At 69.6% G+C, this 112953-nt stretch carries 108 protein-coding genes, 6 tRNA genes and 2 pseudogenes (2 of these 116 running past the window's edge); 56 read left to right on the plus strand and 60 right to left on the minus strand.

Annotated features, from left to right (window positions below):
* The 6 genes from topA to LX16_RS13770 form a co-directional block, all read right to left on the minus strand.
* Positions 1-1492, minus strand: partial view of a type I DNA topoisomerase gene (gene topA, locus LX16_RS13745; protein ID WP_211354500.1) — the 5' portion only. It extends 1298 nt beyond the left edge of the window; 1492 of the gene's 2790 nt are visible here — the first part of the coding sequence; the start codon lies at positions 1490-1492; the stop codon falls past the left edge of the window.
* Between the two features lie 226 nt (positions 1493-1718).
* Positions 1719-2237 carry a hypothetical protein gene (locus LX16_RS13750; RefSeq protein ID WP_147138851.1) on the minus strand — a complete coding sequence of 173 codons (519 nt, stop codon included), beginning with the start codon at positions 2235-2237 and terminating at the stop codon, positions 1719-1721.
* A 90-nt stretch (positions 2238-2327) separates the two neighbouring features.
* The gene (locus LX16_RS13755; protein ID WP_147138853.1) at positions 2328-4661 is read right to left on the minus strand and encodes a sodium-translocating pyrophosphatase; all 2334 of its coding nucleotides are present in this window, start codon (positions 4659-4661) and stop codon (positions 2328-2330) included.
* Positions 4662-4766: 105 nt separating this feature from the next.
* Positions 4767-5198, minus strand: a complete 432-nt coding sequence (locus tag LX16_RS13760) for an ATP-binding protein (protein ID WP_147138855.1) — start codon at positions 5196-5198, stop codon at positions 4767-4769.
* A gap of 3 nt (positions 5199-5201) precedes the next feature.
* The gene (locus tag LX16_RS13765) at positions 5202-5531 is read right to left on the minus strand and encodes an STAS domain-containing protein (protein ID WP_147138857.1); all 330 of its coding nucleotides are present in this window, start codon (positions 5529-5531) and stop codon (positions 5202-5204) included.
* Between the two features lie 437 nt (positions 5532-5968).
* Positions 5969-8251, minus strand: coding sequence for a helicase-associated domain-containing protein (locus tag LX16_RS13770; protein WP_147138859.1), 2283 nt, complete (start codon positions 8249-8251; stop codon positions 5969-5971).
* Between the two features lie 117 nt (positions 8252-8368).
* On the opposite strand from LX16_RS13770, the gene LX16_RS13775 reads away from it, so the two are divergent.
* The gene (locus LX16_RS13775) at positions 8369-8554 is read left to right on the plus strand and encodes a hypothetical protein (RefSeq protein ID WP_147138861.1); all 186 of its coding nucleotides are present in this window, start codon (positions 8369-8371) and stop codon (positions 8552-8554) included.
* A gap of 143 nt (positions 8555-8697) precedes the next feature.
* On the opposite strand, the gene LX16_RS13780 is transcribed toward LX16_RS13775, so the two are convergent.
* On the minus strand, positions 8698-10170 hold the full coding sequence (locus tag LX16_RS13780; RefSeq protein ID WP_147138863.1) for an MFS transporter: 1473 nt from the start codon (positions 10168-10170) through the stop codon (positions 8698-8700).
* A 61-nt stretch (positions 10171-10231) separates the two neighbouring features.
* Between LX16_RS13780 and LX16_RS28255 the strand changes: the two are divergent.
* Positions 10232-11101, plus strand: a pseudogene (locus LX16_RS28255) (helix-turn-helix transcriptional regulator); the annotation flags it as partial.
* Positions 11102-11284: 183 nt separating this feature from the next.
* Here LX16_RS28255 and LX16_RS13790 read toward each other — a convergent pair.
* The 3 genes from LX16_RS13790 to LX16_RS13800 form a co-directional block, all read right to left on the minus strand.
* Positions 11285-13063, minus strand: a complete 1779-nt coding sequence (locus tag LX16_RS13790) for an ABC-F family ATP-binding cassette domain-containing protein (RefSeq protein WP_147138865.1) — start codon at positions 13061-13063, stop codon at positions 11285-11287.
* A 498-nt stretch (positions 13064-13561) separates the two neighbouring features.
* Positions 13562-14140, minus strand: coding sequence for a hypothetical protein (locus tag LX16_RS13795; RefSeq protein ID WP_147138867.1), 579 nt, complete (start codon positions 14138-14140; stop codon positions 13562-13564).
* A gap of 25 nt (positions 14141-14165) precedes the next feature.
* A complete protein-coding gene (locus LX16_RS13800) occupies positions 14166-16454 on the minus strand; it encodes a DEAD/DEAH box helicase (RefSeq protein ID WP_147140767.1) in 2289 nt (762 codons plus the stop codon).
* 96 nt (positions 16455-16550) lie between these two features.
* On the opposite strand from LX16_RS13800, the gene LX16_RS13805 reads away from it, so the two are divergent.
* Positions 16551-17159 (plus strand): HAD family hydrolase, encoded by a 609-nt coding sequence (locus tag LX16_RS13805; protein ID WP_211354502.1) that lies wholly within the window; start codon positions 16551-16553, stop codon positions 17157-17159.
* Here LX16_RS13805 and LX16_RS13810 read toward each other — a convergent pair.
* Positions 17119-18069, minus strand: coding sequence for a DMT family transporter (locus LX16_RS13810; RefSeq protein WP_147138869.1), 951 nt, complete (start codon positions 18067-18069; stop codon positions 17119-17121). The two genes, LX16_RS13805 and LX16_RS13810, sit on opposite strands and share 41 nt — an antisense overlap.
* Before the next feature lie 73 nt (positions 18070-18142).
* Between LX16_RS13810 and LX16_RS13815 the strand changes: the two genes are divergently transcribed.
* The 6 genes from LX16_RS13815 (at position 18143) to LX16_RS13835 (ending at position 23913) form a co-directional block, all read left to right on the plus strand.
* Entirely contained in the window at positions 18143-19045 is a 903-nt protein-coding gene (locus tag LX16_RS13815) for a LysR family transcriptional regulator (protein ID WP_147138871.1), read from the plus strand.
* 68 nt (positions 19046-19113) lie between these two features.
* Complete coding sequence (locus tag LX16_RS13820; RefSeq protein ID WP_147138873.1) at positions 19114-20583, plus strand: MFS transporter; 1470 nt, start codon at positions 19114-19116, stop codon at positions 20581-20583.
* Between the two features lie 233 nt (positions 20584-20816).
* On the plus strand, positions 20817-21998 hold the full coding sequence (locus tag LX16_RS13825; protein WP_211354503.1) for a trypsin-like serine peptidase: 1182 nt from the start codon (positions 20817-20819) through the stop codon (positions 21996-21998).
* Between the two features lie 167 nt (positions 21999-22165).
* The gene (locus LX16_RS26905; RefSeq protein WP_170283861.1) at positions 22166-22309 is read left to right on the plus strand and encodes a hypothetical protein; all 144 of its coding nucleotides are present in this window, start codon (positions 22166-22168) and stop codon (positions 22307-22309) included.
* Between the two features lie 220 nt (positions 22310-22529).
* The gene (locus tag LX16_RS13830; protein ID WP_147138875.1) at positions 22530-23003 is read left to right on the plus strand and encodes a hypothetical protein; all 474 of its coding nucleotides are present in this window, start codon (positions 22530-22532) and stop codon (positions 23001-23003) included.
* 106 nt (positions 23004-23109) lie between these two features.
* Positions 23110-23913: a TrmH family RNA methyltransferase gene (locus LX16_RS13835; protein WP_147138877.1), complete on the plus strand. Its 804-nt coding sequence runs from the start codon at positions 23110-23112 to the stop codon at positions 23911-23913.
* On the opposite strand, the gene LX16_RS13840 is transcribed toward LX16_RS13835, so the two are convergent.
* Positions 23888-24691, minus strand: a complete 804-nt coding sequence (locus LX16_RS13840; RefSeq protein ID WP_147138879.1) for an alpha/beta hydrolase — start codon at positions 24689-24691, stop codon at positions 23888-23890. The genes LX16_RS13835 and LX16_RS13840 overlap by 26 nt on opposite strands.
* A gap of 235 nt (positions 24692-24926) precedes the next feature.
* Here LX16_RS13840 and LX16_RS13845 point away from each other — a divergent pair.
* Positions 24927-25002 (plus strand) — tRNA-Lys (locus LX16_RS13845).
* 463 nt (positions 25003-25465) lie between these two features.
* On the opposite strand, the gene LX16_RS26610 is transcribed toward LX16_RS13845, so the two are convergent.
* Positions 25466-25624 carry a hypothetical protein gene (locus tag LX16_RS26610; RefSeq protein ID WP_158645591.1) on the minus strand — a complete coding sequence of 53 codons (159 nt, stop codon included), beginning with the start codon at positions 25622-25624 and terminating at the stop codon, positions 25466-25468.
* Between the two features lie 367 nt (positions 25625-25991).
* On the minus strand, positions 25992-26651 hold the full coding sequence (locus LX16_RS13850) for a hypothetical protein (protein WP_147138882.1): 660 nt from the start codon (positions 26649-26651) through the stop codon (positions 25992-25994).
* Positions 26652-26953: 302 nt separating this feature from the next.
* Between LX16_RS13850 and LX16_RS13855 the strand changes: the two are divergent.
* Positions 26954-27724: pseudogene (locus tag LX16_RS13855) on the plus strand (endonuclease I family protein); the annotation flags it as partial.
* 174 nt (positions 27725-27898) lie between these two features.
* Positions 27899-28132 carry a proprotein convertase P-domain-containing protein gene (locus tag LX16_RS28260; RefSeq protein WP_425304434.1) on the plus strand — a complete coding sequence of 78 codons (234 nt, stop codon included), beginning with the start codon at positions 27899-27901 and terminating at the stop codon, positions 28130-28132.
* Positions 28133-28239: 107 nt separating this feature from the next.
* On the opposite strand, the gene LX16_RS13860 is transcribed toward LX16_RS28260, so the two are convergent.
* On the minus strand, positions 28240-28755 hold the full coding sequence (locus tag LX16_RS13860) for a hypothetical protein (protein WP_147138884.1): 516 nt from the start codon (positions 28753-28755) through the stop codon (positions 28240-28242).
* Positions 28756-29581: 826 nt separating this feature from the next.
* Here LX16_RS13860 and LX16_RS13865 point away from each other — a divergent pair.
* Positions 29582-30439, plus strand: a complete 858-nt coding sequence (locus LX16_RS13865) for a hypothetical protein (RefSeq protein WP_147138886.1) — start codon at positions 29582-29584, stop codon at positions 30437-30439.
* A 142-nt stretch (positions 30440-30581) separates the two neighbouring features.
* Complete coding sequence (locus tag LX16_RS13870; protein WP_244615823.1) at positions 30582-32957, plus strand: transglycosylase domain-containing protein; 2376 nt, start codon at positions 30582-30584, stop codon at positions 32955-32957.
* On the opposite strand, the gene LX16_RS13875 is transcribed toward LX16_RS13870, so the two are convergent.
* From LX16_RS13875 to LX16_RS13890, 4 genes are all read right to left on the minus strand, one after another.
* Positions 32882-33379 (minus strand): bleomycin resistance protein, encoded by a 498-nt coding sequence (locus tag LX16_RS13875; RefSeq protein ID WP_211354505.1) that lies wholly within the window; start codon positions 33377-33379, stop codon positions 32882-32884. The two genes, LX16_RS13870 and LX16_RS13875, sit on opposite strands and share 76 nt — an antisense overlap.
* Before the next feature lie 71 nt (positions 33380-33450).
* A complete protein-coding gene (locus LX16_RS13880) occupies positions 33451-34305 on the minus strand; it encodes an SDR family oxidoreductase (protein ID WP_147138889.1) in 855 nt (284 codons plus the stop codon).
* 220 nt (positions 34306-34525) lie between these two features.
* Positions 34526-36115, minus strand: coding sequence for an ABC transporter permease (locus tag LX16_RS26615; protein ID WP_158645593.1), 1590 nt, complete (start codon positions 36113-36115; stop codon positions 34526-34528).
* Positions 36112-37014 (minus strand): ABC transporter ATP-binding protein, encoded by a 903-nt coding sequence (locus LX16_RS13890; RefSeq protein WP_147138891.1) that lies wholly within the window; start codon positions 37012-37014, stop codon positions 36112-36114. The genes LX16_RS26615 and LX16_RS13890 overlap by 4 nt, the downstream gene beginning before the upstream one ends.
* A gap of 87 nt (positions 37015-37101) precedes the next feature.
* On the opposite strand from LX16_RS13890, the gene LX16_RS13895 reads away from it, so the two are divergent.
* Positions 37102-37629 carry a GbsR/MarR family transcriptional regulator gene (locus LX16_RS13895; RefSeq protein WP_147138892.1) on the plus strand — a complete coding sequence of 176 codons (528 nt, stop codon included), beginning with the start codon at positions 37102-37104 and terminating at the stop codon, positions 37627-37629.
* A gap of 145 nt (positions 37630-37774) precedes the next feature.
* Entirely contained in the window at positions 37775-38581 is an 807-nt protein-coding gene (locus LX16_RS13900; protein WP_147138894.1) for a TIGR02569 family protein, read from the plus strand.
* Positions 38582-38587: 6 nt separating this feature from the next.
* On the opposite strand, the gene LX16_RS13905 is transcribed toward LX16_RS13900, so the two are convergent.
* The gene (locus LX16_RS13905; RefSeq protein WP_147138895.1) at positions 38588-39739 is read right to left on the minus strand and encodes a beta propeller repeat protein; all 1152 of its coding nucleotides are present in this window, start codon (positions 39737-39739) and stop codon (positions 38588-38590) included.
* 274 nt (positions 39740-40013) lie between these two features.
* Here LX16_RS13905 and LX16_RS13910 point away from each other — a divergent pair, with 274 nt between their 5' ends.
* Entirely contained in the window at positions 40014-40874 is an 861-nt protein-coding gene (locus LX16_RS13910) for a helix-turn-helix transcriptional regulator (RefSeq protein WP_147138896.1), read from the plus strand.
* Between the two features lie 395 nt (positions 40875-41269).
* Positions 41270-42100 (plus strand): dioxygenase family protein, encoded by an 831-nt coding sequence (locus tag LX16_RS13915; protein WP_147138898.1) that lies wholly within the window; start codon positions 41270-41272, stop codon positions 42098-42100.
* 46 nt (positions 42101-42146) lie between these two features.
* Here the strand turns inward: LX16_RS13915 and LX16_RS13920 are convergent, their stop codons facing one another.
* Together LX16_RS13920 and LX16_RS13925 are read right to left on the minus strand one after the other, a co-directional pair.
* Positions 42147-42884 (minus strand): VIT1/CCC1 transporter family protein, encoded by a 738-nt coding sequence (locus tag LX16_RS13920; RefSeq protein WP_147138900.1) that lies wholly within the window; start codon positions 42882-42884, stop codon positions 42147-42149.
* Positions 42885-43002: 118 nt separating this feature from the next.
* Positions 43003-43434 (minus strand): SRPBCC domain-containing protein, encoded by a 432-nt coding sequence (locus LX16_RS13925; RefSeq protein WP_147138901.1) that lies wholly within the window; start codon positions 43432-43434, stop codon positions 43003-43005.
* Between the two features lie 21 nt (positions 43435-43455).
* Between LX16_RS13925 and LX16_RS13930 the strand changes: the two genes are divergently transcribed.
* Positions 43456-44037, plus strand: a complete 582-nt coding sequence (locus LX16_RS13930; protein ID WP_211354506.1) for a CGNR zinc finger domain-containing protein — start codon at positions 43456-43458, stop codon at positions 44035-44037.
* A gap of 9 nt (positions 44038-44046) precedes the next feature.
* Here LX16_RS13930 and LX16_RS13935 read toward each other — a convergent pair whose 3' ends face one another.
* The 8 genes from LX16_RS13935 to LX16_RS13970 all read right to left on the minus strand — a co-directional run bounded on the left by LX16_RS13935 (position 44047) and on the right by LX16_RS13970 (position 51278).
* Positions 44047-45006 (minus strand): hypothetical protein, encoded by a 960-nt coding sequence (locus LX16_RS13935; protein WP_147138903.1) that lies wholly within the window; start codon positions 45004-45006, stop codon positions 44047-44049.
* Between the two features lie 47 nt (positions 45007-45053).
* Complete coding sequence (locus LX16_RS13940; RefSeq protein WP_147138905.1) at positions 45054-45824, minus strand: GNAT family N-acetyltransferase; 771 nt, start codon at positions 45822-45824, stop codon at positions 45054-45056.
* Positions 45825-45934: 110 nt separating this feature from the next.
* Positions 45935-47809, minus strand: a complete 1875-nt coding sequence (locus LX16_RS13945; RefSeq protein ID WP_147138907.1) for an elongation factor G — start codon at positions 47807-47809, stop codon at positions 45935-45937.
* 408 nt (positions 47810-48217) lie between these two features.
* On the minus strand, positions 48218-49603 hold the full coding sequence (locus tag LX16_RS13950; protein ID WP_147138909.1) for a peptide deformylase: 1386 nt from the start codon (positions 49601-49603) through the stop codon (positions 48218-48220).
* Positions 49600-50073, minus strand: coding sequence for an Imm1 family immunity protein (locus LX16_RS13955; RefSeq protein WP_158645594.1), 474 nt, complete (start codon positions 50071-50073; stop codon positions 49600-49602). Before LX16_RS13955 ends, LX16_RS13950 begins: the two co-directional genes overlap by 4 nt.
* Positions 50070-50480, minus strand: a complete 411-nt coding sequence (locus LX16_RS13960; protein ID WP_158645595.1) for a DddA-like double-stranded DNA deaminase toxin — start codon at positions 50478-50480, stop codon at positions 50070-50072. The genes LX16_RS13955 and LX16_RS13960 overlap by 4 nt, the downstream gene beginning before the upstream one ends.
* Positions 50481-50623: 143 nt before the next feature.
* Positions 50624-50836 carry a hypothetical protein gene (locus LX16_RS13965; RefSeq protein WP_147138916.1) on the minus strand — a complete coding sequence of 71 codons (213 nt, stop codon included), beginning with the start codon at positions 50834-50836 and terminating at the stop codon, positions 50624-50626.
* Between the two features lie 166 nt (positions 50837-51002).
* On the minus strand, positions 51003-51278 hold the full coding sequence (locus LX16_RS13970) for a hypothetical protein (protein WP_147138918.1): 276 nt from the start codon (positions 51276-51278) through the stop codon (positions 51003-51005).
* Positions 51279-51550: 272 nt separating this feature from the next.
* Between LX16_RS13970 and LX16_RS13975 the strand changes: the two genes are divergently transcribed.
* The 3 genes from LX16_RS13975 to LX16_RS13985 all read left to right on the plus strand — a co-directional run bounded on the left by LX16_RS13975 (position 51551) and on the right by LX16_RS13985 (position 54121).
* Positions 51551-52645 carry a helix-turn-helix domain-containing protein gene (locus tag LX16_RS13975; RefSeq protein WP_147138920.1) on the plus strand — a complete coding sequence of 365 codons (1095 nt, stop codon included), beginning with the start codon at positions 51551-51553 and terminating at the stop codon, positions 52643-52645.
* 81 nt (positions 52646-52726) lie between these two features.
* Positions 52727-53209 (plus strand): hypothetical protein, encoded by a 483-nt coding sequence (locus LX16_RS13980; RefSeq protein WP_147138922.1) that lies wholly within the window; start codon positions 52727-52729, stop codon positions 53207-53209.
* 102 nt (positions 53210-53311) lie between these two features.
* Positions 53312-54121: an Fpg/Nei family DNA glycosylase gene (locus tag LX16_RS13985; protein ID WP_147138924.1), complete on the plus strand. Its 810-nt coding sequence runs from the start codon at positions 53312-53314 to the stop codon at positions 54119-54121.
* Here LX16_RS13985 and LX16_RS13990 read toward each other — a convergent pair.
* Positions 54109-54897 (minus strand): NAD(P)H-dependent oxidoreductase, encoded by a 789-nt coding sequence (locus LX16_RS13990; protein ID WP_147138926.1) that lies wholly within the window; start codon positions 54895-54897, stop codon positions 54109-54111. The genes LX16_RS13985 and LX16_RS13990 overlap by 13 nt on opposite strands.
* A gap of 367 nt (positions 54898-55264) precedes the next feature.
* Between LX16_RS13990 and LX16_RS13995 the strand changes: the two genes are divergently transcribed.
* The gene (locus tag LX16_RS13995) at positions 55265-55786 is read left to right on the plus strand and encodes a DUF3800 domain-containing protein (protein ID WP_147138928.1); all 522 of its coding nucleotides are present in this window, start codon (positions 55265-55267) and stop codon (positions 55784-55786) included.
* 432 nt (positions 55787-56218) lie between these two features.
* Entirely contained in the window at positions 56219-57187 is a 969-nt protein-coding gene (locus LX16_RS14000; RefSeq protein ID WP_147138930.1) for a GlxA family transcriptional regulator, read from the plus strand.
* 101 nt (positions 57188-57288) lie between these two features.
* Here the strand turns inward: LX16_RS14000 and LX16_RS14005 are convergent, their stop codons facing one another.
* The gene (locus LX16_RS14005) at positions 57289-57516 is read right to left on the minus strand and encodes a prevent-host-death protein (RefSeq protein ID WP_147138932.1); all 228 of its coding nucleotides are present in this window, start codon (positions 57514-57516) and stop codon (positions 57289-57291) included.
* 182 nt (positions 57517-57698) lie between these two features.
* On the opposite strand from LX16_RS14005, the gene LX16_RS14010 reads away from it, so the two are divergent.
* The 3 genes from LX16_RS14010 (at position 57699) to LX16_RS14020 (ending at position 59628) form a co-directional block, all read left to right on the plus strand.
* Positions 57699-58310, plus strand: a complete 612-nt coding sequence (locus LX16_RS14010) for a DUF2975 domain-containing protein (protein WP_147138934.1) — start codon at positions 57699-57701, stop codon at positions 58308-58310.
* Positions 58310-58600, plus strand: a complete 291-nt coding sequence (locus LX16_RS14015) for a helix-turn-helix domain-containing protein (RefSeq protein WP_147138936.1) — start codon at positions 58310-58312, stop codon at positions 58598-58600. The genes LX16_RS14010 and LX16_RS14015 overlap by 1 nt, the downstream gene beginning before the upstream one ends.
* A 104-nt stretch (positions 58601-58704) precedes the next feature.
* The gene (locus tag LX16_RS14020) at positions 58705-59628 is read left to right on the plus strand and encodes an AEC family transporter (protein WP_147138944.1); all 924 of its coding nucleotides are present in this window, start codon (positions 58705-58707) and stop codon (positions 59626-59628) included.
* Between the two features lie 2 nt (positions 59629-59630).
* On the opposite strand, the gene LX16_RS14025 is transcribed toward LX16_RS14020, so the two are convergent.
* Positions 59631-61166: a helix-turn-helix domain-containing protein gene (locus LX16_RS14025; RefSeq protein ID WP_147138945.1), complete on the minus strand. Its 1536-nt coding sequence runs from the start codon at positions 61164-61166 to the stop codon at positions 59631-59633.
* Between the two features lie 124 nt (positions 61167-61290).
* On the opposite strand from LX16_RS14025, the gene aceA reads away from it, so the two are divergent.
* Together aceA and aceB are read left to right on the plus strand one after the other, a co-directional pair.
* Positions 61291-62580, plus strand: coding sequence for an isocitrate lyase (aceA, locus tag LX16_RS14030; RefSeq protein WP_147138948.1), 1290 nt, complete (start codon positions 61291-61293; stop codon positions 62578-62580).
* Between the two features lie 23 nt (positions 62581-62603).
* Positions 62604-64226 (plus strand): malate synthase A, encoded by a 1623-nt coding sequence (gene aceB, locus LX16_RS14035; protein ID WP_147138950.1) that lies wholly within the window; start codon positions 62604-62606, stop codon positions 64224-64226.
* A 62-nt stretch (positions 64227-64288) separates the two neighbouring features.
* On the opposite strand, the gene LX16_RS26620 is transcribed toward aceB, so the two are convergent.
* The 4 genes from LX16_RS26620 to LX16_RS14050 form a co-directional block, all read right to left on the minus strand.
* Positions 64289-64447 carry a hypothetical protein gene (locus LX16_RS26620; protein ID WP_158645596.1) on the minus strand — a complete coding sequence of 53 codons (159 nt, stop codon included), beginning with the start codon at positions 64445-64447 and terminating at the stop codon, positions 64289-64291.
* Positions 64448-64574: 127 nt separating this feature from the next.
* Positions 64575-65015: a S26 family signal peptidase gene (locus LX16_RS14040; RefSeq protein ID WP_211354507.1), complete on the minus strand. Its 441-nt coding sequence runs from the start codon at positions 65013-65015 to the stop codon at positions 64575-64577.
* Positions 65012-65533, minus strand: coding sequence for a TlpA family protein disulfide reductase (locus tag LX16_RS14045; protein WP_147138951.1), 522 nt, complete (start codon positions 65531-65533; stop codon positions 65012-65014). Before LX16_RS14045 ends, LX16_RS14040 begins: the two co-directional genes overlap by 4 nt.
* Positions 65530-66087 (minus strand): MauE/DoxX family redox-associated membrane protein, encoded by a 558-nt coding sequence (locus LX16_RS14050; protein ID WP_158645597.1) that lies wholly within the window; start codon positions 66085-66087, stop codon positions 65530-65532. The genes LX16_RS14045 and LX16_RS14050 overlap by 4 nt, the downstream gene beginning before the upstream one ends.
* A 634-nt stretch (positions 66088-66721) precedes the next feature.
* Here LX16_RS14050 and LX16_RS14055 point away from each other — a divergent pair.
* On the plus strand, positions 66722-67084 hold the full coding sequence (locus LX16_RS14055) for a YybH family protein (protein WP_147138955.1): 363 nt from the start codon (positions 66722-66724) through the stop codon (positions 67082-67084).
* A gap of 9 nt (positions 67085-67093) precedes the next feature.
* Here the strand turns inward: LX16_RS14055 and LX16_RS14060 are convergent, their stop codons facing one another.
* On the minus strand, positions 67094-68341 hold the full coding sequence (locus LX16_RS14060) for an RNA polymerase sigma factor (protein ID WP_147138957.1): 1248 nt from the start codon (positions 68339-68341) through the stop codon (positions 67094-67096).
* A 19-nt stretch (positions 68342-68360) separates the two neighbouring features.
* Positions 68361-68789, minus strand: coding sequence for a YciI family protein (locus LX16_RS14065; RefSeq protein ID WP_147138960.1), 429 nt, complete (start codon positions 68787-68789; stop codon positions 68361-68363).
* Positions 68790-69042: 253 nt separating this feature from the next.
* Between LX16_RS14065 and LX16_RS14070 the strand changes: the two genes are divergently transcribed.
* The 4 genes from LX16_RS14070 to vanX all read left to right on the plus strand — a co-directional run bounded on the left by LX16_RS14070 (position 69043) and on the right by vanX (position 72146).
* A complete protein-coding gene (locus LX16_RS14070) occupies positions 69043-69225 on the plus strand; it encodes a hypothetical protein (RefSeq protein WP_147138962.1) in 183 nt (60 codons plus the stop codon).
* Between the two features lie 226 nt (positions 69226-69451).
* Positions 69452-70483: a D-isomer specific 2-hydroxyacid dehydrogenase family protein gene (locus tag LX16_RS14075; protein WP_147138964.1), complete on the plus strand. Its 1032-nt coding sequence runs from the start codon at positions 69452-69454 to the stop codon at positions 70481-70483.
* Positions 70480-71520, plus strand: coding sequence for a D-alanine--(R)-lactate ligase (gene vanA, locus LX16_RS14080; RefSeq protein ID WP_147138966.1), 1041 nt, complete (start codon positions 70480-70482; stop codon positions 71518-71520). Before LX16_RS14075 ends, vanA begins: the two co-directional genes overlap by 4 nt.
* On the plus strand, positions 71517-72146 hold the full coding sequence (vanX, locus tag LX16_RS14085; protein ID WP_147138969.1) for a D-Ala-D-Ala dipeptidase VanX: 630 nt from the start codon (positions 71517-71519) through the stop codon (positions 72144-72146). The genes vanA and vanX overlap by 4 nt, the downstream gene beginning before the upstream one ends.
* A 267-nt stretch (positions 72147-72413) precedes the next feature.
* Here the strand turns inward: vanX and LX16_RS14090 are convergent, their stop codons facing one another.
* From LX16_RS14090 to LX16_RS14145, 13 genes are all read right to left on the minus strand, one after another.
* Positions 72414-73517 (minus strand): sensor histidine kinase, encoded by a 1104-nt coding sequence (locus LX16_RS14090; RefSeq protein ID WP_147138970.1) that lies wholly within the window; start codon positions 73515-73517, stop codon positions 72414-72416.
* Positions 73504-74199, minus strand: coding sequence for a response regulator transcription factor (locus LX16_RS14095; RefSeq protein ID WP_147138972.1), 696 nt, complete (start codon positions 74197-74199; stop codon positions 73504-73506). The genes LX16_RS14090 and LX16_RS14095 overlap by 14 nt, the downstream gene beginning before the upstream one ends.
* Positions 74200-74320: 121 nt before the next feature.
* Positions 74321-74881 carry a DUF7010 family protein gene (locus LX16_RS14100; RefSeq protein ID WP_147138974.1) on the minus strand — a complete coding sequence of 187 codons (561 nt, stop codon included), beginning with the start codon at positions 74879-74881 and terminating at the stop codon, positions 74321-74323.
* A gap of 45 nt (positions 74882-74926) precedes the next feature.
* On the minus strand, positions 74927-75172 hold the full coding sequence (locus LX16_RS14105) for a hypothetical protein (RefSeq protein ID WP_147138976.1): 246 nt from the start codon (positions 75170-75172) through the stop codon (positions 74927-74929).
* 208 nt (positions 75173-75380) lie between these two features.
* Positions 75381-75453 (minus strand) — tRNA-Ala (locus tag LX16_RS14110).
* A gap of 88 nt (positions 75454-75541) precedes the next feature.
* Entirely contained in the window at positions 75542-75673 is a 132-nt protein-coding gene (locus LX16_RS27150; RefSeq protein ID WP_211347738.1) for a DLW-39 family protein, read from the minus strand.
* A gap of 167 nt (positions 75674-75840) precedes the next feature.
* The gene (locus tag LX16_RS14115; protein ID WP_147138978.1) at positions 75841-76686 is read right to left on the minus strand and encodes a hypothetical protein; all 846 of its coding nucleotides are present in this window, start codon (positions 76684-76686) and stop codon (positions 75841-75843) included.
* 49 nt (positions 76687-76735) lie between these two features.
* Positions 76736-77437, minus strand: a complete 702-nt coding sequence (locus LX16_RS14120) for an SDR family oxidoreductase (protein ID WP_147138980.1) — start codon at positions 77435-77437, stop codon at positions 76736-76738.
* A 113-nt stretch (positions 77438-77550) separates the two neighbouring features.
* Positions 77551-77895 (minus strand): peptidase inhibitor family I36 protein, encoded by a 345-nt coding sequence (locus LX16_RS14125; protein ID WP_147138981.1) that lies wholly within the window; start codon positions 77893-77895, stop codon positions 77551-77553.
* Between the two features lie 544 nt (positions 77896-78439).
* Positions 78440-78530, minus strand: a tRNA-Ser gene (locus LX16_RS14130).
* Positions 78531-78697: 167 nt separating this feature from the next.
* Positions 78698-81700, minus strand: a complete 3003-nt coding sequence (locus LX16_RS14135) for a S8 family peptidase (RefSeq protein WP_211354508.1) — start codon at positions 81698-81700, stop codon at positions 78698-78700.
* Between the two features lie 420 nt (positions 81701-82120).
* Entirely contained in the window at positions 82121-83194 is a 1074-nt protein-coding gene (locus tag LX16_RS14140; RefSeq protein WP_147138986.1) for an inositol-3-phosphate synthase, read from the minus strand.
* 27 nt (positions 83195-83221) lie between these two features.
* Entirely contained in the window at positions 83222-83863 is a 642-nt protein-coding gene (locus tag LX16_RS14145; protein WP_147138988.1) for a PadR family transcriptional regulator, read from the minus strand.
* Positions 83864-84051: 188 nt separating this feature from the next.
* Here LX16_RS14145 and LX16_RS14150 point away from each other — a divergent pair, with 188 nt between their 5' ends.
* Positions 84052-84501, plus strand: coding sequence for a DUF5318 family protein (locus LX16_RS14150; RefSeq protein ID WP_158645598.1), 450 nt, complete (start codon positions 84052-84054; stop codon positions 84499-84501).
* On the plus strand, positions 84498-87515 hold the full coding sequence (locus LX16_RS14155) for a transglycosylase domain-containing protein (RefSeq protein ID WP_147138990.1): 3018 nt from the start codon (positions 84498-84500) through the stop codon (positions 87513-87515). The genes LX16_RS14150 and LX16_RS14155 overlap by 4 nt, the downstream gene beginning before the upstream one ends.
* A gap of 112 nt (positions 87516-87627) precedes the next feature.
* Here the strand turns inward: LX16_RS14155 and LX16_RS14160 are convergent, their stop codons facing one another.
* Positions 87628-89481, minus strand: coding sequence for an acyl-CoA dehydrogenase (locus LX16_RS14160; RefSeq protein WP_147138992.1), 1854 nt, complete (start codon positions 89479-89481; stop codon positions 87628-87630).
* Positions 89482-89877: 396 nt separating this feature from the next.
* Here LX16_RS14160 and LX16_RS26625 point away from each other — a divergent pair, with 396 nt between their 5' ends.
* Positions 89878-90024 carry a hypothetical protein gene (locus LX16_RS26625; protein WP_158645599.1) on the plus strand — a complete coding sequence of 49 codons (147 nt, stop codon included), beginning with the start codon at positions 89878-89880 and terminating at the stop codon, positions 90022-90024.
* A 202-nt stretch (positions 90025-90226) separates the two neighbouring features.
* Here the strand turns inward: LX16_RS26625 and LX16_RS14165 are convergent, their stop codons facing one another.
* Positions 90227-91351: a PP2C family protein-serine/threonine phosphatase gene (locus LX16_RS14165; RefSeq protein WP_147138994.1), complete on the minus strand. Its 1125-nt coding sequence runs from the start codon at positions 91349-91351 to the stop codon at positions 90227-90229.
* 215 nt (positions 91352-91566) lie between these two features.
* On the opposite strand from LX16_RS14165, the gene LX16_RS14170 reads away from it, so the two are divergent.
* From LX16_RS14170 to LX16_RS27965, 3 genes are all read left to right on the plus strand, one after another.
* Positions 91567-92046 carry a GNAT family N-acetyltransferase gene (locus LX16_RS14170; RefSeq protein ID WP_147138996.1) on the plus strand — a complete coding sequence of 160 codons (480 nt, stop codon included), beginning with the start codon at positions 91567-91569 and terminating at the stop codon, positions 92044-92046.
* 53 nt (positions 92047-92099) lie between these two features.
* A complete protein-coding gene (locus tag LX16_RS14175) occupies positions 92100-92426 on the plus strand; it encodes a DUF3467 domain-containing protein (RefSeq protein ID WP_147140777.1) in 327 nt (108 codons plus the stop codon).
* A 76-nt stretch (positions 92427-92502) separates the two neighbouring features.
* Positions 92503-93147 carry a hypothetical protein gene (locus tag LX16_RS27965; RefSeq protein ID WP_158645600.1) on the plus strand — a complete coding sequence of 215 codons (645 nt, stop codon included), beginning with the start codon at positions 92503-92505 and terminating at the stop codon, positions 93145-93147.
* Positions 93148-93415: 268 nt separating this feature from the next.
* Here the strand turns inward: LX16_RS27965 and LX16_RS14185 are convergent, their stop codons facing one another.
* Complete coding sequence (locus LX16_RS14185) at positions 93416-93640, minus strand: hypothetical protein (RefSeq protein WP_147138999.1); 225 nt, start codon at positions 93638-93640, stop codon at positions 93416-93418.
* A gap of 177 nt (positions 93641-93817) precedes the next feature.
* On the opposite strand from LX16_RS14185, the gene LX16_RS14190 reads away from it, so the two are divergent.
* Positions 93818-94957, plus strand: coding sequence for a histidine kinase (locus tag LX16_RS14190; RefSeq protein ID WP_147139001.1), 1140 nt, complete (start codon positions 93818-93820; stop codon positions 94955-94957).
* Positions 94954-95634 carry a response regulator transcription factor gene (locus LX16_RS14195; protein ID WP_147139003.1) on the plus strand — a complete coding sequence of 227 codons (681 nt, stop codon included), beginning with the start codon at positions 94954-94956 and terminating at the stop codon, positions 95632-95634. The genes LX16_RS14190 and LX16_RS14195 overlap by 4 nt, the downstream gene beginning before the upstream one ends.
* Before the next feature lie 95 nt (positions 95635-95729).
* Here LX16_RS14195 and LX16_RS14200 read toward each other — a convergent pair.
* Positions 95730-95803 (minus strand) — tRNA-Gly (locus LX16_RS14200).
* Positions 95804-95901: 98 nt separating this feature from the next.
* On the opposite strand from LX16_RS14200, the gene dcd reads away from it, so the two are divergent.
* Together dcd and LX16_RS14210 are read left to right on the plus strand one after the other, a co-directional pair.
* Positions 95902-96480: a dCTP deaminase gene (dcd, locus tag LX16_RS14205; RefSeq protein WP_147139005.1), complete on the plus strand. Its 579-nt coding sequence runs from the start codon at positions 95902-95904 to the stop codon at positions 96478-96480.
* A gap of 118 nt (positions 96481-96598) precedes the next feature.
* The gene (locus LX16_RS14210) at positions 96599-97579 is read left to right on the plus strand and encodes a mechanosensitive ion channel family protein (RefSeq protein WP_147139007.1); all 981 of its coding nucleotides are present in this window, start codon (positions 96599-96601) and stop codon (positions 97577-97579) included.
* Between the two features lie 50 nt (positions 97580-97629).
* Here the strand turns inward: LX16_RS14210 and LX16_RS14215 are convergent, their stop codons facing one another.
* A complete protein-coding gene (locus LX16_RS14215) occupies positions 97630-99870 on the minus strand; it encodes an FdhF/YdeP family oxidoreductase (protein WP_147139009.1) in 2241 nt (746 codons plus the stop codon).
* Positions 99871-100097: 227 nt separating this feature from the next.
* Between LX16_RS14215 and LX16_RS14220 the strand changes: the two genes are divergently transcribed.
* Together LX16_RS14220 and LX16_RS14225 are read left to right on the plus strand one after the other, a co-directional pair.
* Positions 100098-101129: a mechanosensitive ion channel family protein gene (locus LX16_RS14220; protein ID WP_147139011.1), complete on the plus strand. Its 1032-nt coding sequence runs from the start codon at positions 100098-100100 to the stop codon at positions 101127-101129.
* Between the two features lie 76 nt (positions 101130-101205).
* Positions 101206-102204, plus strand: a complete 999-nt coding sequence (locus LX16_RS14225) for a T3SS (YopN, CesT) and YbjN peptide-binding chaperone 1 (RefSeq protein WP_211354510.1) — start codon at positions 101206-101208, stop codon at positions 102202-102204.
* 160 nt (positions 102205-102364) lie between these two features.
* On the opposite strand, the gene LX16_RS14230 is transcribed toward LX16_RS14225, so the two are convergent.
* Both LX16_RS14230 and LX16_RS14235 read right to left on the minus strand, forming a co-directional pair.
* On the minus strand, positions 102365-103108 hold the full coding sequence (locus LX16_RS14230) for an enoyl-CoA hydratase/isomerase family protein (protein ID WP_147139015.1): 744 nt from the start codon (positions 103106-103108) through the stop codon (positions 102365-102367).
* Complete coding sequence (locus LX16_RS14235; RefSeq protein WP_147139017.1) at positions 103108-103977, minus strand: 3-hydroxyacyl-CoA dehydrogenase family protein; 870 nt, start codon at positions 103975-103977, stop codon at positions 103108-103110. The genes LX16_RS14230 and LX16_RS14235 overlap by 1 nt, the downstream gene beginning before the upstream one ends.
* Positions 103978-104091: 114 nt before the next feature.
* Here LX16_RS14235 and LX16_RS14240 point away from each other — a divergent pair, with 114 nt between their 5' ends.
* The 3 genes from LX16_RS14240 (at position 104092) to LX16_RS14250 (ending at position 105326) form a co-directional block, all read left to right on the plus strand.
* Complete coding sequence (locus LX16_RS14240) at positions 104092-104955, plus strand: EamA family transporter (RefSeq protein ID WP_147140779.1); 864 nt, start codon at positions 104092-104094, stop codon at positions 104953-104955.
* 170 nt (positions 104956-105125) lie between these two features.
* A tRNA-Glu gene (locus LX16_RS14245) sits at positions 105126-105201 on the plus strand.
* Between the two features lie 51 nt (positions 105202-105252).
* Positions 105253-105326, plus strand: a tRNA-Asp gene (locus LX16_RS14250).
* Between the two features lie 146 nt (positions 105327-105472).
* Here the strand turns inward: LX16_RS14250 and LX16_RS14255 are convergent.
* Positions 105473-106510: a TetR/AcrR family transcriptional regulator C-terminal domain-containing protein gene (locus LX16_RS14255; protein ID WP_147139019.1), complete on the minus strand. Its 1038-nt coding sequence runs from the start codon at positions 106508-106510 to the stop codon at positions 105473-105475.
* Between the two features lie 136 nt (positions 106511-106646).
* Between LX16_RS14255 and LX16_RS14260 the strand changes: the two genes are divergently transcribed.
* The 7 genes from LX16_RS14260 to LX16_RS14290 form a co-directional block, all read left to right on the plus strand.
* Complete coding sequence (locus tag LX16_RS14260; RefSeq protein ID WP_147139021.1) at positions 106647-107294, plus strand: GNAT family N-acetyltransferase; 648 nt, start codon at positions 106647-106649, stop codon at positions 107292-107294.
* A complete protein-coding gene (locus LX16_RS14265; RefSeq protein ID WP_147139023.1) occupies positions 107291-108175 on the plus strand; it encodes an alpha/beta hydrolase in 885 nt (294 codons plus the stop codon). Before LX16_RS14260 ends, LX16_RS14265 begins: the two co-directional genes overlap by 4 nt.
* A 339-nt stretch (positions 108176-108514) precedes the next feature.
* Positions 108515-109342, plus strand: a complete 828-nt coding sequence (locus LX16_RS14270; protein WP_211354511.1) for a phosphotransferase — start codon at positions 108515-108517, stop codon at positions 109340-109342.
* 202 nt (positions 109343-109544) lie between these two features.
* Positions 109545-110474, plus strand: coding sequence for a C40 family peptidase (locus tag LX16_RS14275; RefSeq protein ID WP_147139025.1), 930 nt, complete (start codon positions 109545-109547; stop codon positions 110472-110474).
* Between the two features lie 136 nt (positions 110475-110610).
* Complete coding sequence (locus LX16_RS14280; RefSeq protein ID WP_147139026.1) at positions 110611-110796, plus strand: hypothetical protein; 186 nt, start codon at positions 110611-110613, stop codon at positions 110794-110796.
* Between the two features lie 682 nt (positions 110797-111478).
* The gene (locus LX16_RS14285) at positions 111479-111799 is read left to right on the plus strand and encodes a MerR family transcriptional regulator (protein ID WP_147139028.1); all 321 of its coding nucleotides are present in this window, start codon (positions 111479-111481) and stop codon (positions 111797-111799) included.
* A 287-nt stretch (positions 111800-112086) separates the two neighbouring features.
* Positions 112087-112953, plus strand: the 5' portion of a protein-coding gene (locus LX16_RS14290; protein ID WP_147139030.1) for a PP2C family protein-serine/threonine phosphatase. The gene runs 363 nt beyond the window's last position; the window shows 867 of its 1230 coding nt (coding positions 1-867); the start codon lies at positions 112087-112089; the stop codon falls past the right edge of the window.

The raw sequence follows: 112953 nt of genomic DNA on the forward strand, positions 1-112953 counted from the left end.
GCGACGCCTCGGTGTAGCGCGCCGGGGGCTGGGTGCGGTGACCGGCCGGGTCGAGCCGGTCGGCGGTGAGTTCCTGGCCGCGTTCGAGTTCCGGCAGGCGGCGTTCGGCGTCGTCGGTCTCGCCCTCGTCGCGTGACTCGACGTACGCCTTGAGGAAGCCCGGATCGGTGATCGTCTTGCCCGACGCCCCGAACTCGCACTCCTCGCCGTTGCGTGACGTGGCGGAGATCCGCACCGACACCGAGTTCCCCACCGCGTCGGTCATCTGGGAGGCGATGGTGCGCCGCCAGATCAGTTCGTAGAGCCGCATGTCCTCCGTGGACAGCTCGTTGGCGAGTTGCTGCGGGGTGCGGAAGGTGTCGCCGGCGGGCCGGATCGCCTCGTGGGCCTCCTGGGCGTTCTTGACCTTCCGCGAGTAACGGCGGGGTTCGGCGGGGACGTACTGCGGACCGTACAGTTCGGCGGCCTGCCGCCGGGCGGCGTTGAGCGCGGTGTCCGACAGGTTCGTCGAGTCGGTACGCATGTACGTGATGTAACCGTTGTCGTACAGGCGTTGCGCGATGCGCATGGTCTGGGCGCTCGACTGCCGCAGTTTCCGCGACGCCTCCTGTTGGAGCGTCGAGGTGATGAACGGCGCGTATGGGCGGCGGCGGTACGGTTTGTTCTCGACCCGGCCGACCGTGTAGGGCACTTCGGACAGTCGGGCGGCCAGTCCGCGCGCGCCGGCCTCGTCGAGCTGCACGACGCCGGAGCGGGGCCGGCCGGTCTCCGCCTCGAAGTCCTTGCCGGTGGCGACCCGGTCGCCGTCGAAGCTCAGCAGGTTGGCCGCGAACTCGGTACCGTCGGCGGTGCGCAGGTGCGCGGTGATGCCCCAGTAGTCGGCCGTGACGAAGCGCATCCGGGCGCGTTCCCGCTCCACGACGATCCGCGTGGCCACCGACTGCACCCGGCCCGCCGACAACCGTGGCCGGACCTTCTTCCACAACACCGGCGACACCTCGTAGCCGTACAGCCGGTCGAGGATGCGACGCGCCTCTTGTGCGTCCACAAGAGACTGATAGATCTCGCGCGGGTTCGCGACCGCCGCCTCGATCGCGGGCTTGGTGATCTCGTGGAACACCATCCGCTTCACCGGCACCTTCGGCTTCAGCGTCTCCAGCAGGTGATAGGCGATCGCCTCGCCCTCGCGGTCCTCATCGGTCGCCAGCAGGAGTTCGTCCACCTGTTTGAGGGCGTCCTTGAGGACCTTGACGTGCGCCTTCCGATCCGGATTGACCACATAGAGCGGAGTGAAGTCGTGTTCGACGTCCACTCCGAGCCGCGCCCACGGCTTCTTGGCGTGCTCGGCGGGGATCTCCTTGGCGTTGCGCGGCAGATCCCTGATGTGACCCAGGCTCGACTCAACGATGTAGTCGTCACCGAGGTAACCGGCGATGGTCTTGGCCTTCGCCGGAGACTCGACGATGACCAGGCGTTTGGTGGTAGGAGCCACTGCGTCAATCCCACTCGTAGGCTGAAACTGGTAGATACCGATTGTGAAGTGCGGTTGGCTCTCAAAACTAACGTTTTTCCGGAAACACAGGTCGCGCACCCCACGTACCGGTGCGTATCGCGCCACCCCACACCCGCCGAGCCGGCGGACACACACCAACCGCACTCTATATCCATGGGGGCGTACCGCGCACCGCGTGAGGTAAACACCACGCCCGGCAGCGGCCTCACGCGCACTCGGGGGTCGCCGCGAACGCCTCGCTCAGCTCGGTGGAATCGAGGGCGGCGACCTGCGGGACCGCCGCGTACTCCTCCGACAGGTCGGACATCACCTGAGCCACCTGGTCGTAGAAGTCCGGCGCCGCCGGGTCCAGGTCGGAGAGCCGGTCGTGCGCGCCCTGGTACGCGTCGCCGGTGGCCGCCAACGAGTCGGCGAAGACCGTCGCGATGTGGGCGCCGTCGGGTACGTCCGGGACCCCCGCGGCCGTCACCTCCTCGTGCGCGGTCCGGCTGGCCTCGGCGGCACCGGCCAGCAGGTCGAGAAGCTGGTCACGGGCCTGTTCGGGAGTGGATTCGGGGTTCATCGCGACGTTGGCGTCGGCGGTGAGTTCGTCGATCTCGGCCTGCCAGGGACGCAGTGCCTCGCAGACCGCGCCCGCCCACTCCGTCGCCGGTACCTCCCCACCGGAGCAGGCGGCCAGCGACAGTGCCAGGACGCCGGACAGCAGGGCCACACGCATTCGCATCCCGTCAGCCTGCCACCGGGGCCGGCCCGGACACGCCGGTGGGGCACCCCGAATCGGGGTGCCCCACCGGTGACTTCGAGGGTGGAGGGGTCAGGCGTCGACCTTCTCCGACTTCTCCACCTCGCCGTCGTCGCTGGTCTCACCGACCATGATCGGCTTGCTGCGGCTCCAGGCCACGGCGCCGACGACCACGAACAACGCCACCAGCGCGATGCCGTACCGGACCACCGGGTTGGCGTCGTCGCCGTAGGAGAACATCACGATGGCCGGGGCGATCAGCAGCGCGACCAGGTTCATGACCTTGATCAGCGGGTTGATGGCCGGGCCGGCGGTGTCCTTGAACGGGTCGCCGACGGTGTCGCCGATGACGGTGGCGTCGTGGGCCTCGGTGCCCTTGCCGCCGTGCGCCCCGTCCTCGACGGCCTTCTTGGCGTTGTCCCAGGCGCCACCGGAGTTGGCCAGGAAGATCGCCATGAGGACGCCGCACGCGATGGCGCCGGCCAGGTAGGCGGCCAACGCGCCGACACCGAGCCCGAAACCGACCGCGATGGGAGCCATGACCGCCAGCAGGCCCGGCGTCATGAGTTCACGCTGGGCGTCACGGGTGCAGATGTCCACGACCCGGCCGTACTCCGGCCGCTGCGAACCGTCCATGATGCCCGGGAACTCCCGGAACTGGCGCCGCACCTCGTACACCACGGCACCCGCCGACCGCGACACCGCGTTGACCGCGAGCCCGGAGAACAGGAACACGACCGCGGCACCGGTGATGACACCGACGATGTTGGCGGGGTTGGCGAGGTTGAGCAGGGCGTCGATCGTGACGTCCACCGTGTCGCCCGCCGCCGTCAGCGCCGTCTCCATGGCGATGTTGTACGAGCCGAACAGGGCGGTCGCCGCCAGAACGGCGGTGGCGATCGCGATGCCCTTGGTGATGGCCTTGGTGGTGTTGCCGACCGCGTCGAGGTCGGTCAGGGTGCGGGCACCCGCCTCGTCGATGTCGCCGGACATCTCCGCGATGCCCTGCGCGTTGTCGCTGATCGGGCCGAAGGTGTCCATGGCGACGATGACGCCGACGGTGGTCAGCAGGCCGCAGCCGGCAAGGGCGATGGCGAACAGCGACACCATGATGGCGCCGCCGCCCAGCAGGTAGGCGCCGAAGACGCCGGCGCCGATGAGCAGCGCCGAGAACACCGCCGACTCGAAGCCCAGCGAGATGCCGGACAGGATGACGGTGGCCGGGCCGGTGAGCGAGGTCTTGGCGACGTCGCTGACCGGGCGCTTCTCCGGTTCGGTGTAGTAGCCGGTCAGCGCCATGATGGCGGCGGCCAGCACGATGCCGATGACGACGGCGATGATGGCGACGGCCTGCGGGGTCAGGGCCAGACCCTCGGTGTCGATGTCCACGCCCAACGCGCTCCACTCGGCGGGGACCGCCACGAGGATCGCGCCCGCCGACAGGATCGCCGCCACGACGGCGGAGATGAAGAACGCCCGGTTGATGGCGGTGAGGCCGCTCTTGTCCGAGGCGCGCAGCTTGGTGATGACCACGCCGAGGATGGCGGTGACGATACCGACCGAGCCGATGATCAGCGGCAGCACCAGGCCGGTGTCGCCGAAGGCGACCTGGCCCAGGATGAGCGACGCGACCAGGGTGACCGCGTAGGACTCGAACAGGTCGGCTGCCATGCCGGCGCAGTCGCCGACGTTGTCACCGACGTTGTCGGCGATGGTGGCGGCGTTGCGGGGGTCGTCCTCGGGGATGCCCTGCTCGACCTTGCCGACCAGGTCGGCGCCGACGTCGGCGGCCTTGGTGAAGATGCCGCCGCCGACCCGCATGAACATGGCGAGCATGGCGGCACCGAACCCGAAGCCCTCGAGAACGGTCGCGGCGTCGCCCTTGTAGATCATGACGACGAGCGCGGCACCCAGCAGACCCAATCCGACGGTCAGGAAGCCGACCACGCCGCCGGTGCGGAACGCGATCTGCATCGCGCCCGGCCGGTTGCCGTCGCGGGCGGCCGAGGCGACACGCAGGTTGGCGCGGGTGGCCAGTGACATTCCGGCCCAGCCGATGAAGGCGCTGAATCCGGCGCCGACGATGAAGAAGGCACTGCGACCCAGTTTGACCATGGTCTCGTTGTCGGTGCCGTGCACCGGCAGCAGCCACAACAAGACGACGGCGACGACGACGAAGATGCCGAGGGTGCGGAACTGCCGCTTGAGGTACGCCGAGGCGCCCTCCTGGACGGCTCCCGCGATCTCCTGCATCTTCTCGGTGCCCTTGCCGGTGTTCAGCACCGCCTTCACGAGGGCGGCGGCGAAGCCCAGCGCGATCAACGCCAGCACGATGGCCAAGACCACGTAGCTGATGTTCACATTGACCGCGCTGCCGCCACCGTCGGCGAGCAACGTAGTAGGCATTTATTCTCCTGGAAGTTTCGATCCCCCGGTCGGGCCTGGGGAAACAACCAGCGGAGTGTAACGGCGGCCACTATTCGTCATGCTGGCGGTGCGTGACGGATCGGTTCAGAGCGGCCAGGCCATCCTGACGACGCTGCCGACGCCGTCGCGGCCCTCGATTACCTGGAGATCGGTGACGAGACCGCCCAGCAGGGCGAGTGCGACCTCTTCGGTCAGGGTGTCCTCGTCGGTGGTCTTCCCGGTCAGCTCCTCCGCCTCGACGGCGGAAGTGCGCAGCGTGTTGCGCGTAACCGGGGCGAAATCGGCAACTTCGGCCACGAAACTCGCACCAATGGTCAACTCCATCCGCACCAGTTCCCGAACCCCGAAGCGGCGGTGACGGGCGACCGCCCGCGAACACGCCTCACCCGCCGCCTGCCGCACCTCCGACAGCAGTTCGTTGGGCAGCGGCGCCCGCTGGGCCACCGAGGCCGCCACGAGGCGGGCGGTGCGTACGTGAACCGGCGCCGGGGTGAAACCGAAGCGGACGACCGGCATGCCTCAGCCGTCCGTGGGAAGTTGCGGCCTGATGTCGAACACCTTTTGCAGGCCGGTCAGTTGGAAGATCTTCAGCATCTGTTCCCGGGCGCAGACGATGATGAGGCTGCCTCCTACTTCACGCAGTCGTCGTAGCGTGCCGATGAAAACCCCGAGGCCCGTCGAGTCGCAGAAGTCGACCCCGTTGACGTCGATGGCCAGCCGGGTCACCCCTTCGGCGAGCAGTTCGGTCAGGTATCCGCGCAGTTGAGGAGCGGTGTACATGTCGATCTCGCCGGTGACCGAGACGACGGTGAGCTCACCGGCCGTCGCGGTACTCAGGATCAGGTCCATCGCTGCCACCACCCTGCCATAGGTCGTCATCGGACGACTGACAGCTTAAAGGTTGCCACCCCGCCCGGCCGAACCGCCAGCGCCGTGTCCCCTCTGGCGGGGCCGGTCACGTCACGGCTACCAGCTTCCTCCCAGGTTCGGCTAAGCCGACGCACAGAATCATGGGGCATGGTCATCGGTCACAGCCCCGGAAAGCGAGAACCGGGGCTGACGAGCTCGTGACACACGTGGCTACGGCCTTTCAGGGGCTTCGGCCGAACGGGCCTCCGACGGATACCCGGCTCCCCGTCGGCGGCCCGGCTCGGTCCCGGACCGCTCTCCCACCGCGACGACTCGCGGCGTCACCGGAGACCTGCGGACCTCCAGGACTTCCGCCCGCACCCTCCGAACGACACGACCACCGGTCGCCCAGGACGCGCCCGGCAAGACGCGCGCCCTCACACGTTGACGACGGTCACCGACCGGATGGCCGAGACCGCGATCGTGTGCAGCATGTCCGTCCGGCGATCCTCCGCCCGCAGGTAACCCGCCGACAGCGACACCGGCCGCAACAACCTGCGCACCACCTCACCGCGCCCGTCGGTGTACTCGACCCACACCGGTTCGCGCCCCGGGACCGCCCGCTCCAGCGACTCCCGCACCTTGTCCGAGGGACCGCCGCCGTCCCTGGGCGCCCGGGCGTCGGAGATCCGCAACTGCTCGATCAACGCCAGCAACGGCGCACCGTCCACCCGCGGCGACGGATCACCCGGGTCGGCCGGGCGGTCGGCGGTCCTCGCCCTGGGCGGCACCCGGCGGTCGATGACGATGTCACCGGTGTCGTCCTCGGTGACCGGTGAATAGCCGGCCCGCCGCAACGCGTCGACCAGGTCGGCCAGCGGCAGACGGCTCACCAGCACCGAAGGCGCCAACTGCCGCAGCCGCAGCGGAGCGAGCCGGCGGTCCCCGAGGAGCTGCGCCAACACCGCCGGGTCCTCGCTGCGCAGGTACCCGCCCGCGTCCCCGGCGCGCAGTCCGCCGTGCCGCCGCGCCACGTCCCCGATCAGGTAACCCAACGTCTGAGGCAGTTCCCCCCGCGCCCGCCGCGTGAACAACCCACGGATGTCCTCCGCCGAGTACCCGGCGTCCAGGGCGCGACGGATGCTGTTCTCGGTGATCCGGTGCACCGCCTGCGACTCCGGCTCGGTCACCAGCGACAACTCCGCCGCCAGCAGCACCGACGGCGGCCCCGGCACCACCACCGACAGGTCGCTCTGCACGATGAGGTGGTCCACCGGCTCCGGAAGGACGTCCCGGAGCACCGTCACCACCGGATCGGTCTCCGGCGCGCGGATACCGAGTGGATCGTCGTCGGCGGGCTCCCGGATGAGCTGCCGCCCGTGATCGGTGAGGGCGTCCACCGCGATGACACCCAGGAACGCGGCCTGGCGGTGAATCGCCCGGATCATCTCCTCGTTGTGTCGCCGGGGACGCCGCCACGCGAGGATCCGCACCAGCATCTCGGGGCTCAACGGGGTCCCCGGCGGATACGCCGCCATCAGGTGCAGCAGTTCACGGCGGCGTTCCGGCGCCAGCCGGGACACCAGCCCCTCCGACAGGACCGTCCCCGGCCGCTGCCTGCCCGGTTGCGTGCCGAGCAGCCGGACGTCGCGCGGCGAGTCCAGCCACGCGCGCGCGAGCACCGTCCACCTCCCGGCCGTGTCGTCGGCGAGCCAGCCGTCGTACGCGCTGGAGGGAAGCCAACCGGGGTCGCGACCGAGCAGTCCGGCGGCGTATCCGGCCTCCAGCAGCAGGGCCGCCTCGGTGTCGGTCAGTCCGGTGTCACGGGCGATCCGGTGCAGTCGTTGCATCCCGATGCCGCCGGACTTGATCTCGGGGGCGGGTTCGGCCGACAGCGAGGTGAAGACCGCCTCGGCCTGCCCCACCACCTCCATGACCCGCGCCGCCGCGAAGTCGTCCACCGCGTGCGTGCCCGGGCCGTCGGTCGTGGGCTGCGGCTGGCTGCGAAGCGGACCGAGCGGGCCGGTGTCCCGCCGCAGCAGCACCCCCAGCTCCCGGGGCAACTCGACGGTGTCCTCGGCGACCGGCACCAGCAGGTGACGACCGATCAGCCACCGCACCGGACTGTCACCCTCGGTGCCGCCGTCGAGGGCGTTGGCGACGGTGCCGATCGGCGGCCCCTCGGCGAGCCGGTCGAGCACCGCCCGCGCGGCCGGTGGTGCGGCCATCACGGCGCGCCGCAACGCCGCCGAGTCGGAGACCAGCGCCGCCGCCTCCTCGCCCAGTTCGGCGGCGGGCCGTCCCAACCCGGCGGGATAGGGACCGGCGGCCTCCGCCACCGACGCCGGGAAACGCAGCCGGTCGTCGGGACCCCACAGCAGCGCCAGTTCGCGCAACCGGGCGACGGCGGCGGTGGCGTCACCGCCGTCCGTCAGCAGGCCCGACAACGCCGACAGCGAGGTCACCGGTGCCTCCCCCGAGGGGTCGTCGGCCGCCAGCCGGAGGCCGTCGAGCACCCGCAGCGTCGGTTCGTCCAGCAGGTCCAGCGCCCGCGACACCGACATCGCCGTCCGGGAACGCCCAGCGAGCGCCGCCATGTCGCCGGGACGGGGGACCGCGAGATCGGGGCGTTGTCGCAGCAGCGTCGCGAGCGCGTCGTCCGACATGGAACGAAGCGTGTGGGTGAGCGACTCCGCGGCGGCGGAGGGTGTGGCGGCCATCTGATCTACGGTACGTCGTCGCGGTCGGTGGGCGCGGTGGCTCGCGCGGTGTGACGGCGGTTCGCCGAGCCGGGCACCGGGGCGGTACGGCGGTCCACCCGTGAGACACTTTCGAACATGACCGACTCGAAGCGCACCCGTATCAAGCCGGTGAAGGACGGCCACCTGCCGATCACCGAACTGACCTCCCCGATGGCGGCGGCGAGTTCACCGTTCGGTGACGACGTGGCGATCCCGATGTCGCCCGAGTCGCTGAACTGGGAGCACTCCAACCCGGAACCGCCGCGGCTTCCGCAGGACTGACCCGCACCGGTGCGGGACGCGGGTGGCACGGACACGGTCGACGTGTCCGTGCCACCCGCGTGTCCGGGGTCCTGTGAAGACGGGACGGCCCCGAGGTGCCCCGGCATCCCGGTGGCGCGTCCGGCGGATCCCGCGGCGGCGGGTCAGTCCGTGGTCGCGGCGGTCTTCGGGAGCGTGAGCATCATGAGCGCGGTGAGGACGTACAGGCCCGCCGAGACGAGTAGGACGATGCCGAGCGCGTCGCCGTAGTCGGTCAAGGCGGGTGGGCCGTCGGTCGTTCCGGCGGCGGTGGTGAAGAAGACGGTACCGAGCACGGCGATGCCGACGGCGCCGCCGATCTGGTTGACCGTGGACAGCACGCCACCCGCGGCACCGGCGTCCCGACCGGGGATCCCGGCGAGGACGACATTGACCAGGATCGGTGCGGCGAGGCCCAGGCCGAGACCGCCGATGAGCAACGCCATGGCGAGCGGCCAGTAACCGGGTGCGTCGCCGTCGGCGACGACGCGCCAGAGCACCAGATGGGAGACCGCGATCGTGACGGCGCCCGAGATGAGCAGCACCCGGCCCGCCCTGGCCGCGAGTGCGACGCCGAGGCCGGAGGTCGTGATCGACCCGATCGCGTAGGGCAGGATCACCAGGCCGGTCTCCCACGCGGTGCGGCCCGTCCCGTTCTGCAGGTAGACGGAGAGGGTGAGAAAGAAGGCCCCGATGCCGCCGAAGAACAGCGTCGAGACGCACAGGCCGCCGGCGAACGCCCGGATCCGCAGAAGCGCCGGGTCGAAGACCGGCTCACGCCCACGCGCGGCCAGACGCCGTTCGTAGACGAGGAAGACCGACAGGACGACGAGCCCGGCGGCGAGTAGGACGTAGCTCGACCACGTCCAGCCCCAGGTGTCGGTCTGGATGATCGGCAACAGCAGCAGAAGGATGCCCGAGGCCGCGAGCAGCGCACCGGGGAGGTCGAGACGGCCGCGTGACGTGGATCGGGACTCCGGCAGGACCTTCGCGCCGATGACGAGCGCCAGGAGCGACACCGGCACGTTGATCCAGAAGACGGTGCGCCAGCCGAGACCGAACAGGTCGGCGTCCACGAGCAGGCCGCCCAACAGTGGACCGGCCACGGACGCGAGCCCCTGAACCGCTCCATACGCGCCGAACGCCCTGGCGCGCTCTCCGGGAGCGAAGGAGGCGCGGATGATGCCGAACACCTGGGGGACCATGACGCCGGCGGTGATGCCCTGGGCGGCGCGCATACCGATCAGCATTCCGGGATCGGCGGCCAGCGCGCACAGCGCGGAGGTGACCATGAACCCCGCGAGTCCGGTCATGAACAGCCGCTTGCGACCGTACCGGTCTCCCAGTCGACCGCCGGTGACGAGCCCCGCCCCCAGCGCGAGGACGTAGGCGGCGATCGTCCACTGGATCTGCGCGTCACTCGCCCCCAGGTCCCGGACGATGGCGGGAGCGGCGACGGTGACGATCGTGGCGTCGAGCAGGTCCATGAAGGAGCCGAACAGCACCACGAGCAGGGCGGCGCTCGCCCCCGTTCCGGCGACGAGGGTGGGTGACGGCTGAGCGGACGCGCCCGTTCGGGAGGCCTGTTGAGTGGTCATGCGGGCAACCATGGCACCCGTAGTTGCCACCGAGTGGCCACTACCGGTGGGAGGATCGGGCATGGCCGACACCTCCGCACGGACCCTCACACTGCTGTCGATCTTCGGCACCGGCGCGACTCTGACGGCGGAGGAACTGGCCTCCCGGCTCGGGGTCTCGCGGCGAACCGTGCGGCGCGACGTCGACACGCTCCGAGACCTCGGCTATGACATCGAGGCCGTACGCGGCACCGGAGGCGGCTACCGGCTCGGCCGCGCCACACGACTCCCTCCCGTCGTCTTCGACGAGGACCAGGCGGTCGCCGCCGCCGTCGCCCTGCAGACCGCCCCGGCGATCCTCTCCGGCATCCGCGAGAACGCGGCCCGTGCCCTGGCGACGCTGCACCACGTGATGCCGGAACGCAGCCGCCGCCACGCCCGTGCGTTCACCGTCTCTTCGGCCCGGAACTACTGGGAGTTCCCGGCGCCACCCATCGACGCCGCGCTGGTCCACGCCGTCGGCACCGCGATCGACCGACGTCATCTCCTGCGTGCCGAGTACACCGGCGACGGCGACACCGCCACGTTCACCCTCGAACCGCACGACCTCGTGGTCTGGGCCGCCCGCTGGTATCTCGTCGCCTACGAACCCGCGACGGACCGGTGGCGTGCCATGCGGCTGGACCGCCTCGTACCGGGCACACCCACCCACACGCCCTTCACGCGCCGCGCCGTCCCACACGGCGACGCCGTGGACTTCGTCATGACCACCCACGACCGCGGCGACGTCACCGCCGAATGGCGATGTAGGGGCTCGGCGATCATCGCGCTACCCGCTTCGACCGTCGCGCGATACGCTCCCGGTGGCTCCACGGTGGAGCGTCACACCGACGACAGTTGCCGGTTGACGCTCGGGGCGTGGTCGTGGGCCGGGCTCGCCGGCCTGCTGCTCACCTTCGACGCCGACGTCACCGGGATCGAACCCGCCGAACTCCTGGAAGCCCTGCGCACCATCCGCGACAGGATCGACGACGGACTCCGGGACCGGCCGTCCTTAAGCGACCGGCCGCGCGTTCGCCGCCACATCGGGGACGATCGTCGGTGCCGGGCGGAGTGGCCCTACCGGGGACGGGGTTCAGCCGTTCTCCTCGGCCAGTTCCAGCCACCGTTCCTCCAGTTCGGCCTGCTCGACACCCACCGCGGTGAGTTCCCCGGTGAGCCGGTCGAGGACCGCCGCGTCGGTGGCGTTGGCGGCCATCTCCTCGTGCAGTTCGGCCTCCCTGGCCGTCAACTTCTCCAGCCGCCGCTCGATCCGGGTCAGTTCCTTCTTCGCCGCCCGCGGATCGGCGGACCGGGGCCGGTCGCCCGCCGCGGGAGCGGAGGCGGCGGGTTGCGCGGCACGGCGCCGCAGATACTCCTCGATGCCGCCCGGAAGCATCCGCAGCGTCCCGTCACCGAGGACCGCCTGCACCACGTCGGTGGTGCGTTCGACGAAGTACCGGTCGTGGCTGACCACGATCATCGACCCGGGCCACCCGTCGAGCAGGTCCTCCAACTGGGTCAGGGTCTCGATGTCCAGGTCGTTGGTGGGCTCGTCCAGGAACAGCACGTTCGGTTCGTCCATCAGCAGGCGGAGCAGTTGGAGCCTGCGCCGTTCACCACCGGACAGGTCGCCGACCGGCGTCCACTGCTTCGTACCGACGAACCCGAACCGTTCACAGAGCTGGCTCGCCGACATCTGCCGGCTCCCCAGGTCCACGTGCTCCCGGACGCGCTGCACCGACTCCAGCACCCGCCAGGTCGGATCCAGCTCGGCGACCTCCTGTGACAGGTACGCCAACCTGACCGTCTTGCCCACCCGGATGGTTCCGGACGCGGGCTGCCGGTCCTGTTCGGCGGCGGCGGCCAACGCCCGCAGCAGCGACGTCTTCCCGGCCCCGTTGACTCCCACCAGACCGATCCGGTCGCCGGGTCCCAACTGCCAGGTCAGATCGCGGAACAGGGTCTTGTCGCCCGCCGTGACGGTGACGTCTTCGAGGTCGAAGACCATCTTGCCGAGCCGGGAACCGGCGAACCGCATGAGTTCCGGCGTGTCCCGGGCCGGCGGCTCGTCCGCGATGAGCGCGTTCGCCGCGTCGATCCGGAACTTCGGCTTCGAGGTGCGGGCGGGCGGGCCCCGGCGCAGCCACGCCAGTTCCTTGCGCATCAGGTTGGCGCGCTTGTCGGCCTCGACGGCCGCGATCCGTTCGCGTTCGGCGCGCGCCAGCACATAGGCGGAGTAGCCGCCCTCGTACTCGTGGACGGCACCGTCCTGGACGTCCCAGACGCGGCTGCACACCTCGTCGAGGAACCAGCGGTCGTGGGTCACGACGGCCAGCGCACCCCGGCGTTTCGCGAGGTGCCCCGCCAACCACGCGATGCCCTCGATGTCGAGGTGGTTCGTCGGTTCGTCGAGTAGCAGCAGATCGTGCTCCCCGATCAACAGCTTCGCGAGTGCTACCCGGCGCCGTTCACCACCCGAGAGCGGACCCACCGGCGAGTCGAGGCCGTGCGAGAGGCCGGGGAGGTCGAGTCCGCCGAACAGGCCGGTCAAGACGTCCCGGACCCGTGCCTCGGACGCCCATTCGTGCTCGGCCATACCGCCCATGACCTGGTCGCGGACCGTGCGATCCGGGTCCAGGTCGTCGCGCTGGCTGAGCATCCCGAGCCGGAGGCCGCCGGTGTGGGTGACCCGGCCGGAGTCCACCGGTTCGGTGCGGGCCAACACCGACAGCAGGGTGGTCTTCCCGTCGCCGTTACGCCCCACGACGCCGATCCGGTCGCCCTCGGCGATGCCGAGCGACACGTCGGACAGCAGGGTCCGGTTCGGGTACGACTTGCCGACCGCCTCCAGATTCACCAGGTTGACGGCCATTCACAGGTCCTCGGAGGTCGCTACGGTCGGCACGGCGGTCAACGATACCGGGTGCCGCCCGCGAACCACCGCGCGACCGCACCGGGGCCGGCGGCCGGCCGCTTCCGTCGCCGTCGGTGGGCAGGCGCTTGCGCTAGAATCCCGTACGCCACCCATCACGTATGGGACAGGAAGTAGGGCCGGACCGCCCGGGGTATACCGGGGCTCCGGCCTCGCGTTTTTTCGGCCGATGGCCAGACGCTTGCACTAGAATCCGGAATGCCACCCATCGCGCATGGGATCGGCTGTGCCTTCTTCGGGGGCTGTCGCCCCGAACCCGTCGGGCCGGACCGCCCGGGGCAGACCGGGGCTCCGGCCTTCCGTCTTCCATGCGTACTTTCCGTCGCCGGCCTCGTCACGTTGTGCTAGGCTTTCAGGTGCCACCCATCACGTATGGGATCGGAAGTAGGGCCGGACCACCCGGGGCAGACCGGGGCTCCGGCCTCGCGTCTTTCTGGATCATGGCAGTTCCAGGTGCACTGTTTCCGTCAGCCCGGTCAGGTCTTCGTAGAGAGGACCCTCTGCCGATCCGACGGCTCCCGCGACGATGTCGGGTATCCACAGGAGCGGGTCGTCCCGGGGTAGTTCGTGCTGTACCTGCATACCGGCGTCTATCGAACCGTTGATCATTGCGGCGTCCACGGAACGCATGTCCCGTTGGTTCAGCCGTTCGGTACGGGATTCGAGGCAGACCCGCGTGACTCCCCGAACCCCGAGCTCGAACAGCATGCGCTGAAGTGTGATCGCCCTTGCCCGTTCTTGCCTACGGCGGTCGAGTGGACTGGATATGACAAGCAGGTGCAAGGTCGGCAACGCGGATACGGTGCTGATCGCTGCTTCCCGTTCCTTAGAAGTCGCGTCCTTCCAGTGGAACCTCTTCCGCTTGCCGCCGAGCGCCTCCATCGCCCAGCGTGCGTCGGCGCAGTCGCCGGAGTCCAACAGGGCCGCGGCGATGATGTAACTCGGTGTCTCCCCGGGCCGGGTACAAGGCATCGATTCGTCGACGTATGCGCGCCAGCCGGGACGGGATGTGCTCACTCGGTGATTGTCTCGCCACGGCGGGTCACCGGTTCGCGGGGGTGGCCGCTTTCAGTACCACGCCGAGCACCTGGAGTGCGCCCGATTTGGACAGCGGCTCGTTTCCGTTGCCGCACTTGGGGGACTGCACGCAGGACGGGCAGCCGAAATCGCAACCGCACGCGGTGACGGCGTCCTGGGTCGCGGTGAGCCAGTCCTGCCAGGCGGTGAAGCCGCGTTCCGCGAACCCCGCGCCGCCCACGTGTCCATCGTAGACGAACACCGTCGGTGTCCCCGTGTCGGCGTGGCCCGGGGTGGACAGGCCGCCGATGTCCCAACGGTCGCAGGTCGCGACCAGCGGCAGCAGTCCGATCGCGGCGTGCTCGGCGGCGTGCAGCGCACCCGGGATGTCACGGCGCGGCACGCCGGCGTCCATGAGCGCCGCCTCCGACACGGTCCACCACACCGCGACGGTCCGCAACGTGTGAGGTGGTAGGTCGAGTGGGACCTCGTCCATGATCTCGCCGCCGGGCAGTCGCCGCCGTTGGTAGGCGACGACCTGGTTGACGACCTCGACGTCACCGAAGTACAGGCAGACCGGTCCGGCCTCCTGCCGCCGCCGGACCCGAAGCACCGTCAGATCGGTGGTGCTGCGGGGATACGTCGAGTACTCCGGCCGGGCGGACCGGACGAAGGCGGCGTTGTCGGCCTCGTCGAGCCGGTCGACGAGGTACGAGTCGCCCTGGTGGAGGTAGACCGCGCCGGGATGGACCAAGGTGTGCGCCGATCCGGCGTCGACGGTGCCCAGTAGTTCCCCGGACTCGGTCTCGATGACGTCGATCGGTTCGCCGACGGCACCGCGCAACGTCACGGCGGGCCGCCGCCGCCCGGTGAAGTACCAGCCTCCGGTACGGCGCCGGACCAGTCGGCTCTCCGCCAGTTCGGTCAAGACCTCCTCGGCGGCCTCACCGCCGAACATGTCCAGTTCCCCGGGCCGGATCGGCTGTTCGTCGGCGGCACACAGCAGGTGTGGACCCAGTACGTACGGGTTCGCCGGGTCCAGGACGGTGGCCTCCACGGGCCGGGAGAACACCGCCTCGGGGTGATGTACGAGATACGTGTCCAACGGGTCGTCCCGTGCCACCAGGACGGCCAGCGCCGGGATGTCGCCGCGCCCGGCTCGCCCGGCCTGTTGCCACAGCGAGGCCAGCGTTCCCGGGTAGCCGCACAGCAGCACCGCGTCCAGGCCGGCGATGTCGATGCCCAGTTCCAGCGCGTTGGTGGCGGCGACGCCGAGCAGGTCGCCGTCCCGAAGGCCGGCCTCGATGCGGCGGCGGTCGTCGCGGAGGTAGCCGGAGCGGTACGCGGCGATGCGTGAGGCACGGCCGGTGCCCGCGAGCTGTTCCGCCGCCAGTGACCCGACCAGTTCGACGCCGCGCCGGGAACGCACGAACGCGACCGTGCGCACCTTCCGGTTCACCAGGTCGGCCAGGAGTGAGGCGGTCTCGGTGAGCGCCGATCGCCGTTGCGGCGCGCCGTGTTCCCCGGTGAGGTCGGGCAGCAGCGGTGGTTCCCACAGGCCGAAGGTGACGCCCGGATGCGGTGAGGCGTCCTCGGTCACCGCGGTGACGTCGACGCCGAGCAGCCGGGACGCGCCGTGACCGGGGTCGCCGGTGGTGGCCGAGGCGGCGATGAACGTGGGAGTGGCGCCGTGGTGCCTGGCGAGCCGGTGGAGTCGTCGCAGGACCAGCGCCACGTGTGAACCGAACACGCCCCGGTACGCGTGGCATTCGTCGACGACGACGTACCGCAGCCGTCGCAGGAACCGGGACCACCGGTCGTGCCTGGGCAGGATCGCGTGGTGGAGCATGTCGGGGTTGGTGAGGACCAGGTTGGCGTGCCGGCTGATCCACTGCCGCTGGTCGTACGGGGTGTCGCCGTCGAGGGTGGCGGGGACGCAGCCGGGGGCGGCCAGTGCGGTGAGTGCCCGGAACTGGTCGGCCGCCAACGCCTTGGTGGGGGACAGGTACACGACGGTCGCGTCGGAGTCGCTCTGGGCGGCCAGGGTCGGCAGCTGGTAGGCCATGCTCTTCCCGGAGGCGGTTCCGGTGGCGATGACGGTGTGGGTGCCCCGGTGGGCGAGGTCGGCGGCGGTGACCTGGTGCCGCCATGGCCGGTCGACACCCCGCGCGCGGAACGCCTCCCGTACCCCCTCGGGGGCCCAGCCGGGCCAGTCCACCACGTCCGCGACGCGGGGGGCCACCTCGTGCACGTGTCGCAGCGGCTCGCCGTCACGCAGGACGGTGAGCCGCCGGAGCAGGTCGCCGGGGGGCATGGTCACCCGTCGATGCTGGCACACCGTTATGACATCGCCTCCCCGGGTGCGGGCCGCCGGGATGCCGTGTTAGTGGTATCCCGCTAAGCTGGGAGGGTGCCCCACACCGGACTCGTGGTCGGTTTCGACCTGGACATGACCCTCTTCGACACCCGGCCCGCCATCGCGGCCACCCTCGCCGCCGCGGCGGCCGAACTGCGGGTCGGGTTCGACGTCGACCTGTTCCTCAAGGAGCTCGGTCCGCCGCTCGACATGCTGGTCGGCCGTCAACTGCCCGCCGAGCGGGTCGACGCCTTCGTCGCGAAGTACCGGGAGATCTACCACCTTCACGGGCTTCCCGTGACGGTGCTGCTGCCCGGTGCGCGGGAGTCGTTGGCGTCGGTGGCCGCGGCCGGAGGTACCTCCATCGTCATCACCGGCAAGAACGACCGGGACGCCGGGCTGCACGTCGACGCCGAACGGCTGGAGGTGACGCACGTGATCGGGTTCGCGTGGGCGGAGGGCAAGACGGCCGCGCTCCGGAAGCACGGCGCCCGCGTCTACGTCGGCGACCACCCTGCCGACGTCGCCGCCGCCCGGGCCGCGGACGCCCTCGCGGTCGCGGTGACCACCGGAAGCCACGGCCCGGACTCCTTCGGCGACGCCGACGTGGTCCTGTCGTCGCTCAGCGAGTTCCCGGAGTGGCTGGCGTCGCGGACGTGGTGACCACGGGGCCGCGCCGTCCCGTCTGGATCATCGCGGCCCCCACCAGGACGATCACCGCTCCGACGGGCGTGCTCCACGCCAGTTCCTCACCGAGCAGGGTCACACCGGCGACCGCGGCGACCAGCGGGATGAAGTAGGTGACGGTCTGGCTGACCGTGGGGCCGACCTCGATGACCAACCGGTACTGCATGAGGAACGCGACCCCGGTGCCGAGCACCCCCAGCACGAGCACGGCGGCCACCGCCCGCGCGGACACCGCGGTGGGCACGTCGGTGGCGAACGGCACCAGCAGCACCAGTTGCGCCGTGGCGGCGGTCAGTTGCGCGGCGGCCATCGACAGGTTGCTGTGGCCGGTGTCGGGCAGTGTGCGCCGCAGGTACGCCCACCCCACCGCGTAACTCGCGGAGGCGACCAGTGCCAGCACGGTGCCGGTGAGGTCCTGGCCCGCGAAGCCCTGCCAGATCCCCAGGACGGTCAACACGCCGACGAAGCCGACGCCCAGGCCCGCCGCCCGGCGGCGGGTCGGCCGGTCCTCGCTCAACGCCACCAGGCCGACCAGCATCCCCCACAGCGGCGTGGTGGCGTTGCAGATTCCGGCCAGGGTGGACGAGATCCGCAGTTCGGCGTAACCGAACAGGGTGAACGGCAGGGTGTTCAGCAGGAACCCCGCCACCGCGAGGTGGATCCACACCCGAAGGCCGCGCGGCAGCCGGTCCCGGCGTACCGCCGTCGCGACCAGCAGCACACCCGCTCCGGCCGCGATCCGGCCGAGCGACACCTGCAACGGGGAGAACGACTCGGTGCCGAGTTTGATCAGCAGGAAGCTGAAGCCCCACACGGTGCTCAACAGGGCGAACCGGACGCGCCAGTCGTTCCAGAGGCGGCGGGGCCCCGCCGGATCGATCGTCATGTCCCGACTGTGCCGCCGGATATCGTTAAGGACAAGCGAGAATGTGTGGCGGCGACCGAGTAGGAGCACTTAAATGTTGAATGTGGAGCGACTGCGGGTGTTGTGGGCGGTGGCCAACCACGGTGCCGTCGGCCTGGCCGCCCGGAACCTGCACGTCACGACATCCGCCGTCTCACAGCAGATAGACAAACTCGAACGCGAGGTCGGCCAGGAACTGGTCGTGCGGCAGGGCAGGGGAGTGCGCCTTACCGACGCGGGGCGGCTGCTCGCCGAGCACGCCCGGGACATCCTGTCCCGGATGGAGCAGGCCGAGGCCGACCTCGCCGCACAGCAGGGCAGCGCCTTCGGCTGGCTGACCGTGGGCGCGTTCCCCACCGCCGCGCGTGGCCTCATGCCGCAGGCGCTCGCACGGCTGCGCCGCCGCCACCCCGGCCTGACGATCTCCCTCCGGGAGTTGGAGCCCGAGTGGGCCGTCACGGAACTCCAGCGCGGCGACATGGACCTCGCCCTGGTGCTCGACTGGGCGACCAGGCCGTTGGCGTTGTCACCCGAGCTTCGCAGGATCGGTCTCATGACCGACCTCATCGACGTGGCGTTGCCGGCGGGCCACCGGTTGGCCGGCAAGGCGGAACTGGACCTGGCCGACCTCGCCGCCGAGCCCTGGATCGCGTGGCCGCAGGGTGAGATGTGCCGGGAATGGCTGGAGACCACTCTGCACGCGATGGAACTCCGGCCGCGCATCGCGCACACGGCCGGTGAACACCAGACGCAGCTCGCGCTCGTGGCCGCGGGGCTCGGCGTGGCGGTCGCGCCCCGGCTCGGGAGGCACCCGGTCCCGGAGGGCGTCGTGCTGGTCCCGGTGAGGGATTCGCTGCGCCGCAACATCCAGGTGGCGTGGCGCGCCGACTCCGAGGCACGGCCGTCGGTGGCCGCCACGGTCCAGGTCCTGCAGGAGGTCGCCCGGACGCCGGAGTGACCCGCCGCCCCGGCCGGTGCGGACGGAACCGGGTCGGTGGAGGTGGGATTTCGATAGAGTCGCTGACCATGGCGGCCGATTCGGGAATCCGGCTGGATTCCACCACCGGGAGGGGCATCGTGGTCGCCGCGGTGCTGGGTTCCAGCGTGGCACTGTTGGACGGCACCGTGGTCAACGTCGCCCTGCCGCACATCGGTGAGGAGTTCGGCTCCGAACTGGACGGTCTGCAGTGGGTCGTCAACGGATACACCCTCATGCTCGCGGCCGTGGTGTTGCTCGGCGGGGCGCTCGGTGACCGGTTCGGCCGGCGGAGGGTGTTCCTCATCGGGGTCGTGTGGTTCGGGGTGGCCTCGCTGCTGTGCGGCCTGGCACCGGGAATCGTGAGCCTGGTGGTGGCGCGACTCTTGCAGGGCATCGGTGCGGGCCTGTTGACCCCCGGTTCGCTCGCGATCATCCAGGCGTCGCTGCGCCGTGAGGACCGGGCCAAGGCCATCGGGGCGTGGTCGGGACTGGGTGGGGTCGCCGCGGCCGCGGGACCGTTCCTGGGCGGATGGCTGGTCGACGCCGTCGACTGGCGCCTGGTGTTCCTGATCAATCTGCCGCTGGTGGCCGCCACCGTCTGGGCGGCCGTCCGCTGGGTGCCGGAGAGCCGCGACACCACCAGGGACGGCGGGTTCGACCTGGCGGGCGCGACGCTGGGGGCGGTGTTTCTGGGCGGCCTGACCTTCGCGCTGGTCCAGCCCGGGATGCTGGGCTGGGTGGCGGCGGTGGTCGCGGTCGTCGCGGCGGTCGGCTTCGTCGTCGTGGAGCGTCGCGCGGCGGCGCCGGTGGTGCCGGGCGAGATGTTCGCGGACCGGCAGTTCACCGCGATCAACGCCGTGACCTTCTTCGTGTACGCGGGCCTGGGCGGCGTGATGTTCTTCGTCGTGATGCAGTTGCAGGTCGTCTCGGACTACTCGGCGCTGGCCGCCGGGCTCACCATGCTGCCGTTCACGGTCCTCATGCTGGCCTTCTCCGCCAGGGCGGGGGCGCTGGGCGAGCGGATCGGCCCGCGGTGGCCGCTGACCGTGGGACCGTTGCTGGCGGGAGTCGGTGTCTTCATGTTGATCGGGGTCGGTGCCGACGCGCCCTATTGGACGGCGGTGCTCCCGGGCGTCCTGGTGATGAGCGTCGGGATGACGGTGACGGTGGCGCCGTTGACGGCGGGAGTGCTGGCGGCGACCGACGTCGCCCACGCCGGTGTCGCCAGTGGCATCAACAACGCGATCGCCAGGGCGGCGGGGCTGCTCGCGGTGGCGGCGCTGCCGCTGGCGGCCGGGTTGAACGGTGAGGCGTACCGGGATCCGTTCGCCTTCGCGCTGGGGTACCAGATCGCGATCGCCCTGTGCGCGGTGCTGTTCGTGGTGGGCGCGCTGATCGGTGTCGTGTTCGTGCGGGATCCGAAGTGGGCGGCGCACCGGGCGGCGCGTACCCAGTGCCCGTACAACGCGCCGCAGTTGGATCCGGGCGTCGCCGGGGCGGAGCGCGACGCGTCCTGAGGGGCTGCTTCGGGCCTCGTTCGTCGCGAGTGGCGCGAGGCGCCGACCGGTCGACGCGCGGCAGAGCAGCGGGATCGAAGACGACTTCTCAGGTCGTTCGGGGGTGCGGTGTCCCGCCGTCGCCGATGTGTGTGCGGAATCGTCTTTCGGGTCTTGCCTACCGGGCACCGGTCGCAATAGCATACACATAATACATCCGAATGTTTGGATGTAACTGCCCGAAAGGATGACGCATGACCGCACGACGGGTCGCGGGCGCCCTCATGGGACTCGCGCTGTTGACGGCCGTCACCGGAGCAATCGGCGGTGACACCGCCGAAGCCGGTCCACTCCCCACATCAGCCGAACTCACGGTGCAGAAGGTCGGCGAACTCGTCGACCGGGACGCCACCGTGTCATACCGGTCCACCGACCAGAGCATCACCGTCCACCACCCCGGAGCGACCTACGTCAAGGTCAGGTTCGCCGGTCTCGACCTGGCACCCGGCGACCGCCTGACCGTCTCCGACCCCGAAGGCGTCGAGGTCCACACGTACCACGGCGCCCCCGGCGAAGGATGGCGCGACGGCGACTCCGACTACACCCTGCACGAGAACGGCGTGTTCGCGGCCCTGTCCATCGAAGGCGACACCGCCGTCGTGGAGATACACCGCGCCGACGACGACCTGGACGCGAAACCCGGTGGCGTCCAGATCGACGGATACTGGCGCGGGTACGACCAGGCCGAGTACGAGGCCGCCAACCCCGGAATCGAATCGGTGTGCGGCGTCGAGGGTCGCCGGGACAGTATCTGCTACCAGTCGAGCCACCCCACCGAGTACCAGCGGTCCCGCGCCGTCGGACGCCTCCTGATGGGCGGCAGCGCCTGCACGGCGTTCCGGGTCGGCGACACCAACCGCCTGCTCACCAACAACCACTGCATGTCCACCCAGTCCGCCATCGCCGGCAGCGAGACCCAGTTCGACTACGAGTGCGCCACCTGCGGCGGCAACAACCCGAAGACCCCCACGAAGGTCTCCGGGGCGACGATGCACAAGACCAGCTCCCAACTCGACTACACGCTCTACTCGGTGAACAGTTTCTCCAGCATCACCGGGTTCGGGACCCTCTACCTGGAGACCCGCCAGCCGGTGCTCAACGAGCGCATCTACATCCCCGGCCACGGAGACGCCGCCCCCAAGCGCCTCTCCGTGACCGTCCAATCAGGCGGTGCGAACTGCAAGATCGACCAGGTCCAGTACCTGACGATCAACACCGGCTACATGTGCGACACCTCCGGCGGCAGCTCGGGATCTCCCGTGATCGCCGGTTCATCGCATAAGGTGATCGCACTGCACAGAATCGGGGGCTGCCTCAACGGCGGTACCCGCATGAGCCTGATCTATCCCGAGATCGCCGGGTTGATCAGCAACTGATGTGCGGACTACTCGCGCATCCGTCGATCGCCCGGCCGGCACCGGAGAACCCGGTGCCGGCCGGGGCGGTATCCGCGAAGCATCGGCCGACACGCCCACGCGCGTGACTGAGACGGCCCACCGCGGGGTAATCACACGGCTCCGGGCCACGACAGGAGGTTGACGAGATGTCCCTGATGAACCGGATCCAGCGGTTCCTTCGCAGCCCGAAGGGTCAGAAGATGACCCGGCAGGCACAGGACTACGTGAAGAAGCCCGAGAACCAGCGGAAACTGCGGCGGCTGGCGGGCAGACTGCGCGGCAGGCACTGACCCGGCGCCCCGCGCACCGGAGTGGGCACCGGTGCGCGGGAGCGTTCCGTAAGAAGTGTGGTCCTCGTTCGTCGCGCAGCAGGACAGCAGGATCGACGACAGCCTCTTAGGGGGAGATGTAGGGAGATCCGGGGGAATCGTCCGGAGGTGGAGAGACGCGCCGGACGGCAGGCTTCATGCGTCGGTGACCGACACCGACGACATGAGGTGAGGATTCGACATGACCCAGGTCCCCCCGAAGGTGAACACCGCCGTCGCACTGTGGTGCGCGGCCATCGGCGCCGGCGTCGCCGAGACCGGGCTGTTCGTCACGCAGGCGGCACTCGCCGGAGAGGCCGGTGGACTCGCGGCCCAGGCCGCGCTCAGACTCGCCGTGTACGGCCTGCTCGCGTTCGCGGCCTGGCGGCTGCGTACGGGAGCGGGTTGGCTGCGGATCGCGGTGGCCGTGCTGGTGGGGGGATTCGGGACGCTCTCCATGGTCGCCGGCCCGGTCGGGTGGCTGCTCGACGGTGGATCCGTACCCGCGTTCCTCGCCGCCGCCGACCCCTGGACCCTCGGCTTCACCGGTCTGCGCACCGCCCACGTACTGCTCGTCGTCGCCGCCCTCGTCGTCACCTTCAGCCCGGCGTCGAACCGGTTCTTCGCCGGTTCCCGTCCGGCGGAGGCGGAGCGAGGCGCACTCCGGCACGGTTGACATCACACCCACCGGTTATGGTTCGGGCTCGCCCGGTTCGGCCGGGCGAGCCGTCCACCGTCGACGAAAGGACCAGCCGGATGCGACCGCGGGTGACGCAGTGCGGATGACGACCCGGAACGCCCGATTCCAGCAGTGGCAGGCACTCCTCACCAACCGCGCGAAACGCCAACGCCTCGGAGAGATGCTGGTGCAGGGCGTGCGTCCCATCAACTGCGCCCGCGCGAACGGCTGGCGGTTCTCGACCCTGCTGTACAACGCGCAGGCGCGCCTGTCGAACTGGGCGAGCGAGACACTGCGCGAGGTCGACGCCGAGCAGGTCGCGGTGGCCCCCGACCTGCTGGCCGAACTGGGCGACAAGGCCGAGACCGTCCCCGAGTTGCTGGCGGTGGTGAAGCTCCCCGCCGACGACCTGAACCGGCTCGGCACCGGGCCGGACTTCCTCGGCGTCGCGTTCGACCGCCCCGGCAACCCCGGGAACATCGGGACCCTGTTGCGGTCCGCCGACGCGTTCGGCGCGACCGCCTTCCTCACCACCGGACACGCCGCCGACCCCTACGACCCGCGTGCCGTCCGCGCCTCGACGGGCTCGGTGTTCGCGGTCCCGACCGTTCGGGCCGAGTCCTCCGGCCAGGTCGCGGACTGGCTGGCCGGTACCGGGGTGCGGATCGTCGGCACCGACGAGCACGCCGAGACCGAACTGACCGACTACGACTTCACCCGCCCGACCCTCGTCGTCGTGGGCAACGAGACCGCCGGGATGTCCCGTCAGTGGCGGGACGCCGTCGACGTGATGCTGCGCATCCCGATCGGCGGGGCGGCGAGCTCCCTCAACGCCGCCACCGCCGGGTCGATAGTGCTGTACGAGGCCGCCAGGGCGCGCGTCAACGGGCGAGTACCCGGTCGATGAAACCGGTGACGTCGGTCAGGACCTCGTCCCGGTTCGTCTCGTTGAACACCTCGTGCCGCGCGTCCGGATAGATCCGTTCGGTGAGGTCGTCGCCTCGGATCGTCTCCACGCCCGCGCGGGTCGCGGGCAACGGCACCAGGGAGTCGGCCTCACCGTGTACCCACAGTGTCGGCAGGTCACCGAGCCGGCCACCCGAGTCGATCTGCTTGAGGCACCGGTCGAGCGCGGCCAGCAGCGGCCGTTTGAACGGGCCGTGCCACACCAGCGGGTCGGCCTGGTAACGCTCGCCGACCTCCGGATCCCGCGACAGGGTGGACACGTCGATGGGTGAGAACGGGATCTCCGGCAGGTCCAGCAGGGAGGTGGCCTCCCGCCAGGAACCGAGCACCGGACCCGACAGCACGAGGGCGGCCAGGGTGGCGCGATACCGCTGGGCGTAGGCGGCGGCGATCATGCCGCCCATCGAGTGCCCGATGAGGACCACCGGGAGCCCGGGATGGCGTTCCCGTGCGTACTCGTCGACGCGGTGGAGGTCGGCGACCACGTCCGCGTAGTCCTCGATGACGACCCGGTCGCCCTCGGACCGGCCGTGCCCCTGATGGTCGGGGCCGAACACCGCGGCGCCGTGCGCGACGAGCCGTTCCGCCACGTACTCGTACCGTCCGATGTGTTCGCCGTAGCCGTGGACGAGCAGCGCCACGTACCGCGCCGACCCGTTCGGCCACTCCCGCGCCGTGATCTGACCCCTCGCGCCCGCGAAGCTCCATTCCCGCGACATGCCGGCCACCTCTCTCGTGAATCGGGCGTCCCAGCCTAATCGCCGCCGCGAGGCGGGACCCGCCCGTCGCCGCCACGGCCGGGCCGGCCGGGAGGGTGGCGGAGGGAGCCGCCGACGCGACTCGTCAGCGGGCGGTTCTCGCCTCCGATACGGCGATCACCGCACCGCCGGACGGCACGCCGTCTCCGATACCCGATCGCACCGCAGGGGGGCGACGGGTACGCTATCCGGTCGAGGGCCCTTAGCTCAATTGGCAGAGCTGCGGACTTTTAATCCGTAGGTTCCGGGTTCGAGCCCCGGGGGGCCTACCAGATGTGAGCACGAAGAACGCCCATCTACCAGGTCATTCACCGGTAGGTGGGCGTCATGTCGTGTACGGCCGAGTCCGGTTGGGCGCGGTGTCATCCGGGTGGCTGTGCCCAGTACGTGCCCGATCGGTCCGTCGTTCGTTCGGCTCCTGTCACTCCGCCCGGCCTGGATGCGACTGGCGGCGGGGGCCGGATGACGGAGGCTGACGCCGGTCCCGCTCGGTCGCGGCGGCCCGCCACCGGGCCAACCGCCCCGCCAGGCACGACGAGGCCCCGTGAACGGGAGTCGATCCCGTCCACGGGGCTGAATGCGCGTGATCTCGTGCCGGTCGGCGCCGGCGCGAGATCGGCTCAAATGGGCGTGGCCGTATCGGCGAGTGGTTCGACCCGACGGTGCGGGCGCCGCAGGCCACGCCGGTGAGGGGAACCCGCGCGGTGAGATCCGGGCGGACTCACCCTCGCCGGACTAGATGCACACACAGACCTTGCTGCAGCCGGTGCTGGTGCAGCAGCGCTTCCAGCAGTTCTCGGAGCAGACCGCCCACCAGCAGGTGTCGGCCGCCGCGGTGGTCTGCGGGGCGAGGCGCTCCAGGGCGCGGTCGGCGATCCGGTTGATCAACTTCATTCTGGGAACCTTTCTGTCGTCGGCCTTCCGGCCGGGTTTCACGCCGTCGAGGTCGTCTCCCGGGGGAGATGGACGGGCGGGGATCCCTCGTGGGCACGGGGGACTCGCCACGTCCCACGACCGTGGGGCATAGGCGTGGTGGGGACGTCGGAGGCTCGCCGGTCGAGACGGTCCGGTCCGGTGACCTGGTGCCGTGGGCGATCGGCGTTCCTCGGTCCACACCGCGCGCGACTCTACTCGTCCCGTGCCACAACGAATCCCGTCACGGAACGTCGCCGCCGACGCGGGGTGCCGCCGTCCCGTGGACACGACTTCTTCGTCGCGCCACCGCGTCGCCGTTCACCGTGGCGGGACGTTCCGTCCACACTCAGGCCGAGACCTCGCGGTATCGGGCGATGTACTCAGTGGCCACGTCGGGCAACGGGGTGCCGTCGGTCGTGGCGAACCAGACCTCGTTCTCCAACCAGAATCGGCACAGGAACACCTCGAACGTCTCCGCGCAGAAGCAGATCGCCTCCGGGTCACACGGACCGGGTTCGGCGTCGGTGCCGTGGAAGTCGGGGGAGCACACCACGGCGTGGTCACCGCCTTCGGTGTCATGCAGGTACCAGAACAGGCAGCCCTGCTGGTCGGAGAGGAACCGGATCAGGTGCCCGCCGCCGACGGGCGAGGCGACCGGGCCGGTGTCGAGGTCGATGAAGCACGCGGTGTTCGACCTGACGCGTCTCTGCAGCGACGAGGTCGCCATGAAGCGGTCGAACGCGGGCGGAAGCGTTACCGCCGCACGGGCGCAGGCCTCCCGCAGCGACGGCAACGACTCAGAGGCGTTGCCGGCGACGCTCCACTCGTCGGATACCGGCCGGTCGGCGAGCCAGCTCAGGTCACCGGTCATCGGGAACGGCACCGGCGGTAGGTCGCCGAAGCCGTAGCGGCCGTACGTGCCCATCCTGGGGCGGGCCTCGATGTCCGCCGCGGTCAGATCCGTTCCCCACCAGTACGGCGAGAACGGGGATTCTTCTGCTTTCACGACTCGATGATCTCGGATCCGTACGACATCGGGCGGGTTGCCGGCGGGTGCCGGCCGGGTTACGCCTCAGTGGAGGGAGGCGCGGTGCGGAGTGTGAGCCGGGTCATGCCCGGGTTCGACCGGGTGGTGCGTGGCCAGGTGTCCTCCGTTGTGGACTGTTGTGCGCGGACCGGGTAGTCGGCCGTTCGTCCTATGCGGCATCGTTCGTTCGTCTATGGCGGCATAAACCCTTTTGCTGTGAGGCTGGCCGATATCTGGATCCATCAATGGCACCTTCGGGTGTCGCACACCGAAAGGAACCGATGCCGATGCGACTCACCCGTAAAGGGGTGGCGTTGACGGCGGGCCTGGTCCTCGGATCGTCCATGGTGTTGGCGCCGATCGCGTTCGCCGCCGAGACGACGGACGCCCCCGCCGACTACTACGCGCCCGCGGAGGGCAAGACCGGTCAGGAACTCAAGGCCGCGCTGCACGACATCATCGACGACCACACGACGTTGTCGTACAGCGAGGTCAAGACCGCGATCCCCTACACCGACGCGGACCCGGCCACCTCCGGAAACGTCATCCTGTTGTACACCGGACGCTCCGAACCAAACGGCGGCGACTGGAACCGCGAACACGTCTGGGCCAAGAGCCACGGTGACTTCGGTACTGCGATCGGCCCCGGCACCGATCTGCATCACCTGCGCCCCACCGACATGGACGTCAACTCCTCACGCGGCAACCTCGACTTCGACAACGGCGGTGAGGAACTCGACATCGCTCCCGGCAACTACCGGGACGGCGACTCCTTCGAGCCGCGTGACGAGGTCAAGGGCGACGTCGCCCGGATGATCCTGTACATGACGGTCCGCTACGAGGGTGACGACAGCCATCCGGACCTGGAGCCGAACGACGACGTCGAGAACGGCAGCGCTCCCTTCCACGGCCGGCTGTCCGTCCTGATGGACTGGTCGCGGTCCGACCCGCCGGACGCCTTCGAGAAGAACCGCAACGAGGTGATCTTCGACCGGTTCCAGCACAACCGGAACCCGTTCATCGACCACCCCGAGTGGGTGGACGCGATCTGGGGCGACCCGACGGACCCACCCACGGACCCGACCGATCCGCCCACGGACCCGACCGATCCGCCCGCCGAGTGTGGTGGCACGAGTACCGAGTCCACCCCGATCGGCGACAACCGCATCGTCACCAGTGACATCGCGGTCTCCGGTTGTCCGGGTGCCGCGTCCAGCGCGAGCACGGTGAGCGTCGAGATCACGCATCCCGATCGCGGGGAGTTGTCGATCTACCTGTACGCCCCGGACGGCTCGTACTACGTGCTCAAGCGGAACGGCGACTCCGGCGCGAACCTGTCGGAGACGTACACGGTCGATCTGGACACCGAGGACGGTGACGGCACCTGGACGCTGAGCGTCAAGGACTACGCCTCCGGCAACACGGGAACCATCGACTCGTGGAGTCTCGACCTGGCGTAGCGGTCGTCGGCGCACCCGTCGTCCCGCCGTGCGTCGTTCCTCGGCATCGAGGGTTCCGCGTGCCACCCCGGTACGCGGGACCCTCGACGCCGCGGCGGAGCCCCGCATCAGACGGCCGGTGTGAAACCCTGCCACGCGCCCGGCCCCCACTGCCGCTCGATCTCGTCGCGCACCCCCGGAATGAGCGCGAGCGCCTGGGCCGCCGCGACGCCCTGCCGGTGCCAGCGCACCCGGTCGGCGCTGAACCGCACGGGTCCCGAGATCGTGGAGTTGAAGGTGTGTAGCAGATCGTGGAACCGGCGCAGGTTCACCGCGTCTACGTGCCACTGGTCCGATTTGCACACGATCACCGACAGGTCCGCGATCATGACGGCCAGGTCTCCCGGTTGCCCGGCGGGGCGGCGGCACGCCTGTGTGAGCAGTGCGTCGAATCGGTCCAACAGGTCGTGGGCGTCGTCGTACACCGGCCGGTGCACCCGCCACCAGTTCCGGTAACCCTCGTCGGGGGCGGTGCGATGGTGGTTCCAGAACCACCGCCACACGAGCGGGCGGAGTGACGGCGCGACCACCGTCAACAGTAGACCGCTCATCAGGATCAACCCGGCCTCGGCCATGGTCGTCATTCCTCACTGTCAGTCGTCTCCGGCGACGCGACACCGCCCGCTGCGACGGGTGGTGTGCCGGATTGCGGGAAATCATTGAATTAACGATTCGGTCCGTGGATCGCCTGTTGGGCGGGATGCCTTGTAGGGCAGCCGTTCTCGGTCGGAGTGATTCGTGTGGAATGTGATGGTTCACGGGCTCGTCCGGCCGCTCACGAGCCCGGGGCTGACCGGTCCGCGTGTCGTGATACCGGGTAGCGTCGTTTAACGAGCTGAGGCCAGGCGGCGTTCGGCGTTGGCGATCCGTACATCTCCGACAGCCTCCGTCCCTTGTCAGTTGTGGACACCGCCGCCCGGCCTCCGCCGGCGGCCCCCTACTGCGAATAGGGGGTCGCCCTTTCCCGGGCGGCGCAGCGGCGCGCACCGGTCCGGAAACGGCCGTCGCCGACCGGGTTCCGGGCGATCAGAGGATAAACGATAGCCCGCAATTCATCGGCGTGAATGCGCGCCATGGTGAATCCCTTGTCTGCATTGAATCACAATGCGACGGACACCCGGCGGCCCGCGTGCGTGGCGGGTGAAGCAGCAGGTGGGGGCGGCGAACGGCCTCGCGCTCGGTGGTTCCGGGAATGGCGCCTTAACAGTACCGACGTACCGTATTCCCTCGTGGAATTCCCGTGAAGGATATTCGCGTCGGGGAATCGGGGAAGTCCTATCGGGATACCGGAATCACCGGGAACAGAAACCGTTTCCCGCGCAATTCCCGCAGCGTGTCGCGCTCATATCGGGCCACGCCCGGACGTGCCGAATCCCGCCGCCGCGGCCGTGGAGGGTGTGCAATACCGGAATGTCAGACATGACCGGTTCACCGGGTGGCCCGCCCGGCGAATGGCCGCCGGAACAGGCGGCCGCCGAGACGAGGCCACCGAGACGGCCGGAGGTGCCGCCGCCCGCCGAGCTGCCCTCACGCACCCGTCCCGCCCGCCCGCTACGGCCCGACACGCCGACCGGTGAGGCGGCACCGCCGCCGGCGGCGCTGCCCGCGTTGTTCGGGACACCGAGCCCGCTTCCCGCGAGCGAGGCCCCGCAACAGCGGGCCGCCGAACCGTCGGAGTCGGTCGGCCGGATCCACGCCATGTGGGAGTCCGCCGACGAACGCGCCACGCCGCGACCGCCGTCGCCCCGGGCGCGTCGCCCGCCGGGTGAGCCCGCCCGGCCGCCACGTTCACCGCTGTTGGTGTTCCCGGCGGTCATCCTGCTGGCGGGTGTCGCCGCCTTCTTCAGCTGGGTGTCGGCCGCGCCGTTCTGGATGTCGGTGGGTCACCACGTCGAAGGCCGGGTCACCGTGCAGCGCTGCGAGGCCGAGGGATTCGCGCCGCGCTGCGAGGGGCGGTTCGCGCCCGAGGGGGGCGGCGACTCGGTGCCCGCCATGCGGATCACCGGGGACAGCCGGGCCGAACGCCCCGGCGAGACCGTCGCGGCACTGGCGGTCTCACGGGAGTCCCACGCCGTCTACATCGGGGACGACACCGGCCTGGTACTGCGTTGGGCACTGGGACTGGCGATGGTCGTCGGATGCGGCTTCGGAGTCGCGGGGGTCACCGGGGCGTGGCGTTTCACGGGGCGCCGCCGCCTGGGGGCACTGGGAGTGAGCGTGACGGGACCGTTGCTAATCTGGCTGGGGGCGCTGGCGATGACCTGGTGACACCGCACACCACCGCCAACCTGGCGTTCGGGGGGCGGCGTCTCATCCACGTACGGTGGTGCGCGGAGGTGACGATTTGGGTAGGGCAGGTGACGCGGTGTCGGCGTCGGAACGGTCGGGTACGGGGCGGTCACGGAGGCGTGTGCTGTGGAGACTCGGCCGCCTCTCGGTCATCACCGGGATGGTGGCCGCGCTCGGCCTCCTGCCGTTGCTGGGGGTGTCGGGGCTGGCGTTGAAGGCCGGCGCCGACGGTTTCACCTCACTGCCGGCCGACTTCACGCTTCCCCGGGTGCCGGAGGCGTCCACCCTCTACGCCTCCGACGGTGAGACCGTCATCGCGACCTTCGGTGACCAGTACCGGATCAACTCCGACTCCGAGGACATCGCCGAGGTGCTCAAACAGGCGATCGTGGCCGCCGAGGACGCCCGCTTCTACGAACACAACGGCGTCGACTCCAAGGGCATCGTGCGCGCACTGGTGTCGAACTTCTCGTCGGGAGAGGTCACCGAGGGCGCCTCCACCATCACCATGCAGTACGTCCGGCAGGTGCTGGTGTACACCGCCGAGTCGCCCGACGAGGCCGAGGCGGCCATCGAGACCTCTCCGGACCGCAAACTCCGCGAGATGCGGTACGCGCTCGCCGTCGAGCAGGCGATGACCAAGGACGAGATCCTCACCGTCTACCTCAACACCGTCTACTTCGGGCACGGCGCCTACGGCGTCGGATCCGCGGCCCGGGTGTACTTCGGCAAGAACGCCGACGAGCTCGACCTCAACGAGGCCGCCACCCTGGCGGGCCTGGTGCAGTCGCCCAGCGAGTACGACCCGATCAGCGGCGACGCCGAGGCCGCCAAGGACCGCCGCGACTACGTGCTCGACCGGATGGTGGACGTCGGCACGATCGACGCCGCCGAGGCGGCCGAGGTCGCCGCCACGCCGCTGCCGCTCCACCCCGGCACCCTCCCCGGCGACTCGGGAGCCGACGGCAGCGAGTACGGCTTCTTCGCCGACTACTTCGAATCCTGGTGGTCACGGCAGGAGCAGTTCGGCTCCACCGTCCAGGAACGGCTCGCGCTGCTCAACGGCGGCGGCTACCACATCGTCTCCTCACTCGACGTCGGACTGCAGAAGGCGGCGGAGGACGCCATCGCCGCGCAGCAGCCGAAGGACTCGCCGTACGCCCTGGGCTCGGTCGTGGTCGAGCCGGGAACCGGCCAGGTCAAGGTGATGGCGGTGAACCGCAACTACTCGGCCGACACCGAGGACAACGGCGACGGGAACTACCCCAACACCACCAACCCGCTGCTGTCGGGCGGCAGCGACTTCCACGGTTACCAGGCCGGTTCCACGTTCAAGATGTTCACGATGCTCGCCGCGCTGGAAGCGGGCATGAACCTGGACACCGCGATCTACTCACCGCATCGCTACACCTCCCAGTACTTCGGCGGCGGCGGGACCTCCTCGTGCGGCGTCTACTGGTGCCCCAGCAACGACAACACCTCCATGACCGGCACGCACAACATGTGGACGGCGTTCGGACGGTCCGTCAACACGTACTTCGTCCAGTTGGAGGAACGGGTCGGCGCCGACAAGGCCGTCGAGATGGCGGAGCGGCTGGGCCTGGAATGGACCACCGACGTGGACCGCACCCAGGCGGCGGCCGCCGTCGACTGGGGTTCGTTCACCCTCGGCGTCGCGTCGGTGACCCCGTTGCAGATGGCCGCCGCGTACGCGGCGCTCGCCGCCGACGGTGAGTACGCCGAACCCACGCCGATCGCCGAGTTGCGCGACTTCAACGGCGCCGACGTCACCCCCGAGCCGCGCACCGAGCAGGTTCTGGAACCCGATGTCGCCCGCGCCGCCGTCGACGCCGCCCGTTGCACCACCGGTTACGGGGCCGCCTCGGGCGCCTGCGCCGGCGGCACCGCCGGTCAGGTCGCCGGAATCGTGGGAGGCCCGGTCGCGGGCAAGACCGGCACCACCGACGGCGATTCGACGGCGTGGTTCACCGGGTTCACCCCGAACCTGGCCGTGGCGTCCTTCATGGCCGACCCCGACGACCCGGGCAACCTGCTGCAGCCGTGGATGACGTCGATGCCGACGAACGTGTCGGCGCAGGTCCTGGCGGCGGGTTGGCGGGCCGACCCGTCCGGTGAGTTCACGCCGCCACAGGAACTGGTCGGCAACGGTTTCAACACCGGGATCGGTCAGCCGCCCGGCGACGGGGACGAACCCGGTGACGGACCGGGTGACGACACCACCGACCCCGGCGACACCGGGGACGACGAGGATCCCACCGAACCCGTCGAACCCGGCGGGCCGGACGACCCCGGAAACCCGGGCGGACCACCCGGCGACCTCCCGGGCCTGTTCGGAAGGCGACAGACGGGCTTAGAGGCCGTCTCTTATAGCTCCAATCACATCAAGGAGCTCTCAGCCGGTCAGCCGGACGCGCCGGGCGTCGCCGACGCCGCCGGTTCGGTCTTGCGGTCGTCGGCGCGGCGGGACTTCTTCTGACCGCGTACGGGCCGCCGGGCCGGGCGCTTCGGCGCCGGTGCTGGCTTCTGCGCCGGCGCCTCCTCGTCCTCGGCGGGCACCGCCGAACCGAACCGGATCAGGTTCCCGTCGCCGTCGATGAAGGCGCCCTCGCGCATCCCGTAGCCCGTGGTCGTCGGTGCGATGAGCTGACCGGGACCGCCCTCCCACTCGCGGCACAGCGCGTCGGCGTCGTCTACGTACAGGTAGACGGCCACCTGCGAGCGCGCCGGATCGGTCTCGGGCACCTTCGCCAGGTGCAGCGCGACATGACCGCGCCGCGCGTAGGCGTAGTCGCCGCCCTCGTGCGGTGTCACGGTGAAACCGAGCCGGCTGTAGTCGGTCAACGCCGATTCGAGGTCCTCGACCGGCAGGATGGGTACCGCTGACGTGAACTCCACCATGTACCCACCATAGGCGCCTCCGCCTGCGCGGACACCGGATCCGGGATCCCGGTCCGGGCCGCCGCGGACCGTCACACCAGGACCGACGAGATCGCCTCGGACAACCGGGTGGTGTCGCGTCCGATGAGCCGGTGCAGTTGCGGCCCGACGACGTCGAGGTCGCCGCGTGCGATGCCCGCGTCCCAGTCGGCGTACAGCTCGGCGGCCGACTCCGGGACCCCGGCGTCGACGAGCCGCTTGACGTGCTCGGACGAGGACAGGTCCGAGTAGATGACGGGCTTCCCGCTCACCCGGGTGACCTCGGTGGCCAGTTCGTTCATGGTGAATCCGAGGTCGCCGGCCAGTTCGTAGACCGCGCCCGCGTGCCCGTCGCCGGAGAGCACCACGGCGGCGGCCTCGGCGTAGTCCCGGCGGGACGCGGCGGCGACCCGCCCGTCTCCGGCGCTGCCCAGGTGGACGCCGGTGGCCAGGTCGGTGGCCAGGTTGTCGGTGTAGTTCTCCAGGTACCAGCCGTTGCGCAGGATGACCGCCGGCAGTCCGGCGGCGGCGACGGCCTGCTCGGTGCGCCGGTGGTCGATGGCCAGGCCGATCCCGGACTGGTCGGCGCGCAACATGCTCGTGTAGGCGAACAGTTCCACGTCGGCGTTGACGGCGGCGGTGACGACGTTGCGGTGTTCGTTGAACCGGTTCCGCGCCGAGTCTGAGGAGATCAACAGGATGCGGTCGGCGCCGGCGAAGGCGGTCCGGAGGCTGTCGGGGTCGGTGTATTCGGCGTGGCGGATCCTGACGTCCAGGTCGGACAGCGCGACCGCCCGCGCGGGATTGCGGACGGTCGCCACGATGTCGCCCGCGGCCACCCCCCTCGCGATGAGCTGCGAGACGACTAGCCGGCCGAGCCGGCCGGAGGCTCCGGTGACGACGATCATGCTGGACCTCCCCATGTGACGACTGACTGCTGAAACCCCACCCGGTGTCGTGCCCCCTCGGTGGCTCCGCCGCCCGCCGTCGAAGCGCCGCGACGCGGGACCACCCAGCAACCAGGATCACCCATCGCGCCGGGTTTGGTCGCGGCTCGGCGCAATTGCCCGCGACGCGACCCCCGGTCCGGTACGGGCGGAACCGCCGCGACGGTCCCGCCCGTACCGTTCAGCCGACGTCGCGGCGACGGAATCCGGCCAGTCCCGCGACGGTCATGGCCGCCGCGACACCGACCAGCCACAGCACCGGGGTGAGACGCGGGTCTTCTCCCGGTATCTGCGGAATGTGGGTGAACGGCGACAGGTCGAGCGCCCACTGCGGCAGGCGCAGGGCGGCCCCGAGTTGGCCGAACACCAGGCAGAGCGTCAACGCGACCCAGGTCAGGCCGAGCAGGCGCGGCGCCAGGCCGAACAGCAGGACGGCCAGTCCGGTCAGGACCCAGATCGCGGGGAGTTGCACGGCCAGTCCCGCCGCGACCTGTGAGACCGCGGTCCCGAAGTCGTCGACGACGGCGCCGTAGGACAGTGCCATGGTCACGCCTCCGGCCGCCATCACGACCGCCGGCCCGAGGTACGCGAACAGCAGGTGACCGGTGGTCCAGCCGAGCCGGCTCACACCGGTGGCGAGCAGCTGTTCGGCGCGCAGGCCGGTCTCCTCGGCACGCGGTTTCAACGCGGCCTGGATCCCGTACCCGGCGGCGACGAGTCCGAGGATTCCCAGCATCGAGGCGATGAACGCCTCGGTGATCTCGTCGCTGCCGCCCATCTGCATGATGACCTGCTGCATGAACTCGCTGCTGTCGAGCATGTCCTGGACGCCGTCGACCATGGAACCGAGCATCAGCCCGAGCGCCGCGAAGCCGATCGACCACCCCAACAGGCCGGCCCGCTGCAACCGCCACGCCAGTCCCGTCGGGTGTGACAGGCCGGGTCCGGCTTCGGCGCGGCCGAGCCGGGTGGGCAGTACTCCCGCCTCGACGTCGCGGTGGGACTGCAACAGGAACGCGGCGGCGGTGAGCAGCAGCGTGGCCGCGGCGGGAAGCGCGAGGACCGCCCAGTCGTCGTCGGCGTAGGGCTGGAGCTGCTGGAGCCACCCGACGGGGCTCGCCCAGGTCGCCCAGGTGGCGTCGGGATCGAGGTCGCCGGTCATCCGCAGCGCGAACGCGGCGCCCAGTACGAGGAAGAACATGCCCCTCGCGCTGCCGGCGCCCCTGGTGAGCTGGGCGCAGACCGCCGCGACCGCGGCGAAGACGACACCTCCGGCGGCGTACTGCGCGCCGAGGAGCAGCGAGCCGGCGACCGCCTCGTCCTGTCCGATCATGCTGGCGGCGGCGAGCGCGCCGGTCGCCAGGCTCGCGAGCGTGACGACGACGAGGGCCGCGGTCAGGCCGGCCTGCCGGCCCACGACGGTGGAACCGAGCAGTTCCCGGCGGCCGGCCTCCTCGTCGGTCCGGGTGTGGCGGATGACGGTCACGGCGGTGACGATGCCCAGTAGGACGGGCATCATGCTGCCCCGCCAGGCGACCAGTCCGCCGATGCTGGAGTCGAACACCCGGCCCAGCAGGGCGGTGAAGGCGGGGGTGTTCTCGATGAGGCCGACCGCGGCGTCCCGGTCGGCCTGCGTGGGCCACACCTCGGTGATGCCCGGCGCCAGGGCGGCGGGTATCGCGCCGAAGAAGACGATCCACACCGGCAGCAGGAACCTGTCCCGCCGCAGGATGAACCGGATGAGTCCGCCGGTGCCGGTGAGTGAGGTCATTTCCCGGCTCCGGCGACGTCGTCGGAGTAGTGGCGCATGAACAGTTCCTCCAGCGTGGGGGGTCGGCTGGTGAGGCCGGCGACGCCGATGCCGACGAGCCGGGTGAGGGTGTCGTTGAGCCGTGGCGTGTCGACTTCGAAGCTGACCCGGTCGCCCTCGACGACGAGGTCGTGGACGCCGGGGAGGTCCGCGATGCCGTCGGGGGAGCCGGTGAGTTCGGCGCGGATGGAGGTCCTGGTCAGATGGCGTAGTTGCGTGAGGGTCCCGGATTCGACGATGCGGCCACTGCGGATGATGCTGACCCGGTCGCACAGCGCCTCCACCTCGGACAGGATGTGGCTGGACAGCAGTACGGTGCGGCCCCGGTCGCGTTCCTCGACGATGCACTCCCGGAACACCGCCTCCATGAGCGGGTCGAGTCCGGCGGTGGGTTCGTCGAGCAGGAGGAGTTCGACGTCGCTGGCCAGGGCGGCGACCAGGGCCACCTTCTGGCGGTTGCCCTTGGAGTAGGTGCGTCCCTTCTTGCGGGGGTCGAGGTCGAAGCGGTCGAGCAGTTCGGCGCGCCGCTTGGGGTCGAGGCCGCCTCGGAGGCGTCCGAGCAGGTCGATCACCTCGCCGCCGGACAGGCTCGGCCACAGGTTCACGTCGCCGGGGACGTAGGCGAGGCGGCGGTGGAGTGTCACGGCGTCGCGCCACGGGTCGCCGTCGAGGAGACGCGCCTCGCCGGAGTCGGCGCGGAGCAGGCCGAGCAGGATGCGGATGGTGGTGGACTTCCCCGCGCCGTTCGGACCCAGGAAGCCGTGTACCTCTCCCTTCGCCACCTGCAGGTTCAGGCCGTCGAGGGCGTGGGTGGAGCCGAACCGCTTGGCGAGGTTCTTCGTGGTTATGGCGTGTTCCATGCTTTTCAAGCTACACTAGTTTCACAAGTTTGTGAATATTCACCGGCACGTAAAATCGCTTCCAAGCCGACGAGGGAGAGCGAGATCATGTCCGCAACAGCACCGGCCACCCGCGACGAGACCGCCGTACGCGGATTCATCGAGACCTATTCCGCCATGATGGCCGACTACGGCCTTCCCCGGATGGCGGCACGTGTCATGGCGGCGGAACTCGCCGCCGAGGAGGACGCGCTCACCGCCGCCGACCTGGCCGAACGCCTGGGAGCCAGCCCCGCCGCGATCTCCAACGCACTCAAGTACCTGACCCACATCGGATTCCTGATCCGGGAGTCCGTGCCGAACTCACGCCGCGACCTGTACCGCGTGGCCGAACAGGACTGGTACACGCTGAGCCTGCTCAAGAGCGGACGGTTCAAGGAACTCGCCGACGCGGCCGGCAACGGCGTCGAGGCCGTCGGCGGACCCGACACCGTGGCCGGCAAGCGGCTGGGCGACGTGCACGACTTCTACCGCTTCATCCACGACCAGATGCCGATCCTCATGGAACGCTGGACCGAGAGCCGCCAGGACCCGCCGGTGTCGTCGCCGCACGTCGATGATGTGACGGCACATTGACGCATCGGCCGCCGAGCTGATGGATCGATGTATTGCCATACTCACTCGGCACTCCACCGCCCCGGGGCAGACCGCCCCGGGGTTTCGCGTATCACCGCACGAAACGGGATGGACCGCTTCACCACCTCGCCGGTAGCCTCCCGCCATGACGACACCACCGCCCGCCGAGGTGCTCCGCGCCTTCGATGCCACCGGTACGGCCCGGCCGGTGACGGGAGGGCAGGGCGTCACCTGGCGGGCCGATGACGTGATCCTGAAACCGACGTGGAATCCCGCCGAGACGCGCTGGCGGGCCGGTGTCCTCGCCGAACTGCCCGACACCGCCGACTTCCGGGTCGCCCGCCCGGTTCCGGCGACGACCGGGGACGGCACCGACTGGGTCCACGGGGGTTGGGAGGGCTGGCACGTCGCGCGCGGCCGCGAGGATCCGCACCGGGTGGACGACGCCGTCGCCACCGGACTCGCGTTCCACGCGGCACTGCGGCGGATCGACCGCCCCGGGTTCCTCGACCTGCGAGACGACCCGTGGAGCCGCGCCGACCGGATCGCCTGGGGAGAGGAACCCGCCCCCATGGCCGACCCGCTGCTCGACGCGATCCTCGCCGATTGCCGCCCGGTGCGGCTGCCGTCGCAGGCGGTGCATCCCGACCTGCTGGGCAACCTGCTCTACGCCGACGGGCTGCCACCCGCCGTCATCGACTGGCCGCCGTACTGGCGCCCGGTGGAGTGGGCCGCCGCTGTCGCGGTCGTCGACGCCCGGTGTTGGTACGACGCCGACACCGGCGTGATCGACCGGTGGTCCCGGTTGCCGGCCTGGCCGCAGATGTTGCGCCGGGCGCTCGCCTTCAGATACGCCACCGACCTGTTGCGAGCACCGGACGGGCGGGCCTCGGCCGAATCACGGCGGGTACACGGAGACCTGGCCACCCTCCTGGCGGCCCGGGGCGGTTGAGCCCGGTCACCGGTCGCGGATCCACAGTTCGTCGCCCACCAGGAAGGCGATCCGGCCGTCCGCGAGTACCGTGCCCCGGGCCTGGCCACCGGCCGCGCACGGCATCGGGTAGTCGGACCAGTCGCCGTCTCGCCAGCGCAGACCGGTGACGGGGCAGTCGCGGGCGGTGGGCGACTCCACCGTGACCACGACGTCCCCCGCGGCCGTCGTCACCCCGGCGGTCAACGCGCCCGCCCCCTCGGGGTCCACCGGTGTCCATTCGACGCCGTCGGTGGAGGACAGTGCCCTCCCGGTCGCGTCCGACTCGTCCGAGCCGAGCGCGAGGAACCCGCCGGGGTGGGCGAGCAGGGTGGTGAGCCGGAACCCGGGCACCGCCCCGTTCGAGGCCGCTTCCCAGGTCTCGCCGTCGTCGGTGGAGCGCCACAGCAACAACGCCGTCCCGCCGGAGGCCGACGTGCCGTGGCCGGCGGCGACGAGGGTCCCGTCGGAGGCGGCGGCGACCCGGCGGGCGTCGGTCGTGTCGTATCCGCGCGGTGAGGGCATGTCGACCGGCCGCCACGCCTCCCCGGCGTCGCCGGCGAGCCACGCGGCGGCGGCGCCGTCACGCGCCCCGAGGATCACGAGCCCTTCACCGGCGGGGGAGATCGCCAGCGCGGCCTGGCTGCTGCCGTCGCGCGCCAGGCGGGCGGTCACCTTCCACCGTCCGTCGCCGTCGCGGTGGGCGACCAGCCCGGCGGTCTGCTTGTCGGTCTTGTCGAGCCCGTTCCCGACGGCCAGGAGCGTGCCGTCGTCGAGGGCGATGACGTCGGCGAGGCTGGTGCCGGGGTCCATGTCGGTGGTCGCCTGCCACTGTCCGCTGAACTGCGCGCAGTCGCGGGCGGCGGTCCAGACCTTCCCCACCTGGCTCTGTCCCCGGTGGTCGGTGCCCACGACGGTCAGGCAACCGGCCGGGTCGGCCACGACGTCTCCGACCTGCGCGACCGGTGAGGCCCCGGCCGTGGTGAGGGCCTGGACGTGGCCCACCCAGCCTTCGGCGGCCACGACGGTGGCGACCTCGGCGGTGGGCTCCTCCGTCGAGGCGGCGCATCCGGTGAGTGCCGTCAGCACGCCGCAGACCACGGCGACCGGGCCGATGGACACGCGTCTTGCGGAGGGCACCCGCCGAGCCTATTCGCTTCCGGTGGGCCCCGGCGTGCCCGGGTTGCGGCCACGAAGGCGCCACGGACCGGCGTCGTCGCCGGTGGGCGGCGGCGAACCGGTTGCCCGGGTGAGGTTCCGCCGACGTAGCGTCGCGACGCGACGGGTGACTCCGGGCGGGAATGTGCTGCTTGACACACCGCACCGAAACCGTTAAGCATCTTAAGAGGTTGTTCCGGTCCCGGGTCCACGACCGGCGACCACCGAAGTCCGGCGCTTCACACGAGGTACACACATGACCACGGCGACCCTGCTCCCCCCGGACCCGGTGCCGCTGCACCGGCTCTGCGTGCCCCGCCCCGACACGGTCCCGGTCGCGGTCGGCGACTTCGACTCGATAGGCCCGGAGTCGCGCGCCGAGTACCCGCACCGGCACACCTTCTACGAGGTGGTCCTGGTGACCGGCGGACGCGGCGAACACGTCATCGACTTCGACCGGCACCGGCTCGGCCCGCCGCACCTGGGCCTCATCACCCCGGGGCAGGTGCACTACTGGCGGGACGTCACCGGTCTGCGTGGCCGGGTACTGCTGTTCTCCGAGGCGTTCTTCATCGCCCGGCCCGCCGACCGGCGGATCTGGCGGCGACTGGCGCACCGGCCCTGGCTCGCGCTGACCACCGCCCAGGCGGGCCAGCTCGACAGCCTGCTCGGCCAGATGGAGGCCGAGCACCGGGCCGCCGGATCCGACTTCGTGAGCGTGATGCAGGCGTTCCTGCACGTCCTGCTGGTGCGCGCCACCCGGGTCGCCGGTGCGGCGTCGGGCGGTCGCGAGAACGACGGCTCGGTGGCGCAGCGGTTCTCCCGGCTGCTGGCGGACGGTGACGGGCCGCCCGAGTCGGTGCGGGAGTACGCCGACCGGCTGGGCGTCTCGGCGGGTCACCTGTGCGAGGCGGTCAAGACGGTCACGGGCCGCACCCCCGGGCAGCTCATCAGGGAGTCCCGGATCCTCCAGGCGCGGCGGCTGCTCGGCGGCACCGATCTGACCGTCGGCCAGGTGTCCCGGCGGTTGGGATTCGCCGACCCCGCCTACTTCTGCCGGTTCTTCCGCCGCGAGACCGGTATGACGCCGACCGGTTTCCGCCGCGTCGTCGGGTGAAATCACCACGACACCCGAAGCAAGTCCATCGACTCTTCTCTATGTGACGCATAACGTCGAGTGCAGCGTCCGCTACCGGCGTCGGTCCGGGGACACGCCCGGACGACCGGCTCACCCCGGTCGCCCGGGCGCCCCCGGGACGACGGAGTGACCGGGCGTGGACGCCGCGGACGGGTGCCGGCGGTGGTCACGTCGCCGCCGCCGACACCCGCCGGGAGATTCGGTCCGTGCGCCGTGGCCGTTCGGTCGCGGGTGCGGATGCCGGGCGAATGGGCCGACGGGTCCCGGAGGCGGTACCCCGGGACCCGTCGGGTTCCCCGTCCCCCGCCCACCGGCGGCCGGGCGCGCCGCGACGACCACCGGCCCGACCGCCGTCACACGAGAAGGAGCACACGATGACCGAGCCCGCAGCCGACCGGCCGGAGCCGGAGCAGGCCACCGAGACCGGGATAACCCGCAAGAAGCTGCTGAAGGCGGCGATGGTGGCGTTGCCCGCCCCCCTCATCATGGCCGCGACCGCCCCGATGGCCATGGCCGGGCAGGACGGCGCCACCACCGGTCCGCTGGAGGTGACGCCGGAGTGCGACGACGGCGACGACCCGACGCCGCCGCAGATGGAGGGGCCGTACTTCAAACCCAATTCGCCGCAACGGTCCAGCCTGGTCGACGGGCCGGGCACCCGACTGACCGTGGCCGGGTATGTGTTCGGACTGGCCTGCCAACCGATCTCCGGTGTCCTGCTCGACTTCTGGCTCGCCGACAACGGCGGTGCCTACGACAACGTCACCTACCGGTTCCGCGGCCACCAGTACACGGACTCGCAGGGCGCGTTCCACCTGACGACGATCGTCCCCGGCCTGTACCCGGGCAGGACCCGTCACATCCACGTCAAGGCCCAGGCCCCCGGCCGGCCGATCCTCACCACGCAGCTCTACTTCCCGAACGAGCCGCGCAACAACACCGACGCGCTGTTCGATCCGAGACTGCTGATGACCGTCCACAGTGCCGGCGGCGGGCGCGAGGCGACCTTCGACTTCGTGTTGAACGTCCCGCAGGACCCGGGGACCGAACCGCCGCCCACGGGTGGGAGCTGGCGCGCCGGCACCTCCTACCGGGTGGGCGACGAGGTCACCTACGGCGGTGTCACCTACCGGTGCCGGATCGCGCACACCGCGACGGCGGGCTGGGAACCACCCCACACGCCCGCCCTGTGGCAGCCGGTCTGACCCACGGGAACCGGCTTGGCAATGGGAGGGTTCGGGTGGGGGCGGGTCAGCCCACGGCGACGCCGAACAGGGTCCCGATGACGTAGGTGACCGTCATGGTCAGCACCCCCACGCCCACGTTCCGCAGCACCGCCCGGCCCTTCCCCGCCCGGCCCAGGCGGGCACTGACGTACCCGGTGAGCGCCAGCGCGAGGGTGACCGCCACGGCCGTCGCCCACACCCGCCAGCCGGCGGGCGTCAAGGTCATGGCCGCCAGCGGCAGCGTCGCGCCGATCGCGAAGGACAGGCTCGACGCGCCGGCGGCGTGCCACGGATTGGTGTACTCGTCAGGATCGATGCCGAGTTCCATCTCGCTGTGGGCGCGCAGCGCGTCCCGTTCGGTCAGCTCCCGGGCGACCCTGGCCGCCAGTTCGGGCGACAGTCCCCGCTCCTCGTACATGTCGGCCAGTTCGCGTTCCTCCGCCTCGGGCATGGTGGCGAGCTCGTAAGCCTCCAACCGGACCATTGCCCGTTCCGTGTCGCGTTGCGTGCTGACCGACACGTACTCGCCGCCGGCCATCGACAACGCACCGGCCACCAGTCCGGCGATGCCGGAGGCGGCCAGAGCGGTGTGGCCCGCGTCCGCGCCGGCGACGCCGACGACGAGGCCCGCCACCGACACGATCCCGTCGTTGGCTCCCAGCACACCGGCGCGCAACCAGTTGAGGCGGCTGCCGAGTGAGGCGCCGTGTGGTTCGTGGGCGTGAGGTGTGGTCATGGCGTCGGGTGAGAGCTCCTGGAACATCGGACTGTCTGGCTCGGAACGTTCGAAAGTGCGTGGTGGCGTTGTCGTCGTCCCAGGTGGGACGCCCCTCCCCGATCAGACGCCGACAGTCTAGAAGCCCTGCCACCGCCGACCCATGTCACCCGCCGCTCCGGGAGGGCCGCAGTGCCCGGTCGATGCGGCCGGCCACCTCCCGCCAGTGCGCCAGCATCGCCTCACGTTCCGCGGCGTCCCGCAGTCTCTCCTGGTGGAAGGCGACGGTGGTGCCGGTCGCGGCGGGTATGAGCGTGATCTGGAGCGTGGTGTCGTGGTCGAGGTCGCGTGGCCGCCATGTCAGGCGGATGCGGCGGTACTCGGTGTACCCCCGGACCTCACCGGTGACGCCGTCGGCGGTCGAGTAGGCGGCGTGTCGTTCGGTCGGCAGCGTGGTGGTGTCGCCGAGCCAGACCGGCAGGCCCTCGCCCACCAGGTAGTGCCACGTGTCGGTGAGGTCGGCGGGAACCGTCCGGCGGACGCCCATCTGCCAACCGGCGTCGGCGGTGAGTCCGGTGGGCCGTGTCGGTGTCGTCATGACACCAGTATAATCGGTGTCGTGATCTCGGGACAGATTCTCACCGCCCCCGACGGCCACCGCTGGCACTTCGACGCGGGCACGCTGTCACTCGACTTCGGTTACACCGGCGACTTCGGCTGGAACGAACCGGTCTGGGAACAGTTGCACGAGGCCGGCGATCTGACGGAGTGGCTTCGTGACCACGTACACCCCGGGGTGACCGAGGCCGGCCCGGACGACCTCGCCGAAGCCCGCCGGCTGCGTGCCGCGGTGGTCGCCGCCGCACGCCACCACGTCGGAGTCGCCGACGCCGACGCCGAGGCGTCCGCCGTCATCGACGTGTTCGCCGCAGGACCCGACATTCCGCCCCAACTGGTCCCGGCGGTACCCGAAGGTGGTTGGCCGGTCCACAGTGCTCTCGCGGTCGTCGCGCGTGACGCGGTCGAGACCTTCTCGGGAGACCTGGACCGTTTCCGGATGTGCGGCGGGGAGAACTGCCGCCTGATATTCGTCGACAACTCGCGGCCCGGCCGCCGCCGCTGGTGCTCCATGCGGCGCTGCGGAAACCGGGTGAAGATGCAGGCCCGCCGCACCCGGAGGGCGGACTCCACCGCGGGCTGAACCCGGGAGTCAGCCGGTCGGCGGCGCGGGGAGGCGCACGGAACCGGTCTCCGCGCCGAGACCGTCCAGTGCCCGCAGCGCCGTGTCCACGGCCTTCTCGGTGCGGCCCTGATCGGGCTCCCCCGGATCCAGCAGCAGGGGCAGCGAGTCCAGCAGCAGCACGTCCAGATGCGGGCGGAGCCGCCGATCGCACAGGGCGGCGGCGTCCACGGACTCGTAGCGGCGCAACGCCTCGCCCAATCGGGTGGTGACGCCGCTGGACCGCCCCGACATCGGGGCCAGCCGCAGGATGCCTCGACGCAGGGTGGTGAGCGCGCGGTTGTCGCCCGTGGTCGTCCACACCGCCCGCCGCGCCGGTGAATCCGGGCGCAGCAGGATGCCGATGACGAGGCTGATCAGGTTCGCCCGCCGGTATCGCGCCGCCAGGGCGTACGCGGCCAGGCCGGATCCCACGAACAGACCGAGGAAACTACCGAGCTGGACGTGTATCGGCCGGTCCATGGCGGGCCAGCCCGCCACGACGAAACCGGTCAGCACCGCCACCGGCGCGAAGGGCGCGGCGTTGATCCGGCTGAACAGCCGCAGCGTGTCGGCGCTGATGTGGCCGTCTATCTCCAGGTCCAGGATGTCCCGCCACAGCCGGTGGTAACGGATCGCGGTACCGAACACGGCGACCGCGGCGACGACGAGCCCGGTCGCGACGGCGCGGGTCAGCATGACACCGAAGCCGGGCGGATCGGTGTCGAGGACGAAGTGGACGATCAGGATCACCAGCAGGGTTCCCGCCGTCGCCACGACCGACGCGAGCAGGAACATAGCGGCCATGAAGACCCGGTGAACGGCACCGGTGCGGTCGGCGAGACTGACCTGCGTGGAGACCACCGCGAACGCCTCGGCGACACCGATTCCCAACGCCCCGGTGATCAGCGTCCCGGTGACGAGTTGGAACAGGAATTCATACAGCACCATGTCTAAGTTCCGCTCTGCCGAGTCGTCGAGTGCCTGGAACGGTCCGGTCAGGGAGTGTAACGATCCACCGCCCGGTCGGCAGCGCCCGTAACGGATCGGACGCCACGACAGTCCACAGGGGTCGTATGTGCGGCGGTGCGGAATTCATGGGCGGCACCCGGTCGGGAACCGGGCACCGCCACTCCGAACATGTCCCGGCAACCGGGCAGACCCTCGACACGGACCTCACCGAACCGGCCGGGACGCCAGTCGGCGCGGTCGAGCCGGAGCCGTTCGATCACCCCGACCGCACCGTCACGGGCCACGCGCTCCAGCCCGTCGGGCCGGTACCCGAGTTTCTCCGACACCCTCCGGGACCGGGGGTTGTCGCTGAACGCCCCCGAGGTCGCGGTGACCGCGCCCAGGCCCTCGAACGCCAGGTGCAGCATCGCGGCCCGCATCCGGGTGCCGACACCGCCGCCCTGATGTGCCCGGCCCAGCCACGAACCGCTGTCCACCTCACCGGTTACGGCGAAGTCCACTCCGCGCATCGACTGGATGCCGACCGGCCGTCCGTCGCGGAACACCACCAGCGGAAGCGTCCAGCGGTGCGGTTCGAACGCCGACAGCAGTCGCCAGTGGTGCTGCAACACACTGCGCGCGACCGCCTCCGGCGCGCCCACGGTCCACGGCACCAGGAACGGCATGTGGTCGGCGGCGTGGACCCCGCCCGCCGCCACCTCGGCGAGCGCGGCGAGCTCCTCACCGACGGGCAGCCGCAGTTCGAGGTCACCGGGGGTCACCCGCAGTCCGTACAACGGGAGGTGGTCGATCAGCATGACCACCACCTTGCGGCGTGTCCGGCGCCACCGCCACCGGTTTACACGGAGGACGAGCCGGACGCCGTGGCGGAAGCGGCCCGCCCCGGCGTCCGGCTCGGGCCGGCCGCTCACACGATGGTCCGGAACCCGGCCGGTTCGGTCGTGAACACCGCCTCGCCCGAGGCCAGGCCGGGCAGCCGTTCCGTCAGGCCCCGGACCTCCGCCGCCCGGAGGGTGCCGCCGATCCGGTACGCCTCGCCATGCAGGCCCTGTGACGTCAGGGCCGCCCCCGCCTCGCCCAGGGCGATCAGCACCCTTCCGGCGGTGTGCGGCGGCACGTCGAGCCCGAACCGGCTGACCGGTTCGCACACGACGGTTCCCACGGTCGTCAACGCCCGCTCCACGAGCACCGCGGTGAGCGCCCGGAAGTCCCCGCCGCCGCTCAACGCGTTGTCGAAGCCGGACCGGGTCAGCGTCACACGGCAGTCGGTGACCTCCCAGCCGTGCGGCCCGCGCCGCAGCGACGTGCGCAACGACTCCTCCACGGCGGTGTGGAACGCCGCCGGAAGCGAACCCCGTTCGACCTCGATGCCGTAACGCACACCGGAATCCGGTTCGGCCGGCGCGAACCGCAGTCCGATCGTGGCGAGGTGGTGGGTGGTCGCCCACCTGCCCATCTCCTCCACGACCTCGACGGGGGCCGCCAGCCGTTCGACGTGTACGAGACGGGACGCCGAGAACGTCACCGCGACACCGAACTCCTCGGCCAGCATGGCGGCCAGCACCTGCTTCTGGATCTCCCCGTAAAGCTTCACCCGCAACCGGTTGTCCTCGGTGACCTCGGGTTGCACCAACGGGTCCCGTTCGGCGAGCGTGCGCAACGCGGTGGCGAGCCGACCGGTGTCGCCCGCGTCGACGGCGGTGACCTCGGTGTCGAGGGTCGGCCGCGCGAACAGTGCCGCCGGTCCCGCCGGCGCGACCCCGACGCCGTCACCGATACGGATCCCGGTGAGGCCGCTCACCTGCGCGATACCACCCGCCGGAACGGCCCCGGGCACCGGAACCGCCCCGTGCCGGAATCCACGCACCGACACGATGCGCGCCCGCGCGGTGGTGGTCCCGCCGTCGGCCAGCCGGTGGTGGACCGTCACCTGCCGACGCGGCCGGAGCGTGCCGCGAAGCACCCGCAACATCGCGACGTTGCGGCCGTCGGGGCCGGGTTCGACCTTGAACACCACGCCTTCGGCGGGACCGGCGGGGTCACCGGCGGCGGAGGGCAACAGTGCCGAGACGCCGTCGGCGAGATGGGATATGCCGGCTCCGGTCGCGGCCGATCCGAAGTAGACCGGACGTAGCCGTGCGGCGGCCGTGAGCCGCGCGAGGGGCGCCGTCAACTCGGGGACGGTGATCCGGCCGTCCGCGAGGTACCGGTCGAGGAGCGCCGAGTCCTCGTCGAGGAGTTCGACGGCCGCGGCGACCAGGTCGTCGTCCCGCCGGGGTACGACGGTCGCGTGCCGCCCGCCGAGTCCGTCGACCCGGTTCATCACGAGGAGGCGGGGAGACAGCGTGGCCAGGTCGTCGACCAGGGCCGTGTCGCGGGCACCCGCCCGGTCCACCTTGTTGACGAACAGGACGGTCGGGATGCCGAGCCGGTCGAGCGTGCGGGACAGCAGCCTGGTGTGGGGCTGTACCCCCTCCACCGCCGACACCACCAGCACCGCGCCGTCGAGGACGGCGACGGCCCGCTCCACCTCCGCGATGAAGTCGGCGTGGCCGGGCGTGTCGATCAGGTTGACGGTGCGCCCCGCCAACGGGAACGACACCACGGCGGACCGGATCGTGATGCCGCGGCGGCGTTCCAGGGACAGCGTGTCGGTCTGGGTGTCACCGGAGTCGACGCTGCCGACCCGGTCGATGACGCCGGTGTGGTGCAGCAGCCGCTCGGTCAGGCTGGTCTTACCGGCGTCTACATGCGCGAGAATTCCCAGGTTGAGATAGGTCAAGTGACGTGTTCCTCATGCGGACGGACAACTGGATGACTGGGGTTTCGGCCAGCTGTCGGCGCATGTCGGTCTCCTCACCTGGGATTTCGGGACAGCGTGACGCTAATCGCGTGGCGAAGCCGCCCGCAACCGGTTTTCGTCACCCGACCCGTCCCCGGCCCGGTCCGCCCTGCGGTACACGTCTGCGCGGATTCCGAGGCGAACCATTACGACCTCCGTCCGCTCATCATGGAAGCGGATCGGCTGAGCCGTGACGACCATCAGCTGTGCGAAGGACTCTCAGGCCCACCGACGAAGACGGCGGTGCGCCCGTCGGGTTCGTTCACGAACTGGTCTACATCGACGGCGGCCATGGCGTCGGCGACCGTGGTCACGCGGTCATCCCTTCATGCGTGATGAATAGGGCTTTCAGGCCGGGTATTGCCAGGTGGTGCCGGTGCCCCGGTACTGCTCCACTGGTATGGGCTTCTCGCCGTCGGGCAGGTGATCGGCGCACAGCACCCCGTGCAGGTGGTCGACCTCGTGAGCGACCAGCCGGGCCACGGCCTTTTCAAAGATGGTGATGCGTCGTTGCCCGTCGCGTTCCTGGTGTTCGACGTGGATTTGCAACGGTCGGGGGATCCGGCACCTCACATCGAACGACGACAAGCACCCTTCGTACTGGCTGTCGGTGGCGTCGCTGGTTTCCACTATCCGAGGGTTCAGCAGAACGATGGGGTTGGGGTCGCCGGGCGGGTAGGCGATGGCGGCAGCCCGGTCGATACCGATTTGCGGCGCCGCGATACCCATTCCCTTGCCGAAAGTGTGTGCCTTGCTGATGCGGTCGGCCGCCTGTCGCAAGTCGTCCACCACGCGGGTGGTGGCATCGGCTTCGGCGGGAAGGTCGAACGGCTGAGCGGTACGGCGCAACAACGGGTCGCCGTCTTGAATGACGCCGAGGGAGGCCATGACCTGACTCGGGCGCGGTGCCGGGGCGTCAACTCGACCGTTACGAAAGGTCCATTCCATTTTGTACCGGGCGTGTAGCGGCGGGTCGTCGGTCGCCCATGAGAATACGCGCCGCCCGTTGAATTCGTGTATCTGAATCGCGGTGGCAAGCGGCATGTCGTCACCGGCCATGGAGGTGTGCAACCCCCACGCCGCCGGGTCGACCTCGGTGGGGAAATCCAACGTGACGGCCAGGTGGTTGGTGGGGTGGCGCACCGCGCGCCGAAACCAGTTGCCCCACTTGTCGTCACCGACGGTGTAGGTGTACTCAATCCAGCAGGCGGAACCCGGGTACAGCGGGAACCGTTGCCCGGCGGCGTTCTCGAACCTGAGCCATACCTCTTTGAACGCGTCCCGGTCGTGCTGCACGGTCCAGGGCATCGCCTCGGCACGGCCCTCACCGTGCCAAGCGTGAAGATCGATTTCATCCCACGTCAACGGGTGCGCGCAATAGTGCCGGTTGGAACGTTCCGGCCGGCCCGGGTACCGGTCGACCGCGATCCTGATCAGGTACCGGGTGACCGGTGCGGCACCGTGGTTGACCAGGCGGCGCCGCTGCGTCAACCGATAAACCCCGGCGTCATAGAAGAGTTCGGCGTGGTCATGGTCAACCACCAACGCCCCGGCCGGATCGGAGACCGCCGGAGCAGGGCGGCGCTGTGGCGGGTCGGCGGGGTGCTGGTCGTTCCACGCGCGTAGCAGCTCGCCGCCCGCGTGCATGGCATCGTCGGCACGACGGGCGAACTCCCGTGACCCTCGTTCGACACCCGACGCCACTTTAGATACATACGTGCGGTCGTAACTCATGGTTTTCGCCCCGCGCCTTCAACGCCTCCCGGTTCAGCGTCGGGCCACTCGGCGCAGGTCGGGCGGGTGCCTGTGGTGGCGAACTGGAGGATTGCCGCCAACAGGTCGTCCGCTGTCACGGTGAGTTCGGCGGTGGTCAGGCGGCGGGTGTGGTCGCGTTCAACCGTGACGATCGTCGGCTGTGCTGCTGTCGCGGGTGGGGTACTGGCGGCCGGTCGGCCGTTCCATGCCAGGTATGCCGCGCCGTCTTCGTCGGTGGGACGCGTGAAAACCAGCCGGGGCACGGTGGCGTAGTCGGTGGTGCTGAGGTCGATACCGGAGATCACCGGCAAGCCGTACGTGCTGTAACGCTGCTCGGTCACCCATGTCTCGATCTCGTCGAGCCACCGTAGGTCGTCCATGTGTTCATTGCCGTCCCAGATGGATACGGGCAAACATGGTGTGTCGATGGGCGTGCGCCAGTCGGTCATCGTTCGCGTCCTCCGAATATCCGGTAGCCGCCCGGGTAGTAGACGGTGAGTGAGCATCCGGGCGGGATGAACGTGTCGAGGTAGTCCTGACATCCCAGGTCGCCGCCGCACGGCCCACCTGCATGGTTAATGACCATGGTTCGGTGTCGGTTACTGGTTCCCTCCCATCCCATCTGAATGGCCGCCTTTACCTCGGCGTGCGTGGCGAGGTCGCCCTGCCAGCCACGGACGGTCGGGTAATGGTGCTGCCAGCCGACGCGCCAGTAGTTGATCGCCTGTTCGTAGGCCAGGTCATGGCGGCCGGAGATGATTTCCACCAGTTGCCCATTCTCGATCCATGCTCCCCGGGTCTTCGTGTCGCGGGTTCCGAGTAGCGCCAGGTAGTCGGCGATCTCGTCTGGTGTCAAGGCGGCTCCCATGAACTGTGCCCGGTCTGCGGCGTGTAGCGGCGGTGGACATGATGGGTTCCCTTCGGTGGAGTGTGGGCCGGCCGTGGATGCGGGGGGCCACCGACGGCCGGCCCCGGGGGGGGGTGCCCCGGGTGGGGCGGCTACCGGGTGCGGCGCCGTGGTGTCGGTCGCGGCGGGATGACGTGCCAGCTCTGTGTGGCGTCGCAGTAGCCGATGCGGGGTGCGGGACCGGTGTGGAGGATCCCCCAGCCGTTGCGGATCCGGATGGCGTCACCCCGGGTCTCCAGGTGCTCGCCGTGGATCGTGCAGACCCGGCCACCGAGACCGTCCAGCCGGATCGGTAGCCGGGTCACCGGTCCTGCTCCGGTACGGCCAGGACATAACCCTGGAACGGCACACAACCGGTGCCGTCACAGCGCGGGCACGGCTGCGGGTCCTCGGCATCGCGACGGTTAGCGGTGTCGGCGTCCGTAGTCCCCCGGCCGGGAGTGCGGCAGTCCGGGCACCGGGTATAGGCCGTCACGGCCCGGCCTCCGATGCTGACCAGTGCGGCGCCGCCGCCCGGTACACCTCGACAGCCGCCGCCTCGACATGGGCGTACCAGTCGGCGGGCTGCCCCAACCACGCCGCACCCCACGACGCCGCCACCGATCCCTCCACGACGCTGACCGTGCACGCCAGAATCCGATGACCACCCTGCACCGAGTACAGGCGCACCGTATGCGGCGCCGCACTCGACGCCACCACGAACACCCCACCACCAAGAGAGAACCGCCCCATTTCAGTGTCAGTCACGGGGCACTCCGGTGATCGCCTGGCACGGCCATTCGACCGTGCTTCCGGTGTCGCGACGGCATTGCACACGAGTGGTGCCTCGGATCGGGTCAGGGAGATACGGGTGTCTGACTATGGTTGCAGTACTGCCGTCCATTTCGGCTCCAATCGGGTGGATGGCGGTCGGCGGCGGCTCTCGCTTCCACTCGGGGCCGCCGCCCTCCTGTAGCCTGACCTGTACACAGTGCAATGAGAAGTGTGCCGCGCGGACGGACGGTATCCAGAGGTATCCAATGACAGCAGGGGATCCGGAACTCGGCGCGTTGTTGAAAGCCCAGCGCAGGGCGGCGGGGCTGAAGCTCGACACGCTTGCCCGCCGACTTGGGTACTCGCGCCAGTACCTCAGCAACATGGAGAACGGTCGACGGAAGATCCATCCGCATGTCATCGTTGCCTACCAACAGGAGGTGGGCGATCCGATGAATCGGCGAGAACTGATCACGGGTGCCGCGGTTTCAGCGTTGGCACCGACCGTCGCGGCCGACCTGCTGAGGCACGGCTTCCTCACGGCGGCTCGATCCGGCCGTCCCACTCTGGATGACTGGCATGGCAAGCTCGACGCGTACGGCGTGGCATACATGTCGCAAGGCGCCTCGGCGCTGCAACGCACCATGGCCGGGGACATGGTGGTTCTGCAACAGGGCATCGATACCGCCGGGATGTGGGCAGTCGCGGCACCGATGCTGGCGATGTTCGGGAAGGTCTCGACGAATCCCTCCGAAGCGATCGAGTGGTACAAGCTGGCGGCCATCGCTGCGGAACGGTCCAAGGACCATTCGGTGACGGTGTGGGTCCTCGGTCGTGCGGCCATCGCGCTCGGCTACGAAGGCGCCGCGCTTCCGACGGCCTTGTCGTTCGCGGAACGGACGATCCGAGCCGCCCGTGAACGTCCGTCGCTCGGTCTACTGAACGCATTGGCCGGGAAGGCCCACATACAGGCGTTGCGCGGTCAACGCAGGGATGCCGTCCGGACCTGGGAGGATGCTCGCCGGATTTTCGACCAGGCCGGCTCGGCCGAGATCACCAGTGACTTCGAGGTCCCGCCTTGGAGGTTCGCGGTGTACTCATCGCTTCTCCACGCCCGCCTCGGATCAGGTGACGCCGACCATTGGCAATCTGAAGTGGACCGACTGGTTCCAGAGACATTGCCTCGATTCAAGACCCACGCCGAATTGCATCGTGGGCTGTCGATGGTCAAGTCTGGGGACTCGCGTGGCGGCGTCGCATACGCGCGGGATGCGCTGGAGCGCCTATCCGCAGAGAAGCGGTCCCAATCTCTTCGCCTGATGTTGTCGGAGATCGAGCGGGCTGCCGTCCAGGCCGTTTGAAGGATGCCGTCGCGTGGGCATCAGTAACGGGTGATGCATGAAGGAGTGCGTCAGTCCGCCGTCTTCGAACAGGAGTGGGACGTGCCACGAATCGCTGTTACCGGACACCGTGACCTGGACGACACCACCGCCGGCGTGATCCGCGCCGCGTTCGACGCCCGGATCGCCGAACTGACGGTCGAGGGGCGGGTGGTGGGCGTGTCCTGCCTCGCCGACGGCGCCGACGCCCTGTTCGCCGCCGCCGTGCTCGACGCCGGCGGAGACCTCGTGGCGGTGATACCCGCCGAGAAGTACCGTGACGGCCTGCCCGCCGCGTACCGGCCGGAGTACGACCGGCTGTTGGGGGCCGCCTTGGACGTGATCCGTCTCGACCACGTGGAAGTCACCGCCCGGGCGTACACGGATGCCGGCCTGGCCTCGCTCGTCGGCGCGGACGAGTTGATCGCGGTGTGGGACGGCCGACCCGCCGCCGGGTCCGGCGGTAGCGCCGACGTCGTCGCCCAGGCCCGAGAGCAGGGCGTGCCGGTGACCGTGATCTGGCCGGACGGTGCCCGCCGGGGCTGAGCCGACGCCGCCGATGCGGTGCTCGGGGCCGCCCGGGCCACCGGCCGGTGACCTCCGCGCCCGGTTAGCCTGGAGCGTCGCCGACCCCTGGAGAGTCCCACCATGCCCGAAGGCCACATCGTTCACCGGCTCGCCGCGACGTACCGTGCCGAGTTCGGCGGCGGTGCGGTGGCGGTGTCCAGCCCGCAGGGCCGGTTCGCGGAGGCCGCCGCCCGAATCGACGGCAAGCCGGTGACCGCCACCGACGCGCACGGCAAGCAGTTGTTCATCGAGTTCGGTGACGCCGAATGGGTGCGGGTCCATCTGGGCATCTACGGGAAGGTGGCCTTCGGTGCGGCCCCCGCGCCGGCGCCGGTGGGGGCCGTAAGGCTGCGGCTCGCGAACGACCGCCGGTACGCGGACCTGCGCGGTCCAGCCGCCTGCGAGCTCATCACGCCCGGTGAGAAACAGGCGGTCCACGACCGGCTCGGCCCCGACCCGTTGCGCGCCGACGCCGACCCCGCCGTGGCGTGGCGGCGCATCGGCCGTTCCCGTACCGGCATCGGCGTGCTGTTGATGGACCAGGCGGTGGTGTCCGGTGTCGGCAACGTGTACCGCGCGGAGGTGTTGTTCCGGCACGGGATCGACCCGTACCTGCCGGGTCGAGACCTCGACTTGGGACAGTGGACGGAGGTGTGGCGCGACCTGGTGGCGCTCATGCGCGAGGGGGTCCGGCTCGGCCGGATGGACACCGTCCGGCCCGAACACACCCCGGAGGCGATGGGTAGGCCGCCGAGGGTCGACGACCACGGCGGCGAGGTGTACGTGTACCGGCGCGCCGGACAGCCCTGCCTGGTGTGTGGCACCGAGGTGCGCACGGCGGTGTTGACCGCCCGGAACCTGTTCTGGTGCCCGAAGTGTCAGGCCAGGTGAACCGCCTCCGGATCGACGTGCACCGACAGGTCGTCCCGGCCGGGTGCGTACTGCGGCCGTAGCACCAGGTTCTCGTCGTAGTGGCCGCCCTCCTGGTGCCGGTACCCCAGAGTCGGTGCGTCAGGCAACGCCAGCAGCCGCTTCTCCAGGTCGGTGGTGAGCCGTGCGAAACGTTCCGGCCCGGTGCGTTCCGCGGCGTCCACGATGAACGGTGCGACCGGTGCGATCCCGGTGTACCAAAGGATGCCGTGGTGGACGGGGAACAGCAGTGCATCGACGTCCCCGTGAATGCCGCGCGGCCCCATGCTCGAATCCCGCGCGCCGTAGGACGTGATCACCATCGCGCGACGGCCCCACAGCGTGTTCTCGCCGTATCGCATCTTCCGCCCGGTGCGCGGATTCCGCACGCCGAAGGCGAAACCCTGGGTGAACACCCGGTCGAACCATCCCTTGAGGATCGCGGGTGGGCCGAACCACCACATCGGGAACTGGATCACCACCGCGTCCGCCCACATCACCTTCGCCTGCTCGGCCCGGATGTCGTCGCGGAGTCGGCCGTCACAAGTCGCCGTCTCCTGCGCGGCGCCGACGACGAACCGCTCGGCCGGATCGTCGCCGGTGTCGGCCGGTGACACCACCGGGTTCCAGCCCATCGCGTACAGGTCCGACTCACGTACCTCGTGGCCGGTCCTCCGGAGCGCGGCCGTGCCGTGATCCCGTAGCGCGCCGTTCAACGACCGCGGTTCCGGGTGGGCGAAGATCCACAGAAGCCTCATGTCCGCCATGCTGCCCGTCGCCGCGTCTCGATACGACTGGCCTGAAGGTCAACATGTGAAAGAATCCGGCCATGACGTTCGCGCCGCACCGAGTCGCCGTGGGTATCCGGCCTCTGCCGTTCTGAACCCAGGCGACCGCGCATCGGTTGTTTCGCCCGTGACCCAAGCGATCAGTAGCGGGAAGTCGGCGGGGACGATCCCGAGTGTCCTTCCGCTCCAGGCAGAGCCGGTACATACCGGGAGTAACTCGGCCGTTATCCTCGGTTCGTTGGTCTCCGGGGGCCGATGTGTTGCTCAAGCCCGATCGCCCGTACTGAAGGGAGACGAGGTGTTTCGGGCCTACGTTGACGAGTCCGAGCCTTTCGGAGTGCCGAATTCGTACATCATGGCGGCAGCACTCGTCGAAGACGAAGACGCCGAAAGTGTGCGGCACCTGGTATCCAAATTGAAACCCAAGCGCCACAAGAAACTCCATTGGAACGAAGAACCGAGCGACTCGCGGCTCATGATCGCGACCACCCTGTCGAACTGCCGGCTGGTCCATGTGGTGGTGGTTCGGACCGGGGTGCCGGGGGACCGCCCTGAGCGCCGACGTCGTCATTGCCTTGAGCGACTCGCGTATGAACTCCACTTGTTCGGGATCACGTCGATCACCGCGGAAGCTCGCGACGGTGCCTCGAATCGTCGGGAGCTGGAGTACCTCAACAGGATGCGTTCCGCACAAAGGATCAGCTCGGCACTGCGGTTGCACCATGTACCGGGCCCGGGCGAACCACTGCTGTGGATTGCCGATGCGGTGGCCGGCGCTGTGGGTATCAGCCGAAGGCCGGACGGTACATCCGAATACGTCGATTGCTTCGACGGGATGATTCAGATCGTCGACATGTGACGACCGGAACTCGTTACCACCGGGCCATCCAGGTGGGAATTCGAGCGAACACATCGGGATATGTAAACGGAATAGCGGGCTTGAACACTACGGAGCCGTGCGCCCCCGAAAACGCGCGAGTCCTGGACCCCACTCACACGTAGGACTTTCCAGGACTCACTTCCTACCGCTCCGCAGAACGGCGGCACAACACACACTATACGCACTCACTACATCACACGCCAGTGGTGCGGATTTCCCGGCGTCGTCCTGTGGCGTGCACGGGTTGAGACGTCCGCCGTGTTCTGCGCCACCTTCAGGCCATGCCATGGCATCTACAGCACATGGCACGGGACGTGACCCGGAATCACAAAAGCCTCATGTCAGCCATGCTGCCCGTCGCCGTGTCACGAGACGACTGGCCTGAAGGTCAACATGTGAAAGAATCCGGCCATGACGTTCTCGCCGCACCGAGTCGCCGTGTACATCCGTCCCGGCGTGCCGCCGATGGAACTCGGCCTGATCCACCAGCTCCTCGGCGGCGCCCGCGACCCGGACGGCCGACCGCTGTACCGGGTCGTCACCTGTGCCCGTCGGCCCGGATCGGTACGCACCACCGCCGACATCGACGTCACGGTGCCGCACGGCATCGACGCGGTCGAGGCGGCCGACACCGTCGTCATACCGGCCGCCGAACCCGATTACGAGATCACCGCGCCGGTACTCGCCGACTCCGACGCCGAACTGTTCGCACGTATCCGGCGCGACACCCGCATCGCCACCGTGTGCACCGGCGCGGCACTGCCCGCCGCCGCCGGACTGCTCGACGGCAGGCGCGCCACCACCCACTGGGCCTGGGCGGACCGGTACGCGGCCCTGTTCCCACGAGTCCGCTGGGATCCCGACGTGCTGTACGTCGATGAAGGCGACCTGTTGACGGCGGCCGGCGAGGCCGCCGGCATCGACCTGTGCCTACACCTCATCCGGCGAGACCACGGCGCGGCCGTGGCCGCCGACGTCGCCCGCCGCACCGTCGTGCCACCGCACCGCGAGGGCGGACAGGCGCAGTACGTTCCCAGCCCGGTCCCACCACGCGCCGACGACTCCACGGCCGCCACCCGGCAGTGGGCGTTGACCCACCTGCACCGCCCGCTGCCCCTGGCGGAACTCGCCGGACACGCGGCGATGAGCACCCGCACCTTCACTCGCCGATTCCGGCAGGAGACCGGCCTGTCACCGGCGCAGTGGTTGACCGCGCAACGCGTCGCCCGAGTGCGGGAACTGCTCGAACGCACCGACCACACGGTGGACCGGATCGCCGCCGAATCCGGTTTCGGGACCGCCACCGCGCTGCGGCAGCAGTTGCGGGCGGCCGTGGGCCTGTCGCCCAGCGCCTACCGCCGCACCTTCCGGCAGCCCTGACGGAACGGCTCGGTCGGCGATGGCAGGTCGTCGGCGGCCGGGTGGTCGAGGTCGATGAGGACGGAGTGTCGAACACTCCGGTCCGGACGGTCTCGGTCGTCTCAGTTCCGTTGCTCACCGAAGAAGGCGTCGAGATCGTCCCGCAGTCGCCGGTAGTCCATGGGCGGGCAGTCGGCGAAGTTCTCCAGCACCTCCTTGACGGGCACCGTTCGACGGCGGATCGGTGTCGACTCGTCGATGGGGCTGCCGTTCCGGGTGGTCACCGACGGCTTGTCGCTCTCGACGGCGTCCGTGATCCCGGGCGCCGAACTCCGCGGTTCACGCTGCATGACACGTCGATGCGTCCCCGCACTGTAGCGCCGAGCGCCGCACGGTGACACCGTGCCCGCACGGAAGTCGATTCATCCCGACGTCCGCCGATGCGGGCACATGGGACGGGCGGTGGGCAGGCCATCGATTCTGGTGTATCTTATCGATTGTCGATAATATCGTTTTTCGATAAGGAAGTCTCATGACGCGTCTCTCCCTCGTGAACGGCCTGCGCCGTCCCGACTGGCTCAAGGAACTCCAGGTGCTGCTCGTGATCGCCCTCGCGCTGGTCACCGTGTTCGGCGCCGGGGCGGTGATCGCGGGCGCCGTCGCCGGTGACGGCGTCCGGATCGACCTGCCCGCCACGGCCGTCACCGGAACCCCCGACCACGGACTCCGGCCGGGCGCCACCGTCGTGGCCGGCCAGGACCTGGCGGTCACGGTCGCCGATCCCACGGCCACCCAGCGACTGTCGTGGGCGCTCACCACGCTGCCCACCCAGCTGTTGCTCATCGCCGTCCTGGGCCTGTTGCTGCGCACCGTGTGGAGGGCCCGCCGTGACGACCCGTTCCTTCCCGGAACGGTGCGGCGACTGCGCGTCCTGGCCACCACCGCACTCGCCGGAGGCGGCGCGGTCTTCGCCGTCGAACTGCTCGCCGCGACCTGGTTGTCCGGCTCCATCGTCGAGGGCGGATTCGCCGGGTCCGCCACCTTGCCGGTGCACTGGGTCCTCGTCGGGGTCGGCCTGTACGCGGTCGCCGCACTCGTCGACCGGGGCAGTGCCATGCGGGCCGAGCTTGCGACACTCGTCTGATGCCGACGCAGGAGACACACCGTATTCACGTGCGGCTGGACGAGCTGCTGCGCCGACGCGACATGACCCTCACGGAACTGGCCGATCGGGTCGGAATGACCCTGGCCAACCTCTCGATCCTGAAGAACGGCCGAGCCCGCGCCATCCGGTTCAGCACCCTCACCGCGCTGTGTCGGGAACTCGAATGCCAACCCGGTGAACTGTTGACCGTGGACTTCGGCGAACCGGAGACCGGGCCGGACCCGGAGGCACCGCGACCCGGTGCCTCCGGTGACCTCCCACCGCCCTAGGCCGGTGATGGGCACGCCCCTCGCCCGTGGACACCGGTGTGACCCAGGACCGGTGAGACGGGCGGGCCGGGCGTCGTCGCCAGGGCGCCGCATAGCGTCGAGCCGTGCTAGCCGTCGTCACCGCGTTCGCGCCGATCTGGCTCATCGCCGGTTGCGGCTGGTGGAGCCGACGGCGCGGCATCCTTCCCGGCAACGCACCGGCCGTACTCACCGGGTTCGCGTTCCACATCGCGATGCCCGCCGTCCTGTTCACCACCCTCAGTCGTGCCCGGCTCGACGAACTCCCGGTCAGACCGCTACTGGCGGTGGGGATCGGCAGCGTCGTCGTGGGAGCGGTCGGGTACCTGGCGGCGAGACACCTGTTCCGGCGCGGCCGGACCGGTGGACTCACCGCGGCCATGTGCGCCGGGTACCTGAACTCCGGGAACCTCGGCATCCCGGTGGCGGTGCAGATCCTCGACGACACGCTGCTCATCGCCGCGATCCTGATCTTCCAGACCGTCCTGGTGACGCCGATGTTCCTGCTCGCCATGGACACCGGCAGCGGAGCCGAGGGCGGCCGGTGGCGACTGCTCACCGCGCCGGTGCGGAATCCGATCGTGGTGGCGTCGACCGCGGGCCTGGTGTGCAACGCCACGGGCCTCGTCCCACCCGACGGGGTACTGGCGCCGCTGGAGGTGTTGGGTGCCGCCGCCGTCCCCGCCGCCCTCTTCGCGCTCGGGATGTCGCTGCGCGGCACCGGCGACGGCGAGCCGCCCGGCCACCGCCGGGAGGTGCTGCTGCTCGTCGCCCTCAAATGTGTCGGCCACCCACTGGCGGCCGGCGCCGCGGCGGTACTGCTGGGAGTCACCGGCGACGACCGGTTCGCGGTCGTACTGCTGGCGGCGCTGCCGACCGCGCAGGTCGTGTTCGTGTACGCCGACCGCTACCGGGAACGGGTGGCCACGGTCCGCGACACGATAATGGTGTCCAGTGTCCTGGCGATGGTGACGCTCGGCGGGATCGCCGCCCTGCACCTGTCGGCCTGACGTCACATCCGGGCGTGTTTCTCAAGGAACCGGTAGACCTCGGTCTCGTCGACTCCCGGGAACGAACCGCGCGGCGGCATGGCCGCCAACTGCGACGAGGTCGCCCGGCCGGCGGGCCAGACCTGTCCCGCCCACGACGCCGCCAGGGCGCGCGGCGGCCGCCGGCAGCAGTCCGGGTCGGGGCAGCGCGACACCGACCGGGCGGTGGTCTCCTTCCCCCGGAACCACTTCGACGCCTCGTACGGGACCCCGACACTCAGCGAGAACTCGCCGTCCGGTCCGCGCTCGGTGCGGGCGGTGCACCAGTACGTCCCGGTCGAGGTGTCGGTGTACTGGTTGAACGCGCTGAACTTGTCGGGCACGTCGAACACCTGACGGCTCGTCCAGTACCGGCAGATCGGCTGGCCCTCGATCGCGCCGGTGGCGTCCTTGGGGAACGCCACCCCGTCGTTCTCGTACGCCTTGACGATGATCCCGGACTTGTGCACCTTCTGGAAGTGCGTCCGGATCCCCAGGTGATGGGTGGCCAGGTTGGTGAAGCGGTGCGCGGCCGTCTCGTAGGACACCGCGAAGTTGTCCCGCAGGTCCTCCACGGCGATCTCCTTGTCGGCCATGGCGCGCCGCAGGAACCGCACGGCGCTGCTCTCCGGCAACAGCAGCGCCGCCGCCAGGTAGTTCGTGGCGACCCGCTGCTCCAGGAACCGCAGGTACGTGGACGGCACCTCGTGGTCGAGGACGTGGCTGGCGAGGGCCTGCAGCAGGACGGTGCGGGGGTCGTGCGCGCTCGCCTTGTTCTGGGTGAGGTAGATGCGCCGATTGCGCAGGTCGGTGACCGAACGGGTGGAGTGGGGGAGGTCGTCCACGTGGTGCAACGTGAACCCCAGGTACGAGGCGAGGTCGGAGATGACGTGCTGCGACAGCGGGCCGCTGCTGTAGTGGACGTGGGCCAACAACTCCTGTGCCCGTTCCTCGTAGTCGCCGAAGTAGTTGTCGCGGTCGCGCATCCGGCGGCGTAGTTCGGTGTTCGCCCGGCGGGCCTCCTCGGGGGTGGCAGAATGCAAGTTGGCCTGCCGTTCGACCTCCCGATGCAGCCCGACCAGTGCCTCCAGCACATCGGTCGGCATACGGGAGGAGGGTTTGACAGCGGGTAGGCCGAGTGCCTGGTACAGGGCGCCCCGTTGGGCGCGTTCCAGCTCTATCTCCAGCGCCACGCGCCGGTTGGGTGGGTCGGTGCCGAGTAGCTGGTCGGAGCTGACCTCCAGGACGCGGGCGAGCCCGCGCAGCAGTGACAGCTTGGGCTCCCGCTTGCCGTTTTCGATCATGGAGAGTTGGGAGGGGGCCGTGCCGACTTTCTCGCCCAGCGTGTCCAGGGTCAGGCCGTGTTGTTTACGCAGGTGCCGGATCCGTTTGCCGAGGCTGATCAGGTCCACGGCGGGGTCGCCGCCCGTCGTTCCGGACGGCTCGGTGGCGCCCCACGGTCCCGGTTCGGCGTGGCCGGGGGCCTCGTCACCGGTCTGCTTGGCGGAGTCGTTTCGCATTTCTTCATCATGCGTGAAGATCTGCGTTTCTTTCCACTCGATACCGCTACCGAACGCCGCCGAAATGGAAAATTCTGGTTACCAGGAAGTAGTGCTCGACACAGCGTCACCGTAGGAGGCCAGTATGTCCACGACCGAACCGCGTCCGACCGACCACGACCTCGACTGGGACACGCCGCGCTGGCGCGACGTCACCCGTGACTACGAGCCCGACGACGTGCGGAGGCTGCGCGGCAGGGTGCAGGAGGAGCACACGCTCGCGCGGCGGGGCGCCGAACGGTTGTGGGAACAGCTCACCACCGAGGCCGCGACCGGCGGTTTCACCAACGCGCTCGGTGCCCTCACCGGCAACCAGGCCGTCGCGCAGGTCAGGGCCGGACTCCGCGCCATCTACCTGTCCGGATGGCAGGTCGCCGCCGACGCCAACCTCGCCGGCCAGACCTACCCCGACCAGTCGCTGTACCCCGCGAACTCGGTGCCGCAGGTCGTGCGCCGCATCAACAACGCCCTCCTGCGCGCCGACCAGATCGAACACGCCGAGGGCGTCCAGAGCGTCGAGGACTGGCTCGTGCCCATCGTCGCCGACGCCGAGGCCGGATTCGGAGGACCGTTGAACGCCTTCGAGCTGATGAAGGCGATGATCGCCGCCGGCGCCGCCGGAGTCCACTGGGAGGACCAGCTCGCGTCGGAGAAGAAGTGCGGGCACCTCGGCGGGAAGGTCCTCATCCCGACGTCGCAGCACATCCGCACCCTCAACGCCGCCCGGCTCGCCGCCGACGTCGCCGGGACGCCGACGGTGATCGTCGCCCGCACCGACGCGGAGGCCGCCACGCTCCTCACCTCTGACATCGACGAACGCGACGCCCGGTTCCTCACCGGGGAACGCAGCCCCGAGGGGTACTTCCACGTCCGCAACGGCCTTGAGGCGTGCATCGCCAGGGCCAGGTCGTACGCGCCCTACGCGGACCTGCTCTGGATGGAGACGAGCACACCCGACCTCGACACCGCCCGGGAGTTCGCCGAAGCGGTCAAGGACGAGTACCCCGACCAGATGCTCGCCTACAACTGTTCGCCGTCGTTCAACTGGCGACGGCACCTCGACGACGACACGATCGCGAAGTTCCAGAACGAGCTCGGCGCGATGGGGTACACGTTCCAGTTCATCACCCTCGCCGGGTTCCACTCGCTCAACCACTCGATGTTCGACCTGGCCCACGGCTACGCCCGCAACGGCATGACGGCGTACGTGGACCTACAGGAACGCGAATTCGAGGCGGAGCAGCGCGGTTACACCGCCACCCGCCACCAACGGGACGTGGGGACCGGCTACTTCGACGAGATCGCCAACATCCTCAACCCGTCGGGCTCCACACTGGCACTGGCGGGCTCCACCGAGACCGGCCAGTTCCACTGACGAGGCACCACCAGGAGGCAGCCATGACCACCATCGCCGCGACCCGTCCCACCTGGCAGGTGACAGTCACCGGCCCGACCCTGCCCCGGCAGGACGAGCTCCTCACACCCGAGGCGCTGGCCTTCCTCGGCGAACTGCACCACGCGTTCGTCGGCCGACGGCAGGAACTGCTCCACCGGCGCAAACAGCGTCGCGGCCGGATCGCCGACGGCGCCGATCCGCGTTTCCTCCCCGAGACCGCCGACATCCGGGAGGACGACTCCTGGCGGGTCGCCCCGCTCGCGCCCGGACTCGAAGACCGGCGCGTCGAGATAACCGGGCCGTGCGACCGCAAGATGACGATCAACGCGCTCAACTCCGGCGCCAGGTGCTGGCTCGCCGACATGGAGGACTCGTCCACTCCGAGCTGGACCAACGTCGTCAACGGCCAGCTCAATCTCACCGACGCGCTCGACCGGCGGATCGACTTCACCTCCGAACAGGGCAAGGAGTACCGGCTCCACGGTGAACACCTCACCGACCTGCCGACCATCATCGTCAGGCCCCGGGGCTGGCACCTCGCGGAACGGCACCTGCGCGTCGACGGCGTGCCGATCAGCGGCAGCCTGGTCGACTTCGGCCTCTACTTCTTCCACAACGCGCGCCGCCTCATCGACCAGGGCCGCGGGCCGTACTTCTACCTGCCGAAGCTGGAGTCGCACCTGGAGGCGCGACTGTGGAACGACGTGTTCCTGCTCGCGCAACGGCTCCTGGGCATCCCGCGCGGCACGATCCGGGCCACGGTCCTGATCGAGACCATCACCGCGGCGTTCGAGATGGAGGAGATCCTCTACGAACTGCGGGAACACAGCGCCGGACTCAACGCGGGCCGCTGGGACTACATCTTCTCGGTGATCAAGAACTTCGGGGAACGCGGACCCCGGTTCGTGCTGCCCGACCGTGACAAGGTGACGATGGAGTCGCCGTTCATGCGCGCCTACACCGAACAGCTCGTCCGGGCGTGTCACCGCCGGGGGGCCTCGGCCATCGGCGGGATGGCGGCGTTCATCCCGAACCGACGCGACGAGGCCGTCAACGCCGTCGCGGTCGAGAAGGTCCGCGCCGACAAGACCCGGGAGGCGAACGACGGGTTCGACGGGACGTGGGTCGCCCACCCCGACCTGGTCCCGATCGCGATGGAGGTGTTCGACGCGGTGCTGGGCGAGCGGCCGAACCAGATCGACCGCCGCCGCGACGACGTCCGGCCCGACGAGGCAGCGCTCCTGGACATCGCGGCCACCGAAGGCGACATCACCGAGGCGGGCGTCCGCGCCAACATCGAGGTCGGTGTCCGCTACATCGAGTCCTGGTTGCGCGGGATCGGTGCCGCCGCCATCAACAACCTCATGGAGGACGCCGCCACCGCCGAGATATCGCGTTCGCAGATCTGGCAGTGGATCCGCGCGAACGCGGTGACCGACACCGGCCGGGTCGTGACCCGGCAGTGGGTGGCGGACCTGCTCGACGAGGAGTTCTCACGGCTGGAACGGTTCGAGGGTGACCGGTTCGACCAGGCCCGCGAGATATTCACCGAGTGCGCCCTCGCGCAGGAGTACCCGACGTTCCTGACCTGCACCGCGTACAGCCGTTACCTGTGTGACGGCTGACCGGCGCCCCACACGCGCGAGCGCGCCGAGCCCTTCCGGGTTCGGCGCGCTCGTCGGGTGGTTCAGCAGCAGGGCAGCTTCTCGCCGGGCTTGCGGACGCCCCGCGTGGGGATGTAGACGCCGTAGCCGCCGCAACCGCTGTAGCACTTGACTTCGATGGTCGCGGCCTTGCCGGTGGCCTTGGGCAGGATCGAGGCGGTGAGGCGCTTGGTGAGGTTCATGTCTTCTCCCGGGTGAGATGTGTCGTAGCGGATGTTTCGGTCCTCCGCGACAGTATGTCGAGCGGATACTTTCGGTGTCAAGGCGAAGCCGCAAGTGAAACCACAATATGCATTCGTGCATGTCGATTCATTGCAGGGCGATCGCGCGCAGGCGGCGAAGGTCCACGAAGCCCTCCTGCCGGGAGTCCACACTGTGCTCGGGCGAGTCGCCCAACAGGACGCAACGGCCGGCCGGGACGACCTCACCGGCGGGTAGCCGCCCGAGGCCGGCCGGCACCCGGTCACCGGGAAGCGCCGCGACCCGCTTGACGATCCACAGCCGCCCCTCTCGTTCGTCGGGCGGATTCTCGGGCGCCTCCGCCCACAGTGGAGCCACTGCCACCACGTCACCCACCCGCAACCTTCCGATGCGGGTACGGCGCATCAGCACCGAGGAACCGTCCACCAACGCCGGTTCCATGCTCCGGCCGTCGATCGTCACGTGGACGTAGCGCCCCCGCAGGCACATCACCGCCGACGCCACGCCGGCCGTCCCCGCCGTCACGACGGCCCACATCCACCAGGTCACCGGATCTCGGCCTCCCCGTAACCGTGACCGACGATCGTCCTTCCCGCACCGATCGTGCAGAACGACGGAGTCGCCTGAACACCGAACGCCCGGGCCACCGGCCCCGACTTCGGCTCCACCACCACCCGCGCCCCCTTCGACAACGGCGAGACCAGCTCCCCGGCGGTGTCGTGCTCCCGCACCACCGCCAGCGCCTGCCGTTTCCCACCCGGCAGCCGCTCGGCGTTGGCGACCCAGTCGGGGATGTGGCCACGACAGGTCTCGCACTGCGGATCGAAGAAACCGACCACGGTCTCGGGCATCAGATCGGCGTCGGTCAGCGGTTCGCCCTCGACGGTGTCGGTGGAGAACGCGTCGATCACGACCCCGATCGGCAGCAGCGGTTGCGGCCGGACCGCGTTCAGGTCGGCCACCGACTGGTCCAGTTCACGCACCCGCCTGACCAGGACGACCGTCACGAACAGGTTGAACAAGACCAAGACCGTCAACAGGACGCTCAGGGAGGTCAGGAAGATCATCGGAGGGTCTCCTTCCGTCGGGGGGCCGAGGGGGACACCAACTCGGCGAGATCGTCGAACACCGTCACCAACCCGCCGACGACCAGACCGGCCACGACGGCGACCGCCGTCACGCCCGGCTCGGTCGTACCGGCACCCGTCATCGCCGCCACCGCGCCCGAGGCGGCCACCAGGATCAGCGCACCGTTGCGCCACACGTGCCGGACGCCCAACGGGACCGTCGAGTGCCCGAAGCAGCGGCACGGCGTCTGGTTACCGCGACGCACCGACAGCACGATCGCCACGGTGAACCCGAGCAGGAGTCCCGCGGCGAGCACGAATCCCGCGGAACCGGTCGCGGCGGACGGCACCACCAACAGCAACGGGATGGCCACCTCGGCCGACACCACGGCGAGTGCCACCGGGCGGGCCGCGACCCGCTCGGGCAGCACACCCATGTCACGGACCGAACGGACGAACCGGGCGAACGACTCGCTCCCGTACGACTTCGTGAACGCCGACACGGCGAACACGACGATGAGCGCGCAACGGCACGCCACGTCCAGGTAGATCAACCGCACGCCTTTCCGGGTCGGGCATCGGACCCTGAGAGGCCGTCGTCGGTCCCGCTGTTCTGCCGCGTGACGAACGAGGACCGAAGACGGCCTCCGAGTTCGGGCACGTCACAAGTGGATAGTATTGAAGAACGCCGATGTGCTGTCAAGGCTCGGGAGGCGCCACGGCGCCACGGCGACACGCCGGCCCCCGGCGGAGCGCACCCACGACCGGTCACCGGGGGTTGGACCGCCGCCAGGGCCGGATCCTCACCGTCATGAAACATCCCGGCCGGCCCGGTGACGACGGCCGTGACGGTGCCCGCCTGTCGGACGGGTTCCGGCGCGCGGCCCCTCCGGCACCACCACCCGGCGTCGCGGCCGCCGAACGCACCGATCGGCGGCGGGGCGCCTTGTCGTGTCCACAATCGGCTTTCCACATTCGCCGGTTTTCCACAGGCCGCCGCCGACCGGCTCGACCACCGGCCCGTCCCACCGTAGGCTCGACGCCATGGGGAGGAGGAGTGGCGGCCCCCGGGCACGACGGGGTCACACACCGGCACCCACCCGGCCCGTCCCCGCCGCACCGGCGGCCCACTCCCGCGCCTGCCGTAACATCGGGGCGGCTCATCCACCGCCACAGACAGGGGATCACGTGGACTTCTCGTCCGCCGCCGCCGCTCACCTCATCGCCGTCACCGGCCGCGACCTGCCGGGTCTCCTCAAGACGGTCGACCCCGACGTCACCGTGATCATGCCCGACGGCACGTTGCTGTCGGGGAAGGACGCGGTGGGGGAGTTCCACGAGGAGTGGTTCTCCGACCCCGACTGGTCGATGGAGGTGACGGAACTGTCCCGCCGGTCCGACGACCACACCGGAGTCCTGATCTACGACGTCGAATACCACGATCTCGACCCCGACGGTGAACCGTACGAGTTGTCGTACCTGCTCACCATGGTGTTCCGCCGCACCGGCGACGAGTGGTTGTTGTTCCACGACCAGAACACGCTGCGCTGAGCGAAGCGGTCAGGACACCTCCGGTGCCACCCGCAGCGCCGCCGCCTTGGCCATCAGGACGTCACGCTGCCGGGCGTTCCCGACCAGCCCGGCGGCGGTGACCAGTTCCGAGACCGCCTCCTCGCGGCGACCCAGCCGGGCCAGCAGTTCCCCCCGGACACTCGGCAGCAGGTGGGAACCCCGCAGCGCGTCCGACTCCACGAGCCGGTCGACGATGCGCAGCGCCGTCTCCGGTCCCGACGCCATCGACACCGCGATGGCGCGGTTCAACTCGACCACGGGATTGGACGTGAGCCGGACCAGCGCCTCGTACAACACCACGATCTGATCCCAGTCGGTGTCCTCGACGGTCGGTGCGACGGCGTGACACTGGGCGATCGCGGCCTGCAGCGCGTAGTTGGCGCGGCCCCTGCCCATCGCGTCGGCGCGGGCGAGGGTCGCGACCGCCCGGGTGATCTGGGTGCGGTCCCAGCGGGTCCGGTCCTGCTCCGACAACAGGACGGGGCTGCCGTCGGCGGAGGTGCGGGTCGCGAACCGGGACGCCTGGAACTCCATGAGCGCCACGAGTCCGTGCACCTCGGGCTCGCGCGGGGTGAGTCCGGCGATCATCCGGCCCAGTCGCAGCGCCTCGTGTGCCAGGTCGGCGCGTATCAACCGGTCGCCGCTGGTGGCGGCGTACCCCTCGGTGAAGATGAGGTACACGACGGCGAGCACCGCGTCGAGCCGCTTCCCCCACTCGTCGGGTTCGGGGACCTCGAAGGGCACCTTGGCGGCGGCGAGCGTCTTCTTCGCCCGCACGATGCGCTGTTGCACCGTCTTCACCGGTACCAGGAACATCCGGGAGATCTCCTCGGTGGTGAGACCCCCGACGACGCGAAGGGTCAGGGCCACCTGTGCCTCTCTGCCCAACACCGGGTGACAGGCGGTGAAGATCAACCGCAGCACGTCGTCCTCGAAGACCTCCGCATCCTCTGTGGACTCGGTGGCCATGTCTCGGGCGATCACCCGGTAACGTTCGTCCAACCGGCCGCGTCGCCGCCACCCGTCGACGGCCCGGCGTTTCGCGACGGTCGTGAGCCAGGCGCCCGCGTTGCGCGGGACGCCCGACTCCGGCCATTGTGCGAGCGCGTCCGCCACCGCCTCCTGAGCGAGGTCCTCGGCCGACCCGAGGTCACCGACCATCCGGGCCAGCGTCGCGACGACGCGTGCCCCCTCGATACGCCAGACCGCCTCGACGGTGCGCCGGATGTCGCTCATGTGGTGTCCTTCTCTTCCGTCAGGAGTTCTTGCGGTCGAGTTCCTCGCGCCAGTCCTGCTCCTTCTTGACGTACTCGTTGTCGCCGAACTGCTCGAAGTCGGAGTCGTCGTGGACCCGCCGCACCTCCAGCTTGCTACCCGGTCCCAGCGGGCAGCGGCTCGCCCACTCGGCGGCCTCCTCCTTGGTGGAGGTCTGGATGATCCAGAAACCGTTGAACAGTTCGTGGGTCTCGCCGTACGGGCCGTCGGTGACGATCGGCTTCTCACCGGAGAAGTCGACGACGAAACCGTCCTCGGCCTCGGCGAGGCCCTCACCGGCGAGCAGCACACCGGCCTTCATGAGCGACTCGTTGTACGCGCCCATGGCGTTCAGGATCTCCTCGAAGGGGACCTGCTTCGACGCCTCCATGGACTCGTCGGTGTCCCGCATGATCAGCATGTACTTCATGGGTCTTGACCTTTCGGTTCGTGGCGCCCCTTCGGTGCCTTCACCCAACCGTCGAACGGGAGACCGCCGGGATCGACACCGCCGCCGGATTTTCACAGAATTTCTCCGGCCCGTTCGCACCCTAGGCGATATCGGCCGTCCACGCGGGCGAGGAGCCCCACTCCGGCGCTGCGGCGCGTCCGGGGCTGTGCACGGATTGTGGGCGGATGCGGCAGCGTGGCCGTGCCCGATTCACTCCCCCTGGAGGTTTCAGATGTCACGTCTCACCGCCTGGACCGACGGAATCCTCGACGCGCTGCTGCGGCAGGGTCAGGCCGAGGCCGCCTGTGGCTCCTGGTACTGCGTCTCCTGCTGGTGCCCCGGCGGCAGTACCGGTTGCCGCGAATGCCGCGTCTGCGACGGCGTGCGCACTTGCAAGGCCGGCTGCAACTGCTGACGCGCCTGCGTCGGCACGAGTTCCCGACGCCCCTCCCGACATGTCGTGAGGGGCGTTTCCGCGGCGGAAGATGAGCCGCGCGCGCCGATCGTGACCGGGCCGCCGTCGTCCGCCACCGCCCACGGTCGTCGTCGCGGTCGGCGGGACCGCCCGGTCGACGGACGTATCGTCGGCGTATCGGAATTCCGATACGCGCCGGCAACGTCGTGTTCTCTTCACTGGAGCCATGAGTTCCGATGGAGCAGCACCGACGGCCACCCTTCCCGCCCGACAACGGTCGGCGGCTCCCGCCGCGACCACCGGCTTCGTGATCTACGGATGCGAACCGGATGAGGACGCCCTGTTCCGAGAGTCGGCGGCTCGCTTCGGAGTGGCGCTCACCGTCACCGAAGCGGCCGTGTGTGAGGACAACGTCGCACTGGCCGCCGGGCACCGGTGCGTCAGCATCGGCCATAAGACCCGGGTCACCGATGCCACGCTGCACGCGCTGAGCCGCGCCGGTGTCGAGTACGTGTCCACCCGAAGCATCGGATACGACCACCTCGACGTGGCCTATGCCGAGAGCATCGGTCTGCGTGTCGGGAACGTCGCGTACTCGCCCGACAGCGTGGCCGACTACACGCTGATGCTGATGATGATGGGGCTGCGTCACGGCAAGGCCACCGTGCGGCGCGGTGACGCCCACGACTATCGACTGCCGCCGACGCGGGGTAGGGAGTTGCGCGACCTGACAGTCGGAGTGGTCGGGACGGGCCGCATCGGTTCCGCCGTCATCGACCGGCTACGTGCGTTCGGTTGCCGTGTGCTGGCTTGCGACACCCGGGCACGACTGTCCCACGTCGGCTACACGTCGCTGGACCGCCTGCTCCGGCACAGCGACATCGTCACACTCCACACCCCGCTCACCGCCGAGACGCACCATCTGCTCAGTGGTGAGCGCATCGCGCGGATGAAGCGGGGCGCCCTCGTCGTCAACACGGGGCGAGGTGCCCTCCTGGACACCGAGGCCCTGGTGGCCGCCTTGGAGGCCGGGCACCTGGGCGGCGCGGCCCTGGACGTCCTCGAAGGGGAGGAGGGCGTCTTCTACGCCGACTGGCGTGGCCGGCGCCTGCCACATGAGGCGTTGGCGCGGCTCCAGGAGATGCCCAATGTGCTCATCAGCCCGCACACCGCCTACTACACCGACCACGCGCTGCGGGACACGGTCGAGAACAGCCTCGTCAACTGCATGGCCTTCGAGAAGGAGAAGTCGGCATGAACAGAATCGACATCGGTGTCGTCTTCGGCGGTGTCTCCGAAGAACATCACGTCTCGGTCAAGTCCGCCCGCGAGGTCGCGAGAAACCTCGACACCACGAAGTACCGGCCTTTCTGGATCGCCATCGAGGACGACGGGACCTGGCTGCTGTGCGACTCTCCCGGCGAGGGCCGAAAGAACGGTCGACGCAGGCCGGTCGTGTTGTCACCGGATCGAGGCGTACACGGACTGATCGTCTTGGAACAGGGACGATACGAGACGATCCGTCTCGACGTGGTCCTCCCCGTCCTGCACGGGAAACTCGGCGAGGACGGAGCCATCCAGGGACTGCTGGAACTCTCGGGCATCCCCTATGTCGGCTGCGACATTCCCAGCTCCGCGATCTGCATGGACAAGGCCCTGGCCTACACCGTCGCCCGGAGTGCGGGGATCGCCACACCGGACTTCCGGATCGTCGAGGGTGACGAGAAGATCGACCCGGACCGGCTCTCCTATCCCGTCTTCGTGAAGCCGGCCCGATCCGGTTCCTCCTTCGGGGTCGGCAAGGTGGCCGGCGCCGACGAGCTGCCGGACGCGTTGGAGACGGCCCGGAGGTACGACACGAAGGTGTTGATCGAGCAGGCGGTGGTCGGCAGGGAGGTCGGCTGCGCGATCCTCGGTGAACGATACGGCCTGGTCACCGGCGAGGTCGACCACGTCGCCCTCACACACGGCTTCTTCCGGATCCACCAGGAGGACTCACCCGAGACCGGCTCGGAGAACTCGGCGTTCATCGTCCCCGCCGACATTCCCGACACGTCTCGCCGACTCGTCCGGGAGACCGCCAAGACCGTCTACCGCGCCTTGGGCTGCAAGGGACTCGCCCGCGTGGACCTGTTCCTCACCGACGACGGCGGAGTGGTGCTCAACGAGGTCAACACCCTGCCGGGCCTGACCTCCTACAGCCGCTACCCACGCATGATGGCCGCGGCGGGAATCCCGATGTCCGACCTGATCGACCGGCTCGTGTCGATGACCCTGCACGGGAAGAAACGATGAGAACCGACTTCGTGTTCGTAGACGACCTCGTCCCGGGCATCCGCTGGGACGCGAAGTACGCCACCTGGGACAACTTCACCGGCAAACCCGTCGACGGTTATCTCGCCAACCGCATCGTCGGCACGAGGGCGCTGTGTGCCGCCCTGACGCGAGCGCGACGGCACGCGGAGTCCCTCGGCTTCGGCCTGCTGCTGTGGGACGGATACCGGCCGCAACGCGCGGTGGACCACTTCCTGAGGTGGTCGCGGGAGCCCGAGGACGGCCGGACCAAGCAGGACCACTACCCCAACATCGGCCGGGCCGAGATGTTCGAGAAGGGCTATGTGGCCTCCAAATCTGGCCACAGTCGCGGTAGCACCGTCGACCTGACGCTCTACCACCTCGACACCGGGGAACTCGCCCGCATGGGCGGTGGCCATGACCTCATGGACCCGTTCTCGCATCACGGCGCGGCGGGCATCGCCCCCGCCGAGACCCGGAACCGCCGGCATCTGCGCGTCGTCATGGAGAGGAGCGGGTTCATCCGATACGACCAGGAGTGGTGGCACTACACACTGAGGAACGAGCCCTACCCGGACACCTACTTCGACTTCCCCATCACGGCGGCGTGGGAGCAGGCGGCGTGACGGGGACGCCGAACCGCGTCGGCCGGATACCTCCGCCCCGATCACCGGACTCGGAACCACGCGGGGCTCGGACATCCGCGCGTTCGAGCCCCGCGGTCACCTCCTCGACGTGGTGGGGGAGGCCGGCGGGCCGTTCCGGTCGGCGACGCCGGCCGTGACCCGACTGGACCGAGACGACGTCGCCCGACGCTCACCGACGCGAGCGCATCGTGGCCCTGTCGCCCGCCGGCGGGCCGCGATGCGGACGGCGCCCCGCCCGCCGCGTCCTCACGCGGGTCGCCGGACGAGGGGCAGTCGCACCGTGACGTGCAGCCCCCCGGACGGGCGCGGCCTGAGCGAGAGCATTCCGTCGTGTGCCCGCGTGATGCTCTCGACGATCGCCAGGCCGAGGCCGACCCCCGCGTGGTCGCCGCCCGTGCGTTCCGTGCCTCGCTGGAAGGGCTCGGTGAGGGTCGCCACCAACTGCGGGCCGAGTCTCTCACCGGTGTTCTCGATCACGACCACGGCCGATCCCGATTCGACTCCGGTGCCGACCCGCACGGTGCCACCGTCCCGGACGTTGTGGACGATGGCGTTGTTCAGCAGGTTCGTCGCCAGTTGCAGGAGAAGGGCGGGTGAGCCGCTGGTGAACACCTCTCCACCGAAGACCTCGACGGAGACGCCGTGCTTCTCCGCGAGCGTTACGAGCGTCTCGGCGGCCTCCTCCACGACGAGTGACAGATCGACCGGTTCGGGTACGAAGGATCGCTGATCCGTCCGGCTCAGCAACAACAACGCCTCGGTCAGCTCGATCGCCCGTACGTTGACCGCACGAAGCCGCTCGTCGATCTCGCCACCGTCGCGGTTCGGATCACTGCGAGCGACGTCTAGAAGGCTCTGCATGATCGCCAACGGCGTCCGCAGTTCGTGGGAGGCGTTCGCGGCGAACCGTTGCCGTTCGGCGTCGTGCGCTTCGAGGCGCGCGAGCATGGTGTCGAAGCTGTCGGCGAGCTCACGGAACTCGTCATGGCGGCCCTCCAACTCGATGCGATGGGAGAGCGAGCCCCGGGCCGCCGTGCGGGTGGCGGCCGTGATGCGGTCCAGGGGCGCGAGCATGCGGCCGGCGAGGATCCAGCCACCCACGAGGCCGAACACCAGCAGGAACCCGAGCGCCATGATCGCGGCCGGAATGAACACCACCGGACCGAAGCTGCCCGGATCGAAGACGCGGGCGAAATCGGCGAGGGTGGGCCATTGAAGGATCACGGTCCCGTCTCCTCCGATGAGGAACAGCCATGCCGCCGTGAGGAGTAGGGCGACGGCGAGCAGGAGGAACCCGACGTAGCTGAGGGTGAGCTTGAGTCGAACGCTGAGACCCCTACCCCTCGTCACCGTCGCCGCCCTCGTCGTCCGGACCGACGTCGATGCGGTAACCCACGCCGGGAACCGTGGCGATGAGCCATGGTTCGCCGAGCCGCTTACGTAGGGCCGACACGGTGATGCGGACGGCGTTGGTGAACGGGTCGGCGTTCTCGTCCCACGCCCGCTCCAGGAGCTCCTCGGCGCTGATGACCCCGCCTTCGGCCGCGACGAGCACCTCCAGCACCGCGAACTGCTTCCGGGTGAGCGCGACATAGCGGCCGTCGCGGTAGACCTCGCGCCGGAACGGGTCCAGGCGCAGACCCGCGACCTCGCGCACCGGGGGCCGGTTGTGCCCGCGGCGACGGTCGAGTGCTCGGAGCCGAAGGACGAGCTCACGAAGCGCGAACGGCTTGGTGAGGTAGTCGTCGGCCCCGAGCTCGAAACCCGACGCCTTGTCGTCGAGCCGGTCGGCGGCGGTGAGCATCAGGATCGGGATGCCGCTGCCCGAGGCGACGATGCTTCCGGCGATCTCGTCGCCGGAGGGGCCCGGGATGTCACGGTCGAGGACGGCGATGTCGTAGTCGTTGACGCTCAGCATCTCCAAGGCGGTGTCGCCGTCGCCGGCGATGTCGGCGGCTATCGCCTCCAGGCGCAACCCGTCCCGGATGGCCTCCGCCATGTACAACTCGTCCTCCACGACCAACACGCGCATCGTTCGAGTGTAGGAGCCCGCACATATCGTCGGCCTATCGAAAACCGCCTGCTCCCACCCGGGACGGATGATCGCGTGGGGGGAGGGCGTTTCCGGGTCACGGCTCGGAGAACGGGCCGCGCTACCGACCGGAGAGGTGCGAGATCAGGAAGAAGAGCGCCGTCGCCAGGAGTAGGCCGCCGGTGAGCAGGCTGACCCGAGCCGGTCCCAAACGGTCCTCCGCCTTCTCCGGTACGGCGAGCATCACGATCATCGCGCCCAGGGAGATCAAGACCGCCATGACGATGTACACGGGCGTCTGGTAGAGCCACGAGTACAGCACGAAGTGCATCGAGGTGATCCCGGCGAAGGCGAACGGCACGAGCGCGTAGCGCCGCCTGACGGTGAGGTAGATCAGGAACGGGAGGCCCAGGAGCTGGGAGGTCCCGATCAGCACCGACAACTGGGTGATCTCGTCCGTGACCGGCCGGTCGCCGCCGAGCGCCCCGATCGCCGCGGAGAGGGCGAGTGCGGCCGGGAGTGCCACCATGCCCTGGAAGAGGGTGACGAACGCGGCCGTGCGGGACGACGCCCGCAGCCAGATGACGCCGCAGACGAGCCAGGTCACGCCGTAGGCCGCCAAGAAGGACAGGCCCGACATGTGCTGCTCTGCGAGGAGTCTGAGCGACTCGATCAGCTCCATGTCGTCAACTGTCGCACGATGGCCTTTCACGAGCATTGTTGGGGCTCAACGGATCGGGTGTCGCGCCACCTGTTCGACCGCCTGCCTGATCTCCACGATCTCCGAATCGAGCTCGTCGTCGATCTGATAGTGGAATCGGATGGGAGCGTCCCGGTTCAAGCCCTCCAAGTCCAGGTAATCCCGCACCATGGCCTCGGCGTCCTTGATCGCCTCACATTGGGTGACACCGACACCGTCGATGTGCAATTCCCAGCCGTGTTCCCATCGCTTCGCGACGACTTCGTAGGTCATTGCAGCCACCCTTTCTCCAAGCAACCCAGCCGGTTGATCATGTCATCGATCACGCCGGGAGAGATGAGTCCATGACGGGGCAGGCTGGCGCGGTGCGTCCCGCAGGGACAGCGCCACTTGTCATTGAAGGGGGGCTAGATCAATGGTCTGTGGGCATGAGAAAGGCGGCCTCCCGGGTGCCGGGAGACCGCCTCTCAGGTCCGTCAAGTGGAGACAAGGGGAATCGAACCCCTAACCTCTGCCTTGCAAAAGCAGCGCTCTGCCAATTGAGCTATGTCCCCGAGCCGGTGTGTTACCACCGGGATGCCGACGGGCTCGCACCCGGCGACATCGGCTTGCGAATTGTAGCGTGGCGTTCGACGCCGGAGCCTAGCGCACGTCCTCGGCCGAGGTGGTCGCCTCATGCCACAGCGCCCGCTCCTCGTTCATCGCCTTGACCTTCTTGGCCACCACGGCGGCGACGCCAACGACGCCCGCCAGGATGATCAGCTTCTTCCACATCGGCACAGTCCCCCTAAGTAGACGAATAGATAGCCGGTGAAACCGCCCAAGCATACCCAAGTGAACCCGGGTGATGCGTGGGGGTTATCGATCGGTATGACACCCCTTACCCGCTTCACCTGCCCATCAACCCACGATCCGGGCCGAATGTGACCCCGGGCGCGCCGTCAGCACCGGACCGCCTGCATCGCCTCCATCGCCGCCTGATCGGTCTCGCTCACCGTCACCTCCCCGGGGACCTCCCAGGCGCCGACGGTCAGCCGGAACGGGAACAGCCACGGCTTCTTCGCCTCGGCGAGCGCGTGCGCGTCGCACCGGTTCGCGTCCACCTCCACGGGCACCGACAGTTCCGCCGTCCCGGGCGGCAGTTCCCCCAACGGCGGCCCGGCGGTGACCGGCGTGACGGCGTAGTGCGGGTTGCCGGTCACGGAGTCGAGTGTGATGGGCAGGTCGCCGCCGACGCGGATCACTCGCAGCTCACCCAGCAACACACCGGAGGGCGCGGACCGCCAGTCACCGAACTCGACGCGGGCGGTGCGGGCGAGCAGCGCGGTGGCGCAGTCGCGGCCGACCAAGCGGTCGAGGGTGCCGTTGGGATGCGCGAGCGGCAAGGCGACCGCGTGTTCCACGCCCCGTGACGACACCCGGAGTTCGGCGGTCGCGGGTGCCGTGGCGGGGGCGATGTCGTCGCCGCACATCGCGGTGGGCACCGGGATGAAGACGTCCCGGGTGGCGTCGGCGGGCACGGTGACCGAGACCTCGGTACCGGCGGATTCGGCCAGTGACGCCGACACCAGCCGGACGTGCCGGACCGTCACCTCGGTGTCGCCGGCATTGGTGACGGCGAGCGCCACCGTGTCCGGTTGTGGATTGAGCCGACGGATCTCCAGCGACGCGGACAGCCGGGGCGGCTCCGACGGCTCGGGGGACGGCCGCAGCCCCGCCCCGAACAGGCTCGCGGCCGCCGCCAGCAGCACGAAACCGCCGACGGCGACCACTCTGAGGTAACGCATGCCACCATCTTGGCGATCGAGGAATGTAGATCCGGCAGTGGGATCGGTCTCAGACCGGTTGGCCCACGGGCCGGATCGTGATGGTGTTGACGTCCACGCCCTCGGGCGCGCACACCGCCCACCGGATCGATTCGGCGGCCTGTTCGGCGGTCAGGTTGTGTCCCTCGGGTGGCCCGCCCATGCCGCTCCAGAAGTCGCTGTCGACCCGGCCGGGAGCGATCAGCGTGACACCGATCCCGTCGCCGGTCACCGCCCGGCGCGTGTTCTCCGCCAGACCGGTGACCGCCCACTTCGTCGCCCCGTAGATGTTCCCGGGAATGTGGACCATGCCCGTGACACTGCCGACCAGGACGATCCTTCCCCGGCTGCGGCGCAGATGTGGAACCGCGGTGTTGATCAACAGGGCCGGCCCGAGCACGTTGGTGAGGACCATGTCCCGCCAACCCCGCGGGTCACCGTCCACGACCGAGTCGTGGGTGGCGTAACCGGCGTTGGCCACCACCGCGTCCAGCCGTCCGAACCGCGCGACGGTCCGGTCCACCGCCTCGGCCACGGCGTCGGGGTCGGCGGCGTCGCCTGACAGGGTGAGCACGTCCTCGGGGCGTTCGACGGATTCCGCGAACCGCCGGAGGCGTTCGTCGCCGCGCGCGGTGACGGCGACCCGGTGGCCCGCCCGCAGCAGCGCCCGCGCCGCCGCGGCACCGATCCCGCTGGAGCCGCCGGTGATGAGTGTGACTGGTGATTCGGTCATGCCTCGACGCTAGGACTTCGAGTGCTCTCGAAGGCAAGCGCGCGAGACCGGATGGTGGCGGAGGTCACCGTGTGAGCGGGCCGCCCCTCACGGTGGCCTCCACCGTCACCGGGTCAGCCCCAGCTCAGGCCGGGCGGCTGCACCACCGGGTGGTTGCCGTGCGGTGGCACCAGGACCGGCGTCGATTCGCAGTACTCGTCTTCGAACACCAGGACCGGGCGGCTCAGGTTGTTGGCCACCGAGGCGATGCCCTCGGACAGACCGGTCGCCTGGCAGGGCGACGACGGGCCGGGCGCGATCTCCACCTCGCCCTGGAAGTACGGTTCGGTGTAGAAGCACACGGCTCCGAGCGGGCAGCTGCCGAGCTGCTCGGGTTCCGTCGGAGTCGCCGCGGCCGAACCGGCCATCGCCGCCGCCGCGAGCAGACCCACCGCCACACCTGTACCGATGATTCGCATGTCTCCCCCTCCTCCCGGACGGTGACGCCCGGGTTCCGTCGTGATTGGACCGCCGGCTCGGCGGCCACGATGACGATACGCTCCGTAATCGCATCCGGGGTGAGTATCGGAACCACGGGAGGAATTCCGTTTCGCGGTGCGCCAACGGTTGCGTGAGCCCGCGAGATCACGCCGGTTCCCGGCCGGGAATCGATAAGATCACGCTGCGTGTCGGAGGTCCGAGCCGGCGCGGTGCGCCGGATGGGCTGCGGTTCGGGTTCCGCGGTCGTGGTTCCGCAGCGGCGGGAGGGATCAGGACCGGGCGGGAGGCTGCGTTCCGACAGCGGGCCTCTCTGCGCGATGCCGACGCGCCCTCACGGCCGTGCCCCTTCTGTGCCACTAACAGCGGTCAGGACCGGTCATGGAGGGCCGACGAGGCTTGACATGACAACGGCCCCGGTTCCAGCGTTGGAGCTGGTCGGGGCCGGATTGGCGGAGGCCGTATTTCAGATCCTCCTCCACTGCGTTGCGGAGGCGGTGCAGCAGATCCTCCTGCACTTCGTTGCGGAGGATGAGGGATTTGAACCCTCGATGCGGGATTAACCGCAAACCCGCTTAGCAGGCGGGCGCCATAGACCGGACTAGGCGAATCCTCCATTGACCGCGCACGGTCAATGCGGAACAGCATAGCGGGTGCCGGGGGCGGGCTGCACGCCGGATATCACCCCTGGACGGGTCGGTTCGCGGGGGGCCGTGACGCCGTGGAAACGAGGCCGCCCCCGCGATCACGGAGATCGCGGGGGCGGCCGGGAAGTGCGGTGTGTCAGGCGTTGACGTTCACCGTGGTGGTGTTCAGGACGTTGCCCTGGTCGTCGATGTAGAGCACGACGCCGAGGTAACGCACCCCCGCCGTCAGGCCCGACCACGACACGCCGGCGCTGAACTTCTTACCGGTGGACACCTTCTGGTTCGCCGGGTCGGTCACGAGGTTGCCCTCGTCACCACCGACGATCCAGTGGTGGAACTTGATGTCCTCGGTCTGCGCGCCGCCGCCGAAGTAGTCCACGTAGACGACGTACGTGGCGCCACCCGGCAGGGTCCCGGACTCGTCGGAGCCGCCTGCGGCCGAGGAGCCCAGGTAGTACATGTCCTCGCCGACCTTCTGGTAGAAGAACAGGTCGAGGTCCATGTTGGCGCCGTAGTCCGACTGGAAGGTCGAGAACCGCGACAGTGTGGCGTCCTCGGGAACCGTGACCTCGATCGCCTTGACGTGATCGTTCTCGGCCGGGTTCTCGGTGTCGAAGGACTCACCGGTCGGGTTCGACAGGGTGAACTCGTCGACCTCTCCGGCGGCCAGTCCCGCGACCGAGGTGTTCAGGTTTCCGGTGTAGCCGGCGACGCCGTCCAGCGACAGGTCGCCGTCGGTGCCCTCACCGGTGACCTCCGAGTCGACCGCCAGCGCGACCGGCTGCACGGCGATCGGGCTGCGCACCTCGTGACCGTAGAAGTCCTTCCAGGTCAGCGAACCGAACACGTACTCGTTGAACGAGGCGTCGGTGCGGGTGATGGTCAGGGTGAACGTGGCGCTCTTGCCCGGACGCAGAGTCAGCGACTTCTTGTTCACGGTCACCTTGACGCCCTCGGGCGCCTCGATGATCGGGAAGTAGGTGCTGGTCTTGTCGGACACGTTGGTCACGGTCCTGGTCACCTTCTGGGTGCCCGCGAGGTCACCGATCGCCACCGACGGGTAGTTCAGGTCGGAGGGGTCGATGGCCGGGTAGGCGTCGCAGAGGTCCGAGTACCCGATGAGCTGGAACTGGCCGATGGCGCAGCCGTACTGCAGCCACTCGTCCGGTCCCGAGTCGTACACCAGGCCCGGGTCGAACATGTCGCCCGGAACCACGTGGCCGGCACCGTAGCTGAACGGCGTGGCCTCGGCACCGGTGTGACGGGTGATCGGGTCGCCCTCGTTGTCGGTCTGGCTGGCGGTGGTCATCATCGCCGAGCGGATCGCCGAGGGCGACCACTCGGGGTTGGTGGCCTTCAGCAGCGCGCCCAGGCCCGCGATGTGCGGGCTGGACATCGACGTGCCCTGGTAGGACGCGAAGTCCTGACCGCCGTTGCCCGGAGGCGCGACGGCCGCGATCACGTCGACACCCGGAGCCGTGATGTCCGGCTTCAGGAGGTCGCCGCCGCCGGCCAGCGCCGGACCGGTGGAGGAGAAGTCCGACATGACCGGGGCCTTGGCCACGATCTGCTCGGCCGCCGCGAAGGACGCGGTGCCGTCGCCGGCGGACAGGTACGAGGTCACGGCTTCACCGGCCTCGATGCCGACGTGGATGGTCGGGACCGAGTGGTCGATGGCCAGGGTGGTCTCGGCACCGCCCGCGACGTTGTACAGGATCATGCCGACGCCGCCGGCCTCGGCGACCGCGGCACTCTTGTCGACCAACGCGACGCTTCCGCGCGCACACGCGACGATCTTGCCCTCGGCGAGGGCCGGGTCGAGCGAGCCGATGTGGCACTGCGAGACGGCGGTCGGGTTGGCGCCCTCCGCTCCGACGTCGTCCGACAGGACGGCGGCGGTGGAGGCCAACGGCTCCAGGCTACGGCCGGAACCGGTGAAGGTCGAGCCGTCGCCCAGGGTCAGGTCGGCGGTGAAGTCGCGGTCGTGGGTGCTGGCCGCGACGGTGGTGATCCAGGGGGTGTTGTGCGCGACCGTGCTGGCGCCGGGTCCGCTGTTGCCGGCGGAGTTGGCGACGAACACGCCGGCGGCCGCGGCGTTGAAGAACGCCAGGTGCACCGGGTCCACGATGTGCGTGGTGCTGCCCGAGATCGAGAAGTTGAGCACGTCGACGCCGTCGTTCACGGCGTCCTCGATCGCGGCCACGGAGCTGGCGGTGGCGCAGCCGCCGCCGGTCTCCCAGCAGACCTTGTAGATGGCGAGGCGGGCGGCCGGGGCCATGCCCGAGATCTCGCCGTACTTGCCGGTGTCGACTCCGTAGTTGCCGGCCGCCGTGGAGGCGGTGTGGCTGCCGTGGCCACCGAAGTCGCGCGGCGAGTTGAATTCACCCTCGTCGGTCGGGGCGTCGCCGTAGTTGTAGTAGCGGGCGCCGATGACCTTGTTGTTGCAGGTGATGTTGCCGTCCGGGCCGGCGTTGCCCTCGTCACAGACGCCGTTCCACTTGACGTCGATGATCTCCTGGTCGGGCCGGGGCTCGGGCAGCGGCGCGAACGAGGGGTTCTCGGGCCAGAAGCCGGTGTCGATGACGCCGACGATGACGCCCTCACCGGCCGTCTCGGAGCCGCCGAACTGGTTCTGCCACACGCCGCCTTCACCGGTCAGACCGAGGAAGTCGGGCGTGTTGCTGGTGTCGAGGCGCAGTGTCTCGTTGTGCCACATGCGGAGTACACCGTCGGCCGTGGACATCTGCTTGGCCTCGGCGGCCGTCAGCTCGACGGCGAAGCCGTTGAGGACGGTGTCGTATTCGAAGAGGGTGTCCGCGCCGGGCACCTGGTCGAGCACGTCGGCGCGCAGCTCGGCCAGGTAGTCGCGGTAGCGCTCGGCGTCGGCGGAGTCGGCGTCGAGCCGTTCGCCCTCCGGGGACGCGGTGGCGTCGAAGCCGGAGACGCCACCGTCGTAGCTGGCCACGGGCTCACCGGCCACCTGCACGATGTACTTTCCGGCGGTGAACTCGTCGACGCCGAGATCGGCGTCCTCAGCCCACACCAGGTTCCCGGTGGTGGCCAACGCGGCGACCGTCGCCGTCGCCGTGGCCACCGCCAGTACCGTCGAGCGTCGCCGCCCGAGGTGTCTCAGATTCACTTTGGGGACCTCCATGCCTCCCATGGACACATGCGCACGGGTCAGCGCATGTGGCGGGAATCGTAGAGGAAAAAATCACTTTAGGTGAGAGTGCCGGGGCATCGGGACGCGAATCGATAGACATTCGGGGTGGAGTTGATACCTCCCCGTGATCTCCATTGTGTTCACCCGTCACGCATTGTCACCTGATTCGATGATCATGACCTTGCGTATCCGTGTTGTACTGCGCCGATATGCCGCGAATCGGGCGCGCGGCCCGACTTTCGGTCCATAGGAGAGCGATTGTGGAGTCCGTCCGGAAAACGGCGGCGCCGCCACGGGTGAACCGTGGCGGCGCCGCGACCGAATGCGGATCCGCACCCGCCGTCACGCGGACGGATCAGTCACGCCCTTTATTCAGTGAACCGCGTCGGAACGCTTCTAGTTCTTTCCGGCGATGAAGTCCTCGACGGCCTGGTGGGCGTCGTGGTCGCTGTACTGCTCCGGCGGAGACTTCATGAAGTAGCTCGACGCCGACAGCACCGGCCCGGCCAGCTTGCGGTCGAGCGCGACCTTGGCGGCGCGGAGCGCGTCGATGATGACGCCGGCGGAGTTCGGGGAGTCCCACACCTCCAGCTTGAGCTCCGCGTTGAGCGGCGTGTCGCCGAACGAGCGGCCCTCCAGGCGGATATAGGCCCACTTGCGGTCGGTCAGCCACGGCACGTGGTCGGACGGTCCGATGTGCACGTCGCTGCCCTGCATCTCGTGCGGGATCTGCGAGGTCACCGACTGGGTCTTGGAGATCTTCTTCGACACCAGCCGGGATCGCTCCAGCATGTTCATGAAGTCCATGTTGCCGCCGAAGTTGAGCTGGTACGTGCGCAGCAGCTCCACACCACGGTCCTCGAACAGCTTCGCGAGGCCACGGTGGACGATCGTCGCGCCGACCTGCGACTTGATGTCGTCGCCGACGATGGGAAGCCCGGCCTCGGTGAACTTGGCGGCCCATTCCGGGTCGGAGGCGATGAACACGGGCAGGGCGTTCACGAAGGCGCAACCGGCGTCGATCGCGGCCTGGGCGTAGAACTTCGCGGCCTGTTCGGAACCGACCGGCAGGTAGCAGATCACGACGTCCACCTCGGCGTCGCGCAGCGTCTGCGCCACGTCCACCGGCTGCTCGTCGGCCTCCTCGACCATCTCGGTGTAGTACTGGCCGAGACCGTCCAGCGTCGGGCCCCGCTGCACCGACACACCGGTGGGCGGCACCTCGCAGAACTGGATGGTGTTGTTCTCGCTGGCGGTCAGCGCCTCGGACAGGTCCCGTCCGACCTTCTTGGCGTCCACGTCGAAGGCGGCGACGAACTCGATGTCCTTGACGTGATAGTCGCCGAACTGCACATGCATCAGCCCGGGTACCCGATCGGACGCCTCGGCGTCGCGGTAGTACTCGACGCCCTGCACGAGCGACGAGGCGCAGTTTCCGACACCGACGATGGCGACGCGGATGTTACCCATCGCGCATGCCTCCTATATATGTAGTGATCACTGACTGTCCTGCCCGTGCCGCGGTGGCGGCGCGGTGTCGTCACCGGGGTTCTCCGTCCCGGTGGTTTCCTCGGTGTCGCCGTACGACACCGAGGGCGGCCGTCCCGCCTGTTCGGAGGCGATGAGCTCGTTGAGCCAGCGCACCTCCCGCTCGGCGGCCTCCAGGCCGTGGCGTTGCAACTCCTGTGAGTACGCGTCCAGGCGCTCTGTGGCCCGGTGGACGGTCTCGCGGAGGCGTTCTCTGCGCTCCTCGATGCGGCGGCGGCGGCCCTCCAGGATCCGCAGGCGGACCGCGGGTTCACAGCGGGAGAAGAAGGCGAAGTGCACGCCGAAACCGGTGTCCTCGTATGTCTCGGGTCCGGTCGTGGTGAGCAGTTCGGTGAATCGCTCCTTGCCCTCCGGTGTGAGCCGGTAGGAGATCTTGCCGCGTTTGCCGGTCATCGGCGGAGCCGTCTCGGTGTCGTCCGGTGCGTCCTGGGTGATCCACCCGGCGTCCCGGAGCCGGCGCAGTGTCGGATACAGCGATCCGTAACTGAACGCGGCACGGAACGCACCGAGTAGGGTGGTCAGGCGTTTTCGCAGTTCATAGCCGTGCATCGGTGACTCGTGCAACAAGCCGAGCACCGCCAGTTCCAGCACTCACCCTTCCTTTCGCGTGGTCGATGTATCGAACCGATACATCGAACCTTAGCGCATGGCGGCACGGGGTGTCATTCGTCCCGGGGAAAATCAACCGATGAGACGGGATTGGCCGCGGGCACGTGGATATAACGGACAAGCCGGGCGCGGAGAAGCCGCTTCCTAGCGGTGCCAAGTACCCTGGCGGAGTGCAATCGATATCGGCGGACGTGGATTACTCGCTACAGCGGCGCATGCTGCTGCGCGACGTCTACTCCGGCAGGGTCGGTACGCACGAGGTGTGTGACGCCTCGCCGTATCTGATCAGCGCCAGTCGATATCACGGTGAGGCCACGACGAGACGCTGCCCGATCTGCCGACGGGAGCATCTGTGGCTGGTGCACTATATTTTCGGTGAGGAACTGCGCGCCTCCGCGGGGCAGGCGCGCAGTCGAGCCGAACTGGCGAAGCTCGCCAAGGGCTATCGCCACATAGACGTATACGTCGTCGAAGTGTGTCGTGGATGTAGCTGGAACCACCTGGTAAGGCGGTTCGGCCTCGGCCGGGACTACCCCACTCCACCGGTCACGGCGGGCACCACCCCGCTCGCCTCACACGGCACGCCTCGACCCGGACGGACGGGTACCAAACAACCATGAGTGACTACGGATCTCGGGGCTACGGACGTGACCCCGACGACTACGGGTGGCCGGGAAACGACGGCGGCCGTAGCGATTCGCACGGCCGCGGTCCCCAGGGCGGAGACCACGGCCACCGGTCGTCCGGATACGGATCTTCCGGTTACGGTTCCGGTGACGCCTACGGCCGTGACTCCTACGGCTCGGGCTCCGGTGACGACTACGGACGCGACTCCTACGGGTCGGGCCACTCCGGTGGATACGGCTCCGGCCACGACGACTACGGCACCGGCCGCGCGGACTCCTACGGTTCGGCGCGCTCCGGCGGCTACGACGACTCACCCCGCACCGGCGGATACGGCGACGAGCCGGTACGCGGCAGCGCGAGCGTCCCCACATCCGGCGGCGGTTACTCGCCGCACGACGACGAACCCAAGACCACCGGCCGCGCCAGGGTCCCCGGCGGCGACTCCACCGGCCCCGGCCGGGCGCGCGGCACCGCCAGGGTCGGCGGCAAACGCGGCGGCGCCCTCTCCGAGGAGGAGCAGGCGGCGCTGGCCAAGACCAAGAAGAAGAAGCGCCGCCGCCGGCGGCTGATCGCGTTCGGCTGCGTCTCGGTGGTGCTGCTGGGCATGGTCACCGTGGTCGGTTCGCTGTTCTTCCAGAGTGTCGAGTTGCCCAAGGACGTCATCGAGGAACACCTCGACCAGAACACCACGATCCTGTTCGCCGACGGTTCCGAGATGGGCAGTTACGGCACCGAGGCGGGCAACCGCACCGAGGTCAAGTACGAGGACGTGCCCGACGAGGTCATCTGGGCGCTGGTCGCGGGCGAGGACCAGAAGTTCTTCGACCACTCCGGAGTGGACTTCTGGGGCGTGATGCGGGCGTTGTGGAACAACGTCACCGGCGGCGACCGGCAGGGCGCCTCCACGCTCACCCAGCAGTACGTCGGGCAGGTCATGAAGATCACCGGCGACGTCGGCTACTTCGACAAGGCCAACGAAGCGGTCATGGCCATGAAGATGGACGACGAGTATAAAAAAGAAGAGATCATCGAGTTCTACCTGAACCTGGTGTACATGGGCCGCGGCGCCTACGGGCTCGGCGCGGCCATCGAGGCCTGGTACGGGCCGGACAAGAAGCTGGAGGACCTGACCGCCTCCGAGGCCTCGCTGATCTTCGCCCAGGTGAAGTCCCCCGACGGCTCGCTCGACCCCCGCAACCCCTGTGACGTGTGTGGGCTGACCGACGAAGAGGCCTACGACAACGCCGAGGGTCGCTGGGAGTACTTCCTCAACTCGATGCTCAAGATGAAGAAGCTCACTCCGGAGCAGCACAAGCAGTACATCGATGACGGTCTTCCCGAGACCGCCGAGACCACCTCGGTGTCGGCCAGTGAGGGCGCCGACGAGGACACCGGTTTCGTGTCCCACGGCTACGTGCTGGCCGAGGCCCAGGAGAAGGCCGGCCTCACCGAGCAGGACCTGTTGACCAAGGGATACACGATCACCACGACGATCGACCCCGCGGCGCAGCAGGCGGCGGTGGACGTCGCCAGCCAGAAGGACGGCAGCTACATGTCGGAGCAGAAGGAGAATCTGCGGGCGGCGCTGGTGTCCATCGATCCGGCCACCGGCCGGGTGGTGGCCTACTTCGGCGGCACCACCGACGGCACGGGCGTCGACAAGGCCGGGTACGACAGCATGCACCCGCCCGGCTCGTCCTTCAAAGAGTTCACCTTGATCACGGCGCTCTCCAAGGGGATCTCGATGGATTCGATGTGGGACGGCACCTCACCGCAGGAGTTCCCCGGCCTTCGCGAGGGCGACAAGGCCGTGGTCAACTCCGGAAACCAGAGCGAACCCCGCATCTCCCTGAAAGACACCATGCGGCAGTCGCTCAACACGCCGATCTACGCCATCACCAACCAGGTGGGTGCCGGAAACGTCATGTTGACCGCCCGCAACATGGGCATCAACAAGGTCGTGACGCCGGACGCCGATGGCAACCCTCAACTCGTGGACCTGTGGGACCCCGAGGTCGAGGAGTTGTTGATGGACCCGGCGAACCAGCGCGCCGTGGTCGACAACGAGATCGGCTTCGGCCAGTTCCCGGTGTCGGTCTTCGACATGGCGGTGGCCAACGCCACGTTGGCGGCCGGCGGGGTCTACCACGAGCCGCACTTCATCAAGGAGATCAAGAACAAGGACGGCGACGTCGTCTACTCCGACGAGGAGGAGGGCGCCATCGAGGTGCGCGAGGCGGTCACCAACGACGTCGCCCGGGACGCGATCCACGTGAGCTCCACCATCTGGCCCGGCGCCATGTCGGGCTCCGACGGTCGGATCAACGGCCAGCCCATCGCCGGCAAGACCGGCACCTGGGAACGTTACTGCCCCGACAACCCGGCCTGTGACCAGAACTCGGCGATCTGGTACGCCGGGTTCACCAAGGAGCTGTCGGCGGCGGTCTGGGTCGGCGATAAGGCGGACGAGAACGGCGTCGTGGCGGAGACGTGGGACGCCCCCGCCTACGGCTCCACCATCTCCGGATCCGTGTGGCACAAGTACATGACCGCCGCCACCCAGATCGAGGGCTACAACGAGGTCAAGGAGTTCGATCCTCCGGCCAACGTCGGTGACAAGAACGCCGGCAACGCCAAGGAGGAGGAGAAGAAGGACGACAAGTGCGACCGTCCCGGCAACCGCGAGGACTGCGAGGACGGCGGCGAGGACGGCGGTGACGGCGGCAACGACGACGGCAACCCACCCGCGAGCGGTCAATGCCAGCCGGGCAGTCCCGAGTACCCGGACTGCAACCAGGACCAGGTCTGCGACCCCGAGTTCCCGGAGTGCCAGCCCGACCAGTCGTGCAACCCGTTCTTCCCGATGGACCCGGACTGCACGGAGAACGGTGAGGGCAGCCCCGGTGACAACCGGAACGAGAGCCGCGTCGGTTCGGACCGGTTGGCGGCGACGGCCACCACGGCGCGTCCCTACGCCCTGCCGGCCGGAAGGTCTCGATTGATCTGACGGTTCCGTGGCCCGGCCATCCGCCGGGCCACGGACACGAACCCGAGTCACACACGTTGAAGGGCTCCACCGATCCGGTGGAGCCCTTCAACGTGTCAGGTCACGGACCGGATCAGAACGCCTCCTCCGGGACGTCCATGGCGGTCAGGTCGGCCGACTCGACGATCTTGCGGTCGGAGTGCAGTCTCGGCAGCACCTCGGAGGCGAAGAACTTCGCGGCGGCCACCTTGCCGGTGTAGAACGCCCGGTCGGCGTCGCTCACGCCGGATTCGCCGAGCTTGCCGAGCGCCACCTCGGCCTGGCGGCCGAGCAGCCAGCCGATGACCACGTCGCCCATCGCCAGCAGCAGCCGGCGGGAGTGCAGCCCGACCTTGTACAGCTCGCGGGGCTCGCCCTGCTGGGAGGCGCCCATCGCGGTGCCCAGCGAACCGAGCATGGCCTGGGTGTTCTCCAGTGCCTCGCCCAGTGACGCGCGGACGTTCTTGAGCTCCTCGGGGCCGTCGGCGGCGAGGAAGCCGCCGATCTCGCCGGCCACGGTGCCGAGCGCGACGCCGCCGTCCCGGACGATCTTGCGGAACACCAGGTCGAGGCTCTGGATGGCGGTGGTGCCCTCGTACAGCGAGTCGATCTTCGAGTCGCGGACGTACTGCTCGATCGGGTAGTCCTGCAGGAAGCCGGAGCCGCCGAAGGTCTGCAACGACTCGGAGCTGAGCAGGTCGTACGCCCGTTCGGAGCCGCAGCCCTTGATGACGGGCAGCAGGAGGTCGTTGACCCGGTGGGCGAGCTTCGCGGCGTCGGCGTCCCCGCCGGCCTCGGCGATGCGCGCCCGGTCCTGCCAGGCGGCGGTGTAGCAGACCAGCGCGCGCAGGCCCTCCGCGTAGGACTTCTGCAGCAGCAGCGAGCGGCGGACATCGGGGTGGTGCGTGATGGTGACCCGCGGCGCCGTCTTGTCGGTGGACTGGAGCAGGTCGGCGCCCTGCACGCGGGTCTTGGCGTATTCCAGGGCGTTGAGGTAGCCGGTGGAGAGGGTCGCGATGGCCTTGGTGCCGACCATCATGCGGGCGTACTCGATGATGAGGAACATCTGGCGGATGCCCTCGTGCTTCTCGCCCATGAGCCAGCCCTTGGCGGGCTGCTTCTCGCCGAAGGTCATCTCGCAGGTGGTGGAGACCTTGAGGCCCATCTTGTGTTCCACGCCGGTGGCGTAGACGCCGTTGCGTTCGCCGAGTTCGCCGGTCTCGGCGTCGAAGTGGTACTTCGGCACGATGAACAGGCTCAGGCCCTTGGTGCCGGGGCCGCCCACGCCGTCGACACCGACGGGACGGGCGAGCACGTAGTGGATGATGTTGTCGGAGAGGTCGTGTTCACCGGAGGTGATGAACCGTTTGACCCCTTCGAGGTGCCAGGAGCCGTCCTCCTGGAGGTACGCCTTGGTGCGGCCGGCGCCCACGTCGGAACCGGCGTCGGGCTCGGTGAGGACCATGGTGGCGCCCCACTGCTTCTCGACGAACAGCCTGGCCCACTCCTGCTGCTCCGGGGTGCCCTCGGCCTGGAGGGTGTTGGCGAAGCTCGGGCCCGCCGCGTACATCCACAACGCCGGGTTCGCGCCCAGTACCAGGTCGGCGAACGCCCACCACAGGGTGCGGGGGGCGTAGCTGCCGCCCAGCTCGGGGGAGATGTCGAGGCGCCAGTACTCCGCGTCCATCATGGTGCGGTACGCCTTCTTGAACGACTCGGGCAGCGTCACGCTGTTGGTCGCGGGGTCGAACACCGGCGGGTTGCGGTCGGCGTCGGCGAACGGCGCTGCGAGGTCCTGCTCGGCGATGCGGGCGACCTCTCGGAGGATGTCGCGCGCGGTGTCGGCGTCGATGTCCTCGTACAGCCCGGTCCCCATGGTCCGGCCGGTGTCGAACACCTCGAAGAGGTTGAATTCGAGGTCTCGCAGGTTGCTCTTGTAGTGGGTCATGTCCCGCCTCCTACTGCTCAGTAACCCTAGGGTATTACCAGCGGGTAACTTCGGCAAGCCGGGCCGCCGAATCGGCACTCCCACGCACCCCGCCCGCGAAAGAGTGTCAGCTAGCCGACACTTACCGGCCGTCACCATGTATCGACCTGTTTCGTTGTTCACTGCGACGGGGAAGGGGTCGGCGGAGGCGACCGTGCTGCGTGGTGACGCGGCCGAATCCGCCGCCCCCGCCACACGAGCCACCGTCCGGCTCGACTCCGCATCACCGGACACACCGCCCGCCCGTCCCCGTCGGGCGTGGCCGTCCCCGAGCCCCCCGGCGCGGGTGACCACCACGCGACGACCATCGAATACTGAGTAAAGCGCAATTGTGGCGTCGGCCGGGAGGACTGAGCCATGTTGATGAAGCTTTTCGCGAACTGGCCGTGGACCCGCAGGAACTACATCGGGAGGCACCGCGCGGTCCCCCGCTACTTCGGCGACGTCGAAGGCATCGACACCGTGGCCCAGCTACTCGGCGCCGTCGGCCGCGACAAACGCTGAACCCGGCGACCACGCCGAAGACGACCCGCCGAGGGGGCGGGGTACGACAGGGGCGGCCCCGACCACCGGCGCCCACCCGGCACCGCGGACACCCGGCGGCCGCCCCTACGGGTCCCATCGATACCGCGACCCGCCGCACGGGCCGACCCGCCACGATCCAGAGACAGGCCGGGGCACCCGCCCACCCGCCCCACCGGGGGGCTCAGTCCCGCCAGCCGTTCGAATCCTCGTCGGCGTGCCAACTCGTGGCCTTGTCGTCGTCCGGCCCGATGTACTCCAACAACATCAACGCGATGTCGTCACCCAGCGGGCCACCCACCCACGACCGCAACGCACTCTCCAACGACGCCAACGCGTCGGCGATGGAACCGTGCCCCAACAACCCCCACGCCCGCTCCGACAACGGGAAGAACACCCCGTCCCGACGCGCCTCCGCCAGACCGTCCGTGTACAACAACAACCGGTCACCGGGCTCCAGACGCATCGTCAACGGCTTCGCCACCGGCATGAATCCCAGCGGCGGCGCCGCCGCCACCGGATCCAACAACTCCAACTGGCCACGCCGCAACAACAACGGCGGAGGATGACCACAGTTCAGAATGGTCAACGTGCCGCCCCGCTCCTCCAGGAACGCCGCCGTCACGAAATCCTCGTACCCGGCACTACGCGACACCGCGCGGTCCAGATCGGACACCACCGTCCGCACATCCGACCGCTCGTACGCCACATGCCGGAACGACCCCAGCACCGTCGAGGCGAGCCGCACCGCCGGCAGGCCCTTCCCGCGCACGTCACCGATGATCAACCGCGTGCCGTACGGCGTGTCGACGGCCTCGTACAGGTCCCCGCCGATGTCCGCGTGATCGCTCGCCGACACGTACCGGCCCGCCACCTTCAACTGCCCCACCACCGGGTCGATCGGCCGCAACACCGCCTGCTGCGCCACCGACGCCAACCGGGACAGCGCCGTCAACCGGGAATGCTGCCGCTGCCGCGCCATCGACACCACCACGGCACTGATCGACGCCAACAACACCGCCGCCAGATCCACCGACAACGACATCGGCGTCGCCGCCACACCCGGATACGTGAAACACACCAGGCCGATCGCCGTCACCAGGCACAACACGCCCAACGCCGCCACGCCACGCCACCGCGCGAAGGTCGCCGCGATGAACGGCGGAATCACCAGCAACGACACGAACTGCGGCTCGTCACCCGCTGCCGACTCCACCACCACGATCAGGACCAGGAGCACGACGGCCAGGCCGACGCTGGTCCGCGCGTCGGCGCGTACCCGTTGAGGGGTACGGGTCTTAGCCGTCATCGGGTCTGCCTGAGGGTCGCTGCGAGCATGGAATCTCCACTCAGCATGCCTGCCGCGAGGTCGATAAGCATCAGATTGCGGCCCGGCGATTCGGGGGAATTTGTCTGGCCGAACGGCCAGGTCACGCCACCCGGCGACACCGGTACCGCGACCCCCGTCACCACCGGCCCACCTCGCGCGACAACCGTGACCGGTACCGGTGGCATGCTGAATCCATGACCCCGCAATTTCGCCTGGAATCCTTCGACAGTGAGGTGGTGCGCCGACTCGACGCACAAGTCCAGCAAGAATACGTACGCCGCTACGGCGGCAAGGACGCGACCGACCTCCGTGCCGCCGACTTCACCCCACCACACGGCGCGTTCTACGTCGGCTACCTCGACGACTCCCCGGTCGTCACCGGGGCGTGGCGCACCCACGGCGACACCGACGCCGAGATGAAACGCCTCTACGTCGTCGAGACCGCCCGCGGCCTCGGCCTCGCCCGTGCCATGGTCACCCACCTCGAAACCGACGCCCACCGCAACGGCCGCGCCCGCATGATCCTGGAGACCGGCACCGGACAACCCGAGGCCCTCGCCCTGTACGCCTCACTCGGCTACCGGCCGGTCACCCCCTTCGGCGTCTACGCCGACGAACCCGGCGCACGCCACCTCGGCAAGACACTGAACGTCCCCGCCCACGACACCGCCTGAACCACCGCGGTTTGCCGCCGACCGCCGCAACCTCTAAGCTCGGAACCGTGACCATGCCCTCGCCGCCACCGTCCCAGCCGCGTCCCCCCGAACGCAGGATCGCGATCGACACGCCCTCGGACATGGAGACCGGCGTATACGCCAACTTCGTGGCGATCTGGCACGACGCCGAGACCTTCACCCTCGACTTCGCCACCATCACCCGTCCTCCCAAACCCGCCGAGGACTCCAAGACCGGCGAGGTCTACCTGCACACCCCCGCGCGCGTCGTGTCCCGCGTCAAGATCCCGCCGTCCCAGGTCTTCGAGATCATGAAGGCCCTGGAACAGCAGCTCTCCTCGTGGGAACGCGAGACCGGCCGCCGCCCCAAGGCCGACTGAGGCTAAGACCGAGCGCCGCCGCGCACACCGCGCCGCCCACCACCACAGCGACACCACCGCCACCAGGAACACCACGTTGTGGGCCAGCTGCGCGGCCGCCGACACGTCACCCAACGGCTCCGCCAGGAAACCCACCACCGACCGCGCCACCAGGGCCGCGCCCGCCACCGCCGTCGTGTGCCTCAACGTCCAACCAGGCGAACGCGAGAACCACACCGCCGCCGCGGCGAACACCACGAGCAGCACCGACGCCACCGCGACCCCCCACCAGTCGGTCGGCACCAGCTGGAAACCCGACGCCGCCGCGAACCCCGCCACGCCGCACACCGCCGGCGAGGGCACCACCGAGTCCCGCACCGCCGACGGCCGCCGCCCGGTCCACCACGCCACCGCGAACAAGACCGCCACCACCGTCGACAACCCCACGGTCTCCCCGGTCGAGGCCAGATCCGACTCCGAGTCGAAGGTGGCGCCACGGATCAAGATCGCCGCACCGGCGTACAACACCACCATCAGCACCAACCCCGGCACACCCAGCCACCGCCCCCGCGGCCCGATCGCCTCCACCACCGCGATGGGCGCCGCGAAACTCCACACCGCGTGCCCGACCACGAACGCCAGCAGCGGAGCCACCCCCAGGCCCAGCGGCGCCACATACGTCGGCCCCACCAGCGCGTCCCAGTACCCGATGTCGCGATACGAGTCGTTGAACAGCGACTGATCGATCACCCCCGCCTGCAACAGCCCGAAACCGGTCGCCGCCGTCAACAGTTGCGGCCACCGCCAACCCCACCGGCGCCCCAGCTCCCGGATCAGGACCGCCGGCGCCCCGTACAACGGCACGAACAGCGCCAACGCGCCGAGCAACGCGACCGGCGCACCCGTCGAGTCGTCATAGGCCGACAGATACTCCGCACCCACCGGCGCCGCCACCAACAGACCGAGCGTCGCCGCCCAACCGGCCCACCGCGACCGCCGTTCCCCCGCCGTCACGTCCCCGACCTCCGCGCCGCCGCCACCACGACCCCACCCAGGGCCGCGACCGCCAGATTGGCCGCCAACTCCCAACCGGCGAAGAACTCCACCCGCTCGAACACGAACCGGTTCAACACGTTCAACACACCCATCACCGGCTGCACCCACAGGTGATCGACGGCCCCACTGAGCCCCACCAAGGTCGTCACCACCCCGACGAACCGCAGAATCTGTCGCATACCCCCACGCTATGAGCGCCACGGCCCCGACCGCCTCGGCCGAGAGACGATTCCCGCCCGCCGAGCGTCGCCTTCGCCCGCACCCCACCGATACCGAGGTATCGAATCCACCGACTTCGGTATCGGACACGCCGCCGCACCCGGCATCCACCCGCCCCGATCGGTAGGTTCATCCGAATGCCGTCCATGAACCGGTCCCGGGTCGCCGCCGCCGTGGCGAACCTGGCGTTGTTCACCTGGGCGCTGGGATTCTCGCTGTTCACCGGCATGACCCGCCTCGAATCCACCGGCCCGCCCTCACCCGACTGGCTCGTCCTCGCCGACCTGCTCGGCGGCGTCGCCGGCCTCGTCATGATCTGGTGGCGACGCCGCGCACCCACCGGGATCGCGGTCGCCCTGGTCCTCATGTCGGCCGTCTCGGAACTCGCCGCCGGGCCCATGCTCGTCGCACTGTTCACCGTCGCCGTACACCGCCGCCGACGAACCGCGTGGACGGTGTTCGGGCTGAGCATCGTGACGGCCGCCGTCATGTCACTGCTGCGACCCACCGGCGGCGACCCCTGGCTACTGGTCCTCGTGTTCGGGGTCGCGGTCCAGGCCGCCGCGGTGGGATGGGGCCTGTACATCCAGTACCGGCGACGACTGCTGTGGTCGCTGCAGGACCGGGCCGCCAGAGCCGAGACGGAGACACGACTACGCATGGAACACGCCCAACGTCTCGTCCGCGACGCCATCGCCCGCGAGATCCACGACGTACTCGGGCACCGGCTGTCCATCCTGAGCCTGCACGCGGGCGCACTGGAATACCGGCAGGACGCGAGCCCCGATGAGGTCCGCCGGGCCGTGCGGGTCATCCGAGAGAGCTCACACCAGGCCCTACAGGACCTCCGCGAGGTGATCGGAGTCCTGCGCGCCCCGATCACCGAACTCGGCGGCCCCACCCTGGCCGACCTCCCGGAGCTCGTAGAGGAGGCCGCCGACGCCGGTTCCGTCGTACGCCTCGACCGCCACCACGCCGAACCGGTTCCCGACGCGCTTGGTCGCGCCGGCTACCGGATCGTCCAGGAGGGACTCACCAACGCCCGCCGGCACGCACCCGGCGCCGAGGTCGACATCGACGTCGCCGGCGAACCCGGCGGCGAACTGACCGTGTCGGTCCGCAACACCGCGCCGCCCACCGCCGTCGACCCGGGCACGCCCGGCCGCGGCCTGGTCGGCCTCACCGAACGCGTCGCCCTTCTGGAGGGACGACTCGAATACGGGCCGACCGACGACGGCGGTTGGCACCTCGACGCCCGGATACCCTGGCCGTCATGACCGGCGACCCGATCACCGTCCTCATCGCCGACGACGACCCGCTCGCCCGGGCGGGACTCGGCATGATCCTGGGCGGACACCCCGGCGTGACGGTGGTCGCCGAGGCCGCCGACGGCGAGGCCGCCGTCACGACGGCCCGCCGGTGCCGCCCCGACGTGGTGCTCATGGACATCAGGATGCCCCGCATGGACGGACTCGCCGCCACCGAGACCCTGCGCGCCGACCCCTCGCCCCCGGAGATCCTGGTCCTGACGACCTTCGACGCCGACGCCCACGTGCTGCGGGCACTGCGGGCGGGCGCCGCCGGATTCCTCCTCAAGGACACCCCGCCGGTCGAGCTCGTCGAGGCGGTGCGCCGGGTCGCCGACGGCAGGCCGGTACTGTCGCCCACGGTCATGACCCGGCTCATCGCCAGGGTCACCGACACCGAGTCCGAGACCGCCCGGCGCCGCCGCGCGGCGGCGGCGAGGCTCGAACGGTTGAACGACCGGGAACGCGAGGTGGCGATCCAGCTCGGCCACGGCAGGTCGAACGCCGAGATCGCCGCCGCCCTGCACCTGAGCGTGCCCACCATCAAGACGCACGTGTCGGCGGTGCTGGCGGCGTTGGGCCTGAACAACCGGGTGCAGGTGGCGTTGCTGGTTCACGACGCAGGTCTCTCCGACCACGACTGGTGAACCGCCGGCGGAGTCGCCCGGCGGTGGATCGAAGGGGGTGGGAGAAGCGCGACGCCGAGGTCGGGAATGTGGCCCTGACCTCGGCGTTCGTCGTCTGGAGCGGGCGACGGGAATCGAACCCGCGTCCTCAGCTTGGGAAGCTGATGTTCTACCATTGAACCACGCCCGCGTGGTCCGCTCCACTGTATCGGACGCCGGTCGGCGGGCGTGACCGGGCCGGGTGCCCCTCGATCGGCGGAGACGTCGGCGGAACGTAGGCTCTGCGGCATGTTGTTGTCGGATCGTGACATAATCGCGCAGCTCAAGGCCGGTCGCCTGGGGATCGAACCGTTCGCGCCCAACCTGATCCAACCCTCCAGTGTGGATGTCCGTCTGGACCGCTGGTTCCGGGTCTTCAACAACCAGAAGTACACCCACATCGACCCCTCGACGCAGCAGGACGAGCTCACCTCGCTCACCGAGGTCGCCTCCGGTGAACCCTTCGTCCTCCACCCGGGCGAGTTCGTGCTCGGGTCGACGCTGGAGGTCTTCACCCTCCCCGACGACCTGGCCGGGCGCTTGGAGGGCAAGAGTAGTTTGGGGAGGTTGGGGTTGCTGACGCACTCGACGGCGGGGTTCATCGACCCGGGGTTCAGCGGACACGTCACCCTCGAGTTGTCCAATGTGGCGAACCTGCCGATCACGCTGTGGCCGGGGATGAAGATCGGACAGTTGTGCCTCTTCCAGCTCTCCTCGCCCGCCGAACACCCGTACGGCTCCTCCGTGTACGGCTCCCGCTATCAGGGGCAACGCGGTCCCACGCCGTCGCGTTCCTGGCAGAACTGGCAGGTCAGCGACACCGGCTGACGGTCGCCGTCCGGTCTCGCCGGGCACCTTGTCCGGTTTCGTCGCATTCCGGGGTCGGTCCGTGACCGAATGTTGCCGAAACGGCGGTAAAAGCCGGTAAACGCTCTAGCGTCGATGCATGGATATAACCGGTAGTCTCCAGAACGCGCTGGACGCGGTGGTGACATTCGTGCCCCGGGCGCTGGCCTTCCTGGCCATCCTGCTCGTCGGGTGGATCGTCGCCAAGGTGCTCCGGCGAGTCGTCACCAAGCTGCTGGCCCGCGTCGGACTCGACCGGGTCGCCGAACGCGGAGGAATGCGCCGCTTCACGGGCAAGTACAGCATGAGCCAGCTCTCGGGCATGCTCGTGTACTTCGCCGTCCTGCTGTTCACACTGGTCCTGGCGTTCAACGCCTTCGGGCCGAACCCCGTCAGCGACGTGCTGAACTCGTTGGTGGCATGGCTGCCGCAACTGTTCATCGCCGGTGTGATCATGGTCGTGGCCTTCGCCATCGCCAACACCGTCTACGACCTGGTGTCGGGTGCGATGTCGGAGATGTCCTACGGCAAGTACATCGCCCGCGCCGCCCAGGTCGCGATCATCGCGGTGGCCGCCATCGCCGCGCTCAACCAGATCGGCATCGCCACCACCGTCACCACGCCCATCCTGGTCGCCGGACTCGCGATGATCGTCGGCGTCGTCGTCGTGGGTGTCGGCGGCGGCATGATCCAGCCGATGCGTGACCGCTGGGAACGGATGCTCGGTGCCGCCGAACAGGAGGCGGGCAACATGTCGTCGAAGAACCGTAAGCAGGAGGGTGACGAGTTCGGGCAGCCCGGTTACCGGTCCGCCGCGTACGACGACACCAAGCCGGCCGCGCGGCCGTCGCACCGGGAGAGCGCGACCTCGTCGGCGGGCAGGACCCCCACCGCCACGGGTACGAGCGCCGTCCCCGGGTCGTCGGGTACGCCCTCCGCCGGTACCGGCGCGGGTGGGACGTCCTCGGGTTCGCAGTCGCCGGACTGGGACGCCGGATCCCGTGGCCGGATGCCCGGGACCGGGGACTCGGAGGGTCCCGACTGGGACACCGGCCGTCACCGGCCGGGCGAGGACCGCTGATCTGAACGCCGTGCGCCGGCCGGGTCCGCCCGGTCGGCGCACCCGTGTGTTCAGGGGCGTGGTTCCAGCCGGACGACGATCGCCTTGGACACCGGGGTGTGTGACCGTTTGGCGACCGCGCCCAGCGGGACGAGCGGGTTGGCCTCGGGGAAGTAGGTGGCGGCGCATCCGGCGGCGATCGGGTAGGAGACCGCTTGGAAGTCCTCCGCCCGGCGGTCGTGTCCGTCGGTCCACTCGCTGATCAGGTCCACGCGGGAGCCGGGTGCGATTCCCAGGGCGGCCAGGTCGGCGGGGTTGCAGAACACCACCCGCCTGCCGCCCTTGACGCCGCGGTAGCGGTCGTCGAGGCCGTAGACGGTGGTGTTGTACTGGTCGTGGCTGCGTAGTGACTGCAGCAGTAGGCGTCCCTCCGGGACGACGGGCGGGTTGACCGGGTTGACGCTGAACCGGGCCCTGCCGTCGGGGGTGTCGAAGCGCCGGGCGTCGCGTGGCGGGTGCGGCAGTGTGAAGCCCTCTCCGCCGCCGTTGCGGAGTCGTCGTTCGTAGTCGGCGAATCCCGGTACGACGGCGGCGATCCGTTCCCGGACGGCGCGGTAGTCGGCCTCGAAGTCGCGCCAGGGGATGGTGTCGCCCAGTAGTGCCCGGCCGAGCCGGGAGATGATCGCGACCTCGCTGAGCAGGAACGGTGAGACGGGTGCGAGTCGGCCGCGTGAGGTGTGTACGCGGCTCATCGAGTCCTCGACGGAGACGAACTGGGGGCCCGCGGCCTGCCGGTCGATCTCGGTGCGCCCGAGTGTGGGCAGGATGATCGAGACTCGGCCGGGCACGACGTGTGACCGGTTCAGTGTGGTCGAGACGTGCACGGTGAGGTCCTGTCGCCGTAGGGCGGCCTCGGTGACGGCGGTGTCGGGGCTGGCGGCGGCGAAGTTGCCGCCCAGTCCCATGAAGACGCGTGCCGCGCCGGTGCGCATGGCGTCGATGGCGGCGACGGCGTGGTGGCCGGGGTCGCGGGGGACCCGGATGCCGAACTCGGTTTCCAGGGCGGTGATCCAGGGTGGCGGTACCTCCCAGATTCCCATGGTGCGGTCGCCTTGGACGTTGCTGTGGCCTCGGACGGGGCACAGGCCGGCGCCGGGTCGCCCGATCATGCCGCGCAGCAGTTGGACGTTGACGATCTCCTGGATGGTGGCGACCGCCTCGGTGTGTTGGGTGAGGCCCATGGCCCAGCACACGACGGTGGCGTCGCTGTCGGCGAACATGCGTGCGGCGGCGTGGATCTCGTCGCGGTCGAGACCGGTGGCCTTGAGGACGACGTCCCAGTCGACGGTGGTGTCGGCGTATCGGTCGTAGCCGGTGGTGTGGGTGTCGACGAACTCGTGGTCGACGGCGTCCCATTCGCGGAGCAGGGCGCCGATGGCGGTGAAGAGGGCGTGGTCGCCGCCGAGGCGGATGCGTAGGAACCGGTCGGCCAGGTCGGTGCCGCCGCCGACGAGGCCCCTGGGGGTCTGTGGGTTGCGGAAGTTGAGCAGACCCGGTTCGGGCATCGGGTTGACGGCGAGGATGCGGGCGCCCCCGCGTTTGGCCTTCTCCAGTGCGGAGAGCATGCGGGGGTGGTTGGTGCCGGGGTTCTGGCCGACGATGACCAGTAGCGACGCGTCGTGGATGTCGTCGAGGGTGACCGAGCCCTTTCCGATGCCGATGGTCTCGGACAGGGCGACGCCGGAGGACTCGTGGCAGTAGTTGGAGCAGTCGGGCAGGTTGTTGGTGCCGAAGGCGCGGGCGAGGAGTTGGTAGCAGAACGCGGCCTCGTTGGAGGTGCGTCCGCTGGTGTAGAAGACGGCCTGGTCGGGGTGGTCGAGGCCGTTGAGCGTGTCGGCGATGAAAGTGATCGCGTCGGGCCAGGAGATCGCCTCGTAGTGGTCGGTGCCGGCGCGGCGGATCATGGGGCGGCTGACCCTGCCGGCCTGTCCCAGCCGGTGGTCGCTCCAGGTGGCGAGTTCGGAGATCGGGTGGGTGGCGAAGAACCGGGCGTCGGCCTGGTGGCGGGTGGCCTCCTCCGCGATCGCCTTTGCGCCGTTCTCGCAGAATTCGGCGCTGGAGCGGTGGGCGGGTTCGGGCCAGGCGCATCCGGGGCAGTCGAAGCCGTCCACCTGGTTGAGGCGCAGTAGGGCCCGGGTGCCGCGGGTGACACCGGGTTTGCCGAGGGCGTGGCGTAGGCCGTGGAGGATGCCGGGGATTCCGGCGGCGGACTCCTTGGGCGGGCCGATCACCGGTTCGTCGGGTTGCGGCATGAGACGGCACCTTTCGCTGCGTGTCGGCCTTGGTATCACCGTACCGGCCGGTGGGGTGTGGGTGTTCCACGTCGTGGTGGTGTCGGGTGTGGGCTCACGGGGTGGCAGCCGGGGTGTCTCGGAGCACGTCGCGTTCGGAAGGGTTCCAGGACTCCTGCGTGGTCCGTTCGGACGTGCCGTCGCTCGTCTCGGACGGCGGGTGGAGACGCGGCTTACACTTGAGGCCCATGGTGTTCGGCATAGGTCCGGTGGGCGTCATGGTGATCGCCGCGGTCGGCGGTGTCGTCGTGGTGAGTCTGGTGCGTTTCGCGTTGCGGCCGTTGGCGCGGCGGGTGCGTTGGCTGGATACGGTGCTGGGTCTGGTGCATCGGCCGGCGCAGTTGACGGCGGGGTTGGTGGCGGCGCGGATCAGTCTTCAGGTCACGGGGCCGAGGGAGTGGCACGACGGTGTCGGTCACTGGCTGGTGTTGGCGATCCTGGCGGCGTCGGCGTGGCTGGTGACGCGACTGCTGCGGGTGATCCGGTCGGATGCCGAGGAGGGTGTGGCCGGGGTGGCGGCGCACGACCTGGACCGGCGGCGGCGCCGGACGCAGGCGGTGATCGTGTACCGGGTGGCGAGTGCGGCGATCTGGGTGATCGCGGTGGGGGCGGGTCTGTTGACGTTCCCGGCGTTCCGGACGTTCGGTGCGGGTGTGTTGGCGTCGGCGGGTCTGGCGGGTGTGGTGGCGGGTCTGGCGGCGCAGTCGCTTCTCAAGGACGTCTTCGCGGGGCTTCAACTGGCGTTCGGTGATTCGCTGCGGTTGGGGGACATCGTGGTGGCGGAGAAGGAGTGGGGGAGGGTCGAGGAGCTGGCGCTGACCTATGTGGTCGTGCGGATCTGGGACAGGCGGCGGCTGATCCTGCCGACGTCCCATTTCACGACGACGCCTTACGCGAACTGGACGGGGCGGTCGCAGGACCTGGTGTCGGTGGTGGAGTTCGATGTGGACTGGCGTCTGCCGGTGATCGAGGCGCGGCGTGAGTTGACGCGGATCGTGGCGGCGTCGCCGCATTGGGACGGTGCCGAGCAGGGTCTGGTGGTGACCGACGCCACGGGCCCGTATCTGCGGATCCGGGCGACCGCCACCGCCGCGAACGCCGACGCGTGGTGGGAGTTGCGTTGTGAGATAAGGGAACGCATGGTGGGGTGGATCGCGGAGAACCATCCCGACTGTGTTCCACGGTTGCGTGTGGAGCCGGGTGCGGCGCCGGAGGTGTGAGGCGGGGCGTGACGTCGGGGCGGGCGGCCGGACCGCCTGTGCACACCGCGACGGTCCGGTGAGTAATGTCGCCGGTGTGGATGACAACGCACCCGATCTGACCGCCAAGGTCGCCGCCGCGTGGCGCGACTTCACCAACGCGCTGGCGTCGGCGCTGCCGCGTATGCCGGTGGGGTCGGATCTGGCGCTCATCCTGGATCCGACGGCGTCGGGTACCGGGAACGCCGTGTACGACGTGTCCCTGACGGTTCCGGCGGAGGGGCAGGTGCGGGCGGACGCGACGTCGAACGCGACGCTGCCCAGTGCCGCGCGGCTGGGCCGGGCGGCGGTGGGGCAGCTCGTGGCGCTGGGTTGGCAGCCGCCGGGGGTGTTGGAGGGTGCGGGGCAGCGGTTCGGGTTGCACAGCGACCCGGTGGATCCGCAGGAGTTGGCGACGGTGGTGGCCCGGACGATGCGGGACGTGTTCGGGGCGCCGCATCCGGCGTTCCTGACGTACGACTACCAACCGTCCGGGGAGGGCGGATCGGCGGATCTGGTGTTGACGCCCGCGCGGCCGGTGGCGCCCGCCGACGAGTCGGAGGAGTTGTCGGAGGACCTGACGCCGCCGAAGTCGGGGGCGTTGGGTGAGGTGGTGCGGACGGTCGTGGCGGCGATGGAACACACCACGGTCGAGCACCTGGCGGTGGACGACACCGGGGAGATCAGTCTGCGTGCGGGTTCGGCGATGGTGTTCATCAAACCGACCGAGCGTCCGGCCATCGTGGACGTGTACTCGCCGTTGCTGACCGATGTGGGCACGAACGAGCGGTTGTATCACGAGTTGTCGGAGTTGACCCGCCGGTTGCCGATCGGGCGTCTGTACTATTCGGAGTCCACGATCTGGGCCTCGGTGCCGGTGTACGGCAGGGACTTCCAGCCGTCGCACCTGATGTTGGCGGTGCAGTCGATGACGAGGTTGGCGGACGACCTGGACGACAGGTTGCAGAAGAAGTTCGGGGGCCGCCGGTTCTTCGACGCGCAGACCGTCCAGCGTGTCACCGAGGAGGACACCCCTCCGATGGGCATGTATCTCTGAGTCGCCGCCCAGCTTCTGCCGCCTTGGGTGGTCTGGGGCCCATCGACATGCCTCGAATGATGCTGTATGTCCGAATTTCACCGGGCCTGTGCCCACCCAAGGCGGGCCTGTGCCCACCCAAGGCGGGCCTGTGCCCACCCAAGGCGCAGAAGGGTGGGGGTCAGCGGTCGCGGCGTTCGAGGAACGCGGTCATGCGGTCCCGTTTGTCCCGGGAGTCGAACAGCAACGCCTGGGCGGCGAGTTCGACGTGCGGGTGCGCCCCCGCCGGTGCGTCGACGGCGAGCTTCGTGAGCCGCAGCGCGGTCGGCGACGCCTTGACGATGTCGTCGATCAGCCCGTGCGCGTGGGACAGCAGTTCGCCGGGTTCCACGACGGCGCTCACCAGGCCGGCCCGTAGCGCCTCCTCGGCGGGCAGCCGCCGACCGGTGAACAGCAGTTCCTTCGCCAGGCTCTCGCCCACCAGCGCGGGCAGCCGCCAGGTGGCGCCCGCCCCGGCCAGGATGCCGAGTCGTGCCTCGGGCTGGCCGAAGAAGCTGCGGGAGCTGCACACCCGGATGTCACATCCGTAGGCCAGCTCCGCGCCACCGCCCAGCGCGGGACCGTCGACGGCGGCGACCGTGGGCAGCGGCAGCGCCCGGATGCGCGCGAACAGTCCGGAGTTGATGCCGCGCAGCGCGTCGGCGGAGGTGCGTTCCCGGAGTTGCGCGATGTCGGCACCGGCGGCGAAGACGCCGTCGTCGCCGCCGGTCAACAGCATCGGGGCGGGATCGCGTTCCAGGGTCTCGCACACGGCGTGCAGTTCGTCCACCATGGCCTGGTCGATGGCGTTGCGTTTCTCCGGGCGGTCGAGTCGCACGACGGTGCGGTCGGGACGCCGTTCCACCCGCAGGGTCCGGAACTCCATCACGCCACCTTCCGGCCGTCGCGCCAGAGGTAGAAGCCCTCGCCGGACTTCTTGCCGAGCCGGCCCGACTCGACCATCTCGACCAGCAGTCGCGGCGGCGCGAACCGGTCCCCGTAGGCCGCCTGGAGGGTCCGGGCGATGTCGAGCCGCACGTCGAGGCCCACCACGTCGGTCAACTCCAACGGCCCCATCGGATGCCGGTATCCCAGTGCCATCGCCTTGTCGATGTCGGCCGCCGACGCCACCCCCGACTCCACCATCCGGACCGCCTCCAGGCTCAACGCGTTGCCCAACCGGGACGTGGCGAACCCGGGGGAGTCCCGCACCACGATCGGTTCCTTGCCCAGCCTCGCGGCTATCGCCAGGGCGTGGTCGCGGGTGGCGTCGGTCGTGGCGTCGGTGACGACGATCTCCAACAGCGACATCGCGTACACCGGGTTGAAGAAGTGCAGCCCGCAGAACCGGTCCGGGTGGTGCAACGGCTCCGCCAGTGAGGTGATGGCGATGCTGGAGGTGTTGCTGGCCAGCAGGCGGGGGCCGCGTGCCTCCGCCGCCGCAAGGACGGCGCGCTTGAGGTCGGCCCGTTCCGGCACCGCCTCCACGATCACCTCGGCGCCCTCCGGGGAGTCGGCGACGTCGGCGACGGTGTGGAGCCGGTCGCGCACCGCCGACGCGGTACCGGGTTCGGCGCGGCCGCGGTCCTCCGCCTGGTCCGCCCACCGGGCGATCCGGTCGAGCGCGGCGGTGGCCCGGTCGGCGTCGACCTCGACGATCGTGACGCGGTACCCGGCGGAGGCGGCGACGTAACCGATGCCGGCTCCCATCGTGCCCGCGCCGATCACGGTGAAGTCCTGCGGCGAATCCGGCATGTGCGCGTACCCTTCTCGTCGTTGAGCGGCGGTGCCCTGCCGTGGCTCACCGTACCGGTGTGGGGTGGGCCGGCAGGTTGCCGCCGGGTGAACGACAGCCTAGTGTGGCCCGTCGTGGACCCCCTCGCCCTCCTGTTCGTGGCGGCCGCCGCCGTGTGCCACGCCGTCTGGAACCTGTACGCCAAACGCGCGGCCGACGGCGGTCCCGTCTTCGTGTGGCTGAACAGTGTGGCGTCGGCGGTGATCTACCTGCCGGTCATGCTGATCGCGGTCGTCCTGAGTCCTCCACAGTGGTCGTGGATGCTGCCGGCGGCGATGCTGGTGACGGCGGTGCTGCACCTGGCCTACTCGGTGGTCCTGCAACGCGGTTACCAGCGTGGTGACATGTCGGTGGTCTATCCGTTGGCGCGCGGAACCGGCCCGGCGCTGTCGGTGACCTTCGCCATAGTCGTGTTCGGGGAGAGGCCCGGCCTGATCGGGATTCTCGGCGCGGCCGGGGTCGTCCTGGGCATCCTCATCATCGGCCTGGGCCGCTCCAGCGGGACCCGGTTGACGGCGGGCGTCGGATACGGGCTGGTCACCGGTGTGCTGATCGCCTCGTACACCGTCTGGGACGCCTGGGCGGTCGGGCCGTTGGCCATCTCGCCGATCCTGTTCGACTGGGGTAACAACCTCGGGCGCGGTCTCATGCTCGCCCCCTACGCGCTGCGTCGTCGCGACGAGATCCGCCGGGTGTGGCGCCGGCACCGGACGGCGGTCCTCGTGGTGGCGACCATCGCGCCCGCCGCCTACATCCTGGTCCTGTTCGCTTACCGGTACGCGCCGGTGAGTCTCGTCGCGCCGGCCCGGGAACTCAGCATCGTCATCGGCAGTGTGTTCGCGTGGCTGTTGTTGCGGGAACCGCAGGCGGGACGACGCATCACCGGCGCGGCGGTGGTGCTGCTGGGCGTGGTCGCCCTGGCCGCGGCCAGGGGTTGAGCCGCCGGGGCGCCCGTCTCCCGGCGCGGTGTCCGCGGTGGCCGACCCCCCGTCTCGGCGTATCGAAACGCGTCACGTATGCTTTCCAAGCCTCCGACGGCGCGCAGACGGTGGCAGGCGAGGTTAACTGCCGAGCGACCCACCCGGGCCGTATGGCATGATGGCCAAGCGCCCCCATCGTCTAGTGGCCTAGGACGCCGCCCTTTCAAGGCGGTAGCACGGGTTCGAATCCCGTTGGGGGTACCAGGTAAGATCGGGTAAGCTCTTGCGAGCGAGTCCGAGACAACCGAATAGCAAGGTCCTGTGGAGCAGTTGGAGTGCTCGCCGCCCTGTCAAGGCGGAGGCCGCGGGTTCAAGTCCCGTCAGGACCGCCGAAACACCAGTTCAGAACCGGCCTCGCGTAGATCCGCGAAGCCGGTTCTTCGTTTCCCGCATCTGTGATCGCCGACCGTGCCGGCGAAAGCCCGAACGCCGTATCCGTGGTCGTGTGCGGGTCGAGAGTCGGAGCCGGCCGGTGTCAGCCTCGGGCGTCGTGCGGTTTCCGGGAACGGTGAGCCCCGGAGCCGGTGTGCCGCGCCGCCCCCGGAGCGTTGCCGAGGAGGACGGCGAAACCGTCGAGGTGACGAGCCAGTGCGTACTCGAACTGCTGGTCCAGGTCGCTGAAGGCGCTCTCCCGTGCCGCCGCGCGTAGGTGGGGGAAACGGTCGCCGTCGAGGAGTTCGGCCATTCGCTCCCGTTCCGCCCTTCGCCACCGCTCGAGACTCACACCACTCTCCTGTTCGGCCTCGACCTCGTCCGCGACCGACAGGGCGGCCGAGTTGACGAGGGTGTGAAGTGCCATCGCCTCCTGGACGCAGGTCCGCCGAGGCAGCCCCAGGTCGTCGAGCACCCGCAAAGTCCACTCGGTGTAGGCGGCGAGGCCGGGCACCAGCAGCGGCCGGGTGAAGGAGATCGCGCGCGCCGCCCACAGGTGCCGTCGGTACAGCTCCCATTGGCGGCGTGCCACCAGTTCGAGCTTGGCGCGCCATCCGTCGGGCCCGGGTTCGGGGAGATCGTCGGGGGCGACGATCTCCCCGACCATCTGGAGCACCAGTTCCTCCTTGGTCGCCACGTGCCGGTAGAGCGACATGGGGCTGACACCGAGCTCGGCCGCGAGTCGGCGCATGGTGACGGAGTCCAGTCCCTCCCGGTCGGCGATGGTGACCGCGGTGCGCCGGATCCGCACTGCGGTGAGCGGTGGAGGCGGTAGACCGCGCCGCCGTGCCGGTCGTGCTTCGCGCCGGAACGCGTCGACGTCCACCACGCGCGGTGCCGCTCTGCGCTCCACGTGTTCGGCGACGACCGTTCCCGCGCCGACCCGGGTGACGACCAGCCCTTCGTCGCGAAGTGACGCCATCACCCGGTTCGCCGTGGCGACGGCGACGTTCCAGCGCCGGGCGATCTGCCGCACCGACGGCACCCGGTCGCCCGGACGCAGATCGCCGGCGGTGATGCCCGCGCGGATCTCGGCGGCGATCTGCCGATACGGCGGTTCCCGCTGGGTCGGCGACGCCATGTGGACCTCCGAACGTGACGTGGACCTTCGAGGGTGTGTGTCACTTCGATCGTACTAGGTCACTCAACGCCGTACTAGGTCACGTGTCGTGTTTCAGCCCTGTACGACGGCCATGTGAAGTAAATACGATGTACGCATGGAATTGAATACGCCGTACGCGCGCGTCCGTGACGTGGACCGGTCGGGACATGAAACGGTCCTCCACGTCCTCGCCTCCGCGTTCGACACCGACCCGCTGGCCGAATGGCTCTTCCCCGAGACCGCCGACCGAGCCGCGCTCCGAACCGGGTTCCACCGGTCACTGCTCGACCGCTCCGGTGCCGAGTGTCACGTGGCGGGTGACCGTGAGGGCGCCGCTATCTGGCTGCCCCTTCAAGCCGGAGAGCGCCTCCACGACGGCCAGGCCGGTGCGGCGGTCCGGGATGAGCGCCTCGCCCGGTTGCGTGCGGTCGGTGAGGCCCTCGCCGCCCGGCATCCCGTCGGCGAACCGCACCTCTACCTGGCCGTCATGGGCGTCGTCTCCGATCGGCGGGGCCACGGCATCGGAACAGCGTTGCTGCGCCACCGGCTGCAGCGCGCCGATCGCGACGGCATCGGCACCTATCTCGAAGCCGGCTCCCCGCGCAGCCGCGCCCTCTACCTCAGACACGGCTTCGCCGACCTGGGCCACCCGGTGCGGATCGCGGACGCCCCACCGCTCCAACCGATGTGGCGCCCCGCGGCCGTCGACGCCGGCCCTCGCCCCACCGATCAGACCCCGACCGTTCAAGGAGCTTCCCGATGACCACCAACGCCGCACCCACCCTCGTGTTCGTCCACGGCACCCACGTCTCGTCGTTCAGCTGGGTCGGACTCACCCAGGAACTGACGTTGCGCGGGTTTCGCACCGTCGCCGTCGACCTGCCCGGCCACGGGATCGACGGGTTCTTCCCCCGCTCCTACCAAGCGCCACAAGACCTCGCGGCACTGGCCAAGGAGCCCTCCCCACTCGCCGCCCACACCCTGGACGACTACGCCGAAAGTGTGGAGGACGTCGTACGTCGCGCCCACCGCAACGGGCCGGTGATCCTCATCGGCGCCAGCCAGGGCGGCGTCACCCTCAGCCGAGTGGGAAATGCCGTACCCGAGCTGCTCGACCACATCGTCTACGTGGCCGCGTACTGCTGCGTCGACCTGCCGAGCATGGCGGCCTACATCGACACCCCCGAGAACGCCGGCAGCCTGGTCGACAAGGTCACCGCGGCGATCGCCGGTGACCCGGCCGAGCTCGGCGTGGCTCGAATCAACTGGCGCACGGGCGACCCCGGACTGCTGGACGGCATTCGGGAATGCCTGGCGGACGGCTTCACCGACGAGGAGCTGACCCGAATCCTCAACCTGTTCCAGCCCGACGAACCGGTCACCATCCCCATGGCCGAGACCCGAGTCGAAGCGCAACGGTGGGGTCGGGTACCCCGCACCTATGTGCGCTTCACCGATGACCGGTTGATCCCCCCGGCGTTGCAGGACAGGTTCATCTCCGAGGCCGACCGCCTCACACCCGACAACCCGACCGAGGTCCACTCGGTAGCCGCACCCCATGTCGGCCCCTTCCACCGGCCCGAGGTGGTCGAGATCCTGAGCGACCTCGCACGACGTGTCATGACGGCGCCGCCCCGGCGATGACCGGTTCCATGATCCGGCCGTAGTCGTATCGGGGCGCATGATCTCAAGCCGGAGCGGGTGAGTTCGTCAGCGTGAGGCGACCGCCCTCATTCCGGGCGATGTGGCACGAGCGAAGGCCGAGTCCCGTCAGGACCGCCGGAGTATCGGTTCGGAACCGGCCTCGCGTAGATCCGCGAAGCCGGTTCTTCGTTTCCCCTCCACCACCGCGCGGTTCCGGTCGTGGTGATGTACGTCATTGCGCCCCGGCGTCGAACGGTGTGCGAGGACAAATCGGTTTCCATGGGCGTCGAGACGGTGGAACATGACTCGAAGCAGTCAGGCGGCGTCGAGGAGCCCACCATGGAGATGTCCGACATCCCGCGCGCGATCGCGGCCGCGACGTCGACGGCGGCGGCGCTCGGTCTCCGAGCCGACGACGCGACCGTCCTCCACGACTCGAACCGCTTGGCGTTGCGACTGACGCCGTGTGACGTCCTCGCCCGGGTCGCCCTCGCGGGGTACGGGGTCGCGCGGCGCGAAGTCGATCTCGCCCGGCGGCTCACCGAGGCCGGATGCCCGGTGGGCGCCCCGGCGCCTCGAGTGGATCCGCGGGTGTACGCGCGTGACGGCTTCGCCGTGACGTTGTGGACCTATTACGCGCCGACGGCGATGAAGGTCTCGCCGGCCGACTACGCCGGGGCGCTGGAACGGCTGCACGCCGGAATGCGCGAGGTCTACGCGCCGACCCCGGGTTTCATGGACCGGGTCACCGAGGCGGAGGAGGTCGTCGCCGACCCGGATCGTTCACCGGAGCTCGCCGACGCCGACCGGTCGTTCCTCGCCGGCAGGCTGGCCGACCTACGGCGGGCCGTCGAGGGGCGAGGTGCCGTGGAGCAGTTGCTGCACGGTGAGCCGCATCCGGGAAACGTGCTGAGCACGGCGGACGGCCCGTTGTTCATCGACCTCGAGACGTGCTGCCGTGGACCGGTCGAGTTCGACCTCGCCCACGCTCCCGAGGAGGTCTGCCGCCACTACCCGAACATCGACCACGCGCTGTTGGACGACTGTCGACAGCTCGTCCTCGCGATGATCGCCGCGTGGCGCTGGGAGCGCGGCGACCGGTTCCCGAACGGGAGACGGGTCGGACGGGAGTACCTCCGGCTGCTGAGGGCGGGCCACCCCGGCTGATCTCCGATGCGGTGGCCGGGCCGCCTCGGCGCTGGAGGCGGTGGGCGACGGACGGTGACGTGACCAGCGGCGGCGGCCGCTGTGAGTGGTGCACTAATCTACGAACTCGGTTAGTAGATTCACGCATGTGCAGAGCTTGGGAGTCCCGGTGTCGCGACGGACGAGGTCCACAGCAAGGCGGCTGTCTCGATGGGTGAGCGCGGTGACCGCGACGGTCATGGCGGTGGCGTTGGGTGCCTCACCGGTGCGCGCCGACCCGGTCGACGAGACCGAAGCCGAGATCGAGGCCCAGTTCCACGAGCTCGAAGGCATCATCGAGGACTACAACAAGGTGCGCGAGGACCTCGAGGACACGAACGCGCAGATCGCCGAACTGGAGGCCGAACTCGAACCGTACGAGGAGGAGTTGGCGGCGCTCGGTGAACGTGTGGGTTCCTACGCCGCCAACGTCTACATGAACGGCAAGATGTCGAACTCCGCGGCGCTGCTGACATCGGGGACGCCGGATCAGCTCGTCGACCGGCTGACCATGATGAACACCGTCGTGGTCTCCGAGAACGCGGCAATTCAGGAGCTGAAGGACGCCGCGGCGGACCTGTTCGAGCAGAAGGCGGTGTTGGACGCGCTGTACACCGACCAGTCCGCGCAGGAGGAGGAGCTCGTCGCGAAGAAGACCACCATCGAGGACGAACTCGACCGGTTGCAGGACGTACGTGAGGAGGCGTACCGCGACCATCGCGGCAGCGCCGACGGCTGGGTGCCGCCCTACGTCCCCGGCGATCGGGGGAAGGTCGTCAGGTTCGCGCTCGAGCAGGTCGGCGAGACGTACGTGTGGGCCGCCTCGGGACCCGACGGCTGGGACTGCTCCGGCCTGACGATGGGGGCGTGGGCACAGGTGGGCGTCTCGCTGCCGCACAACGCGGCGGCGCAATGGAACCAACTGCAACCCATCGCCCGTGACCAGCTCCAACCGGGGGACCTGGTGTTCTTCAACGACCTCACCCACGTCGCACTGTACATAGGGGATGGACGCGTGGTGCAGGCCGCCGTCAACTACTACAACGTCGCGATCGAGACGATCGAGAGCGCCGCCGGTTCCTACTACGGAGCGGCCCGGATCCCCGGCTGGTGACGGATCCCCGGCGGTCCGGGGGCGTCCGGCGAACCGGCGTCCGGAGGTGGTCGTGGTGGACTCATGGGGGATCCGTGTGGCGGGCCGGTAGGAATCCAGGCGAAAGGTTGACCGCCACACCACAGGGAGAACGACAATGCGCATGATCACCAGCCTCGCCGACCGTGTCCTCCAGCGGCTCGTCGCCGCCGAGTCCGCCGCCGCGGCCTGCACTCCCAGCTCGACCAGGCAGTACAAGAACGAGGGCGGCCAGTGCTTCTACCGCATCCGGTACGTCCGCTCCGACTGCAGTGTCGACTACAGCGGTTGGTACGAGTGCTGATCACCGGATGACGTGTGCCGGTCGCCGTTCGCAACGGCGGCCGGCACCGTCGTGACCGGCCGAAGAAGGGGGACGGCGGGCGGCCTCTCCCGGAAGGCCCACCGTGCCGCCACCCCGCGCGATCGCTCTCCGCCGTCACAGCCTTGCGGCGAGTCGTGGGGCTCCCCGATACTCGCGGATCATGACGGTGCATCACCGGCGCCAGAAAATCTATCGCCACGGCAGTAGACATTCTCTTCTTCGGGTGTTAGGCTATCTCCCGTCGAAGAGAGAAGAAGTCTATGAGGGGTGTCAGAGACTAGTCACCCGAGGGAAACACGGCAGACCGGGCGCGCCGGGACCGGAAGACACGGGGTTCCGACGGACGGTGCTGCCGACGGCCCACAGGGGCCGGACCCGATAGACCGCACGACGGTACCGACGGTGCCGGATGTTCGACCCGTTATTGGAAGGAGTTACGACGCCATCGCTGATCGCCCGTGACGCGCGAGGATTCGCCGCACGGATACTGCAGTTCCACGGATTGGAAGGTGGTCCACGGTCCCGCAACACGCGATCGCGCGCAATCGCCGGTTCTCGGCTCGGCGCGCCAGACGACAACGGCCGTAAGGCCGACAGATGGTGTTTAACGACAGCGGGCCCCGGCGAGATCTCGTCGGGGCCCTTCTTCGTGGAAGGCTGAATGGAACGACAAGCCCAGGGTCCGGCCGAGCCGGATGACAAGTTCGACGACGACGACTACCCGGCGTACTCCATGGGGCGCGCCGCCGAGATGCTGGGCGTCACCCAGGCGTTCCTACGCAGCCTGGACGCCGCCGGCCTGATCGCCCCACAACGTTCCGGGGGCGGGCATCGCCGCTACTCCAGGGTCCAGCTGCGGCTGGCCACCCGTGCCCGCGAACTCATCGACCAGGGCACACCGCTGGAGTCGGCCTGCCGGATCATCACCCTTGAAGACCAACTCGCCGAGGCGCGACGCGTCAACGACGAGCACACCGGTTGACCACCCCGCCGACCGTGTGATCCCCGTACGTAGCCGCCGGTGGTGGCGCCCGCCTTCGGCACGATGACGCGGGAGCGGACCCGCGGTGCCGTGGTCGCCGCCCCGACGGTCCCGGCACACACCGGACCGTCGGGTCCCGCCGTCGCTGCGGTCGTGACGCCCGAGACGGCCGAACCGGACGTGGAGCCCACGACGCCGCGTGTCCCGTACCCCTCGTCGCGCCATGACCGCTCGGTGCCACCGGTTTCCGTACCCCGCGCGGTATACATGACGCGGGGGTGGGGACCTTGACCAGCGTTAACGACGACCTGTCCGGACTGTTGGCGGCCGCCGAGTCGGCCGCTCCCGCGCAGGCGGTGGCAGTGATCGCGAGGCGGTTGCGGGAACGGTTCGAGGCCGTCGACGTGTCCTTCCTTCTCGTGGACCTGACCGGCCGGGTGGCGGCCAGGCTGTCGGCGCAGACGCCGAACGGCGGGTACCGCGAGGTGGAACGGATCCGGATGGCCGACACCGGGTTCGAGCAGGTGATCCGGACCCAGCAGCCGTTGCACGAGTCCACCGGCGACCGGAACCGGGTGATCGCCCCGGTCACCAACCGTGGGGACGTCATCGGGGTACTGGAGGTGGAACTGCCGCCCGGACGCGGGGATGAGGTGATGGCGACGATCGCCGAGGCCGCCCACGTCCTGGCCTACGTCGTGATCGCGAACCGGCGCTTCACCGACCTGTACACCTGGGGCCGGTATCCCGGCCCGCCCTCGCTGTCGGCGCTGATCCAGTACCAGTTGCTGCCGTCGGCGCTGTCGTGTGAGGCCGCGCAGTTCGCGCTGTGCGGGAATCTGGAACCCTCGGAGGAGATCAGCGGGGACTCCTTCGACTACACGGTGGACCGTGACGCCCTCTACATGTCGATCACCGACCCGATGGGCCACGACCTGCAGGCGGCGCTAAGCGCCACGGTGTTGGTCGCGGCGCTGCGCGGTGCCCGCCAGATGGGGGCCGGCGTCGGCGAACAGGCCAGGCAGGCCGACATGGCGTTGCGTAACCACCTCGAAAGCCACGCCACCGGACTGCTGGCGCGGATCGATCTGGAATCCGGCCGGGGTGAGTTGGTGGTGGCCGGGCACCCCCTTCCGTTGTTGATGCGGGACGCG

It is taken from the genome of Stackebrandtia albiflava (genome assembly GCF_007994225.1).
Classification (GTDB): Bacteria; Actinomycetota; Actinomycetes; order Mycobacteriales; family Micromonosporaceae; genus Stackebrandtia; species Stackebrandtia albiflava.

Bases quoted from the DNA above. Each gene is read 5' to 3' on its own strand.
- LX16_RS13750 (WP_147138851.1), bottom strand. From the start codon at position 2,237: ATGCGAATGCGTGTGGCCCTGCTGTCCGGCGTCCTGGCACTGTCGCTG.
- LX16_RS13755 (WP_147138853.1), bottom strand. From the start codon at position 4,661: ATGCCTACTACGTTGCTCGCCGACGGTGGCGGCAGCGCGGTCAATGTG.
- LX16_RS13760 (WP_147138855.1), bottom strand. From the start codon at position 5,198: ATGCCGGTCGTCCGCTTCGGTTTCACCCCGGCGCCGGTTCACGTACGC.
- LX16_RS13765 (WP_147138857.1), bottom strand. From the start codon at position 5,531: ATGGACCTGATCCTGAGTACCGCGACGGCCGGTGAGCTCACCGTCGTC.
- LX16_RS13770 (WP_147138859.1), bottom strand. From the start codon at position 8,251: ATGGCCGCCACACCCTCCGCCGCCGCGGAGTCGCTCACCCACACGCTT.
- LX16_RS13775 (WP_147138861.1), top strand. From the start codon at position 8,369: ATGACCGACTCGAAGCGCACCCGTATCAAGCCGGTGAAGGACGGCCAC.
- LX16_RS13780 (WP_147138863.1), bottom strand. From the start codon at position 10,170: ATGACCACTCAACAGGCCTCCCGAACGGGCGCGTCCGCTCAGCCGTCA.
- LX16_RS13790 (WP_147138865.1), bottom strand. From the start codon at position 13,063: ATGGCCGTCAACCTGGTGAATCTGGAGGCGGTCGGCAAGTCGTACCCG.
- LX16_RS13800 (WP_147140767.1), bottom strand. From the start codon at position 16,454: ATGCCCCCCGGCGACCTGCTCCGGCGGCTCACCGTCCTGCGTGACGGC.
- LX16_RS13810 (WP_147138869.1), bottom strand. From the start codon at position 18,069: ATGACGATCGATCCGGCGGGGCCCCGCCGCCTCTGGAACGACTGGCGC.
- LX16_RS13815 (WP_147138871.1), top strand. From the start codon at position 18,143: ATGTTGAATGTGGAGCGACTGCGGGTGTTGTGGGCGGTGGCCAACCAC.
- LX16_RS13820 (WP_147138873.1), top strand. From the start codon at position 19,114: ATGGCGGCCGATTCGGGAATCCGGCTGGATTCCACCACCGGGAGGGGC.
- LX16_RS13825 (WP_211354503.1), top strand. From the start codon at position 20,817: ATGACCGCACGACGGGTCGCGGGCGCCCTCATGGGACTCGCGCTGTTG.
- LX16_RS26905 (WP_170283861.1), top strand. From the start codon at position 22,166: ATGTCCCTGATGAACCGGATCCAGCGGTTCCTTCGCAGCCCGAAGGGT.
- LX16_RS13830 (WP_147138875.1), top strand. From the start codon at position 22,530: ATGACCCAGGTCCCCCCGAAGGTGAACACCGCCGTCGCACTGTGGTGC.
- LX16_RS13835 (WP_147138877.1), top strand. From the start codon at position 23,110: ATGACGACCCGGAACGCCCGATTCCAGCAGTGGCAGGCACTCCTCACC.
- LX16_RS13840 (WP_147138879.1), bottom strand. From the start codon at position 24,691: ATGTCGCGGGAATGGAGCTTCGCGGGCGCGAGGGGTCAGATCACGGCG.
- LX16_RS26610 (WP_158645591.1), bottom strand. From the start codon at position 25,624: ATGAAGTTGATCAACCGGATCGCCGACCGCGCCCTGGAGCGCCTCGCC.
- LX16_RS13860 (WP_147138884.1), bottom strand. From the start codon at position 28,755: ATGACGACCATGGCCGAGGCCGGGTTGATCCTGATGAGCGGTCTACTG.
- LX16_RS13865 (WP_147138886.1), top strand. From the start codon at position 29,582: ATGTCAGACATGACCGGTTCACCGGGTGGCCCGCCCGGCGAATGGCCG.
- LX16_RS13875 (WP_211354505.1), bottom strand. From the start codon at position 33,379: ATGGTGGAGTTCACGTCAGCGGTACCCATCCTGCCGGTCGAGGACCTC.
- LX16_RS13880 (WP_147138889.1), bottom strand. From the start codon at position 34,305: ATGATCGTCGTCACCGGAGCCTCCGGCCGGCTCGGCCGGCTAGTCGTC.
- LX16_RS26615 (WP_158645593.1), bottom strand. From the start codon at position 36,115: ATGACCTCACTCACCGGCACCGGCGGACTCATCCGGTTCATCCTGCGG.
- LX16_RS13890 (WP_147138891.1), bottom strand. From the start codon at position 37,014: ATGGAACACGCCATAACCACGAAGAACCTCGCCAAGCGGTTCGGCTCC.
- LX16_RS13895 (WP_147138892.1), top strand. From the start codon at position 37,102: ATGTCCGCAACAGCACCGGCCACCCGCGACGAGACCGCCGTACGCGGA.
- LX16_RS13900 (WP_147138894.1), top strand. From the start codon at position 37,775: ATGACGACACCACCGCCCGCCGAGGTGCTCCGCGCCTTCGATGCCACC.
- LX16_RS13910 (WP_147138896.1), top strand. From the start codon at position 40,014: ATGACCACGGCGACCCTGCTCCCCCCGGACCCGGTGCCGCTGCACCGG.
- LX16_RS13915 (WP_147138898.1), top strand. From the start codon at position 41,270: ATGACCGAGCCCGCAGCCGACCGGCCGGAGCCGGAGCAGGCCACCGAG.
- LX16_RS13920 (WP_147138900.1), bottom strand. From the start codon at position 42,884: ATGTTCCAGGAGCTCTCACCCGACGCCATGACCACACCTCACGCCCAC.
- LX16_RS13925 (WP_147138901.1), bottom strand. From the start codon at position 43,434: ATGACGACACCGACACGGCCCACCGGACTCACCGCCGACGCCGGTTGG.
- LX16_RS13935 (WP_147138903.1), bottom strand. From the start codon at position 45,006: ATGGTGCTGTATGAATTCCTGTTCCAACTCGTCACCGGGACGCTGATC.
- LX16_RS13940 (WP_147138905.1), bottom strand. From the start codon at position 45,824: ATGCTGATCGACCACCTCCCGTTGTACGGACTGCGGGTGACCCCCGGT.
- LX16_RS13950 (WP_147138909.1), bottom strand. From the start codon at position 49,603: ATGAGTTACGACCGCACGTATGTATCTAAAGTGGCGTCGGGTGTCGAA.
- LX16_RS13955 (WP_158645594.1), bottom strand. From the start codon at position 50,073: ATGACCGACTGGCGCACGCCCATCGACACACCATGTTTGCCCGTATCC.
- LX16_RS13975 (WP_147138920.1), top strand. From the start codon at position 51,551: ATGACAGCAGGGGATCCGGAACTCGGCGCGTTGTTGAAAGCCCAGCGC.
- LX16_RS13985 (WP_147138924.1), top strand. From the start codon at position 53,312: ATGCCCGAAGGCCACATCGTTCACCGGCTCGCCGCGACGTACCGTGCC.
- LX16_RS13990 (WP_147138926.1), bottom strand. From the start codon at position 54,897: ATGAGGCTTCTGTGGATCTTCGCCCACCCGGAACCGCGGTCGTTGAAC.
- LX16_RS14000 (WP_147138930.1), top strand. From the start codon at position 56,219: ATGACGTTCTCGCCGCACCGAGTCGCCGTGTACATCCGTCCCGGCGTG.
- LX16_RS14005 (WP_147138932.1), bottom strand. From the start codon at position 57,516: ATGCAGCGTGAACCGCGGAGTTCGGCGCCCGGGATCACGGACGCCGTC.
- LX16_RS14010 (WP_147138934.1), top strand. From the start codon at position 57,699: ATGACGCGTCTCTCCCTCGTGAACGGCCTGCGCCGTCCCGACTGGCTC.
- LX16_RS14015 (WP_147138936.1), top strand. From the start codon at position 58,310: ATGCCGACGCAGGAGACACACCGTATTCACGTGCGGCTGGACGAGCTG.
- LX16_RS14025 (WP_147138945.1), bottom strand. From the start codon at position 61,166: ATGCGAAACGACTCCGCCAAGCAGACCGGTGACGAGGCCCCCGGCCAC.
- aceA (WP_147138948.1), top strand. From the start codon at position 61,291: ATGTCCACGACCGAACCGCGTCCGACCGACCACGACCTCGACTGGGAC.
- aceB (WP_147138950.1), top strand. From the start codon at position 62,604: ATGACCACCATCGCCGCGACCCGTCCCACCTGGCAGGTGACAGTCACC.
- LX16_RS26620 (WP_158645596.1), bottom strand. From the start codon at position 64,447: ATGAACCTCACCAAGCGCCTCACCGCCTCGATCCTGCCCAAGGCCACC.
- LX16_RS14045 (WP_147138951.1), bottom strand. From the start codon at position 65,533: ATGATCTTCCTGACCTCCCTGAGCGTCCTGTTGACGGTCTTGGTCTTG.
- LX16_RS14060 (WP_147138957.1), bottom strand. From the start codon at position 68,341: ATGAGCGACATCCGGCGCACCGTCGAGGCGGTCTGGCGTATCGAGGGG.
- LX16_RS14065 (WP_147138960.1), bottom strand. From the start codon at position 68,789: ATGAAGTACATGCTGATCATGCGGGACACCGACGAGTCCATGGAGGCG.
- LX16_RS14070 (WP_147138962.1), top strand. From the start codon at position 69,043: ATGTCACGTCTCACCGCCTGGACCGACGGAATCCTCGACGCGCTGCTG.
- LX16_RS14075 (WP_147138964.1), top strand. From the start codon at position 69,452: ATGAGTTCCGATGGAGCAGCACCGACGGCCACCCTTCCCGCCCGACAA.
- vanA (WP_147138966.1), top strand. From the start codon at position 70,480: ATGAACAGAATCGACATCGGTGTCGTCTTCGGCGGTGTCTCCGAAGAA.
- vanX (WP_147138969.1), top strand. From the start codon at position 71,517: ATGAGAACCGACTTCGTGTTCGTAGACGACCTCGTCCCGGGCATCCGC.
- LX16_RS14095 (WP_147138972.1), bottom strand. From the start codon at position 74,199: ATGCGCGTGTTGGTCGTGGAGGACGAGTTGTACATGGCGGAGGCCATC.
- LX16_RS14100 (WP_147138974.1), bottom strand. From the start codon at position 74,881: ATGGAGCTGATCGAGTCGCTCAGACTCCTCGCAGAGCAGCACATGTCG.
- LX16_RS14105 (WP_147138976.1), bottom strand. From the start codon at position 75,172: ATGACCTACGAAGTCGTCGCGAAGCGATGGGAACACGGCTGGGAATTG.
- LX16_RS27150 (WP_211347738.1), bottom strand. From the start codon at position 75,673: ATGTGGAAGAAGCTGATCATCCTGGCGGGCGTCGTTGGCGTCGCCGCC.
- LX16_RS14115 (WP_147138978.1), bottom strand. From the start codon at position 76,686: ATGCGTTACCTCAGAGTGGTCGCCGTCGGCGGTTTCGTGCTGCTGGCG.
- LX16_RS14120 (WP_147138980.1), bottom strand. From the start codon at position 77,437: ATGACCGAATCACCAGTCACACTCATCACCGGCGGCTCCAGCGGGATC.
- LX16_RS14125 (WP_147138981.1), bottom strand. From the start codon at position 77,895: ATGCGAATCATCGGTACAGGTGTGGCGGTGGGTCTGCTCGCGGCGGCG.
- LX16_RS14140 (WP_147138986.1), bottom strand. From the start codon at position 83,194: ATGGGTAACATCCGCGTCGCCATCGTCGGTGTCGGAAACTGCGCCTCG.
- LX16_RS14155 (WP_147138990.1), top strand. From the start codon at position 84,498: ATGAGTGACTACGGATCTCGGGGCTACGGACGTGACCCCGACGACTAC.
- LX16_RS14160 (WP_147138992.1), bottom strand. From the start codon at position 89,481: ATGACCCACTACAAGAGCAACCTGCGAGACCTCGAATTCAACCTCTTC.
- LX16_RS26625 (WP_158645599.1), top strand. From the start codon at position 89,878: ATGTTGATGAAGCTTTTCGCGAACTGGCCGTGGACCCGCAGGAACTAC.
- LX16_RS14165 (WP_147138994.1), bottom strand. From the start codon at position 91,351: ATGACGGCTAAGACCCGTACCCCTCAACGGGTACGCGCCGACGCGCGG.
- LX16_RS14170 (WP_147138996.1), top strand. From the start codon at position 91,567: ATGACCCCGCAATTTCGCCTGGAATCCTTCGACAGTGAGGTGGTGCGC.
- LX16_RS14175 (WP_147140777.1), top strand. From the start codon at position 92,100: ATGCCCTCGCCGCCACCGTCCCAGCCGCGTCCCCCCGAACGCAGGATC.
- LX16_RS14185 (WP_147138999.1), bottom strand. From the start codon at position 93,640: ATGCGACAGATTCTGCGGTTCGTCGGGGTGGTGACGACCTTGGTGGGG.
- LX16_RS14190 (WP_147139001.1), top strand. From the start codon at position 93,818: ATGCCGTCCATGAACCGGTCCCGGGTCGCCGCCGCCGTGGCGAACCTG.
- LX16_RS14195 (WP_147139003.1), top strand. From the start codon at position 94,954: ATGACCGGCGACCCGATCACCGTCCTCATCGCCGACGACGACCCGCTC.
- dcd (WP_147139005.1), top strand. From the start codon at position 95,902: ATGTTGTTGTCGGATCGTGACATAATCGCGCAGCTCAAGGCCGGTCGC.
- LX16_RS14210 (WP_147139007.1), top strand. From the start codon at position 96,599: ATGGATATAACCGGTAGTCTCCAGAACGCGCTGGACGCGGTGGTGACA.
- LX16_RS14215 (WP_147139009.1), bottom strand. From the start codon at position 99,870: ATGCCGCAACCCGACGAACCGGTGATCGGCCCGCCCAAGGAGTCCGCC.
- LX16_RS14220 (WP_147139011.1), top strand. From the start codon at position 100,098: ATGGTGTTCGGCATAGGTCCGGTGGGCGTCATGGTGATCGCCGCGGTC.
- LX16_RS14230 (WP_147139015.1), bottom strand. From the start codon at position 103,108: ATGGAGTTCCGGACCCTGCGGGTGGAACGGCGTCCCGACCGCACCGTC.
- LX16_RS14235 (WP_147139017.1), bottom strand. From the start codon at position 103,977: ATGCCGGATTCGCCGCAGGACTTCACCGTGATCGGCGCGGGCACGATG.
- LX16_RS14255 (WP_147139019.1), bottom strand. From the start codon at position 106,510: ATGGCGTCGCCGACCCAGCGGGAACCGCCGTATCGGCAGATCGCCGCC.
- LX16_RS14260 (WP_147139021.1), top strand. From the start codon at position 106,647: ATGGAATTGAATACGCCGTACGCGCGCGTCCGTGACGTGGACCGGTCG.
- LX16_RS14265 (WP_147139023.1), top strand. From the start codon at position 107,291: ATGACCACCAACGCCGCACCCACCCTCGTGTTCGTCCACGGCACCCAC.
- LX16_RS14270 (WP_211354511.1), top strand. From the start codon at position 108,515: ATGGAGATGTCCGACATCCCGCGCGCGATCGCGGCCGCGACGTCGACG.
- LX16_RS14280 (WP_147139026.1), top strand. From the start codon at position 110,611: ATGCGCATGATCACCAGCCTCGCCGACCGTGTCCTCCAGCGGCTCGTC.
- LX16_RS14285 (WP_147139028.1), top strand. From the start codon at position 111,479: ATGGAACGACAAGCCCAGGGTCCGGCCGAGCCGGATGACAAGTTCGAC.